This is a genomic window from Promicromonospora aerolata (genome assembly GCF_042682255.1).
Lineage (GTDB): Bacteria > Actinomycetota > Actinomycetes > Actinomycetales > Cellulomonadaceae > Promicromonospora > Promicromonospora aerolata.
Genome location: NZ_JBHUHF010000001.1, coordinates 5486124 through 5598730, shown reverse-complemented (window position 1 = coordinate 5598730; position 112607 = coordinate 5486124). Strand labels below are relative to the sequence as shown.

The 112607-nt window shown below is 72.5% G+C and carries 104 protein-coding genes and 3 pseudogenes (2 of these 107 cut by a window edge); 44 read left to right on the top strand and 63 right to left on the bottom strand.

What is annotated here, in order from left to right; genetic code table 11:
• Window positions 1-498, bottom strand: partial view of a class I SAM-dependent methyltransferase gene (locus tag ACFSL2_RS24910; RefSeq protein ID WP_377200414.1) — the 5' portion only. The gene continues 255 nt to the left of window position 1, outside the view; only the first 498 of its 753 coding nucleotides appear in the window; its start codon is at window positions 496-498; its stop codon lies off the left edge, out of view.
• A 31-nt stretch (window positions 499-529) separates the two neighbouring features.
• A complete protein-coding gene (locus tag ACFSL2_RS24905; protein ID WP_377200413.1) occupies window positions 530-850 on the bottom strand; it encodes a LysR substrate-binding domain-containing protein in 321 nt (106 codons plus the stop codon).
• A gap of 9 nt (window positions 851-859) precedes the next feature.
• On the opposite strand from ACFSL2_RS24905, the gene ACFSL2_RS24900 reads away from it, so the two are divergent.
• Window positions 860-1345: a glycoside hydrolase family 16 protein gene (locus tag ACFSL2_RS24900; RefSeq protein WP_377200412.1), complete on the top strand. Its 486-nt coding sequence runs from the start codon at window positions 860-862 to the stop codon at window positions 1343-1345.
• An 18-nt stretch (window positions 1346-1363) separates the two neighbouring features.
• On the opposite strand, the gene ACFSL2_RS24895 is transcribed toward ACFSL2_RS24900, so the two are convergent.
• On the bottom strand, window positions 1364-2005 hold the full coding sequence (locus tag ACFSL2_RS24895; protein ID WP_377200411.1) for an NADPH-dependent F420 reductase: 642 nt from the start codon (window positions 2003-2005) through the stop codon (window positions 1364-1366).
• Between the two features lie 59 nt (window positions 2006-2064).
• Between ACFSL2_RS24895 and ACFSL2_RS24890 the strand changes: the two genes are divergently transcribed.
• Window positions 2065-2709 (top strand): TetR/AcrR family transcriptional regulator, encoded by a 645-nt coding sequence (locus ACFSL2_RS24890; protein ID WP_377200410.1) that lies wholly within the window; start codon window positions 2065-2067, stop codon window positions 2707-2709.
• Window positions 2710-2724: 15 nt separating this feature from the next.
• On the opposite strand, the gene ACFSL2_RS24885 is transcribed toward ACFSL2_RS24890, so the two are convergent.
• The 3 genes from ACFSL2_RS24885 to ACFSL2_RS24875 form a co-directional block, all read right to left on the bottom strand.
• Entirely contained in the window at window positions 2725-3852 is a 1128-nt protein-coding gene (locus tag ACFSL2_RS24885; protein WP_377200409.1) for a Gfo/Idh/MocA family protein, read from the bottom strand.
• The gene (locus tag ACFSL2_RS24880; RefSeq protein WP_377200408.1) at window positions 3849-4598 is read right to left on the bottom strand and encodes a sugar phosphate isomerase/epimerase family protein; all 750 of its coding nucleotides are present in this window, start codon (window positions 4596-4598) and stop codon (window positions 3849-3851) included. Before ACFSL2_RS24880 ends, ACFSL2_RS24885 begins: the two co-directional genes overlap by 4 nt.
• A 99-nt stretch (window positions 4599-4697) precedes the next feature.
• Window positions 4698-5594 carry a LysR family transcriptional regulator gene (locus ACFSL2_RS24875; RefSeq protein WP_377200407.1) on the bottom strand — a complete coding sequence of 299 codons (897 nt, stop codon included), beginning with the start codon at window positions 5592-5594 and terminating at the stop codon, window positions 4698-4700.
• 103 nt (window positions 5595-5697) lie between these two features.
• On the opposite strand from ACFSL2_RS24875, the gene ACFSL2_RS24870 reads away from it, so the two are divergent.
• The 3 genes from ACFSL2_RS24870 to ACFSL2_RS24860 all read left to right on the top strand — a co-directional run bounded on the left by ACFSL2_RS24870 (window position 5698) and on the right by ACFSL2_RS24860 (window position 9334).
• The gene (locus ACFSL2_RS24870) at window positions 5698-6570 is read left to right on the top strand and encodes an aldo/keto reductase (RefSeq protein ID WP_377200406.1); all 873 of its coding nucleotides are present in this window, start codon (window positions 5698-5700) and stop codon (window positions 6568-6570) included.
• A gap of 62 nt (window positions 6571-6632) precedes the next feature.
• The gene (locus ACFSL2_RS24865; protein ID WP_377200405.1) at window positions 6633-7565 is read left to right on the top strand and encodes an aldo/keto reductase; all 933 of its coding nucleotides are present in this window, start codon (window positions 6633-6635) and stop codon (window positions 7563-7565) included.
• Between the two features lie 164 nt (window positions 7566-7729).
• The gene (locus ACFSL2_RS24860) at window positions 7730-9334 is read left to right on the top strand and encodes a hypothetical protein (protein ID WP_377200404.1); all 1605 of its coding nucleotides are present in this window, start codon (window positions 7730-7732) and stop codon (window positions 9332-9334) included.
• Window positions 9335-9352: 18 nt separating this feature from the next.
• On the opposite strand, the gene ACFSL2_RS24855 is transcribed toward ACFSL2_RS24860, so the two are convergent.
• Window positions 9353-10780, bottom strand: coding sequence for an FAD-binding oxidoreductase (locus ACFSL2_RS24855; RefSeq protein WP_377200403.1), 1428 nt, complete (start codon window positions 10778-10780; stop codon window positions 9353-9355).
• A 104-nt stretch (window positions 10781-10884) separates the two neighbouring features.
• On the opposite strand from ACFSL2_RS24855, the gene ACFSL2_RS24850 reads away from it, so the two are divergent.
• The 3 genes from ACFSL2_RS24850 to ACFSL2_RS24840 all read left to right on the top strand — a co-directional run bounded on the left by ACFSL2_RS24850 (window position 10885) and on the right by ACFSL2_RS24840 (window position 14015).
• On the top strand, window positions 10885-11451 hold the full coding sequence (locus tag ACFSL2_RS24850) for a MarR family winged helix-turn-helix transcriptional regulator (protein ID WP_377200402.1): 567 nt from the start codon (window positions 10885-10887) through the stop codon (window positions 11449-11451).
• Between the two features lie 55 nt (window positions 11452-11506).
• A complete protein-coding gene (locus tag ACFSL2_RS24845; RefSeq protein ID WP_377200401.1) occupies window positions 11507-12952 on the top strand; it encodes an MDR family MFS transporter in 1446 nt (481 codons plus the stop codon).
• Window positions 12953-13043: 91 nt separating this feature from the next.
• On the top strand, window positions 13044-14015 hold the full coding sequence (locus ACFSL2_RS24840) for an NAD(P)/FAD-dependent oxidoreductase (protein ID WP_377200400.1): 972 nt from the start codon (window positions 13044-13046) through the stop codon (window positions 14013-14015).
• Window positions 14016-14024: 9 nt separating this feature from the next.
• Here the strand turns inward: ACFSL2_RS24840 and dnaG are convergent, their stop codons facing one another.
• Together dnaG and ACFSL2_RS24830 are read right to left on the bottom strand one after the other, a co-directional pair.
• Window positions 14025-15971: a DNA primase gene (dnaG, locus tag ACFSL2_RS24835; protein ID WP_377200399.1), complete on the bottom strand. Its 1947-nt coding sequence runs from the start codon at window positions 15969-15971 to the stop codon at window positions 14025-14027.
• A 55-nt stretch (window positions 15972-16026) separates the two neighbouring features.
• Window positions 16027-16905 carry an AraC family transcriptional regulator gene (locus tag ACFSL2_RS24830; protein ID WP_377200398.1) on the bottom strand — a complete coding sequence of 293 codons (879 nt, stop codon included), beginning with the start codon at window positions 16903-16905 and terminating at the stop codon, window positions 16027-16029.
• Window positions 16906-16947: 42 nt separating this feature from the next.
• Between ACFSL2_RS24830 and ACFSL2_RS24825 the strand changes: the two genes are divergently transcribed.
• The 3 genes from ACFSL2_RS24825 to ACFSL2_RS24815 all read left to right on the top strand — a co-directional run bounded on the left by ACFSL2_RS24825 (window position 16948) and on the right by ACFSL2_RS24815 (window position 19171).
• Window positions 16948-17400 carry a VOC family protein gene (locus ACFSL2_RS24825; protein WP_377200397.1) on the top strand — a complete coding sequence of 151 codons (453 nt, stop codon included), beginning with the start codon at window positions 16948-16950 and terminating at the stop codon, window positions 17398-17400.
• Between the two features lie 158 nt (window positions 17401-17558).
• Window positions 17559-17732, top strand: a complete 174-nt coding sequence (locus ACFSL2_RS24820; RefSeq protein WP_171104560.1) for a DUF4236 domain-containing protein — start codon at window positions 17559-17561, stop codon at window positions 17730-17732.
• Window positions 17733-17878: 146 nt separating this feature from the next.
• Window positions 17879-19171, top strand: coding sequence for a deoxyguanosinetriphosphate triphosphohydrolase (locus tag ACFSL2_RS24815; RefSeq protein WP_377200396.1), 1293 nt, complete (start codon window positions 17879-17881; stop codon window positions 19169-19171).
• 337 nt (window positions 19172-19508) lie between these two features.
• On the opposite strand, the gene ACFSL2_RS24810 is transcribed toward ACFSL2_RS24815, so the two are convergent.
• Genes ACFSL2_RS24810 through ACFSL2_RS24800 form a run of 3 tightly spaced genes read right to left on the bottom strand, consistent with a single transcriptional unit; the run spans window position 19509 to window position 23205 of the window.
• Window positions 19509-20414 (bottom strand): sugar ABC transporter permease, encoded by a 906-nt coding sequence (locus ACFSL2_RS24810; protein WP_377200395.1) that lies wholly within the window; start codon window positions 20412-20414, stop codon window positions 19509-19511.
• Entirely contained in the window at window positions 20414-21979 is a 1566-nt protein-coding gene (locus tag ACFSL2_RS24805) for an ABC transporter permease subunit (protein ID WP_377200891.1), read from the bottom strand. Before ACFSL2_RS24805 ends, ACFSL2_RS24810 begins: the two co-directional genes overlap by 1 nt.
• 2 nt (window positions 21980-21981) lie before the next feature.
• Entirely contained in the window at window positions 21982-23205 is a 1224-nt protein-coding gene (locus ACFSL2_RS24800) for a sugar ABC transporter substrate-binding protein (protein WP_377200394.1), read from the bottom strand.
• A gap of 181 nt (window positions 23206-23386) precedes the next feature.
• Between ACFSL2_RS24800 and ACFSL2_RS24795 the strand changes: the two genes are divergently transcribed.
• Window positions 23387-24412, top strand: coding sequence for a LacI family DNA-binding transcriptional regulator (locus tag ACFSL2_RS24795; RefSeq protein ID WP_377200393.1), 1026 nt, complete (start codon window positions 23387-23389; stop codon window positions 24410-24412).
• 61 nt (window positions 24413-24473) lie between these two features.
• Window positions 24474-26258: a glycoside hydrolase family 13 protein gene (locus ACFSL2_RS24790; protein WP_377200392.1), complete on the top strand. Its 1785-nt coding sequence runs from the start codon at window positions 24474-24476 to the stop codon at window positions 26256-26258.
• A 47-nt stretch (window positions 26259-26305) separates the two neighbouring features.
• Here the strand turns inward: ACFSL2_RS24790 and ACFSL2_RS24785 are convergent, their stop codons facing one another.
• Window positions 26306-27565 (bottom strand): arginine deiminase, encoded by a 1260-nt coding sequence (locus tag ACFSL2_RS24785; RefSeq protein WP_377200391.1) that lies wholly within the window; start codon window positions 27563-27565, stop codon window positions 26306-26308.
• Between the two features lie 49 nt (window positions 27566-27614).
• A complete protein-coding gene (locus ACFSL2_RS24780) occupies window positions 27615-29051 on the bottom strand; it encodes a basic amino acid/polyamine antiporter (protein WP_377200390.1) in 1437 nt (478 codons plus the stop codon).
• A gap of 145 nt (window positions 29052-29196) precedes the next feature.
• Between ACFSL2_RS24780 and ACFSL2_RS24775 the strand changes: the two genes are divergently transcribed.
• Complete coding sequence (locus ACFSL2_RS24775) at window positions 29197-30660, top strand: alanine/glycine:cation symporter family protein (RefSeq protein WP_377200389.1); 1464 nt, start codon at window positions 29197-29199, stop codon at window positions 30658-30660.
• 54 nt (window positions 30661-30714) lie between these two features.
• On the opposite strand, the gene ACFSL2_RS24770 is transcribed toward ACFSL2_RS24775, so the two are convergent.
• Window positions 30715-31149, bottom strand: a complete 435-nt coding sequence (locus ACFSL2_RS24770; protein WP_377200388.1) for a GntR family transcriptional regulator — start codon at window positions 31147-31149, stop codon at window positions 30715-30717.
• Window positions 31146-32063, bottom strand: a complete 918-nt coding sequence (locus ACFSL2_RS24765; RefSeq protein ID WP_377200387.1) for a hypothetical protein — start codon at window positions 32061-32063, stop codon at window positions 31146-31148. Before ACFSL2_RS24765 ends, ACFSL2_RS24770 begins: the two co-directional genes overlap by 4 nt.
• A 213-nt stretch (window positions 32064-32276) precedes the next feature.
• On the opposite strand from ACFSL2_RS24765, the gene ACFSL2_RS24760 reads away from it, so the two are divergent.
• Both ACFSL2_RS24760 and dusB read left to right on the top strand, forming a co-directional pair.
• Window positions 32277-32933, top strand: coding sequence for a DUF3558 domain-containing protein (locus ACFSL2_RS24760; protein ID WP_377200386.1), 657 nt, complete (start codon window positions 32277-32279; stop codon window positions 32931-32933).
• An 86-nt stretch (window positions 32934-33019) separates the two neighbouring features.
• A complete protein-coding gene (gene dusB, locus ACFSL2_RS24755) occupies window positions 33020-34249 on the top strand; it encodes a tRNA dihydrouridine synthase DusB (RefSeq protein WP_377200385.1) in 1230 nt (409 codons plus the stop codon).
• A gap of 10 nt (window positions 34250-34259) precedes the next feature.
• Here dusB and ACFSL2_RS24750 read toward each other — a convergent pair whose 3' ends face one another.
• Entirely contained in the window at window positions 34260-34751 is a 492-nt protein-coding gene (locus tag ACFSL2_RS24750; protein ID WP_377200384.1) for a hypothetical protein, read from the bottom strand.
• Between the two features lie 310 nt (window positions 34752-35061).
• On the opposite strand from ACFSL2_RS24750, the gene ACFSL2_RS24745 reads away from it, so the two are divergent.
• Both ACFSL2_RS24745 and ACFSL2_RS24740 read left to right on the top strand, forming a co-directional pair.
• Window positions 35062-35496: a hypothetical protein gene (locus tag ACFSL2_RS24745; protein WP_377200383.1), complete on the top strand. Its 435-nt coding sequence runs from the start codon at window positions 35062-35064 to the stop codon at window positions 35494-35496.
• 266 nt (window positions 35497-35762) lie between these two features.
• Window positions 35763-37037: a helix-turn-helix domain-containing protein gene (locus ACFSL2_RS24740; RefSeq protein ID WP_377200382.1), complete on the top strand. Its 1275-nt coding sequence runs from the start codon at window positions 35763-35765 to the stop codon at window positions 37035-37037.
• Between the two features lie 73 nt (window positions 37038-37110).
• Here the strand turns inward: ACFSL2_RS24740 and amaB are convergent, their stop codons facing one another.
• From amaB to ACFSL2_RS24705, 7 genes are all read right to left on the bottom strand, one after another.
• On the bottom strand, window positions 37111-38661 hold the full coding sequence (gene amaB, locus ACFSL2_RS24735; RefSeq protein ID WP_377200381.1) for an L-piperidine-6-carboxylate dehydrogenase: 1551 nt from the start codon (window positions 38659-38661) through the stop codon (window positions 37111-37113).
• The gene (gene hglS / locus ACFSL2_RS24730; RefSeq protein WP_377200380.1) at window positions 38658-40076 is read right to left on the bottom strand and encodes a 2-oxoadipate dioxygenase/decarboxylase; all 1419 of its coding nucleotides are present in this window, start codon (window positions 40074-40076) and stop codon (window positions 38658-38660) included. The genes amaB and hglS overlap by 4 nt, the downstream gene beginning before the upstream one ends.
• A gap of 14 nt (window positions 40077-40090) precedes the next feature.
• On the bottom strand, window positions 40091-41308 hold the full coding sequence (locus tag ACFSL2_RS24725; RefSeq protein ID WP_377200379.1) for an NAD(P)/FAD-dependent oxidoreductase: 1218 nt from the start codon (window positions 41306-41308) through the stop codon (window positions 40091-40093).
• 191 nt (window positions 41309-41499) lie between these two features.
• Complete coding sequence (locus tag ACFSL2_RS24720; RefSeq protein WP_377200378.1) at window positions 41500-41898, bottom strand: Fur family transcriptional regulator; 399 nt, start codon at window positions 41896-41898, stop codon at window positions 41500-41502.
• On the bottom strand, window positions 41898-42833 hold the full coding sequence (locus tag ACFSL2_RS24715) for a metal ABC transporter permease (protein ID WP_377200377.1): 936 nt from the start codon (window positions 42831-42833) through the stop codon (window positions 41898-41900). The genes ACFSL2_RS24720 and ACFSL2_RS24715 overlap by 1 nt, the downstream gene beginning before the upstream one ends.
• Window positions 42830-43666, bottom strand: coding sequence for a metal ABC transporter ATP-binding protein (locus ACFSL2_RS24710; protein WP_377200376.1), 837 nt, complete (start codon window positions 43664-43666; stop codon window positions 42830-42832). Before ACFSL2_RS24710 ends, ACFSL2_RS24715 begins: the two co-directional genes overlap by 4 nt.
• A complete protein-coding gene (locus tag ACFSL2_RS24705; RefSeq protein WP_377200375.1) occupies window positions 43663-44646 on the bottom strand; it encodes a metal ABC transporter substrate-binding protein in 984 nt (327 codons plus the stop codon). Before ACFSL2_RS24705 ends, ACFSL2_RS24710 begins: the two co-directional genes overlap by 4 nt.
• 171 nt (window positions 44647-44817) lie before the next feature.
• On the opposite strand from ACFSL2_RS24705, the gene ACFSL2_RS24700 reads away from it, so the two are divergent.
• The gene (locus ACFSL2_RS24700; protein WP_377200374.1) at window positions 44818-46230 is read left to right on the top strand and encodes a glycine--tRNA ligase; all 1413 of its coding nucleotides are present in this window, start codon (window positions 44818-44820) and stop codon (window positions 46228-46230) included.
• Window positions 46231-46254: 24 nt separating this feature from the next.
• Here ACFSL2_RS24700 and ACFSL2_RS24695 read toward each other — a convergent pair whose 3' ends face one another.
• Window positions 46255-46998, bottom strand: a complete 744-nt coding sequence (locus ACFSL2_RS24695; protein ID WP_377200373.1) for a helix-turn-helix transcriptional regulator — start codon at window positions 46996-46998, stop codon at window positions 46255-46257.
• A 328-nt stretch (window positions 46999-47326) separates the two neighbouring features.
• Here ACFSL2_RS24695 and ACFSL2_RS24690 point away from each other — a divergent pair, with 328 nt between their 5' ends.
• The 5 genes from ACFSL2_RS24690 (at window position 47327) to ACFSL2_RS24670 (ending at window position 52014) form a co-directional block, all read left to right on the top strand.
• Window positions 47327-47887 (top strand): hypothetical protein, encoded by a 561-nt coding sequence (locus ACFSL2_RS24690; protein ID WP_377200372.1) that lies wholly within the window; start codon window positions 47327-47329, stop codon window positions 47885-47887.
• A 98-nt stretch (window positions 47888-47985) separates the two neighbouring features.
• Entirely contained in the window at window positions 47986-49032 is a 1047-nt protein-coding gene (locus tag ACFSL2_RS24685; RefSeq protein ID WP_377200371.1) for a FecCD family ABC transporter permease, read from the top strand.
• Window positions 49032-50057, top strand: coding sequence for a FecCD family ABC transporter permease (locus ACFSL2_RS24680; protein WP_377200370.1), 1026 nt, complete (start codon window positions 49032-49034; stop codon window positions 50055-50057). Before ACFSL2_RS24685 ends, ACFSL2_RS24680 begins: the two co-directional genes overlap by 1 nt.
• The gene (locus ACFSL2_RS24675) at window positions 50054-50845 is read left to right on the top strand and encodes an ABC transporter ATP-binding protein (RefSeq protein ID WP_377200369.1); all 792 of its coding nucleotides are present in this window, start codon (window positions 50054-50056) and stop codon (window positions 50843-50845) included. The genes ACFSL2_RS24680 and ACFSL2_RS24675 overlap by 4 nt, the downstream gene beginning before the upstream one ends.
• 119 nt (window positions 50846-50964) lie before the next feature.
• Complete coding sequence (locus ACFSL2_RS24670) at window positions 50965-52014, top strand: ABC transporter substrate-binding protein (RefSeq protein ID WP_377200368.1); 1050 nt, start codon at window positions 50965-50967, stop codon at window positions 52012-52014.
• A gap of 72 nt (window positions 52015-52086) precedes the next feature.
• On the opposite strand, the gene ACFSL2_RS24665 is transcribed toward ACFSL2_RS24670, so the two are convergent.
• From ACFSL2_RS24665 to ACFSL2_RS24650, 4 genes are all read right to left on the bottom strand, one after another.
• The gene (locus ACFSL2_RS24665) at window positions 52087-52887 is read right to left on the bottom strand and encodes an isoprenyl transferase (protein ID WP_377200367.1); all 801 of its coding nucleotides are present in this window, start codon (window positions 52885-52887) and stop codon (window positions 52087-52089) included.
• Window positions 52887-53633, bottom strand: coding sequence for a DNA repair protein RecO (gene recO / locus ACFSL2_RS24660; protein ID WP_377200366.1), 747 nt, complete (start codon window positions 53631-53633; stop codon window positions 52887-52889). Before recO ends, ACFSL2_RS24665 begins: the two co-directional genes overlap by 1 nt.
• A gap of 86 nt (window positions 53634-53719) precedes the next feature.
• Window positions 53720-54349, bottom strand: coding sequence for a hypothetical protein (locus ACFSL2_RS24655; RefSeq protein ID WP_377200365.1), 630 nt, complete (start codon window positions 54347-54349; stop codon window positions 53720-53722).
• 58 nt (window positions 54350-54407) lie between these two features.
• Window positions 54408-55163 carry a cytochrome d ubiquinol oxidase subunit II gene (locus tag ACFSL2_RS24650; RefSeq protein WP_377200364.1) on the bottom strand — a complete coding sequence of 252 codons (756 nt, stop codon included), beginning with the start codon at window positions 55161-55163 and terminating at the stop codon, window positions 54408-54410.
• 164 nt (window positions 55164-55327) lie between these two features.
• Here ACFSL2_RS24650 and ACFSL2_RS24645 point away from each other — a divergent pair, with 164 nt between their 5' ends.
• Window positions 55328-56305, top strand: a complete 978-nt coding sequence (locus ACFSL2_RS24645; RefSeq protein WP_377200363.1) for a type IV toxin-antitoxin system AbiEi family antitoxin domain-containing protein — start codon at window positions 55328-55330, stop codon at window positions 56303-56305.
• A gap of 57 nt (window positions 56306-56362) precedes the next feature.
• On the opposite strand, the gene ACFSL2_RS24640 is transcribed toward ACFSL2_RS24645, so the two are convergent.
• From ACFSL2_RS24640 to ACFSL2_RS24615, 6 genes are all read right to left on the bottom strand, one after another.
• Window positions 56363-56875, bottom strand: a complete 513-nt coding sequence (locus tag ACFSL2_RS24640; protein ID WP_377200362.1) for a nucleoside deaminase — start codon at window positions 56873-56875, stop codon at window positions 56363-56365.
• Between the two features lie 40 nt (window positions 56876-56915).
• Window positions 56916-58082 (bottom strand): amidohydrolase family protein, encoded by a 1167-nt coding sequence (locus ACFSL2_RS24635; RefSeq protein ID WP_377200361.1) that lies wholly within the window; start codon window positions 58080-58082, stop codon window positions 56916-56918.
• Between the two features lie 118 nt (window positions 58083-58200).
• Window positions 58201-58824 carry a DUF4383 domain-containing protein gene (locus ACFSL2_RS24630; RefSeq protein ID WP_377200360.1) on the bottom strand — a complete coding sequence of 208 codons (624 nt, stop codon included), beginning with the start codon at window positions 58822-58824 and terminating at the stop codon, window positions 58201-58203.
• Window positions 58825-58902: 78 nt separating this feature from the next.
• Complete coding sequence (locus tag ACFSL2_RS24625) at window positions 58903-59580, bottom strand: TetR/AcrR family transcriptional regulator (protein ID WP_377200359.1); 678 nt, start codon at window positions 59578-59580, stop codon at window positions 58903-58905.
• Window positions 59541-61157, bottom strand: coding sequence for an FAD-dependent monooxygenase (locus ACFSL2_RS24620; protein WP_377200358.1), 1617 nt, complete (start codon window positions 61155-61157; stop codon window positions 59541-59543). The genes ACFSL2_RS24625 and ACFSL2_RS24620 overlap by 40 nt, the downstream gene beginning before the upstream one ends.
• Window positions 61158-61227: 70 nt before the next feature.
• A complete protein-coding gene (locus tag ACFSL2_RS24615; protein WP_377200357.1) occupies window positions 61228-61830 on the bottom strand; it encodes a TetR/AcrR family transcriptional regulator in 603 nt (200 codons plus the stop codon).
• A 93-nt stretch (window positions 61831-61923) separates the two neighbouring features.
• Between ACFSL2_RS24615 and ACFSL2_RS24610 the strand changes: the two genes are divergently transcribed.
• Genes ACFSL2_RS24610 through ACFSL2_RS24600 form a run of 3 tightly spaced genes read left to right on the top strand, consistent with a single transcriptional unit; the run spans window position 61924 to window position 63760 of the window.
• On the top strand, window positions 61924-62835 hold the full coding sequence (locus tag ACFSL2_RS24610) for a DMT family transporter (protein WP_377200356.1): 912 nt from the start codon (window positions 61924-61926) through the stop codon (window positions 62833-62835).
• Window positions 62836-62867: 32 nt separating this feature from the next.
• Entirely contained in the window at window positions 62868-63248 is a 381-nt protein-coding gene (locus ACFSL2_RS24605) for an ArsR/SmtB family transcription factor (RefSeq protein ID WP_377200355.1), read from the top strand.
• Window positions 63245-63760, top strand: coding sequence for an SRPBCC family protein (locus tag ACFSL2_RS24600; protein WP_377200354.1), 516 nt, complete (start codon window positions 63245-63247; stop codon window positions 63758-63760). The genes ACFSL2_RS24605 and ACFSL2_RS24600 overlap by 4 nt, the downstream gene beginning before the upstream one ends.
• 143 nt (window positions 63761-63903) lie before the next feature.
• Here ACFSL2_RS24600 and ACFSL2_RS24595 read toward each other — a convergent pair whose 3' ends face one another.
• A complete protein-coding gene (locus ACFSL2_RS24595; protein WP_377200353.1) occupies window positions 63904-64908 on the bottom strand; it encodes a hypothetical protein in 1005 nt (334 codons plus the stop codon).
• A gap of 110 nt (window positions 64909-65018) precedes the next feature.
• Here ACFSL2_RS24595 and ACFSL2_RS24590 point away from each other — a divergent pair, with 110 nt between their 5' ends.
• Entirely contained in the window at window positions 65019-66590 is a 1572-nt protein-coding gene (locus tag ACFSL2_RS24590; RefSeq protein ID WP_377200352.1) for a serine/threonine-protein kinase, read from the top strand.
• Between the two features lie 64 nt (window positions 66591-66654).
• Here ACFSL2_RS24590 and leuA read toward each other — a convergent pair whose 3' ends face one another.
• Window positions 66655-68481, bottom strand: a complete 1827-nt coding sequence (gene leuA, locus ACFSL2_RS24585) for a 2-isopropylmalate synthase (RefSeq protein WP_377200351.1) — start codon at window positions 68479-68481, stop codon at window positions 66655-66657.
• A gap of 222 nt (window positions 68482-68703) precedes the next feature.
• Entirely contained in the window at window positions 68704-70815 is a 2112-nt protein-coding gene (locus tag ACFSL2_RS24580) for a DUF7937 domain-containing protein (RefSeq protein ID WP_377200350.1), read from the bottom strand.
• A gap of 219 nt (window positions 70816-71034) precedes the next feature.
• On the opposite strand from ACFSL2_RS24580, the gene ACFSL2_RS24575 reads away from it, so the two are divergent.
• A complete protein-coding gene (locus tag ACFSL2_RS24575; protein WP_377200349.1) occupies window positions 71035-71844 on the top strand; it encodes a 4'-phosphopantetheinyl transferase family protein in 810 nt (269 codons plus the stop codon).
• On the opposite strand, the gene ACFSL2_RS24570 is transcribed toward ACFSL2_RS24575, so the two are convergent.
• Window positions 71826-73367, bottom strand: coding sequence for an alpha/beta hydrolase family protein (locus ACFSL2_RS24570; RefSeq protein WP_377200348.1), 1542 nt, complete (start codon window positions 73365-73367; stop codon window positions 71826-71828). The genes ACFSL2_RS24575 and ACFSL2_RS24570 overlap by 19 nt on opposite strands.
• Before the next feature lie 65 nt (window positions 73368-73432).
• Window positions 73433-74038: a PadR family transcriptional regulator gene (locus tag ACFSL2_RS24565; protein ID WP_377200347.1), complete on the bottom strand. Its 606-nt coding sequence runs from the start codon at window positions 74036-74038 to the stop codon at window positions 73433-73435.
• A gap of 69 nt (window positions 74039-74107) precedes the next feature.
• Here ACFSL2_RS24565 and ACFSL2_RS24560 point away from each other — a divergent pair, with 69 nt between their 5' ends.
• Window positions 74108-75298 carry an FAD-dependent oxidoreductase gene (locus tag ACFSL2_RS24560; protein ID WP_377200346.1) on the top strand — a complete coding sequence of 397 codons (1191 nt, stop codon included), beginning with the start codon at window positions 74108-74110 and terminating at the stop codon, window positions 75296-75298.
• A gap of 73 nt (window positions 75299-75371) precedes the next feature.
• Here ACFSL2_RS24560 and era read toward each other — a convergent pair whose 3' ends face one another.
• The 7 genes and pseudogenes from era to ACFSL2_RS24525 form a co-directional block, all read right to left on the bottom strand.
• Complete coding sequence (era, locus tag ACFSL2_RS24555) at window positions 75372-76340, bottom strand: GTPase Era (protein ID WP_377200345.1); 969 nt, start codon at window positions 76338-76340, stop codon at window positions 75372-75374.
• The gene (locus tag ACFSL2_RS24550; RefSeq protein WP_417629354.1) at window positions 76337-77731 is read right to left on the bottom strand and encodes a hemolysin family protein; all 1395 of its coding nucleotides are present in this window, start codon (window positions 77729-77731) and stop codon (window positions 76337-76339) included. The genes era and ACFSL2_RS24550 overlap by 4 nt, the downstream gene beginning before the upstream one ends.
• A gap of 5 nt (window positions 77732-77736) precedes the next feature.
• Window positions 77737-78189 carry an rRNA maturation RNase YbeY gene (gene ybeY / locus ACFSL2_RS24545; protein WP_357468029.1) on the bottom strand — a complete coding sequence of 151 codons (453 nt, stop codon included), beginning with the start codon at window positions 78187-78189 and terminating at the stop codon, window positions 77737-77739.
• Window positions 78186-78548: pseudogene (locus ACFSL2_RS24540) on the bottom strand (PhoH family protein); the annotation flags it as partial. The pseudogene ACFSL2_RS24540 and the gene ybeY, both read right to left, overlap by 4 nt.
• 261 nt (window positions 78549-78809) lie before the next feature.
• A pseudogene (locus ACFSL2_RS24535) lies at window positions 78810-79250 on the bottom strand (LAGLIDADG family homing endonuclease); the annotation flags it as partial.
• A 369-nt stretch (window positions 79251-79619) separates the two neighbouring features.
• Window positions 79620-80321, bottom strand: a pseudogene (locus ACFSL2_RS24530) (PhoH family protein); the annotation flags it as partial.
• A gap of 126 nt (window positions 80322-80447) precedes the next feature.
• Window positions 80448-80798 carry an HIT domain-containing protein gene (locus ACFSL2_RS24525; RefSeq protein ID WP_377200343.1) on the bottom strand — a complete coding sequence of 117 codons (351 nt, stop codon included), beginning with the start codon at window positions 80796-80798 and terminating at the stop codon, window positions 80448-80450.
• Between the two features lie 247 nt (window positions 80799-81045).
• On the opposite strand from ACFSL2_RS24525, the gene ACFSL2_RS24520 reads away from it, so the two are divergent.
• Both ACFSL2_RS24520 and ACFSL2_RS24515 read left to right on the top strand, forming a co-directional pair.
• Window positions 81046-82386 (top strand): helix-hairpin-helix domain-containing protein, encoded by a 1341-nt coding sequence (locus tag ACFSL2_RS24520; protein ID WP_377200342.1) that lies wholly within the window; start codon window positions 81046-81048, stop codon window positions 82384-82386.
• The gene (locus tag ACFSL2_RS24515) at window positions 82383-83228 is read left to right on the top strand and encodes an OmpA family protein (protein ID WP_377200341.1); all 846 of its coding nucleotides are present in this window, start codon (window positions 82383-82385) and stop codon (window positions 83226-83228) included. Before ACFSL2_RS24520 ends, ACFSL2_RS24515 begins: the two co-directional genes overlap by 4 nt.
• Window positions 83229-83327: 99 nt before the next feature.
• On the opposite strand, the gene ACFSL2_RS24510 is transcribed toward ACFSL2_RS24515, so the two are convergent.
• From ACFSL2_RS24510 to hrcA, 3 genes are read right to left on the bottom strand one after another with little or no spacing between them, the layout of a single operon-like run.
• Window positions 83328-84095: a 16S rRNA (uracil(1498)-N(3))-methyltransferase gene (locus tag ACFSL2_RS24510; RefSeq protein WP_377200340.1), complete on the bottom strand. Its 768-nt coding sequence runs from the start codon at window positions 84093-84095 to the stop codon at window positions 83328-83330.
• A gap of 10 nt (window positions 84096-84105) precedes the next feature.
• A complete protein-coding gene (dnaJ, locus tag ACFSL2_RS24505; RefSeq protein WP_357468014.1) occupies window positions 84106-85227 on the bottom strand; it encodes a molecular chaperone DnaJ in 1122 nt (373 codons plus the stop codon).
• Window positions 85228-85255: 28 nt separating this feature from the next.
• Window positions 85256-86275, bottom strand: coding sequence for a heat-inducible transcriptional repressor HrcA (hrcA, locus tag ACFSL2_RS24500; protein ID WP_377200339.1), 1020 nt, complete (start codon window positions 86273-86275; stop codon window positions 85256-85258).
• A 350-nt stretch (window positions 86276-86625) separates the two neighbouring features.
• Between hrcA and ACFSL2_RS24495 the strand changes: the two genes are divergently transcribed.
• The 4 genes from ACFSL2_RS24495 (at window position 86626) to ACFSL2_RS24480 (ending at window position 91282) form a co-directional block, all read left to right on the top strand.
• On the top strand, window positions 86626-86799 hold the full coding sequence (locus tag ACFSL2_RS24495; RefSeq protein WP_377200338.1) for a hypothetical protein: 174 nt from the start codon (window positions 86626-86628) through the stop codon (window positions 86797-86799).
• Between the two features lie 82 nt (window positions 86800-86881).
• Window positions 86882-89773, top strand: coding sequence for an ATP-binding protein (locus tag ACFSL2_RS24490; protein ID WP_377200337.1), 2892 nt, complete (start codon window positions 86882-86884; stop codon window positions 89771-89773).
• Window positions 89774-89854: 81 nt separating this feature from the next.
• A complete protein-coding gene (locus tag ACFSL2_RS24485; RefSeq protein ID WP_377200336.1) occupies window positions 89855-90721 on the top strand; it encodes a DUF3097 domain-containing protein in 867 nt (288 codons plus the stop codon).
• A gap of 24 nt (window positions 90722-90745) precedes the next feature.
• Window positions 90746-91282 (top strand): DUF4870 domain-containing protein, encoded by a 537-nt coding sequence (locus tag ACFSL2_RS24480; protein ID WP_377200335.1) that lies wholly within the window; start codon window positions 90746-90748, stop codon window positions 91280-91282.
• 117 nt (window positions 91283-91399) lie between these two features.
• On the opposite strand, the gene ACFSL2_RS24475 is transcribed toward ACFSL2_RS24480, so the two are convergent.
• From ACFSL2_RS24475 to lepA, 4 genes are all read right to left on the bottom strand, one after another.
• Entirely contained in the window at window positions 91400-92302 is a 903-nt protein-coding gene (locus ACFSL2_RS24475; protein ID WP_377200334.1) for a hypothetical protein, read from the bottom strand.
• Window positions 92303-92393: 91 nt separating this feature from the next.
• Window positions 92394-93356 (bottom strand): hypothetical protein, encoded by a 963-nt coding sequence (locus ACFSL2_RS24470; protein ID WP_377200333.1) that lies wholly within the window; start codon window positions 93354-93356, stop codon window positions 92394-92396.
• 126 nt (window positions 93357-93482) lie between these two features.
• On the bottom strand, window positions 93483-94751 hold the full coding sequence (gene hemW / locus ACFSL2_RS24465; RefSeq protein ID WP_377200332.1) for a radical SAM family heme chaperone HemW: 1269 nt from the start codon (window positions 94749-94751) through the stop codon (window positions 93483-93485).
• On the bottom strand, window positions 94752-96632 hold the full coding sequence (gene lepA, locus ACFSL2_RS24460; RefSeq protein ID WP_377200331.1) for a translation elongation factor 4: 1881 nt from the start codon (window positions 96630-96632) through the stop codon (window positions 94752-94754).
• 119 nt (window positions 96633-96751) lie between these two features.
• Here lepA and ACFSL2_RS24455 point away from each other — a divergent pair, with 119 nt between their 5' ends.
• Window positions 96752-97306 (top strand): type 1 glutamine amidotransferase domain-containing protein, encoded by a 555-nt coding sequence (locus tag ACFSL2_RS24455; protein WP_377200330.1) that lies wholly within the window; start codon window positions 96752-96754, stop codon window positions 97304-97306.
• 6 nt (window positions 97307-97312) lie between these two features.
• Here ACFSL2_RS24455 and ACFSL2_RS24450 read toward each other — a convergent pair whose 3' ends face one another.
• Together ACFSL2_RS24450 and ACFSL2_RS24445 are read right to left on the bottom strand one after the other, a co-directional pair.
• Window positions 97313-98341 (bottom strand): CNNM domain-containing protein, encoded by a 1029-nt coding sequence (locus ACFSL2_RS24450; protein ID WP_377200329.1) that lies wholly within the window; start codon window positions 98339-98341, stop codon window positions 97313-97315.
• Window positions 98338-99711, bottom strand: coding sequence for a hemolysin family protein (locus ACFSL2_RS24445; RefSeq protein ID WP_377200328.1), 1374 nt, complete (start codon window positions 99709-99711; stop codon window positions 98338-98340). Before ACFSL2_RS24445 ends, ACFSL2_RS24450 begins: the two co-directional genes overlap by 4 nt.
• A 243-nt stretch (window positions 99712-99954) precedes the next feature.
• On the opposite strand from ACFSL2_RS24445, the gene ACFSL2_RS24440 reads away from it, so the two are divergent.
• The 4 genes from ACFSL2_RS24440 to ACFSL2_RS24425 all read left to right on the top strand — a co-directional run bounded on the left by ACFSL2_RS24440 (window position 99955) and on the right by ACFSL2_RS24425 (window position 102881).
• Window positions 99955-100842, top strand: coding sequence for an aminoglycoside phosphotransferase family protein (locus tag ACFSL2_RS24440; RefSeq protein ID WP_377200327.1), 888 nt, complete (start codon window positions 99955-99957; stop codon window positions 100840-100842).
• Between the two features lie 106 nt (window positions 100843-100948).
• On the top strand, window positions 100949-101761 hold the full coding sequence (locus ACFSL2_RS24435; protein WP_377200326.1) for an alpha/beta fold hydrolase: 813 nt from the start codon (window positions 100949-100951) through the stop codon (window positions 101759-101761).
• Window positions 101762-101803: 42 nt separating this feature from the next.
• Complete coding sequence (locus ACFSL2_RS24430) at window positions 101804-102235, top strand: type II toxin-antitoxin system PemK/MazF family toxin (protein ID WP_377200325.1); 432 nt, start codon at window positions 101804-101806, stop codon at window positions 102233-102235.
• Between the two features lie 97 nt (window positions 102236-102332).
• On the top strand, window positions 102333-102881 hold the full coding sequence (locus ACFSL2_RS24425; protein WP_377200324.1) for a type II toxin-antitoxin system PemK/MazF family toxin: 549 nt from the start codon (window positions 102333-102335) through the stop codon (window positions 102879-102881).
• 48 nt (window positions 102882-102929) lie between these two features.
• On the opposite strand, the gene ACFSL2_RS24420 is transcribed toward ACFSL2_RS24425, so the two are convergent.
• A complete protein-coding gene (locus ACFSL2_RS24420; protein WP_377200323.1) occupies window positions 102930-104054 on the bottom strand; it encodes a calcium:cation antiporter in 1125 nt (374 codons plus the stop codon).
• Between the two features lie 233 nt (window positions 104055-104287).
• On the opposite strand from ACFSL2_RS24420, the gene rpsT reads away from it, so the two are divergent.
• On the top strand, window positions 104288-104548 hold the full coding sequence (gene rpsT / locus ACFSL2_RS24415) for a 30S ribosomal protein S20 (protein WP_377200322.1): 261 nt from the start codon (window positions 104288-104290) through the stop codon (window positions 104546-104548).
• Between the two features lie 92 nt (window positions 104549-104640).
• On the opposite strand, the gene holA is transcribed toward rpsT, so the two are convergent.
• The 6 genes from holA to ACFSL2_RS24385 form a co-directional block, all read right to left on the bottom strand.
• Window positions 104641-105666 carry a DNA polymerase III subunit delta gene (holA, locus tag ACFSL2_RS24410; RefSeq protein ID WP_377200321.1) on the bottom strand — a complete coding sequence of 342 codons (1026 nt, stop codon included), beginning with the start codon at window positions 105664-105666 and terminating at the stop codon, window positions 104641-104643.
• A gap of 29 nt (window positions 105667-105695) precedes the next feature.
• Complete coding sequence (locus ACFSL2_RS24405) at window positions 105696-106511, bottom strand: neocarzinostatin apoprotein domain-containing protein (RefSeq protein WP_377200320.1); 816 nt, start codon at window positions 106509-106511, stop codon at window positions 105696-105698.
• Complete coding sequence (locus ACFSL2_RS24400) at window positions 106511-107200, bottom strand: hypothetical protein (protein ID WP_377200319.1); 690 nt, start codon at window positions 107198-107200, stop codon at window positions 106511-106513. Before ACFSL2_RS24400 ends, ACFSL2_RS24405 begins: the two co-directional genes overlap by 1 nt.
• 10 nt (window positions 107201-107210) lie before the next feature.
• A complete protein-coding gene (locus ACFSL2_RS24395) occupies window positions 107211-108041 on the bottom strand; it encodes a hypothetical protein (protein WP_377200318.1) in 831 nt (276 codons plus the stop codon).
• Between the two features lie 130 nt (window positions 108042-108171).
• Window positions 108172-110592: a ComEC/Rec2 family competence protein gene (locus ACFSL2_RS24390; protein WP_377200317.1), complete on the bottom strand. Its 2421-nt coding sequence runs from the start codon at window positions 110590-110592 to the stop codon at window positions 108172-108174.
• Window positions 110589-111485, bottom strand: coding sequence for a helix-hairpin-helix domain-containing protein (locus ACFSL2_RS24385; protein WP_377200316.1), 897 nt, complete (start codon window positions 111483-111485; stop codon window positions 110589-110591). Before ACFSL2_RS24385 ends, ACFSL2_RS24390 begins: the two co-directional genes overlap by 4 nt.
• Window positions 111486-111733: 248 nt before the next feature.
• Between ACFSL2_RS24385 and ACFSL2_RS24380 the strand changes: the two genes are divergently transcribed.
• Window positions 111734-112607, top strand: partial view of an alpha/beta fold hydrolase gene (locus ACFSL2_RS24380; RefSeq protein ID WP_377200315.1) — the 5' portion only. Its footprint extends 5 nt past the window's final position; 874 of the gene's 879 nt are visible here — the first part of the coding sequence; it begins with the start codon at window positions 111734-111736; its stop codon lies beyond the right edge, outside the window.

The window sequence follows — 112607 nt, the reverse complement described above, 5'->3', positions numbered from 1 at the left end:
GCTGTCCTCGGGCGGATCCTCGTCGTCGGCCGTCGCGAGCGCGACGTTGATCGCGTCCAGGTCGTTCCGCGCACGCTCGGCCCACCCCGCGAGGCCGACGACGCCGTCAGGTGCCAGCACGCGGTGGGCCTCGGCGAGCGCGCGCTCCTGGTCCCCGGCGAACTGGAGGGCGTTCACGGCGAGCAGCGCGTCGAAGGCGCCGTCGTCGAACGGGAGCTGCTCGAAGTCACCGGGTCGCACCTCCGCGCCGACGGCCCGCGCGCGGGCGAGCTCGACCATGCGAGATGCCGGGTCGACGCCGCTGGGCCGAGCGCCCAGCTCCTGGAGGTGTTCGAGCAGCTCGCCGGTGCCGCAGCCGACGTCGAGCACCCGGGTGCCCGGCCCGATCGCCGCGGTGGCCAGCAGCGGCTCCCATACGGGTCGCGCGAAGCTGCCCCAGTAGCTGCCCCAGTCGTCGGCAACGCTCGACCAGGGATCATCAGGGCTCGTGCTCGGCATCACACGACAGTATCCGAACCGCGGAGCGGGCTCAGCGCAGCTCCTGCGCGACCTCGCGGAGGACCGCCACCACGACGTCCACGCTCGTCGGACGCTCCGTGCGCGTGACGGCGACGGCCGCACGACCGAACCAGGCGGGGTCGTCGACGCGGACCGTCACGACGTCGGCAGGGACGGCGACCGCGGCGATCTCCGGCAGGGTGGTGATGCCGAGGCCTGCTGCGACCAGGCCGAGGCGCGCGTGCCAGTCGCGGACCGCGTACGCGACCCTCGGTGCGGGCAGGGTGGGCCACGCCCCGAACTGCGGGTCGCCGCGCAGGCCCTTGCCGACTATCCACTGCTCCTCGGCCACGGGCTGGTCGTGCGGACCGCGACACCGACGAGCCGACTGTGGACGCCGTCGTCGGGCAGCGTCGAGGTGGTCCTGAGCGCCTCGCCAGACCCGACGTGCATGGTGGGCGTCTGGCTGGTGGGCCTCGAGGAGGACGCGCACGAGGACTCGGGCGAGATCTGCCTGGCCGAGCTCTTCGGCGACCGGTTGGGCCCGGACGGGTCGACCGTCCGGCTCGGCGTCAAGGCGCACCACGACCCGCGCCTGCGGACCGACCTGGCCGACGTCCGGCTCCCGATGGACGCGACCGCCCCGCACGCTTACGCGGCGCGGTGGGACGCGGCGGGAGTGCGCCTGCTCGTCGACGGCGAGACCATCTGGACGTCGGCCCAGGTGCTCGCCTATCCGCTCCAGCTCATGATCGACCTGTTCGAGTTTCCGGCCGGCCCACGGGACCCCGCCGGGTACCCGCGGACCGCGGTCGTCCGGTCGGTGACGGGGACCACTGGCGGGTAGGGCCCCGCCCGTCCCAGCTCAGATCACGCGCGGCGCGCGGGCCAGGTTGGCGCGCAGCTCCTCGGCGTTCTGGCGCGCCACGTAGGCGGGACGGTCCCGCTCGACGCGCCAAGACTCGCTGAGCGGTCCGACGTTCACGGTGTCGAAGCCCGCCGCGTCGTAGAACCGGGTGACGAGATCGATCGCCTCCGGGTGGTCGCTCGCCGTCGCCAGGGCCCGGCGATTCTCCGCACCCGCCCGCGTACCATCGGTCGTGATCGCGGGCGCCATGATCTGGTTGAACGCCTTGACGACCTTCGAGGTGGGCAGGTGCTCCTGCAGCAGGCCCGACGTCGTCGCCTCGCCCCGGTCGAGGGCCGCGATACGGCCGTCGCGCTCCCAGTAGTAGTTGTTCGCGTCGAGCACGACCTTGCCTGCCAGAGGCTCGACCGGGACGTCGCGGTACGCCTTGAGCGGCACCGCGACGACCGCGACGTCGGCGGCAGCGGCGGCCTCCTCGGCAGTCGCCGCCCGTGCACGCGGCCCCAGCTCCGCGACGATGTCCGTGAGCGTCTCGGGGCCGCGCGAGTTCGCGATCACCACGTCGTTGCCCTGCGCGATCGCGAGGCGCGCGACCTGGCTGCCGATGTTCCCTGATCCGATGATGCCGAATGTGCTCATAAGCGCGGCAACCTCGGTGCGGGCCCGTGCATTCCGGCCGGCTTCGTACGATGGCGTCCATGGCGAACAGCGAGGCGGCCCCCGGCGTGCGGTCGTACCGGAAGGGCCCGGAGCGGCGCGCGCAGATCCTCCTTCGCGCCATGGAGCTGTTCGCCGAGCGCGGGGTCGGCGCCTCGCTGCGGGCGATCGGCGAGGCGATCGGTGTCTCGCACGCCGCGCTGCGCTACTACTTCGCCAACCGGGACGAGCTGCTCGTCGAGGTCTACCGGACGCACGAGAACCGGGTCCACGAGGCGCAGGCGCGGGAACGGTCGGCGCCCGAAGCGGTCTCGGCCGTCGCCATGATGGAGCGCAGCGCCGAACGCAACCGCTCCATCCCTGGGCTGGTCGAGCTGTACGCGACGCTCACCACCGACGCCCTGCAGGAGCAGCAGCACCCCGAGACCCGTGCGTTCGTGCAGGCCCGGTACCAGCGCGTCCGGGCGGACCTCGCCGAGCGGGTCCGGGCGGGGCAGGAGTCCGGAGCGATAGCCGCCGACGTCGACCCCGAGGACGCGGCGGCCCTGGTCGTGGCCGCGTCGGACGGCCTGCAGCTGCAGTGGCTGCTCGCCCCCGACGACGTCGACGTCCGCCGCTCGCTGGAGCTGCTGGAACGGCTCCTGCCGGGCGCCGGGCCGGCTGAGCGCACCGCGGCCGAACCGTAAGGTGCCTGGTCAGCGTCAGCCCGGAGCCGCCACGGTGGGGTCCCAGCCCTCCGGCAGGGGCGCCACCGGTCCGACGGCGGAGTCGATCTCGACGGGCTTGCCGCCGTCCGCCGCGTCCCGGACCGCGAGCAGGATGTCCAGGACGTGGGCAGCGACCGCCCCGGAGGCGCGTTCGGTACCGCCGTCGCGGATCGAGCGCACCAGGTCGACCACGCCGGCGCCACGGCCGAGGTCGGGGCCGCTCGCCGGGAGCACCGTCGGCTCCGCCGAGCCGTAGCGCCACAGGGTCGAGTCGCCGCCGAACTCGTTGGGGTCCGGCAGGCTGATCGTCCCCTCCGTGCCGTTGATCTCGACGAACCCGCCCCGGTGCAGCGCATGCTGGAACGAGAACGTCGACTGCGCCGACCGCCCCGGGCCGAACTCGATCAGCGCGGCGTGGTGCGTCGGCACCAGCACGTCGAACACCTCGCCGGCCCGCGGGCCGCTGCCGATGGTGCGGGTCGGGCGGGAGGTGGAGGCGACCGCCTGGACCCGCGTCGCGGACCCGAAGACGTGCACGAGCGTGGTCACGTAGTACGGCCCCATGTCGAACAGGGGCCCGGCGCCGGCGGCGAACAGGAAGTCGGGGCTGGGGTGCCATGACTCCGGACCGGGCACGTGGAACATCGTGGTCGCCGTCAGCGGCTCCCCGATGTCCCCGCGCGCGATCGCCCGGAGCGCGGTCTGGATGCCTGCGCCCAGCACGGTGTCGGGGGCGCACGCGACGCGGAGGCCGCGCGCTTCCGCGTCGGCCAGCAGGGCCGACGCCGCGGTCCGGTCGAGGGCGAGCGGCTTCTCGCTCCACACGTGCTTTCCGGCGGCCAGGACGCGGTGGCCGACGTCGGCGTGCACCGCAGGGACGGTGAGGTTCACGACCACGTCGATGTCCGCACGGGCCAGCAGCTCGTCCACGCTGCCCGATGCGGGCACGCCGTAGGCCTGTGCCTGGGCGGCGGCACGGGCCTGGTCGAGGTCCGCGACGAACCGGACCTCGACGTCGGGGAACCGGGTCAGGTTCTCCAGGTACTGGGTGGAGATGTTGCCCGCACCGATGATGCCGACGCCCGCAGCACCGGGTCGGGCCGTGGCCGCTGCCCGGCTCATCGGTCGTTCTCCGCGAGCCAGGTGAACGACTGCGCGATGCCCGCGAACACGTCGCCGGCGTAGGCGTCGAACTCGATCACCCGGATCGCCTGCGGTGCGGCGGCCAGGATCGCCGGCACGCCCACCTCGCCCGAGCCCGCCGGCTGCTGTGCGTCGATGTCGCCGTCGAGCGTGCCGTCCTTGACGTGGACGAGGCGCACGCGGTCACCCAGCGCGCTCAGCAGGGCCGGGGTGTCGGCGCCGCCGACCGCCGTCCAGTAGGTGTCGACCTCCAGCACCACCGCCGGGTCCAGGTGGTCGACGAACAGCTCCAGCGCATGCCGGCCCGCGATGCGGGTGCTCAGCTCCCAGGCGTGGTTGTGGTATCCGAGCTCCAGGCCACGCTCCGTGGCCAGCGCCGCGAGCCGGTTGACCCGCTCGGCCAGGCCGGCCACCTGCTGGGCCGTCTGCCAGTGCTCGGCCGGCACGAACGGGGCGATCAACGTGGACATGCCCAACGCGGCCGCGGCGTCGAAGATCGCCTCAGGAGCTTCCGAGGCGAGCACCGGCGCATGCCCGGACGGCGCCGTCAGGCCGGCCGCCGTGAGCGCGCGACCGTACTCCGCGGCACGCTCGTGAAAACCGTACGGCTCCACGTGCTCGAACCCGATCTCGGCCAGGCGCGCCAAGGTGCCGGGCAGGTCCGCGGCGACCGCGTCCTGCACCGAGTAGAGCTGGACGGATGGTGTCGACGTCGTCGTCGGCATGGAACTCCTTCGTTCGGCACGGATACGAGGCAGCACCGGACCGGCCGCTGCGTCGCAGCCGCACCCCGGGCACCGCACGACGATCGTACCCAGAAATTCTTACAGTGGAAGGTTTTGCGCCGGGGACTCGTCCAGGAGCTCCACGAGGTGGGGCGCCGGCGAGTCGTGCCGGTCCGACCCGGTGACCACGGAGACCACCCAGTCCGCGGCACCGTCCGGCACCACCGGGACGGCGACCAGCCGGGCGGCCTGCGGCTTGCCCGCCACGTGCCGCGGCACGAGGGCGACGCCGAGGCCGCGGTCGACCAGGTCGAGCACCGCGTGCACGTCGTTGACGGTGAACCGCACCCTGCGGTGCACGCCCCGTGCGCCGAAGGCGTCGTCGTTGAGCTGTCGCACGGCCCAGGACGGGTGGAAGTCGATGAAGTTCTCGCCGCCGAGCTCGTCCCGGTCCACGGCGGGGCGCGACGCGAGCGGATGCTCCGGCGGGCACAGGAGCACCACCGGCTCCTGGCCCAGGACGGTGCGTGGCAGCACGCCGACGTGGTCGGAGGTGGCGACGAACGCGGCGTCGAGGTCGCCGTCGCGCACCCCGGTCAGCAGCTCGTGCGAGCCCGCCTGCGTGAACGCGATCTCCACCAGCGGGTAGCGACGGTGGAAGCGTTCGAGCAGCGAGGCGACATCGACGATGCCGAGGCACTGCTCCGCCCCCACCCGCAGCGTCCCGGCGAGCTCCCGCGAGACCTGCACCACCGCATCGCGCGCCTCAGTCGCGGAGGAGAGCATGGAGCGGGCGAACGGCAGCAGCGCGAGACCCGCCTCGGTCGGTTCGACCTTGCGCGTGGTCCGCGTGAACAGCCTGGTGCCCAGCTCCATCTCGAGGTTGCGGATCGCGGCGGACAGCCCGGACTGGGAGACCCCCGTGACCTCGGCGGCCCGGGTGAACTGCCGTTCGTCCGCGAGAGCGACCAGGTATTCCATCTGACGCAGTTCCATTAAGCAATACCAGTTCTAAGAATAATGATGGGGAGTTGTTGGACTTCTAGGTTATCGCTTCCTAGTCTCAGGCTCGAACCCGTCGCGACACGAGGAGCTACTCATGCAGCACCGCACCATCGGCAGCCGTACCGTCTCCGCGATCGGCCTCGGCGGCATGCCGATGTCCATCGAGGGACGCCCGGAGACCGACCGCTCGATCGCCACGATCCACGCGGCCCTCGACGCCGGCGTCACCTTCATCGACACCGCGGACGCCTACCACCTGCACGCCGACGAGGTGGGCCACAACGAGGAGCTCATCGCCTCGGCCCTGCGCTCCTACGGCGGCGACACCTCCGGCGTCCTGGTCGCCACCAAGGGTGGGCACCTGCGACCGGGCGACGGTTCCTGGACCAAGGACGGCCGGCCCGAGTACCTGAAGGAGGCCGTGAAGGCGTCGGCCAAGCGGCTCGGCGTCGAGGCCATCGGCCTGTACCAGTTCCACCGCCCCGACCCGAACGTGCCCTACGGCGACTCGGTGGGCGCGATCCGCGACCTGCTCGACGAGGGCGTCATCGAGATGGCCGGCATCTCCAACGCGAACCCGGACCAGATCCAGGAGGCCAACGACATCCTCGGCGGGCGCCTGGTCTCGGTGCAGAACCAGTTCTCGCCGCGGTTCCGCTCCTCCCTGCCCGAGCTCGAGCTCTGCGCGCAGCTCGGCATCGCGTTCCTGCCGTGGAGCCCGCTGGGCGGCATCGCACTGGCCCGCTCGGGCGAGCTCGGCGCGGAGTACACGGCGTTCCTCGAGGTCGCGGAGGCGCACGGGGTCTCCCCGTTCCGCGTGACGCTCGCGTGGGAGCTCGCGCTCGCCCCGGTCGTGGTGCCGATCCCGGGGGCCTCGCGGCCCGAGAGCGTCCAGGACTCCGCGCAGGCCGCGGACCTGACGCTCACCGACGACGAGGTCGCACGGCTCAGCGCTGCCGGCGCCTGACCGTCGGGACGCCTCGCAAGACCACTCACGACCCGCGCAAGACACCACGAGAAAAGGACCTCATGAAGACCTTCACCCTCCCCGGGACACAGCTCACCGTCCCGAACGTCGTCCTCGGCCTGATGCGCATCCAGGAGAAGACGGACGAGGAGGTGCGCACCCTGGTCAAGACCGCGCGGGACGCAGGGATCTCGTTCTTCGACCACGCCGACGTGTACGGCTCCGCCCTGCACGGGTGCGAGACGCGGTTCGCCGAGGCGATGCAGCTGACCTCGTCCGAGCGCGAGCAGGTGGTGCTCCAGACCAAGGCCGGCATCGTGCGCGAGGGTCCGTACTTCGACTTCTCGTACGAGCACATCATCGAGTCGGTCGACGGCTCGCTGGCCGCGCTCGGTACCGACTACATCGACATCCTGCTGCTGCACCGCCCGGACGCCCTCGTGGAGCCGGACGAGGTGGCGCGGGCGTTCGACGAGCTGTCGGCGGCCGGAAAGGTGCGCTCCTTCGGCGTCTCCAACCACACGCCGGGGCAGATCGAGCTGCTGCGCAAGTCCGTGTCGCAGCCGATCGTCGCCAACCAGCTCCAGCTGTCCGTGACGCACGCCCCGCTCGTGGCGCAGGGCGTGGCCGCGAACATGCAGGCGCTGGACCAGTCGGTCAGCCGCGACTCCGGCACGCTCGACTACTGCCGCCTGAACGACATCACCGTGCAGGCCTGGTCGCCGTTCCAGGCCGGGTTCTTCACCGGCGTGTTCCTCGGCTCCCCGGAGTACCCCGAGCTGAACGCCGTGATCGACCGCCTGGCAGCGCAGTACGACGTGCCGGCCATCGCGATCGCCACCGCCTGGATCACGCGCCACCCCGCGCAGATGCAGGTGGTGCTCGGCACCACTAGCCCGGAGCGGGTGGCCGGTGCCGCCCTCGGCTCGGACGTGCCGCTGACGCGCGCCGAGTGGTACGAGATGTTCCGCGCGGCGGGCTACACGGTGCCGTGACGCGGCGCCGCACGGTGGTGGGGCCCAGTGCTCTCGGGGCCGCCTGCCGTCCAAGGTGACTGCAGACGTGCGGGGTGTGTTGCGCTGCGTGGACATGGTCTACGCAGCGCAACACACCCCGCGGCCGTAGTAGCTCCACCGGCGCCTCTGCCAGGGTGAGCACCATGACCGCTCCCCCGCCGGGCCCGCGCGCAGAACCGTCGCGACCCAGCCGCACCAGCGTCCTCACCCTGGCCGCCGCCCTCCTGCTGGCGGTGTCCGGGCTGTTCGGTCTCCCCGATGCCGTCTTCTCCCAGGCCTACTACACCACCAGCTGGATCGTCCTGGCCGCCATCGCCCCGGTGCTGACGGTGACCACCCTCGTCCTCGCGGCCGCCGCGGTGGCTCGCGGTTCGCGGACGTTTCTACTGGTCGTGGGCGTCGGCACCCTGCTGCACCTCGTGGCGCTGATCGGGCTCGGTCTGCCGGCGAGCGGCGGCCTCCCCACCACCGACATGACCGGTCGCCTGTGGTCCGGTCCGGCGCAGCTGCTGCTCGCCCTGGCCTGCCTGGTCCTGGCCTGGTGGATCACCTCGCGCACGGAGCGCCGCCAGTGGGCGCCGCTCGTCCTGGTCGCGCTCGCCCCGGTGCTGGGGCGGATCACTGGAACGGGCCCCTACTGGGACCTGGCGTGGTGGCCGGTCCTTCTCGTCGCCCTGGGCATACCTGCCGTGCTCACGATCCTCGCGGCGGGCCTCGTCTGCCTCCCCGACCGTGGGCCGCAGATCTCCGGGGCGGTCATCATCGTGTTCGCCGGCCTGAGCCAGTACGGTTCCGCCCTCCTGCTCGGCCGGCAGCCGAACCCGGAGCCGCTCGTCGTGATGGGGTTGGCACTCGCATGCGCGGTCGCCGGGATCCTCGCACGACGGCGAGGCGCGGTGGACGACGCCGTCGTCGTGGCGTCCACCCGCCCCGAGGCAGACGAGGAAGCCGAAGGCGATCCGTCCGACCCACCTGGGAGGAGCAGAAAGCTCGCCCTGGTCGCCCTGACCGTGCTGGTGCTGGCCACCGGCCTGGACGTGGCGCGGATGTTCACGCAAGGCCCCGGGATCCAACCCGGTGGGGCGGGGCTGGTGCACCTCGTCGGCCTGCTGGTCGGTGCGGCCGTCCCGACGGTGTTGACACTCGCGGCCGGCGCGGCGACCCTCGGCTCCCGCGGCATGCTGGTCGTGGCAAGCGTGGCGTCGGGCCTCCTCGGTCTCGCCCTGCTGGTGAGCCGGACGGCAGCAGGTGGGACGGTCGTCCTCGAGGAAGGGCTGCCCTTCGTCGCGCTCGGCCTGTCGCTCGCGCTCGCGTGGACCGGGGTGCTGCGACCGGAGGCGGGCGGCACGACGTTGCGCTGGGTAGCGGTGCTCCCGCTGGTGCTCGCGGCCCCGGCGCTGCAGCTGCTCATCGACCCGGGCCTCGCGATGCACGCCTCGAACCCTGCGTTCGTGCTCCACGTGCTCACGATCCTGGTATCCGGCCTCGGGCCCTTGCTGGCGGCGGCCCTTCTCGGCCTCCCGCGCCGTGGAGCCCGGGTCACCGGGGCAGCGTTGCTGGGCCTCGTCGCGATCGCCGCCGTCCTCGGCACCGTGGTGGACGCCGCCTCCGGCCTGCGTCTCCTGGCCGCGCTCAACCTGCTGCAGGTCGCCGGCTACGCCCTGGCCGCCGTCCTCGTCGTGGTCGCGATCACCCCGCCGAGGACGGCCGTCCAGGCGGCAGGACAACGCTCCGTACCGTTGACGTGATGCCCGCCCGGGCGACCCTCAGGGAGCCACGTTGTGGTTCGACGCGAACAGGTTGTGCGGGTCGTACGCGCGCTTCACCTCGCGCAGCCGGGCGAGCGTCGCCTCGGGGTAGGCGTTGCGCACGTCCTGCTCCGTGGCGGTGCCCATGAAGTTGACGTAGCCGCGCCCGCTGATGCCGAACGCCCGGGCGGTCGACTCCACCCACGCGCTCGCCGCGGGCAGCGACTCGACGTCCGGCGCGAACTTGCCGACCGTCACCATGAGCGTGGGATCCCGGTGCGCGAAGGCGGTGGCCGCCGGGTCGACGCGACCGATCGCACCGCCCATGGCGCGGAGGTTCACCGCCGCGGGGCCGCCGGCCCCGGACACTGCCTGGATCACGTCGGCGGCCCAGGCCTCGTCCGGCGTCCAGGCGCCCGCACCGACGAAGCCGGTCCGGGCGTCGCCCATCCCACCGGGCGGCGGTCCGCCCGGCCCCTCGAACAGCCCCGTGTACGGCATCTCCTGCACGCCGTCGAGCACCGGGCCGAGCGCACGCAGCCGCCCGAACACCTCGGCGGCCGCCGCGGCCGTGCCCGAGTGGCACAGCAGCGCCATGATGACCGGCGTGCCGTGCAGCTCGGCCGGGATCATCGGGACGGGCGGGGCCATCATCACGTTCACCATGCCCCCGAGCTCCTCGGACCCCTCGGTGAACGTCCGCAGCACCGTGGCGAGCGTCTCCGGCGCGGGCGCCCACATCATCATTCCGCCCGTGACCGTGCGCAGCTCCCGCAGGCGCAGGTCCAGCCGGGTCACGACGCCGAAGTTGCCGCCACCGCCGCGGAGCGCCCAGAAGAGGTCGGGGTGCTCGTCGGCGTCGGCCCGCACCACGCGACCGTCGGCGAGGACCACCTCCGCGCCGAGCAGGTTGTCGACGGTGAGCCCGTCGTGCCGGCTGAGGTAGCCGATGCCGCCGCCGAGCGTGATGCCGCCCACGCCGACGCTGCCCGTGTCCCCGAACCCGGTGGCGAGCCCGTGGGCGCCCGCCGCCGCGGTGTACGCACCGGCGAGGACCCCGCCCTGCGCACGTCCGACGCCTGCGGCCGGGTCGATGTCGACACCGTCCAGGAGGCGAAGGTCGAGCACGAGCCCGCCGTCGACCAGCCCGTGCCGGGCCTGGTGGTGGCCGCCGCTACGCACCGCGAGCGGCAGGCCGGCGTCACGGGCGACCGCGAGCGCCGCCGCGATCTCGTCGGTGCTGCGGACGCGGGCGACGGCAGTCGGTGTCCGGACCGGGCCGCCCACGAACACGGCCGCCGTCTCGGCGAACTCGTCCGCGGACGGGGTGAGCAGGCGGTCACCGAGGATGGCCGCGAGCGGGGCCAGGGCGTCGTCGAGCGCCTCGGGTGAGAGCTGGGTGGTGCGGGTGACGCTGGTGGTGCCGGTGCTGTCCTGCAGGGCCATCTCGAGCCTCCTGAGCGGTGCCGAAGTACCTTCGAGCGCCAACGTTAGGCATCTAAGGATTAGGCGTCAATGCATTTCGGCGGCCACCGAACTACCCTGCGACCATGCGAACAAGCGGGCAGTCCAGCGCCGAACCCGGGGGCACGGACGGCGGACCGGAACCGGCCAGGTCCGGGCCGGTCCCGGTCGCGGTCTCGATGTGGCAGTCCGTGCAGCGCGTGATGCGCGCGTTCGACGCCCTGCTCACCCAGCATGGTGGCAGCTGGCAGGTCTGGCACATCCTGCTCGCCCTGCACCAGGGCACGCCGGCCACCCAGCGCGAGCTGGCCCGCGCCGTCGGCATCCGGGAGGCCACCCTGACCCACCACCTGCGCGGCATGGAGGACCGGGGCCTGGTGGTGCGCACGCGCGAGGCGTCGAACCGCCGGGTCCAGCGCATCGAGGTCACGGCAGCGGGCGAAGCACTCTTCGGTGACCTCAGGTCCGCCGCGATCGGGTTCGACAGCACGCTGCGCGCCGCCATCGGCGACGGCCCCGACGTCGACACGTTTCTCGCGACGCTCGGCCGGCTTGCCGACTCGGTGCCCGCCGGCGGGCGCGACATCGTCCCGCAGGGCTGGCCGCGCGGTACCCCTGGCAATGCCCCGACCGGTTCGTCCCCACGGGAATAGGCGCTGCCCCGGGCAACTTTGTAAGTGTCGTGCAGCACACCGGAAAGACCCTGACATGACCGCGCAGCCCTCGGGCGCCACCGTCGACGTGCGGCTGGGTCTGCGCGGTGACCGCGGGCCGATCCTCGGCGCGCTGATGCTCTCCACGGCGCTCGTGGCTCTCGACGTCACGATCCTCGCCACGGCGTCGACCACCGTCGCACGAGAGCTCGGTGCGTTCGAGCAGGTCCCGTGGCTGTTCTCCGCGTACACGCTGGCCCAGGCGGTCACGGTCCCCCTGTACGGGCGGCTGGCCGACGTGTTCGGGCGCAAGCGGGTGATGATGCTCGGCATCGGCCTGTTCCTGCTCGGCTCGGTGCTGTGCGCCGTCGCCTGGAGCATGCCGGCGCTCATCTGGTTCCGGGTGCTGCAGGGCCTGGGCGCCGGAGCGATCATGCCGATGTCCATGACCATCGCCGGCGACATCTACAGCCTCGCCGAGCGCGCCAAGATCCAGGGGTACCTCGCGAGCGTGTGGGCCGCGTCCTCGGTGCTCGGCCCGACCCTGGGCGGCGTGTTCAGCCAGTTCGTGAGCTGGCGCTGGATCTTCTGGGTCAACGTGCCGATCGCCACGGTGGCGGCGGTCGTCCTCTGGCGGCGCTTCCACGAGAAGGAACGTGCGGGTGAGCGGGAGCCCGTCGACTACCTCGGCGCGGCGCTGCTGACCGGCGGCAGCACCGCCCTGGTGCTGGGCCTGCTCGAGGGTGGGCACGCCTGGGCCTGGGGCTCGGTCGAGTCGGTGGGGATGTTCGTCGCGTCGGCGGTCCTGCTCGCGGCGTTCGGCGTGACGTCCCGCAGGACGGCGCACCCGATCTTCGACCTGGCGCTGCTGCGCCGCCGCGTGGTGGGCGCGTCGACCGCGGCCGGCCTCTGGGTCGGCGTCATCACGCTGGGCCTGACCACGTACGTGCCGATCTACGCGCAGGGCGTGCTCGGCACCGGACCGCTCGTGGCGGGGTTCGCCCTGGCCTCCCTCCTGGTCGGCTGGCCGTTGGCGGCCACGCTGTCGGGCAGGGTCTACCTGTCCGTCGGGTTCCGCTGGACGGCGCTCCTCGGGTCGGCGATCGTCCTCGCCGGAGCACTGCTCACGCTCAGCCTCGGTGCCGGCTCCGAGGTATGGCACATATCGGCCGCCGTGTTCGTGATCGGCATGGGCATGGGGCTGGTGGCCGTACCCACGCTGCTGGCCGCGCAGCACAGCGTGGGCTGGAACGAGCGTGGTGCGGTGACCGCCACGAACATGTTCGCGCGCTCGATCGGTCAGGCCGTCGGCGTGGCCGCGCTCGGCGCGGTGGTGAACGCCGTGACCACGATCGGCGCGGACGGCACGCCCGAGGGGCCCGGCCTGGCCCACGCCATGCACCTGGTGTTCTGGTGCGTCGTCGCCTCCGCCGCGCTCCTGGCCGTGACCGTGCTGCTGCTCCCCCGCGACCACCCGAGGGACACCCCGGCGGCGCCGTGATCCGGGCGGGCCGAACGGGCCTTGACTTCATGTCGACATGAAGTCGGATGCTGGTGCGGTACCGCACGCCCCCCAGGAGACGGAGCCCGCGATGTCCGCACCAGACCCCTCGACCAGCCCCTACGACGCCGTGGTGATCGGTGGTGGCCCGGCCGGGCTGCAGGCAGCTCTCACGCTCGGCCGCATGCACCGGCGTGTCCTCCTGCTCGACTCCGGCGAGTACCGCAACGCGTCCGCCGAGCACATGCACAACGTCGTGACGCACGACGGCACGCCGCCGGCGGAGTTCCGTGCCGCGGCACGCGCCGAGCTGGCCGCCTACGACACGGTGACGGTCCGCGCGGCGGCCGCGACCGCCGTCGTGCCGGACGGCGCGGGGTTCCGGGTCGAGCTGGGCGCCGAACCGGGCGCCGAGGGCTCGGACGGGCCCGAGGCGCCCGCCGCCCGCGCGGTGCTGCTCGCCACCGGGCTGCGCGACACGCTGCCGCCGGTCCCCGGGCTGGAACCGCTGTTCGGCACCGTCGCCGCCGCCTGCCCCTACTGCCACGGGCACGAGCTGAGCGGCCGGCACGTGGCCGTGCTCGGCGACGGTCCCCACGTGACCCGGGTCGCGTTCCTGCTGGAGCGCATCGCGAGCCGCCTCACCGTCCTGACCGACGGCGCGGAGCTCGAGCCGGGCATCCGTGCCCAGCTCGACGACGCGGGGGTCACCGTGCGGCCCGAGCCCGTCAAGGAGCTGACCCGCAGCGCCTCCGGTGCGACCGTGACGTTCGCCGACGGCCCCGCCGAGGAGGTGGGCGGCATGTTCGTGGCCCCCGCGACCGCCCAGCGCGCGCCGTTCGCGGAGCAGCTGGGCCTCGACCTGCTCGCATCGGGCGCCGTCGAGGTCGACGTCATGGGGCGCACGAGCATGCCGGGCGTGTTCGCCGCCGGCGACATGGCACACACGCCGGCGACACCGATGCCGCTCGCGTCGGTCCTCGCGGCGGCAGCGTCCGGCCAGATGGCTGCGGGCGCCCTCGACGGCGAGCTGCTCGCCCGCGACCACCCGGCCCCGCGCTGACGGTGCCGGCTACGCGCTCGAGCCCTCCCGGAGGGTGCGGCGCTCGGCCTCGATCGTCAGGAGCTCGGCGAACGCCGCCTGGTACGCCTCGGTGTCCGCCGGGTCGAGCCGCTGCAGCCGGCTGCGCGCGTCGGCGACCCGCCGCGTCAGACCCAGGTCGGCGACGCGGCGCACCACACCCGCGACGAACGCGGCGATCGCCGACTCCCGGTCCTCCGGGAGGGACGCCACCGAGAGCTGCGTGACGACGCCCGCCACGGTCTCCGGTGCCTGCTCCAGCACGGCGGCGACCCACTGCGCCGCGGACATCTCGCGTCCGGCCGCCGCTCCCCCGGCCGCCCGGATCGCGGAGTGCACGACACGCCAGGCGGGCACGACGAACGCGTCCTCGCCCAGCACGTCGAACGACGAGGGGACGTGCTGCGGGTACTGCAGCACCGCGACGAGCGCGAGCCGCTCGTCGCGCGCCACGGGGTCGCGCGGGTCGGGTGCGGGCAGCTGCGGCACGCCCCCCGTCGTCGGACGCTCGTCCGAGCCGGCCGGCCCGCCGCCGTCCCCGCCCGCCGTGGTCGGTGGCGGCTCCCGCAGCGACGGCGTGCTCGCCGCACGCGAGATCTCCCGGGCGACCGTCCGCTCGTCGGTGCCGATCCAGCCCGCCAGCAGACGCGCGTACTCGGGACGCAGCGCCGTGTCGCGGATACCGGCGATGATCGGCGCGGCCTCCCGCAGCGCGTTGACCCGGCCCTCCGCGGTGTTCAGGTCGAACTCGTCGAGCTTGCTGCGCACCACGAACTGGAACAGCGGCACCCGGCCGTCCACCAGGGCCCGGACAGCCTCGGGACCGCCCACCATCCGCAGGTCACACGGATCCATCCCGCTGGGCTCGACGGCGACGAACGTCTGGGCGAAGAACCGCTGGTCCTCGCCGTACGCGCGCACCGCGGCCTTCTGGCCGGCCGCGTCACCGTCGAACGTGAAGATGATCTCGCCACCGAGCGACGCACCCGACTTGAGCTGCAGGCCGCCGCCCGCCGTCGTGTCGCCGAGCAGGCGGCGCACCACCTTCGCGTGGTCGGCGCCGAAGGCGGTGCCGCACGTGGCCACGGCGGTCGTCACGCCGGACAGGTGCGCGGCCATGACGTCGGTGTACCCCTCGACCACCACCACGCGCTTGCCCTTGGCGATCTCCCGCTTGGCGAGGTCGATGCCGTACAGCACGTGCGACTTCTTGTAGAGGCTGGTCTCCGGGGTGTTGAGGTACTTGGGCCCCTGGTCGTCCTCGAACAGGCGGCGCGCGCCGAACCCGATCACGGCACCCGTCACGTCCCGGATGGGCCACATGACCCGGCCGCGGAACCGGTCGTAGATGCCCCGCTGACCCTGCGACATCAGCCCGCTGGCGACCAGCTCCGCCTGCGTGAAACCCCGACCCTGGAGGTGGCGCTGCAGCGCGTCCCAGCCCTTGGGCGCGAACCCGACACCGAACCGCTCGGCGTCGGACCGGTCGAAGCTGCGCTCGGCGAGGAAGGCGCGCGCCGCGGCCGCTCCCGGGCCCATGAGCTGCTCGGCGTAGAACTCGGCGGCCACGCGGTTCGCCTCCAGCAGGCGCTGACGCTTGCCGGGCTCCTCGCGCGGACGGGCCGAGCCGCCCTCCTCGTAGCGCAGCTGCACCCCCGTCTTGCCCGCGAGGTACTCGATGGCCTCGGTGAAGCTGAGCCCGTCCATCTTCATGATGAACTCGATGACGTCGCCGCCCTCGCCGCAGCCGAAGCAGTGGTAGCGACCCACGCTCGGCCGCACGTTGAAGCTGGGGCTGCGCTCGTCGTGGAAGGGGCACAGACCCACCAGCGCACCCACCCCGGCGGGCTTGAGGGTCACGTGCGCCGAGACGATCTCGTCGATCCGCGCGCGCTCGCGGACCTGGTCCACATCCTCACGTCTGATCAGCCCGGCCACGCCCGAAGTCTATGCGTGGGGGCAGCGCCAGGACGCCGCCGTCCACATGCTCCCGTCAGCCCGTGAGCCCCTGCGCCTCCGCGCAGCTCCGGGCGTACGCACGCGGCGCGACGCCGACGGCGCGCACGAAGTCACCACTGAAGTGCGCCTGGTCGTAGTAGCCGACGGCGGCCGCGAGCCCCGCCAGGTCCAGGGCCGGATCACGCCCCAGCATCTCGGCGGCGAGGTGCACACGATGCCGCCGCAGCACCCACTTGGGGCTCACGCCCACCCAGTCCGCGAACAGGCGCTGCAAGGAGCGGGGCGTGGTGCCGAGCCGGGCGGCGAGGTCCGCGACGGTGGTGCCGGGCACGGCGTCGGCGATCGTCGCGAAGGCCTCGTCGAGTGTGGCCAGCGCGGCGGCGGACCGCGGCGTCCGGGCCCGCTCGGCCGCGGCCTGGAGCAACGGCGTGACGGTCCGGACAGCGTCGTCCGGCCGACCGGCCGATGCGTGGGTGAGCGACTCCGCGGCGGTGCGCTCCGCCGTCGGCCCGAGAAAACCTGCCGGGCCGACGGCGCCCCGCTCACCCGGGTGCGTCAGCTGGAGCAGGGCGCGGTACCCGCCGGGGCGCAGCTTGGTGCCCACGACGGCGCCGGAAGCGACGAGCGTGCGCTCGAAGAGCCCGGCGGGCATGGCGTAGGCGAGGAAGCCCGTCTCCTCCGCGACGACGTGGCCCACCGGGTGCGGCATGACGGTCTGCGTGAACGCGGCACCGGGGGGCAGGTCCCAGGTGATCACCCAGTGCCAGTCGACGAGGTCGGCGAGGTCTTGGGCCGGCTCGACGCGCGCCAGCGTGAACCGGTCGCGCGCCCGCGCGGGGTTCACGATGCCGAGTGTGGGCCCGGAGTCGAGCGCCTGCTTGACCGTGCGGTCGCCGTCGAACACCTGTCGCATATTTCCAAGACTGGCACAACCGAGCGGGGAAGCATCGGTGACATGAAGAACTCAGCCCTGCACCCCAACATCTCCGTGGCCGACGCCCGCGCCGCGATCTCCTTCTACGAGGCGGCGTTCGGCGCCGAGACGAAGGACGTGGTCACCGCCGGTGACGCGATCATCCACTCCGACCTGGTCCTGCGGTCCGCTGCCGGCGAGTCGACGTTCACCGTCGCCGGCGCGTTCCCGCCGGACTCCGTCGCCCCCGAGCCCGGCGCGCCCACGCACGCGAGCTTCACCATCCCGGTCGAGGACACCGATGGCGCGTACACGCGCGCGATCGACGCCGGTGCGACCAGCCTGGCCGAGCCGGCCGACTGGTTCGAGGGGTTCCGACAGGCCGCGGTCCGCGACCCGTTCGGTCACCGCTGGTACTTCGTCACGGTGGACGAGTCCGTGACGTCGGACGACGTCCAGCGCGCGAGCGACGCCTGGATGGCGTCCCGCGACTGACCACTCGCACCCGACCATGCAGTTGCTGCCAGATCAGTCCCGATCCTGGCAGCAACTGCATGGTCGGGTGCAGGCCCCCCTGGGAACGGACGCGTGCTTTGCCGTGCTCGTACGGTTCGGTACGCTTTGCCCCGACCCGAGGAGGAAAGTCAGGAATCATGGGAATCCGGTATCGCAAGAGGCTGTCGCTCGGCCCGCTCAAGTTCAACATCACCCAGAAGGGGTTGTCGTCCATGAGCTTCAAGATCGGTCCCTGGACCTGGAACTCCCGGACCAAGAAGCACTCGATCAACCTTCCCGGTGGTCTGAGCTGGTACAGCAACAACAAGTAGGACCGCCGCGGCGGAGGCGGGGATCGGCCCCTGCCTCCGCTCCGACTGCCACCGCGCGGGCATCCGGCGGGGGCGGAAAGATGACAGCGGGCAGGTGCCAGCGGCGAGATTCCCGGGATCCCGGCCCGCGTGACTAGAGTGGCGACGTGGAGCAAGCCCTCGGGAAGAGCATCCCGCCGTCGTACAGTGCGCAGGACGTCGAACGCTGGGTGTCCGAACCACCCAAGTCGCAGGCCCGCACCCCCTTCGAACGCGACCGCGGCCGTGTGGTGCACTCCTCCGCGCTGCGGCGCCTCGGCGCCAAGACCCAGGTACTCGGCGCGGGGCACGACGACTTCGTCCGCACCCGGCTCACCCACTCCCTCGAGGTGGCGCAGGTGGGCCGCGGCATGGGCCGGTCCCTCGGCTGCGACCCCGACGTCGTCGACACCGCCTGCCTCACCCACGACCTCGGCCACCCGCCCTTCGGGCACAACGGCGAGACGGCGCTCGCCGAGATCGCCGAACCGATCGGGGGTTTCGAGGGCAACGCGCAGACGCTGCGCCTGCTGACCCGGCTGGAGCCCAAGGTGCTCGCCGACGACGACACCCCGGCCGGCCTCAACCTCACCCGGGCCAGCCTCGACGCGAGCGTCAAGTACCCGTGGGCCTACGGAGCAGGCCCCGCGCGGCCGGACGGCACGGCGAGCCGCAAGTTCGGCGTCTACGCCGACGACCTCCCCGTGTTCGCCTGGCTGCGGGAGAACGCCCCCGACGGCGTGAAGTGCCTCGAGGCCCAGGTCATGGACCTCGCCGACGACATCAGCTACTCGGTGCACGACGTCGAGGACGGCGTGGTGGCCGGCCGCATCGACCTGGACCTCATGGCGGACGCCGAGCAGCGGGCGCGCGTCGCCGAGTACGTGCGGGCCTGGTACGGCGAGTGGTACACCGAGGACGCCATCGACGCGGCCATCGGCCGTCTGCAGGACTACCTGCGCGGCGTCGGGCACCTCGTGCGGGCGTTCGACGGGTCGCGGAGGTCGCTCGCCTCGCTCAAGGACATGACGAGCCAGCTCATCGGCCGGTTCATCGGCTCGGCGATCACCGCGACGCGTGCCGAGTTCGGCGAGGGCGCCCTGACCCGCTACGCCGCCCGGCTCGTGGTCCCCGCCGAGACCGAGCACGAGATCCTCGCGCTCAAGGGCATCGCCGTCGCCTACGTCATGGCGCCGCGCGGCCAGGAACCCCGCTACCTGCGGGAGCGGGAGATCCTGGCCGAGCTGGTCGGCGTGCTCGCCGACCGCGCCCCCGACGAGCTGGAGACACCGTTCGCCGCGGACTGGCGAGCCGCGCCCGACGACGACGCCCGCCTGCGCGTCGTGGTCGACCAGGTCGCGTCGCTGACTGACCTGTCGGCGCTGGCGCTGCACCGACGGCTGGTCGCACCGGGCTCCTAGGCACGGTGGGGGCTACCGCAGACGCGCGACCTGCGTTTCGACCGGGCGGCCCCGGGACGCGGGGGCCGAACCGCAACCTGCACGTCCCGGCGGCGACTCTGGCGCGGCTCCGGCGCACCGAACCGCAACGTAGACGTCTCAGCAGCCGTGCTCTTCCGCCGAACCGCAACCTGGACGTCACGGTGGCCGCCGAACCGCAGCGTGCACGTCCTTGAGCGGCTCGTACGACTAGCAACATTCGGTTCGAGGCCGCCGCCGACTATCAACGTTCGGTTCGGCATCCCACGAACCCCACGCCCACGCCCAGCAACAGCCCACGCGCCGGACCCGGCGCGGCTCAGCCCTTGACCGAACCCGCCGTCAGCCCGCCCACGATGTACTTCTGCAGGAACAGGAACAGCGCGAGCACCGGCAGCGCCGACAGCACGGCGCCCGCCGTGAACAGCCCCCAGTTCGCGTCCAGCAGCGAGGACACCCAGCCGTAGAGGCCCACGGCGAGCGTCCAGCTCTCCTCCGACTGCAGCAGCACGCGGGCGATGATGAACTCGCCGAACGTCGCGATGAAGCTGAGCAGCCCCACCACGGCGAGGATCGGCGCGGTCAGCCGCAGCACGATGGTCCAGTAGATCTGGGCGTGGGAGGCGCCGTCGATCTTCGCGGCCTCGTCGATCTCCCGCGGCACGGTGTTGAAGAACCCGTACATGAGGAACGTGTTCACGCCGAGGGCTCCTCCGAGGTAGACGCAGATCAGTGCCAGCTTGGAGTCCAGGCCGAGCACCGGCACCACGTCGCCGAGCGAGATGCACAGCAGGAAGATCGCCACGAACGCGAGCATCTGCGGGAACATCTGGATGATGAGCAGGGCGGTGAGCCCCACCCGGCGACCGCTGAACCGGAAGCGGGAGAAGGCATAGGCCGCCGCGGCGCCCATGAGCACCGTGCCGGCCCCGGTCACCACGGCAACGACCAGCGTGTTGCCCATCCAGGTCCAGAACCTCGTGTCGCCCAGCGCCACGTAGTTGGCGGTCGACACCGATGCGAACAGCTCGTTGGAGCCGGTCAGCGTGCCGCCGTCGGCCAGCGAGGCCGACACGACGTAGACCAGCGGGAAGCCCGCGTAGACCACGGCGAGCACGCCGACCAGGTGCCGCCACCCGAGGTCGGAGAACCAGCGGGCCGGGGACGTACGGCGGGGCAGTGCGACCCGGCTGCTCGCGGGGGCTGTCGTCGTGGTCGTGGTCATCAGGCGATCTCCTCGAGCGAGCGGGTGCGCCGGAACGCGAGGGCGGAGATGGTCGCGACCACCACGAAGATGACGATCGACAGGGCGCTGGCCAGGCCGTAGTCCTTGGACGCCGTGCCGTCGAGCCCGGAGACCGAGTAGACCATCGAGATGAGGATGTCGGTGTGCCCGAGCGGCACCGACGCGTCGTCGAACCGCGGGCCGCCGCCGGTGAGCATGTAGATCAGCGTGAAGTTGTTGAAGTTGAACGCGAACGACGAGATGAGCAAGGGCGCCGTCGCGACCAGCAGCAGCGGCAGCGTGATGGACCGCCAGGTGCGCCACCGGCCCGCGCCGTCGATCCTCGCCGCCTCGAGCACGTCCCCCGGCAGGGACTGCAGCGCGCCCGTACAGATCAGGAACATGTACGGGAAGCCGAGCCACAGGTTCACCCCGAGCACGGCCAGCTTGGCGAGCACCGGGTCCGTGAGCCAGGGGATCTGGGCCCCGCCGAGCAGCACCTCGTTGACGAACCCGTAGGACCGGTTCAGCATGCCCGACCACAGCAGGGCCGCCAGGAACCCGGGGATCGCGTACGGCAGGATCACCAGCGTCCGGTAGAACCGCCGCCCGCGCAGGCGTGCGTCGTTGAACGCGATCGCCAGGAACAGGCCGAGCAGGAACGTGGAGGCCACCGAGAGCACCGCGAACGCGAACGTCCACAGCAGGATCTTGCCGAACGGGCCCGCGTACCGGTCGTCGCCGAAAGCCGTGACGAAGTTGTCCAGGCCCACGACCACGCGCCAGCCCACCGGCAGGGTGGTGCCGTCGGCGGCCTCGAACTGGCCGTCGTCGTTGGGGGTGTACGTCACGCCGGAGGTGGTGTCGGTCATGGTGTCCGACGCTTCGTCGTACGTCAGCGTGGACGTGAAGACGTAGCCGGTGCGGGCGTCCTGGGTGCGGATCGAGCCGTCGGCCGGGTCCTCCGATACGGGCACGCGCAGGTCGGTGACCTGCTGCTGCCGCTCCAGGACCTCGGCGTACTCCAGCACCTCGTAGCCCGGCAGGGCGGTGACCCGCCCGTCCTGCACCGCGGCGCCGTCGACGGCCGCGAGCGGCTCCTCGGCGGTGCCCGCCCGGACCCCGCCCTCGGGCGCGACGAGCGCGAAGCCGAGCGTGTCACCGTCCGCGACGACGGTGAGCGGCGCGGACGGCGAGCCCTCAACCCGGCGCTCGTTCTGCACCAGGAGCGCCTCGACGGCCTGCTCCTTGGTGGAGTTGTGCCCGTCGCCGTAGTTGGTGAATGCGACGTAGCCCGTGTAGGCCACCACGTAGACCTGGTACACGAGCAGGAACGCGAGCCCGGGCAGGATGTACTTCAGCGGCAGTGCGCGCTTGCTGAAGTACGCCCAGTTCGCCGCGAGCAGCAGCGCGACCATCGCCGCGAGGATGCCCCACGACTCGGCGCCCCACGCGGCCAGCAGGGCGTAGACGCCGAGGGCGTCGACCAGCGCGATCAGGGCGAGCTTCACAAGAAACCCGGGGCTCCAGCCGGTCCGACCGGAGCCCCGGGTCACAGGCGACATCATCAACCGATCTCACCCTGGATGTCGGTGACCATCTTGTCCCAGGCCTTGGCCGGGTCGGACTTGCCGGAGATGATCGCGGCCTCGGTGACGCCCCAGTACGCCCACACGGCGCCCATCTCGGGCAGCGACGGCATCGGCACGGCCTCCGCGCCGATCTCGCGGAAGCCCGCGGTGATCGGGTCCTCCGAGGCGGTGTCCGCGGCCTCGATGAGGGCCGGCGGCCGGTCGCCCGCCTCGTAGAGTGCGAGCTGCGCCTCGGTGGTGGCCATGTGGTTGACGAGGAAGTCGTTGGCGAGCAGCGCGTTCTCGCTCTGCGCGCTCACGTAGAAGCCGGCCACGCCCACGAACGGCTGGGCGGGCTCGCCGCCGGCGCTCGGGATCGGGTCGATCGCCAGGTCGAGGTCACCGAACTGCTCCAGCATCCAGGGGCCGCCCACGATGAAGGGCGACTCGCCCTTGGCGAAGGCCGCCAGCGCGATGTCGTAGGTGACGTCGGTGCTCAGCGTGCCGGCGTCGCCCTGCTCCGCCAGCCACTGCGCGAACTTCGTGCCGCCGTCACCGCCGAGCGCGAGCTCCGGCGCGTAGGAGCCGTCCGCGTTCTGCTCGAACACCGGGGCGCCGAACGACATCTGCAGCGGGTAGTACGTGTAGGGGTCGCCCTCGGTGGAGGTCTGGATCAGCAGCGGGTACTTGGTGCCGGCGTCCTTGCCGGCCGCGATCGCGTCGTCCCACGTGGCAGGTGCCTCGGGTGCGAGCTCGGTGTTCCGGATGAGCGCGATGTTCTCCACCGCGTACGGGAGGCCGTAGACCTGGTCGTCCTGCGTGAAGGCCGCGACGGAGACCGGCTCGAACGCCTCGGCCTTGTCGCCGAGCTCGATCGGGGCCACGACGCCGTTGGACGCGAGCTCGCCGAGCCAGTCGTGCGCGCCCACGGTGACGTCGGGGCCCTTGCCCGTGGGCACCTGGGCCAGGAAGTCCGGGCGGATGTCCTCGAAGTTCTTCAGGACCACCTCCACCTCGGCGCCCGTCGACTCCTCGAAGCCCGCGGCGGCGTCCTCCACGGCGGCCTGGCGGGTCTCGTCGACCCAGACGGTGAGCGTGGCGCCCGCTCCGTCCGGCGCAGCCGAGGTCTCCTCGCCCGCTGGTTCCTCCGCGCCGCCCGCGCAGGCGGTCAGCGCCAGCGTCGCGGTCAGCGCAGCGGCGGTCAGGATGCTCCGTCGCATCGTCACTCCCGGTGTTCACGGCCCGAGACGGGCCTGGATTCGATGCCACGAACCGTAAGGCCGCCTCCCGCAATTTTGCAAGCCGTTGCGATAAAGTTTCAGCATCGCTTGCAGGCCTGCACGCGAACGCCCGCACGATCACTCAGGACGAAGGAGCCGCGTGTCACTTAGGCTGCCAGGCGTGCGCACCCGACTCACCGACCTCGCCGAGCAGGCAGGGGTCTCCACCGCGACCGTGTCGCGCGTGCTCAACGGAAAGCCCGGCGTCGCCGGCGAGACCCGCCAGGCCGTGCTAGCGGCCCTCGACGTGCTCGGCTACGAGCGCCCGTCCGCGCTGCGCGCCCGGCCCGCCGGCCTCATCGGCCTGGTCGTCCCGGAGCTGTCCAACCCGGTGTTCCCGGCGTTCGCGCAGGCCATCGAGTCCCAGCTCGCCGCACGCGGCTACACGCCGCTGCTCTGCACCCAGTCGCCGGGCGGCACGACCGAGGACGAGTACGTCGAGACCCTCATCGACCACGCGGTGGACGGCATAGTCTTCGTGTCCGGCAAGCACGCCGACACCCGGGCGTCGACCGAGCGCTACCAGCGGCTGCGCGGCCGGGGCCTGCCGATCGTGCTGATCAACGGGTACGCCGCGGGCATCGACGCCCCGTTCGTCTCGCCCGACGACGCCGCCAGCGTCGAGCTCTCGGTCCGGCACCTGGTGGCGCTCGGCCACCGCCGCATCGGCATGGCGATCGGCCCCGACCGGTTCGTGCCGGCCAAGCGCAAGATCGAGGCGTTCGCGGCTCAGCTCGTCCGGCACGGCCTCGCGGCCACCGAGCATGAGGCCCGTGAGCACGTGGCCCTCACCCTCTACACGCTCGAGGGCGGCCAGGCGGCGGCCGGCGAGCTGTTCGACTCCGGGCACACCGCCGTCGTCTGCGGCTCGGACCTCATGGCCCTCGGTGCCGTGCGCGGCGCGCACGCGCGCGGCCTGTCCGTGCCCGACGACGTGAGCGTGGTGGGCTACGACGACTCGCCCCTGGTGGCGTTCACCGACCCCCCGCTGACCACCGTGCGCCAGCCCGTGGCCGACATGGCGCACGCCGCCGTCAGCGCCCTGCTCACCGAGATCCACGGCGAGCGCGCACCCCGGTCGGAGCTGCTGTTCACGCCCGAGCTGGTGGTCCGCGGCTCCACGGGAGCGGCACGGCACCCGGGCTGACCCCGTACGCTTGCAGCAAAGCGTTACAGCCGACATACCACCGACCACGAGGACGCGACACGTGACACGTACTACCCCGCTCACCACCGACGACCTCACCGCCGGACCCCTCGTCCACACCTCCGCCGGTAGCGGCGAGTGGTGGCGGGACGCGGTGATCTACCAGGTGTACCCCCGTTCCTTCGCGGACGGCAACGGTGACGGGATCGGCGACCTGCCGGGCGTCACCTCCAAGCTGGACCACCTGAAGCAGCTGGGCGTCGACGCCGTCTGGCTGAGCCCGTTCTACCGCTCGCCCCAGAAGGACGCGGGCTACGACGTCGCCGACTACCGGGACATCGACCCGCTGTTCGGCACCCTCGCCGACTTCGACGAGATGCTCGCCGGCGCCCACGAGCGCGGCCTCAAGATCATCGTCGACCTCGTGCCCAACCACTCCTCCGACCAGCACGTCTGGTTCCAGGAGGCGCTGGCCGCCGCCCCCGGGTCCGCCGCGCGCGACCGGTACATGTTCCGGGACGGCCGTGGCCCGGAAGGCGACGAGCCGCCGAACAACTGGCAGTCCATCTTCGGTGGTCCCGCCTGGACGCGGCTGGCCCCCCGCGAGGACGACACACCGCTCGGACCGCAGTGGTACCTGCACCTGTTCGACACTTCGCAGCCGGACCTGAACTGGGAGAACCGGGAGGTCCACGAGGAGTTCGAGGCGGTGCTCCGGTTCTGGCTCGACCGTGGCGTGGACGGGTTCCGCGTCGACGTCGCGCACGGCATGGTCAAGGCGGCCGGCCTGCCCGACTGGGAGGGCCAGGTCTCCATGGTCGAGGGCACCGTCGAGGAGGGCCACGACCAGGTCTCCGACCCGGGCGCCCCCGAGGACGGCTCCACGGGCGCCGGGCACAACGGCCCGATGTTCGACCAGGACGGCGTGCACGAGATCTACCGCGCCTGGCACCGGGTCCTCGAGGAGTACCCGGGCGACCGCTGCCTGGTGGCCGAGGCCTGGGTGGAGCCACTGAGCCGCCTGGCCCGCTACGTGCGTCCCGACGAGATGCACCAGGCGTTCAACTTCTCGTTCCTCACGGCTCCGTGGGACGCGGCCAGGCTGCGCACCGTGGTCGACGTGTCGTTCAACACGATGGACGCCGTCGGCGCGCCGACCACGTGGGTGCTGTCCAACCACGACGTCGTGCGGCACGTGTCGCGCCTCGGCCTCGCCACGATCGGCACCGGGCCCCTCAACGGCATCGCGGCGACCGACCCGCAGCCCGACCCCGTGCTGGGCCTGCGCCGCGCCCGGGCCGCGACGCTGCTGATGCTGGCCCTGCCCGGCTCGGCGTACCTGTACCAGGGCGAGGAGCTCGGCCTGCCCGACCACACCGCGCTGCCCGACGAGGTGCGCCAGGACCCGTCGTTCTTCCGGACCGCCGGCGCGGAGGCGGGCCGCGACGGCTGCCGGGTGCCGCTGCCCTGGGTCGGCGGCGCGCCGGGCAACGGGTTCGGCTCCACCGACGCGACCTGGCTGCCGCAGCCGGACGTCTACGCCGACCTCGCGGCCGACCGGCAGTACGGGGTCGAGGGATCGACCTACGAGATGTACCGGACGGCCCTCGAGCTGCGCCGGGCCGAGAAGGTCGGTGCGAGCGGGCTCTCGTGGGTCGAGTCGCTGGCCGACTCCCCCGACGTCGTCGCCTTCCGGGTGGCCGACGTCGTCGTGGTCGGCAACCTGGGCACGGTGCCGCTCGCGCTGCCGGCCGGCGCGGAGGTGCTGGTGGCCTCGGGCGACCTCGACAGCTCGGCGGACACCGTAGCCGTCCCGACCGACACGACGGTCTGGCTCCGCGCCTGACGTCGCGCCTCGGTGGTGGGCGCGGTCGTCGCGGCCACCACCGAGGATCAGGCGGGGTCCCGGATGATCGGGCACGTCATGCAGTGCCCGCCGCCGCGTCCGCGGCCCAGCTCCGCACCGGCGATCTCGATCACCTCGATGCCGGCCTTGCGCAACAGGTCGTTGGTGGTGGTGTTGCGGTCGTAGGTGAACACCACACCCGGCTCCACCGCGACGGCGTTGTTGCCGCTGTCCCACTGCTGGCGCTCGGACTCGTAGACGTCGCCGCCCGTCTCGATGACCTGCAGCGCGCCGAGCCCGGTCTCCCGGGCGACGACCTCCAGGAACGTCGCGCTGCCCTCGTCCGTGACCGAGAGCCCGCCGCCGTCGCCCGGCCGGAGCACGAACGGGCGGATGTCTCCCACGATGCGCGGGTACACGGTCACCGTGTCCACGTCGGCGAACGTCAGGACGGTGTCCAGATGCATGGCGGCGCGCAGCCTGGGCATGCCGGCGACGATCACCCGGTCGGCCGCGCCCCGCTCGAACAGCGCCTCCGCGACCTGCGTGATCGCCTGCCGTGACGTGCGTTCGCTCATACCCACCAGCACCGTGCCGTTGCCGACCGGCATCACGTCGCCGCCCTCGAGCGTGGCCCGCTGGTGGTCGGTCTCCGGGTCGCCCCACCAGACCGGCGAGCCCACGAAGTCCGGGTGGAACTCGTAGACGGCCTTCATCAGCAGCGTCTCGTCGTGCCGCGCCGGCCAGTACAGGGGGTTGAGCGTCACCCCGCCGTAGAGCCAGCAGGTCGTGTCGCGCGTGAACAGGGTGTTGGGCAGCGGGGCCATCAGGTACTCGCGGGAGTCGGCCGTGTACTCAGCCAGCGACCGGTAGGCGGCGGGCAGGTCGGGCACGTCGTGCGTCGCGAGCCCGCCGATCAGGTACTCGGCGAGCTGCTCGGGCACCAGGTTCTCGAGGAACTCGCGTGTCGTGTCGATGAGCCCGGTCCCGACGATGCCCGGGACGATCTTCCGGTCCAGCAGCCAGTCCCGCGCGCCCGGCACCCGCACCGTCTCGGCGAGCACGTCGTGCAGCTCGACGACGTCGACGTCGCGGGACCGCAGGTCGGCCACGAACCCGGCGTGGTGCTCGATCGCCTTGTCCACCCAGAGCACGTCGTCGAAGAGCAGGTCGTCCGAGGTGGTGGGCGTGAGCCGCCGGTGGGCGAGCCCCGGCCGGCAGACCAGCACCTTGCGGAGGCGGCCGACCTCGGAGTGCACCCCGTAGGCCGCCGAGGGCAGTGGGGTGTCGCCGCTCTGGATCGTCATGGTGTGCCTTCCTCCCGGTACGGACCGGCCGCGGACGTCGCGGCCGGGATCAGATGGAGATCGTGCCCGTGGCGAGCGCGACGACGCCGGCCACCCCGCCGACCAGCGACACGACGAAGATCACCAGCTCGCGCCTGCTGAACACCCGCCTGCCCTGCTCGCGACGGGTCATCGCGAACAGGATCGTCGCCGGGGCATAGATGACGAACGACAGCAGCACGAAGGTCAGCCCCGCCGCGAACAGCAGGAACGCGGTGTAGAGCACGGCGGCCACCGCGATGACGAGGTCCCGCGCCGCCGGGCTGCCGTGCGCCGGCCCACCCCGGCCGGCTGCCAGCTTGAGCGCGTAGCCGGCGGCGAGCAGGAACGGGATGAGCGAGAGCGCGCTCGTGAGGTCCAGCGCGAACGTGAACGCGTCGTCGGACAGCAGGGTGACGAGAAGCATCACCTGGATCAGGATCGTCGTCAGCAGCAGGGCGGACCGGGGCACGTCGTTCGCGTCCGACCGCGCCAGGAAGCGCGGCATGTCGCCGTCCTTGGCGGCGACGAACAGCACCTCGGCGGACATGAGGGTCCAGGCCAGGTACGCGCCCAGCACCGAGACGATCAGGCCGATGCTCACGAACGCGGCACCCCAGCCGCCCACCGCCGCCTCGAGGACGCCGGCCATCGACGGCTGGCGCAGCTCGGCGAGCTCCTCCATCGGCAGGATGCCGTAGGACACGATGGTGACCGAGGCGAAGATCGCGAGCACCATCAGGAACCCGAGAACGGTGGCCCGGCCGACGTCCTCCCGGCGCCGGGCGTGGCGGGAATAGACGCTGGCGCCCTCGACGCCGAGAAAGACGAAGACCGTGGCCAGCATGGTGCCCCGCACCTGCTCGAACAGCGGGCCCTTGCTCCCGTAGCCGTCGAAGTTGTCCCGGAGCACCTGCGGGTCGAGCAGGAAGACCGCGATCAGCACGAACGCGATGATCGGCAGCACCTTGGCGACGGTGACGATGCGGTTGATCGTCGCCGCCTCCTGCACCCCACGGCGGACGAGCAGGTAGAACAGCCACACGCAGGCCGTCGACACGGCGAACGCGACGAGCGTGTCACCCTCCCCGAGGACCGGGAGCACCGCGCCAACGGTCGACATGATGAGGATCCAGTAGGTGACGTTCCCGACGCACGCGCTGGCCCAGTACCCGAACGCCGAGAAGAAGCCGAGATACTCGCCGAAACCGGCCTTCGCGTAGGCGTACACGCCGGAGTCGAGGTCGGGCTTGCGCACCGCGAGCCGCTGGAACACGAAGGCCAGCATCAGCATGCCGGCACCCGCCACCAGCCAGGAGATCAGCGCACCGAGCACTCCGGTCTCGCCGGCGAACCGGCTCGGGAGGGAGAACACTCCCGCGCCCACCATCGAGCCGACGACCATCGCCGTGAGCGTGCCGACGCTGATCTTCGCCGTGCGCCGTTGCGTGCGGTTCTCCGCCGGCATCGCGAGACCCCCTGGTGGTCGAGCGCATCCATTACAGACACACGCCGCCGGCATCGGCAAAAGATGCGCCACGACCGGACCGGCCGGCCGCGTGCCGGAGGCACCCTGCCGGGCGGACCGCCCGCGCCGGCCGCATGCTTACCTGATGGAAATGCTCGACGCCTGGGTTCTCGCAGCTGGTGACATTCTCTGGACCAGGGCCGTGCTCCCTGTGCTGGCCGTGCTGGGCCTGTGGTTCACGATCCGCAGCCGGGTGGTCCAGCTCCGGCTCATCCCGGACATGTTCCGCACCCTGACGGACGTGACGCCCAAGAACGCCGAGGGCAAGCCGCAGTCGCTGTCGGCGTTCCAGGCGTTCACCGTCTCGGCGGCGTCCCGGGTGGGGGTCGGCAACATCGCCGGCGTCGGCACCGCCATCGCCCTCGGCGGGCCCGGCGCGGTCTTCTGGATGTGGCTCATGGCGTTCGTCGGCGGGGCGTCGTCGTTCGTCGAGTCCACGCTGGGACAGCTGTTCAAGGTGCGCGACGCCGACGGCTTCCGCGGCGGCCCGGCCTACTACATGCAGCACGGGCTCAAGGCTCGCTGGATGGGCATCCTGTTCGCCGTCATCCTCATCGTCTGCTTCCCGTTCGCGTTCTCGTCGCTGCAGGCCAACACGATCGCCGCCACGCTCGACGCCGCGGTCGGCACGGGTTCCGACGACGGCGGCGGCAGCCCGGTCGTGTGGGTCGTCGCGGTGGTGCTGGCCGTGCTGTCCGGCCTCGTGGTGTTCGGCGGCGTGCGGCGGATCGCCCGGGTCACCCAGGCCGTCGTGCCTGCGATGGCGCTGCTCTACCTCCTCGTCGGGATCGTGGTCGTGGCCCTGAACATCGGCCGGGTACCCGAGGTGACCGCCACGATCTTCACCGAGGCCTTCGGCGCCCAGGAGCTCTTCGGCGGCGCCATCGGCACCGTCATCCTGCAGGGCGTCAAGCGCGGCATGTTCTCCAACGAGGCGGGCCTCGGCTCCGCGCCGAACGCCGGGGCGACCGCCGCCGTGACGCACCCCGTGAAGCAGGGCCTCGTGCAGACCCTCGGCGTCTACTTCGACACCTTCCTCGTGTGCTCGGTCACCGCCTTCATCATCCTGGTCTCCAGCCCCGACCTCGGCGGTGCCGGCGCCGGGATCGGCCTCACGCAGGCGGCGCTGGCCTCGAACCTCGGGTCCTGGTCGAACTGGCTGCTCGCGGTGATCATCTTCCTGCTCGCCTTCAGCTCGATCCTCGGGAACTACTACTACGGCGAGGCCAACGTCGAGTTCATCACCAGCTCGCCCGCCGTCCTGACCGGGTACCGCGCGCTCGTCGTCGTGGCGGTCTTCGCGGGCTCGGTGCTGGACTCGGCACTGATCTGGGACACCGCCGACGGCATCATGGGCGTGATGGCCCTGGTCAACCTCGTGGCCATCGCGCTGCTGTCGGGTATCGCGTTCCGGCTGCTGCGCGACTACACGCGGCAGCGGCGCGCCGGGCAGGACCCGGTGTTCACCCGGGACCTGCTGCCCGACGTCGACGGCGTCCAGTGCTGGCAGGACGCGCAGTCGGTCACGGGCCAGCTGCAGCTCCGATGACCATGCACCTGCTGCCAGGAAGCGCCTCCGCCTGGCAGCAGGTGCATGGTCGCTTCAGCCCTGTTCCGGCAGGAGCGCCCCGCGGACCAGCGACAGGATCGCCTCGTCGTCCAGCCCTTGTCCGTGAGCCCGGGCCACCAGGGCTCGCGCCTCCTCGACCAACCCTCCGGTGTCCGACACGGGCCCCCCGGCCGGGTCTCCCGGTTCACCGCCCGACCGGGCGTCGCCCGGCTCCGTCCGGGCCGCCGGCGGCCCGGCGACCACGGTCCCCACCCGCCGCCGGCTGGTGACCGCACCGCTCGCCTCCAGCTCCCGGTACGCCCGTTGGACCGTCCCGACGGCGATCCCGAGGTCCCTGGCCAGGTCGCGCGACGCGGGCAGCCGGTCCCCCGGGCGTAGGCCGCCCACCGCGACGAGCGCCGAGACCTGGCTACGGATCTGCTCGTAGACCGGGACGGGCGAGGACAGGTCTACCCGCAGGGCGGTCATGGCACCGGCCTCGCCGGGGCGGCCGGCGGCACGGCGTCCGTCTCGACGGCCGGGGCTTCGGCGCGCCGCGGCACCGCCGCCGCACCTGCGACGACCATCGACCCGACGAGGACCAGCACGGCCGCGACCGCGCAGGTGACACCACCGAGCAGCCAGCCGACGCGCAGCAGCGCACCGGTGGAGAAGGCCAGGTAGCCGACCGCCCCCAGCCCGACCCAGGCCTGCGCACCGGCGAGCACCCGGGCCGCCGAGGTGCGGCGGATCGCGTCGTCCTGCGCCGCCGAGAGCAGCCCGATCGGTGGACGCCGGGTCACCGCCCGCAGCGCCACGAACAGCGCGCCGACCACGAGCACGAGAGCCACGAGCGCGGGCACGCCGAACTCCCACCCGGGGAAGGGCCCGGCGCGACGGACCTCCCGCACCGTGCCGGCGGCGTCCACCAGCATCCGTTCGACGGTGCGCCCGTCTGCGGTGGCGTTGAACCCGAACGCGACCAGGGCCACAGCGAGCACACCCACGGTGGCGAGGAAGAGCGGTAGTGGCCAACCGCCCTGGTCCCGCACGCTGCGCCGCACCAGCGGTGCGCGGCGGACGTCACCGGTGGGCCGGGGCCAGCGGGTCTCGCCGGCGGCCCGCGCCAGGCAGTACGTCAGAGCCGCCGCGAACGGCGCCACCCCGAGCAGCACGCCGGGCGGGGCCAGGGCCGCCACCGCCGGGTTGCCGACGGCCAGCGCCGCACAGACGCTCGCCCCGACGGCCGCCGCCGCGTTGCGCGTCTCGTGCCGGCGGGCGGCCACGACGGTGGCCTCGTGGTCCCGGGGCCGGCCGCGCGAACCGATGACCAGCAGCACGACCAGGGCCACGACCAGGATCGGCAGACCCAGGACGACCACGATGACCGATGCGTACATCACGCCTCCGCCTCATTGAACCAATGCGTTGATGCATTAGAGCATGACAGGCCCGCCCTGGGCAACGACGTGAAGGTCGCCACACGGGTGTGTCTGGCCGGCGTCGACCGAGCTGACCATGCACTTGCTGCCAGATGAGGGCCCCGCCTGGCAGCAGGTGCATGGTCAGCTCAGCGACCTCCATGACGGTTGCCTGCCCTGTGGTTGGATTCGCCTGTGCGCATCCCCACGGTCGTGTCGTCTGCCGTCGCCCTCGCCCTGTTCCCCCTTCTCGGCGGCTGTACCGCACCGCCGGACACCGGGGACGCGGCAAGCCCCACGGCGTCGGCCTCCGGAGCGACGGCGACGACGCCTGATGACGACGGGTCGTGCGGCGTCCTGGATGCCGAGACGATCACGGAGCTCGCCGGCGGTCCGATGACCGAGCACCAGGAGACCGCCGTCGGCGCGGTGCCTGCCTGCCAGTGGCAGGACGGCGACGTGAAGGTCCAGGTCATTCAGGCACCCGCCGTCGAGTGGGCGGTGGCGCTGCCGGCAGTGCTCGAGGAGATCAAGCAGGCTCCGGGCCTCGGCGAGGAGAACCTGGCGCGGATCGACGAGGGCATCGAGCTCATCGAGTCCGGTGCGGTCGATCCTGCCGCAGCCTGCGACATGTTCTCCGTGATGTCGGAGCTCTCCGGCAGCGAGCCTGGGACCGACCGGGTCGTCAACCTGCTTCCGGACGGCCAGGCACCGCAGGCGATCAGCGGCCAGGCGTGCGTCGACGGCGTCTACAGCTCGGTCCTGCTCGTCGCACCTGGACTGAGCAAGGAGAGCGAGAAGGTCTCCACGATCGGTGTCGCCCTGAACAGGCTCGTCGCCGCCGGCATCTAGAGCCGACGCGGCGCGCCTGCGGGCACCGTCCACCGGTGTGGTCCGCGTCGCTGCGGGAGCCCGGCGGCGTGCGACACAATGGGGCGGTGACCTCCGCCCTCGACACCGCCCTCCCGACGCCCGCGGCGGCCCGCCCCGCGTCGGGCACCCCTGTGCTCAAGCCCCTGCAGATCGGGCCGCTCACGGTGAGCACACCGGTGGTGCTCGCACCCATGGCGGGCGTGACCAACCGTGCGTTTCGCACGCTGTGCCGCGAGGCGGGTCAGTCGGCGGGGTTCGACCCCGGCCTGTACGTCGCCGAGATGGTCACGAGCCGCGCGCTCGTGGAACGCAACGTCGAGGCGCTGCGGATCGTGACGTTCGGCGAGGACGAGACGCCGCGCTCGGCCCAGGTGTACGGCGTGGACCCCGCCACCGTGGGCGCCGCAGTGCAGATCATCGCGGGCGAAGACCGTGCCGACCACATCGACCTCAACTTCGGCTGCCCGGTGCCCAAGGTGACCCGTAAGGGTGGCGGGGCGGCGCTGCCGTGGAAGCGGCAGCTGTTCACCGACATCGTCAAGGCGGCGGTCGACGCGGCCGCCCCGTACGGCGTGCCGGTGACGATCAAGATGCGCAAGGGCATCGACGACGACCACCTGACCTACCTCGAGGCCGGCCGGGTCGCGGAGTCGCTCGGCGTCGCCGCCGTCGCGCTGCACGCCCGGACCGCCGCGCAGCACTACTCCGGACAGGCCGAGTGGGAGGCCATCGCACGCCTCAAGGAGGCCGTGCGCACCGTCCCCGTGCTCGGCAACGGGGACATCTGGTCCGCGGAGGACGCCCTGCGCATGGTCGAGCAGACCGGCGCCGACGGCGTCGTCGTGGGCCGGGGCTGCCAAGGCCGGCCCTGGCTGTTCGCCGACCTGGCCGCCGCGTTCAACGGCTCGGACCTGCGCGTCCGGCCGGGCCTGCGCGAGGTAGCCGAGACGATCTACCGGCACGGCAGGCTCATGGTCGAGTACTTCGACGGCGACGAGGGCAAGGGCATGCGCGACCTGCGCAAGCACATGGCCTGGTATCTCAAGGGCTACGCCGTCGGCGGCGAGAAGCGGCACGAGCTGGCCCTCATCGACACCCTGGCCGAGCTGCGCGAGCGCCTGGACGCGCTGGACCTGACCGCCCCGTACCCCGGGGACGACGCCGAGGGTCCGCGCGGCCGCGCCGGTTCGCCCAAGACGCCGCACCTGCCGTACGGCTGGCTCGACTCCCGTGACCTCTCCGAGGAGTTCGAGGCGAAGCTGCGCGAGGCCGAGCTGAGCGTGAGCGGCGGCTGAGCACCACCGCTCACGGCCACCCCGGGGGCGGCACGCGCCCCATGATCGACGACGCCATGACCAGCCCCGGCTCGTCCCGGACCGCCGCCGGCTCGCGGTCCCGCAGGACTGCCGCACCGTCCCGCGCCCAGACGAAGCCGGGCTCGTCCAGCACGACCCCGTACAGCTCGTCCAGGTGGTCCGGATGGCGCGCGGCGAGCAGACCGAGCACCCACGAGGGCACGTCCGGATCGGCGAGCACCTGCGCGAGCCGCTGCGGCTTCCACGGCTCCTGCGGCGCGGAGTGCACCGCCCGGAGCTGCGCGTACGAGTCGAGCAGGCGCAGCCCCTTGACCGGGTGGTGCACGAGGGCGAACGCGACGTCGTCGGGGTCGGCGGCGTCGTCCGGCAGCCAGCGCTCGTCCCGGAGCGAGGGATACAGCGCGAACTCCTCCGCCGGTGCCCCGATCCGGTCCTTGAACCGCAGGTAGCAGTCCATGACGTGCGACGCGGTGCCCTCCACCACCACGTCCCCGAACAGGTCGCGGAACGCGCGGTGGTGGTCCGCGACCAGCTCGCGCGCGGGCCAGCGTGCGGGGGTTGCGGTAGGCGGGGCACGGCGAGGAGGCCAGCAGCCCCACGACGCCGCGCACGACGTCGGGGATGGCGCTCGGCGAGAAGACGAGCGGGGTGTCCGCGAAGATCCACGTGGCCCCGACCGGCAGGACGCGCACGGTCAGCGGCAGCCCCGGGACCAGCGCGGTCGCACGGATCTCGGACCGCCCCGTGCCCACCGGGTACTCCAGGTCGTCCTCGAGGTTGTGCAGCACCGCGTGGTCGTCCACCAGGTCGGTCACGATGAAGTAGCCCAGCACACCACCGTCGCGCCACTGCGCCAGGAGCGCATGCTCGGCGTCGTCCAGGACAAGACCGGCGGGGTCGGTGCCGTCATCGCCGTCTGGTGGCATGACGCCGAGGAGCCGGTGCACCAGGGAGCCGCCCACACCCCGGGGCCCGGCGTGCACCAGCATGTCGACGGCGCCGTCCAGCACCATCGCGGCGCGAGGCCCTGGGCCGCCGATGTCGGCGGCGCCCGTCACCTGTGCGTCCACGTACTCGTACTGGAGCCGGACGGCGTCCTCGTTGGCGGGCCGCAGCACGTGCTCGACGAGCCGGCTCGCCAGCCGGGTCGCGAGGTCCAGACGTTCATGCAGGGTCAGCTGTCCGAACGGCCCGACAGCGGGATCCGGAACGTCCTGGCCGGGTGAGATCGAGGCGGGTGAGATTGAGGCGGTTGTCCACGTCATGTGGCCCATACTCCATGAGGAACCACTACCAAACAGCCTCAAGCAACAGCATCTGTGGATAACCCAGGAGAGAGATCTGCCGCGGTCAATCTCCTGTGTAAAGAGCACAAAGGGCCCAACATGGTCCAAGATCAGCCTTGCACCATGTCTGCGGCCAGGCTCCGACCACGGCGCCCCCTCAGCCCCACACGCACCCACCCGTACCGACGGAAAGGGATACACCCATCATGGCATCGGAGAAACGCCCTCGACGCGTTCCTGCGGTCATCGCCGACATACGCAGAAACCCGGGCTTCTTCCTGGGCGCCTTCGGGCTCTCGGCCTGGGCCTACATCGGCATGTCACACACCATCGCCGCCTATGAGGGGCCCGAGCTCGGCTACGCACTCGGTGTCGCCTACGAGGCACTGGTGATCGGCCTGGCCTGGGAGGGGCGGCGCCGGGCCGACCGTGCTCTCGAGAGCGGCCGTTCGCCTGCCGGTCACGGACGCTGGCTCGGCGGCGCGATCGTCGTCGGCGTCCTGTCCGGCGCTCTCGCCGCATGGCACGGCTGGCTGCTCGGTGAGGGGATCTTCGCCGCCTCGCGCGCTGTCGCCCCCGTCCTGGCAGCGGTCGCGGTACACCTGTTCTTCCAGTCGGCGTCGAGCGCGCGCAACCTCGACCGGCTCGCCCAGATCGAGACGGACCGTGAGACGGCAGTGCTGGACATGCTCGACGCCGTCCGGCTGGCCCAGATCGCTCCCGAGGAGGAGCGAGCGGCACGCATCGCCGAGGTGAACGCCGCGGTGACGCGGGTCCACCGCCATGTGCCCGCCGGGGTCACCGCGGAGGTGACACGCCCGCACCTGGAGTCGGAACGTACGATCCGTGACGTCGTCCAGGAGGCCGCGTCGTTGGCCGGCGAGTGGATGCCGGAATCGGAGGCACCCGAGGCACCCGAGGCGACGACGGCCGGCCAGGCGCTGAACCGCGTGCACCTGCCCGAGCTCGTCCTTCCCGCCGGCGTCCAGCTCGGCCTGGCCGTGACCGACGGCGGCGAGCACGACAAGGCCGCGCACGACGAGCCGGCCCTGCCCGACAGCCCTGAGCACGAGCCGGCCATCACCCCCGACCGGGCCCGGTCGGAGCCCGCCCTGACCGGAGAGGTCGAGCGCGTGCAGCTGGAACGCAAGTACGCGCCCGTGAAGCCGGCAGCGGACCAGGGTGCCGCTCCGGTGAAGCGGCAGGACCGGGACCCCGTCACGGACTGGGACACTCTCTCCGCCAGCGTGACGACGCCCGCGGTCACCAGCCAGGCGGCGGTCACCAGCCCGGGGTCGGCGCTCACCACGCAGCAGATCAGCGAGATCCGCGTGCTCCGGTGGGAGCAGAACCTCTCGCTCGAAGAGGTCTCCGAGCGGGTAGGGGTGCCCATCAGCGCCGTGAACAGGTACGCCCCGAGCACCGACGTGCCGACCACGGAGACCGGTTCCGTCCTGGCGGTTCCCGGGGCTCGTTCCTGACGAGCGCCGGTCGGACGAGCTTGTCGAGACTCCGCACGGGGTCTCGACAAGCTCGGCCGGCTACCCCTCCGGCTCAGCCGAAGTTGACGCCCTGCGCCAGCGGCAGCTCCGTCGAGTAGTTCACGGTGTTCGTGGCGCGACGCATGTACTGCTTCCAGGCGTCCGAGCCGGACTCACGCCCGCCGCCGGTCGACTTCTCGCCACCGAACGCACCACCGATCTCCGCACCGGAGGTCCCGATGTTGACGTTCACGATGCCGCAGTCCGAGCCGACCTCCGACAGGAACGTCTCGGCCTCGCGCACGTCCAGCGTGAAGATCGCCGACGACAGGCCCTGCGGCACGTCGTTGTGGACGGCGATCGCCTCGGACAGCTCCGAGTACGAGAGCACGTACAGGATCGGGGCGAACGTCTCCCGCTTGACGACGTCGGCCTGCCCCGGCATCCGCACGATCGCCGGCTGCACGTAGGCGGCGTCCTCGGCGCCGGGCACGGTCACCGCGGTACCACCCACCACGAGCTCGCCGCCCGCGGCCACCGCCTCGTCGATCGAGGCCAGCATGCGGTCGCGCGCACCGGCGTCGACGAGCGGGCCGACCAGGGTGCCCTCGGTGCGGGGGTCACCGACCGGCAGCCCGGTGTAGACCTTCGCGAGCCGCGCGACGACGTCGTCCACGATGGACTCGTGCACGATCAGGCGCCGCAGCGACGTGCAGCGCTGACCGGCCGTGCCCGCGGCGGCGAACACGGCACCGCGCACCGCGAGGTCGAGGTCCGCCGACGGCGCGACGACGGCCGCGTTGTTGCCGCCCAGCTCCAGGAGGTACCGGCCGCCGCGCGCCGCGACGACGGGCGCGACCTGCTGCCCCATGCGCTCGGAGCCGGTGGCGGAGACCAGGGCCACGCGCGGGTCGGCCACGAGGGCCTCGCCGGCCTCGCGCTCTCCGAGGAGCAGCTGCGAGACCCCCGCGGGGAAGCCACCCTCGGCCAGTGCCCGGTCGAGCAGCGCGGCCGCACCGAGCGAGGACAGCAGGGTCTTCTCGCTCGGCTTCCAGACCACCGTGTCGCCACAGACGATCGCGACCGCCGTGTTCCAGGACCACACGGCCACCGGGAAGTTGAACGCGCTGATCACGCCGACCACACCCATCGGGTGCCACGTCTCCATGAGGCGGTGGCCCGGACGCTCGGACGGCATGGTGCGGCCACCGACCTGCCGCGACAGCCCGACGGCGAAGTCGCAGATGTCGATCATCTCCTGGACCTCGCCCAGGGCCTCGCTCGTGATCTTGCCCGCCTCGATGGTGACGAGCTCGGCCAGGTCGGCCTTGTGCTCGGTGAGCAGCTCGCCCAGGCGCTTGACCACCTGGCCGCGCGCCGGCGCGGGCACGGAGCGCCACGTGGTGAAGGCGTCAGCGGCCGCGCCGACGGCGGTGGCGGCCTCGGGCGCACCGGCCCGGCGCAGGTGGAGCAGCGGCTGGCCCGACAGGGGCGACACGACGGGCAGGGTCCGGCCCTCGGCCGGCTCGACCACCGGGGGCGTGGCGCCCAGCCGCTCCAGCGCGGCAAGGGCGGCGTCCCGCAGCTCGGTCGTCAGCGGGGTGTGGGTGGTGGTGCTGGTCATCGCGATACTCCCGTTGTGCGGTGGGGCGTGGTGAGGGTGGCCGGGTCGACGCCGAGGGTCTCGGCGGCTCCGGCGAGGGACCTGTCCACCTGGTCGGCGTACAGGTCGAAGGGGTCGTTCAGCTCGCGGCCGAGCGCGCCGGCCATCCAGTCGGCGTCCCGGTCGGTGCCTTCCTGGCTGGCGTCCTTGGCGCCGTCCGAGGTGAGGTTGGACTGGAAGATGCCGGCGGCGGAGCGGGGCAGGAAGTCCTCGTAGACGACCGGCTGCCGCACGACGGCGGGGCCTTCCGCGGAGTCGGTCACCGGCTCGTAGGTGAACCAGCCGAGCCCCTGGGCGGCGAGCTCGGACTCCGTCGACGGGAAGGTCTGCTGCCAGACGCCGCGGGCGATCTCCTGGCGCTGCGCCTCGGCGAAGCCGGGGTCCTCGGCGCGGGCCGCGGCGGCCGCCTCGTCGATCTCGATCACGGCGGCGTCGTACGCGGCGCGACCCTCCCGGGTCAGCGCGATGCCGCGCGCCTCCACCTCGCCGAAGCGCACGCGCAGGGCGTCCCGCACGATCTCGCCGTCGGCGGTGCGGAAGGTGCGCGGCTCGGCGAGCGCGCGGAACGACGTCTGGCGCAGCAGCACGTCCGGCCCTTCCCAGCGGGGCGGGCCCTGGATCGCGTCGATCATCGTGATGCCGCGGGCCTCCATGCGGGCGTACAGGTCGTCGATGTCGAGCACGCGGGGCGTGAGGTGGTTGATGTGCGTCGAGGCGATGCCGCCGATGTCGGCCGCTACCGCGCTGACCGCCTCCAGCTCGCGGTACCAGGCCTGGTCGACGGGCTCGTCGGACAGCTCGAACGCCTGGGTCGCCAGGCGCAGGAACTCCGCCGCCTGGTCCGCGGGCAGGCCGCCCTCGGCCTCGGCCCGGTCGGCGAGAGCGAGCAGCTCGGGCCCGAACAGCGTGCGGGCGGCGAGGAAGTTCTCCAGGCGACGTTCCAGGTCGGCGGTGAAGAACCGCCGGTCCGCGGGGACGAGCATCGAGGTGAAGACGCGGAACGGGTTGCGGGCCAGCTCCTCGCGCTCGATCGGGCGGAACGCCGTCGAGATCACGGGGACCGAGCTGGAGGACGCGTCCCGCAGGTCGTAGAACCCGACCGGGTGCATGCCCATCGCGCCGAAGATGCGGGCGACCTGAGCCATCTCGGTGGGCGTGCCGACGCGGATGGCGCCGTGCCGCTCGGCGGTGACGCGCGCGATGGAGCCCAGGCGTTCGGCGTCGGCACCGTGCCGGGCCGCGAAGTCCGCGTTGACCTCGTGCGACACCTCCAGCAGCGTGGTGTAGGCGGGCACTTCCTTGCCGTACATGTCCGAGAGGCTGCGTGCGAACGCTGCCCTCAGCTGCCAGGGCTCGAGGAACGTCGGTGCCGACATCGATCTCTCCTGTCTCAGATGATGTTCGACTCGGGACCTCGTCGGCCCGAGCTCGTGGTGGTCTTGTCCGCGGAGGGTCCGGCGAACCGGTCCGCGCTGAACCCGGACACGTCGGTCCGGGGCGTGCGGCCCGCGTACAGGTCGCGCACGACCTCGCCGACGGCGGGCGCCTGGAGGAACCCGTGCCCGGAGAAGCCGGCGGCGTACAGGACGCGGCCGGGGGCGTCGACCGCCTCGCCGATGAGGGCGTTGTGGTCGGGCGTCATCTCGTAGAGCCCGGCCCAGCCCCGCGCGACGGGTACGTCGACCAGCTCGGGGGCGCAGGCCCCGAGCGCCTCGCGCAGCAGGGGCAGCCAGGCCGGGTCGTAGGTGCGCTCGAACGCGACCGGGGTGGCCGGGTCGGCGATACCGAGCAGCAGGCCGTCGGGGGCGGCGTTGTGGAAGTAGAACGTGGTGCCGTAGTCGATGGTGAACGGGATCCGCAGCGGCGCGGGGTCCAGCGCGGGCGTGAAGCCGATCTGCCGCCGGTAGGGGTCGACGGGCAGGTCCAGTCCCGCCTTGGCGGCCACGTCGCGGGTCCAGGCCCCGGCACAGAGCACGACGGCACCGGTGCGCACCCGGCCCTGGTCCGTCCAGACGGCGACGATCTCGCCGCCCCTGGCCTCGATGTCCGTGGCGGTGACGTGCGTGCGGACGGTCCCGCCGAGGCGCTCGACGCCCGCGGCGTACCCCTCGACGACGGCGTGCGGGTAGGCGAACCCGTCGCGTGCGGCATAGGCCGCCCCGGCGTAGCGATCGAGGTCGACGTACGGGTTGAGCCGGCGGACGGCGTCGTGGTCGAGCATGCGGCTCGCCACCCCGCGCTCGTTCTGCATGGCCACCGACTGCTCGAACAGCGCGACGTCGTCGGCTTCGGGCAGCAGGAACAGGTAGCCGGGCTGCTGCAGCCCGATGTCCGCGCCGGGGCGGTTCTGGAAGTCCTCGTACAGCTCCAGGCTGCGGTGACCGAGGTCCACGTTCGCCGGGTCGGAGAACTGCGCCCGCACTCCCCCGATGGGTTTGCCCGAGCTGCCCGAGGCGAGCTCGTCGGCCTCCAGAAGCAGCACGTCGATGCCGTCCTCGGCCAGGTGGAACGCCACGGACGCGCCGATCGCGCCGCCGCCGACCACGACCACCTCGGCCCGCGCGGGAAGCCTGCCCCGCCGGTCTGCGGGGTGCCGTGCTGAGGTCATGCACGCATCCTGCCATGGGATCCTGCGAATGCGGACACCCGCCGGAACTCTTCCTGCGCATCCCGACACGCTCCGGGGAAACAGGTAGTCGGCAGAGCACGTTGCGCGGAGTAGACGCTGTCTACCCACCGCAACACACCTCGCCCGGGTAACCCTTCCCCCGCAGGCCGGCCGCCCACAGCGGCGCCAGGTCAGTGTGCGGACGCGGCGCGGCAGTCCGCGCAGGTGCCCCAGAGCTCGATCGTGTGCTCGATGTCGTCGAAGCCCTGTGCGGCGGCCACCTTGGAGGCCCAGGCCTCGACCGTGGGGCCGTCGATCTCGACGGTCCGGCCGCAGTGGCGGCACACCAGGTGGTGGTGGTGCTCGCGTCGTGCGCACCGGCGGTAGAGGCTCTCGCCGTCCTCGGCGCGCAGTACGTCGACCTCGCTCGCCTCCGCGAGCGCCTGGAGCGCCCGGTACACGGTGGCGAGGCCCACGGACTCCCCCCGAGCGCGGAGGGTCTCGTGCAGCTGCTGGGCGGAGCGGAAGTCCGCGAGCTCGTCGAGGGCCTCGACGACAGCTGTGCGCTGGCGGGTCATGCGTGCGGCCATCAGCGGCACTCCTTCGCGGCGGCGACCGCACGTTCCGTGGCGGCAGCCGGCAGGTCGACGTCGTCGGGCAGATCGGGATGCGGGTCGTGTACGGGGCGCCGCCGGGTCAGGAGCGGCGCCGCCAGGGAGACCACCGCGTACACCGCGATGGCGAGGACCACGATAGTCGCGCCGGGCGAGACGTTGTACCAGTAGGTGATGCTCAGGCCGGTCACGCAGACCACGACGCCGACGACGCACGCCGTGAGCATCGTGCGGCCGAAGGCGTGCGTGACCTGCTGGGCCACGGCGACGGGCACGATCATGAGCGCGCTGACCAGCAGCAGGCCGACGACGCGCATGGCGACCGTGACGGTGAGGGCCGAGACGACGGCGACGATGACGTTCAGCGCCCAGACCGGCAGCCCGGACGCGATGGCGAACTCCTCGTCGTGGCTGACCGAGAACAGCGCGTGCCGCAGGCCCACCCCGACGGCCAGCACCACGAGGGAGAGCACCACGGTGAGCCAGAGGTCGCCGTCGGACACGGTCGAGATGGAGCCGAACAGGTACTGCATGAGGTTCCCGGAGGAGCCGCCCGCGATCCCGATGAGCAGGACGCCGCCGGCGATGCCGCCGTAGAACATGATCGCGAGCGCGAGGTCGCCCGAGGTGCGTCCGCGGCGGCGGACCACCTCGATGAGGACGGCGCCGACCACCGCGGCGACGACGGCGCCGGGGACGGCGAGGGCGTCGTTGGGGGTGAGCCCCATGCCCGCTCCGACGAGCCAGCCGAGGGCGACACCGGTCAGGGCGACGTGGCCGATGCCGTCGCCGAGCAGGGAGAGCTTGCGCTGCACCAGGTAGGTGCCGACGACGGGTGCGGTCACCCCCACGAGGAGCGCGGCGATGAGGGCGCGCTGCATGAACGGGTCGGTCAGCATGAGCATAATCATGGGCGCACCTCCAGGTCGAGAGCCATGGCTTCGACGGTGTCCCGCGCCATGCGGCTGCCGTTGTCGTCGGCGTGCGGGTGCTGGTGGCGGTGCCCCACGCGGTCGTGGTCGTGCCGGGCCGGCGGCGGGGCACCATCGTGCACCACCTTGCCGTGCCGCAGCACGACGGCGCGGGAGACGAGCGGCTCGAGCTCGCCGAGCTCGTGCAGCACGACCAGCACGGTGAGGCCGCCGTCGACGAGCCGCTTCATGGTGGCGGCGAACGCCTCCTGGCTGGCGACGTCCACGCCGGCGACGGGCTCGTCCAGGACGAGGAGGTCGGGCTCGCGGACCAGGGCGCGCGCGATGAGGATGCGCTGCTGCTGCCCGCCGGACAGGAGGTGCACCGGGTCACGCACCCGGTCGGCGAGGCCCACCTGTTCGAGGGCCTGCTCCACCAGGTCGCGCCAGCCGCGAGGCAGCCGGAGTCGGCGGCCGTGCAGCAGGCCGGAGGCGACCACCTCCTGCGCGGTGGACGGGATGCCACCGCCGGCGCCCGCCCGCTGGGGAACGTAGCCGATGCGGCTCCAGTCGACGCCGGCGCCGCGTCGGCCGGCGCCGAGGGGCTCGCCGAGGAGCCGGACGCTGCCCTCGGACGGCACGTTGATACCGACGAGCGCCCGGACGAGGGTGGACTTGCCGGAGCCGTTCGCGCCGAGGAGCGCGACGACCTCGCCGTGCCGCACCGTCAGATCGATACCGCGCAGGATGTGGCTCGCGCCCGCACGGAAGTGCAGGCCGCGGGCCTCGATCACGGTCTCGCTCGTCTCGGTCACCTGCTGAGTATCCGTCATGCGCAGACCAGGCCCTCCTCCAGCGCGGCGAGGTTGGCCCGCATCACGGAGACGTAGTCGTCGCCGGCGGCCGACGCGTCCTCGGACAGGCCCTCCAGCGGGTCGAGCACGGCGGTTTCGACGCCCAGGTCGGAGGCGAGCGTCTCGGTGACCTTGGGGCTCACGAGGGTCTCGGAGTACAGGGTCTCGATGCCGCGCGCCTCGACCAGGTCGCCGATCTCGCGCAGGCGGGCCGGGGAGGGCTCCACCTCGGGGTCGAGCTCGGAGATGCCCACCTGCTCCAGGGCGTACCGGTCCGCGAGGTACCCGAACGCCGCGTGGCTCGTCACGAGCGTGGCGCCCTGACAGGCGGCGAGGCCGTCCGCGAACTCCTGGTCCAGCTCGTCGAGCTGCTGCCCCAGGCGCAGGGCGCCCTCGGCGTACTCGTCCGCGTGCTCCGGGTCCACCGCGGCCAGCTCCTCGGCCACGGCCTGCCCGACGGCGGCGAGGCGGCTCGGGTCCAGCCAGAAGTGGGGATCGGTAGCGCCGTGGTCGTGGGCATCCTCCGCTTCGTCGGCGTGCTCCGCGTGCTCCTCCTCGGTCTCCCCGGCGTGCTCGTCCTCGTGCTCCACGAGCCCGGCCGCCCCCGCGGCGTCGATCACGTGCTCGGGTGCGCGTGCCTCGACGCCCTCGTCGACGGCGTTCTGGAAGCCGGACAGGTAGACGACCAGGTCCGCGGTGCCGATCTCGCGCACCTGTGCCGGTGAGAGCTCGAGATCGTGCGGCTCGGCGGCCGGCGGCGTGAGATTGTCGACGGTGACCAGGTCACCGCCGATCTGCTGCGCCACGTACTGGAGCGGGTAGAACGACGCCAGCACCGTGACGCCGTCGGACTCGTCGGCCGAACCGCTCGCCCCCTGGGTCGAACAGCCCGCGAGGGTCGCCGTGGCGACAAGTGCGAGGCTGGTCAGGGCGGCGCCGGTGGCGCGAGTTGATGTCATGAGAACGATTCTCACGCTTGTTGAGAACGGTTGTCAAAGATCGGTGTGGAGAGGTCGGTCACGCCCTCGCCGGTCGAGGTGGTGCGCCCCGCGGACAAGCCCGACCACCGGGAGCGAACGGTAGGCTTGGCGGACATCGTTCCCCCGCCTGTTCCCCTGGAGAGAGCCCTCGTGTCCGACAAGTCAGTGCGCTCTGCGCAGACCGCCAAGCTCGACGCCGTCGTCTCGCTCGCCAAGCGACGAGGTTTCGTCTTCCCGTCGGGCGAGATCTACGGCGGAACGCGTTCTGCGTGGGACTACGGCCCCCTCGGCGTGGAGCTCAAGGAGAACATCAAGCGTCAGTGGTGGCGTTCGACGGTCACCAGCCGTGACGACATCGTCGGCCTCGACTCGGCCGTCATCCTGCCCCGTCAGGTGTGGGTGGCCTCCGGCCACGTCGGCGTGTTCACCGACCCGCTCACCGAGTGCCTCTCGTGCCACAAGCGCTACCGCGTCGACCAGATGCAGGAGGCGTACGCGGAGAAGAAGGGCATCGACGACCCTGACTCCGTGCCGCTGACCGACCTGGTCTGCGTCAACTGCGGCACCCGCGGCGAGTGGACCGAGCCGCGCGACTTCAACATGATGCTCAAGACGCACCTGGGCCCTGTCGAGGACGAGGCAGGCCTGCACTACCTGCGCCCCGAGACCGCGCAGGGCATCTTCGTGAACTTCGCCAACGTCGCGGCGGCGGCACGCAAGAAGCCGCCGTTCGGCATCGGCCAGATCGGCAAGTCGTTCCGCAACGAGATCACGCCGGGCAACTTCATCTTCCGCACGCGCGAGTTCGAGCAGATGGAGATGGAGTTCTTCGTCAAGCCGGGCGAGGACGAGGAGTGGCACCAGTACTGGATCGACCACCGCACGAGCTGGTACACGGACCTCGGCATCTCGGCCGACAACCTGCGCCACTTCGAGCACCCCAAGGACAAGCTGTCGCACTACTCGACCCGCACCGTGGACATCGAGTACCGCTTCGGCTTCCAGGGCAGCGAGTGGGGCGAGCTCGAGGGCATCGCGAACCGGACGGACTTCGACCTGAAGACCCACTCGGAGACGTCCGGCAAGGACCTGATGTACCGCGACCCGGTGTCGAACGAGAAGTACTACCCGTACGTCATCGAGCCGGCCGCCGGCCTGACCCGGTCGCTCATGGCCTTCCTGGTCGAGGCGTATGCCGAGGACGAGGCGCCGAACACCAAGGGCGGCGTCGACAAGCGCACCGTGCTGCGTCTCGACCCGCGGCTGGCCCCGGTCAAGGCAGCAGTGCTGCCGCTGTCCAAGACGGCGGACCTGCTCCCGGCGTCGGAGGCGCTGGCCACCGAGCTGCGCAAGTACTGGAACGTCGACTACGACGTGACGCAGGCCATCGGCAAGCGCTACCGCCGGCAGGACGAGATCGGTACCCCGTTCTGCATCACGGTCGACTTCGACACCCTGGACGACCAGGCCGTCACGATCCGGCACCGCGACACCATGCAGCAGGAGCGCGTGGCGCTGGACAAGGTGGTCAGCTACCTGGCCGGTCACCTCGTCGGCGCCTGAGACCCCGGCTGGCGCGACCGACGGCTACCCGCGCGCGTCCTGCGCCTGCTCCCGCAGCAGCCGCAGGACGCGCGCGACGTCTCTGTCGGTCGTCTCGATCTCGTGCAAGGGCTGAGCGCGCAGCGGCGCCTGCTCGCCCACGACGAGAACCGCACGCTCCGTGACCTCGGCCGGCGCGAAACGCACCAGGAACGTGCGGAGCCAGATCTCGAGCGTGAACCGTCCGCCCTCGCCGAGCTCGACGAGTCGGGCGACCCCGTCGGCGGTCGTGACGCCATCCAAGGGAAGCGACCGGCCCAGAGGTGTCACAGCGGCTGCTCCGGTTCGCAGGAGGTTGGCGAGCCACTCCACGGACGCCGGGCCGTCGGGCAGCGCGAGCTCGATCGGGTCGGCCAGAGAGATCGGCGCACCGAGCAGGGCCGCTGCGGCAAGCCCTTCGAAGCGGTACTCCAGGTCGGCCAGACCTTCCATGAGCGACAGCATCATGCTCAGGTCGTCCGCCGCGCTCGTGTCGCCGGCGTGGGCGTCGACGGCGCGCCGCACGTCGTCGTCGAGCGGCTCGAGCTCGATCCGCATCTGCTTGCCCGCGGCCGCCAGCAGCCCCGACAACATCTCCCACGAGGGCGAGCGCGCGCCGGTCTCGATCGCCGCGACGGTGCCGCGCGAGACCCCGGCGCGCCGGGCCAGGGCCGACTGGGTCTGCTGCGCGGCATACCGAGCGTCCTTCACGAGCTGGGCCACGTTCACCACTGCACCGGCACTGTTCATGCGTCCCATCGTGCCCGCGGTGGCCGGAGAACGGAGGGCGTACGACACGCGCCTGTGGACAACTCCGAGGCGGGGTGACACCACGGGTTCGGGATTGGTTGCGCTGCGTTGACGATGTCCACTCCGCGCAACAGACCCCGCAGGTGTTGGCACTCCCCGGGGACGAGGACTGGGACGGATGAGGAGGGGGATGCCCCCGGCCGCCGACGCCCACGACGATCACCCGGGTGAGGTCCTGCCGACTCGGGTCATATCGGGGGACGTGGGGCACTCCGGGCCCGTAACGTGCCGCTCCCGGCACCACGAGCCCCCAGAAGAGGTTGGCCACATGATCCGCCGAACCACCGTCGCCCTCGTGAGCGTTCTCGCGCTCACCCTCACAGCAGCCGCCCCCGCCTACGCCGAGTCCGCACCCGCACCAGGCCTCACGGCCAGGTACGACACGAGCCTCACGGCGAACGCCAAGCCGGAGCCGGTCGCCAAGAAGAAGACCATCACCGTCAAGGGAACCCTCAAGCACAAGAGGGGCGGGCAGTGGCGCCTCATGCCCCGCAAGATCGTCACCGTCCACTTCGACCCCGCCGGCCGGGACTCGGTCCGCAAGGTCGCGAGGGTCCGGACCAGCAGCACGGGCAGCTACACCCGTCAGTTCACGGCGACCCGGTCGGGCACGTGGATCGTCAAGTACGCGGGCAACAGCCTCAACCAGTCCGACAGGGCCACCGACGCCGTCTGTGTCTACGCCAAGGGCCGGTGGCAGTGTCCCGTCTCGTCGACCAACCGCGACCTCGACTGCCCCGACATCGGCAGGACGGTCTGGGTCGGCACACGCGACTACCACCGCCTCGACGCCGACAACGACGGCTGGGGCTGCGACTCCTACTCCTGACGCACCGGACCTCCGGACCTGCCGGCGCGCGCCCGCATCGATCGGGCGCGCGCCCGCGCGCGTTCTGACCATCCCAGGCATTGTGGAACACTTAGGCAATGCTTACCTCACCTGCGGCAGCGCCCGCGGGACGCCGTGAGGGTGCGGGAGCCGTAGCGCGCCGTGCCCGACGCAGAGCGTTCGCGGTGGCCACTGCGCTCATCGCCCTGGGGCTCGTCATCCTGGCGAGCCTTGCGCTCGGCATCCGCGACATCGATCCGGCGGAGGTCTGGCGTGCGCTGACCGCACCGGTGGCCGGGTTCATGGACCACGACGTGGTGCTGGACCAGCGACTGCCCCGCACCATCGTGGGCCTGGCGGCCGGGGTCGCGCTCGGCACGGCGGGCACCCTGATCCAGGGCGTCACGCGTAACCCGATCGCAGACCCCGGCCTGCTGGGTCTGAACTCCGGCGCCTCGCTGGCCGTGGTGTGCGCGGTCTGGCTGTTCGGCGTGACGTCGCCCCTCGGCTACGTCTGGTTCGCGTTCCTGGGCGCTGCGGGCGCAGCGGCGATCGTCTTCTCCGTGGGACGTGGACAGCCCGTGCGCCTGGCTCTGGTCGGTGCTGCCGTGACGGCGCTCATCACGCCGCTCATCACGCTCGTCCTCCTGCAGGACCAGCAGGCGTTCAACCTCTACCGGTTCTGGTCGGTCGGCTCGCTGACCGGGCGCGGCCTGGAGACCGTCACGGCGCTCTGGCCGTTCATCGTGGTCGGCGTCGTCCTCGCGGCGGTGCTCTCGCACCGGCTGAACATGCTGGCCCTCGGCGAAGACGTCGCGACGGCGCTCGGCCAGCGGGTGAGCACCACCCGGACCCTGTCGGCGGTCGCCATCGTGCTGCTCGCCGGCACTGCGACGTCGCTCGCCGGACCCATCGCGCTGGTCGGGCTCGTGGTGCCGCACGCGGCACGCCGCCTGGTCGGCACGGACTACCGCTGGATCATGGGCATCGGCGCACTGCTGGGCCCCGTGATGCTGCTGGCCGCCGACGTCCTCGGCCGGCTCGTCCTGCCCCGGTCGGAGCTCGAGGCCGGCGTGGTCGCCGCGCTCCTCGGCGCGCCGGTGCTGATCGCCGTCGCCCGCAGCAAGAACGTGGTGGGTGCCTGATGACCACCAGCACCGCCGTCGCCGACCTGCGCGCCGTCCGGCGCCGTCGTCGGCTCGTCGTCGTGACCGGGATGTCCCTCGTCGTGCTCGTCGCCGGGACCGGCGCCCTGCTGGTCGGCGCGGCCGGCCTGACGCCGGGACAGGTCATCGCCGGGGCCCTCGGCCTCGGCGACCAGGGCGACGTCTTCATCATCCAGAAGCTGCGCCTGCCCCGCATCGAGGCGGCGGTCGTCGTCGGCGCCGCGTTCGGCCTGGCCGGCGCGCTGTTCCAGTCGACGCTGCGCAACCCGCTCGCCTCCCCCGACATCCTCGGCATCTCCAGCGGCGCGAGCCTCGGGGCCGTGATCGGCCTGCTCGCCCTCGGTCTGAGCGGGATCGCCCTGTCGGGGCTGGCGTTCGCCGGGGCCGGCACCATCGCGCTGGCGATCTGGCTGCTGGCCTGGCGCAAGGGCCTGCACTCGATCCGGTTCGTGCTGGTCGGTGTCGGCTTCGCGTACCTGTGCTCCTCCCTGCTCGCCTGGGCCATGGCCCGCTCGCAGGAGCACGAGGCCGCGGCGGTCCTGACCTGGACGGTCGGCTCCGTGTCCGACATCCGCGGCGAACAGCTCGCGCTCGTCACCACCGGCACGCTCGTGCTGTGCGTGGCGGTCGGCGTGCTCGCGCGCACGCAGGGGCCGCTGGCCCTCGGGGACGACAACGCCCGCGCCCTGGGCGTGCACGTCGACGGCGCCCGGGTCGGTGCGCTGCTGCTCGCCGTGGCGCTCGTCGCGCTCGCGACCAGCGCCGCCGGCCCGATCGCGTTCGTCGCCCTGGTCGCTCCCGCCATCGCCCGCCGCCTGGTGAACGACGGCGGTGCCGCGCTCGCCGCGTCCACCGCCACGGGCGCCGCGCTGACCCTGGTGGCCGACGTCGTCGGGCAGCACGGGCTGCTCGGTGTCGCCGCCCCCGTCGGCATCGTCACGGGGCTCGTGGGCGCCCCCTACCTGCTGTGGCTGCTCGCCACCACCGAGAAGAGGAGCCGATGACCAACCTGCGCGCCGAGAGCGTCAGCCTGGGCTATGACGGCCTGCGTGTCATCGAGGGCCTCGACCTGACGCTGCCCGACGGCAAGATCACCGCCGTCGTCGGACCGAACGCCTGCGGCAAGTCCACGCTGCTGCGTGGCCTGGCGCGGCTGCACCCGCTCGACGGCGGCCGGATCACGCTCGACGGCGCCGACATCAGCGCAATGCCCCGCAAGGAGCTGGCCCGCAAGGTCGGCATGCTGCCGCAGTCGTCCATCGCACCGGACGGCGTGCGGGTCGCCGAGCTCGTGAGCCGCGGCCGGTACCCGCACCAGGGCTGGTTCGGCCGGCACTCGTCGGACGACGACGCCGTGGTCACCACGGCGCTGGAGTCCACCGGCGTCGCGGAGCTCGCGGACCGGCCCGTCGCCGAGCTGTCGGGCGGCCAGCGGCAGCGCGTGTGGATCGCCATGGTGCTCGCCCAGCAGACCGACATCGTGCTGCTCGACGAGCCGACGACGTTCCTCGACGTGCGCCACCAGCTGGACCTGCTGGACCTGCTCACGGAGCTGAACCACGACCGGGGCACCACCGTCGCGATGGTCCTGCACGAGCTGAACCTCGCCGCCCGGTACGCCGACCACCTGGTCGTGATGTCGGCAGGGCGGATCGTCGCCGAGGGCGCTCCGTCGGACGTGCTCACCCGCGAGGTGGTCGACGAGGCGTTCGGGCTGCGCGCCCAGGTGGTGCTCGACCCGGTCGCCGGCTCACCGCTCGTGGTGCCGGTGGGCCGCTTCCACTCGAAGTGAGTGGTTTTCCTCACCTCGGGTCTGGACAATTCCGCAACATCGTCGTTACCTAATGAGGTTAGGCTTCCCTCATCTTCGATCGGCGCCCGCCGGTCACCGACTGAACTCCAGGAGATCCCGTGCGCCCTCGTCGTTCCCTCGCGACGGTCGTCGGCCTTGTCGCCACGTCCGCCCTCGCCTTGTCGGGCTGCGCGTCCGAAGCTCCGGCCGCGGACGGCGCCACGCCGTCGGGCAACGCTTCCGGTGCGACCGACGAGTTTCCCCTGACCATCGAGCACGCCCTCGGCGAGACCACCATCGAGGAGGCGCCCGATCGCGTCGCCACGTGGGGCTGGGGCTCGACCGAGGCCGCGATCGCCGCGGGCGTCTACCCCGTCGCCGTCGCCGAGCAGACCTGGACCGTCGGCGAGGGCAACCTCCTGCCGTGGGTCGAGGACGCGTACGACGAGGCCGGCGTCGCGCACCCCACCGTGCTCACCGACGCCGAGGCCGGCGCGTCCGTGCCGTACGAGGAGTTCGTGGCCGCCGAGCCCGACCTCATCGTCGCCCCGTACTCCGGTGTCACGCAGGAGCAGTACGACCTGCTCAGCGAGATCGCGCCGACGGTCGCGTACCCCGAGACCGCGTGGCAGACGCCGTGGGACGAGATCATCACCGCGACGGCCGACGCCCTGGGCCGGAGCGCCGCGGGCGAGGCCAAGGTCGACGAGATCAACCAGTACCTGGCCGACGAGGCGGAGGCGCACCCCGAGTTCGCGGACAAGACGTTCGCGGCGATCGTGGACTCGCCTGAGGAGGGACTGGTCTACGTCTACAAGTCGGGCGACCCGCGTGCCGGGTTCCTCGAGGGCCTCGGCCTGGAGACCGCCGCGTCGGTGGACGAGCTCGCGCCCGACGACAGCGAGTTCTTCTACACGCTGTCGTACGAGGAGCTCGACAAGCTCGAGTCGGACATCATCGTCGCCTACACGTACACCGAGGAGGAGGCCGCGGCGCTGCCGGACAAGAAGGAGCTGCAGGCCCTGCCCGCCGTCAAGGACGGCATGGTCGTGCAGCAGGTCGGCACCATCGCGGTCTCCGCCGTGTCCCCGCCCACGGCCCTCTCGGTCCAGTACCCCGAGGGCATGCCGACGCTGGTGAAGTCCCTGTCGGACCTGCTCAAGCAGTAACCCCATCCGTCGAGTGCTGGGTATCTGCGGCCGAACACCGGTTCGGCCAACAGATATCCAGCACTCAACGAGCTACTTTGCGGTGGTGGGGGTGTCCAGGGCGCCGCCGTAGCGGCGGTCACGCCGCGCGTACTCCTCGACGGCGCGCCAGAGGTGCCGGCGGTCGACGTCGGGCCACGGCTCGTCGAGGAACACCATCTCCGCGTACGCCGCCTGCCACAGCATGAAGTTGGACGTGCGCTGCTCCCCGGACGAGCGCAGGAACAGGTCCACGTCGGGCAGGTCGGCCAGGTACAGGTACTTCTGCACGGTCTTCTCGTTGACCCGCTTCGGGTCCAGCCGGCCGGCGGCGGCGTCCCGGGCCATGGCCGCGGCGGCGTCGGCCAGCTCGGCCCGCCCGCCGTAGTTCACGCACATCGTCAGGGTGCAGAGGTCGTTGTCCTTGGTGCGCTCCTCGGCCTCCTGGAGCACGTTGATCACCGACTTCCACAGCTTCGGGCGACGCCCGGCCCAGCGGATCCGCACACCCCACGACGCCATGACGTCGCACTGGCGCTGCATGACCTCCTGGGTGAAGTTCATCAGGAAGCGCACCTCCTCGGGCGAACGCTTCCAGTTCTCGGTGCTGAACGCGTACGCCGAGACGTACTCGACGCCGACGTCGACGGCTCCCGCGACGACGTCGAGCAGCGACTTCTCACCCGCGCGGTGCCCCTCGATGCGGGGCAGACCGCGGGCGTTGGCCCACCGTCCGTTCCCGTCCATGACGACGGCGACGTGCCGCGGCACGAACTCCTTCGGGATCCGCGGGGCCTGGGCGCCGGACGGGTGCGGGAAGGGCGCCACCAGCTCCCGGCGCGCGTCCCGGGCCATCAGCGCTCCACCATCTTCAACGATCGCAACGTTCTCTCCAGGTAGTACTGGCCGTAGGCGGCGACCAGGCCGCTCGCCTCCTTGCGGTGCCGCGCGTCGGACGCGTCGGCGGTCGCCCAGTCCCCGGCGAGCAGCGAGGACAGGAGGGCGAAGGTCTCCGGCGCGGGCGCGGTAGAGCCCGGCGGCCGGCAGCGCGGGCAGACGGCGCCACCCTGCGCGACGTTGAACGAGTGGTGCGGCCCGGGTTCTCCGCAGCGCGCGCAGTCCTCGAACGACGGCGCCCAGCCCGCCACCGCGAGCGCGCGCAGCAGGTAGGAGTCGAGCACCAGGTTGGCGTCGTGGTGCCGCTCCGACAGGGCGCGCAGCCCGCCGGCGAGGAGCCAGTACTGCTGCACCGCCGGCTCGTGCTCCTGCGCGACGAGGCGGTCGGCGGCCTCCAGCATCACGGTGCCCGCTGTGTACAGGGCGTAGTCCTCGCAGATGCGGCGTGCGTACGCCCCGATGGTCTCGACCTGCGTCACGGTGTCGAGCCCCATGCCGGGCCGGGGGCTGCGGCCGGTGTGCAGCTGCACGTCGACGGCCATGAACGGCTCCAGCCGCGCCCCGAACTTGGACGACGTGCGCCGTACGCCCTTGCCGACGCCGCGTACCTTGCCGTGCTCCCGCGTCAGGAACGTGATGATGCGGTCTGCCTCGCCCAGCTTCTGGGTGCGCAGGACTATCGCGTCGTCTTGGTACAGGGGCACGGCACCATCATCCCAGGTCCGTCTGACACTCCCGCCACCGGTCGACCGCGCGCCGAGCGGGTCGCGCGGTCAGTGCCCGACGAGGGTCAGTGCTCGACGAACCGTGTGCCGTCCGGGGTGAGCTCCGGCTCCCACACGAACCGGTGGATCACGTGCTTCTCGAGCACGCCGCGCGCGATCAGTGCGACCGTGCCCCAGATCGCGAAGAGCAGCACCGTCTGCAGAAAGTTGTTGCCGATCTTGTCGAACCCGCTCAGGGCCAGCGTGGGGATCAGGAACATCAGGCCGAGGAACGCGGGCAGCAGGTGCACGCCGACCCACTGCACCACCGACAGCAGCTCGATCCGGCGTTCGGCGACGACGCCGTGGTAGTCCATCACGTTGACCACGTGGTCCGCGCGCCACTTGGCGACGTGCCGGGCGACGGTCCACTGGGCGTCCCTGGCGTCGAGGGCGGAGCTGCCCGTCGGCAGCCAGATCCCGAGCACCTGGTGGATCTCCGCAGGGGTCAGGTAGCCCTTGTCGAGGATCGACAGGCTGTGCACGGGAGGCTGCCGCGTGTTCGTCGGCAGGACCAGCGCGGCGAGGAACAGCAGCATGCCGCCCGTGCCGAGCAGCCCCACCAGCGCGTCCGGGAGCCACGGCAGGAGCAGGGTCGCGGTGGCGAAAGCCAGCGCACCGAGCAGCGCGCAGACTATGCGGTTCTTCATCGTCATGGTGAGTAGGACTTTACCGGCATCTCACCCTGCCGGGGTGCGGAGATCCGGCAGCCGGTCAGAAGAACGAGGTGTCCCGCCTGCTCAGCGGGCGGGACACGAGCCGCCAGGCGCAAACCTGCAGTGCGAGGGCCAGCGGCACCACGACGGCCGCGCCGATCCCGTACGCGCCCATCGTCTCCGGGGAGATCCCGCCCTCGACGAGCCGGGGCCACGCCACGACGGCCGTGCCCACCACGGGAGCCACGATCATCACGGAGGTGACGATCACCGGCAGCGGGCCCGTACGGCGCCGACGCCACGCGACGACCGCGGCGGCGTGCAGGCGCGTGACCACCACGGCGACGATGCCGAGGACCAGCGCCGCCAGACCGCTCCCCCAGGCCGCGCCGAGCAGCGCGCCCCAGCTGCCCGCGAGCACGATGCTCGCCACCACGAGCAGGATGTCCCAGGCGTCCCGCCAGACCCGCTTGAGCCGCCTGCTGCGCAGCCAGATCGCCGCGTCGCGCAGCACCCACGACACGATCAGCGCGACCGCCACGGGGGACGCCGCGTCGACCAGGTCCGCCCCGGCGTACGGGAACACGCCGACGAGCACGGCGAGCGCCGCCACGAGCCACACCTCACCAGGCACCAGCATCGGCGCGACGGCCCCCAGCACCACGCGCCGTTCGGCGGGCGCGCGCCGCCGGTCGCTGCCGTCGTGGTTACGCTCCTGGAGCAGGGTCGCACCGGCCCCCTGGACGGCTCCGTCGAGCAGCACCCAGCCGGCCACCAGCACGGTCAGGAGGACGGCCCAGGCCGCTGGGTTCATCGGGCCACCTCCGGCTCAGGCTCGTCGCGCACGGCCAGCGTAACGAGATCCACACCGACGGGCTGGTGGGAACGCGATCGTGTTCGCCTCTACGCGCGACGCGAACACAACCCCGTCCTCACAGTCTTCATCAAACAACATGATCTGTTGCCATATGATCTCATGTGGATGTGATTGACATCCATCCCCAACTTCTTCAGCTTGCGCGTCGGCAAGCAGGGCTGGTCTCGTCCGGACAGTGCGACGCACACGGAGTGACCAACGGGCGCCGACGCCGGCTGGTGGCGACCGGTCGCTGGCAGCGGGTGACCCGGGGCGTGTTCGACACGGGCTGCTCGGAACCCGGCCTGCACCCGTACGACCGGAGCCGGCTGCGCTCGGCCTGGCTGGCGCTGCTCGCCTACCCGGGTTCGGCCGCGGTCGGCGCCTGTGCCCTCGCGCTCCTCGGCGTCGCGGGGCTGCCCTCTGCCATCACGCCGGAGGCCGCGTTCGCCAACGGGTCCGGCCGCGAGTCGCGGGACGGGATTCTCCTCCGACAGTATCGAGCGTTTCCCCGCGTGGCCGTGGGCGACCATTTCGCAGCCGAGCCGGCACATGCCCTCGCGCAGGCCCTGCCGCAGCTCGACCGCGAGCACGGGGTGGCGGTCATGGACTCACTGCAGAACAAGCGGATCCTCACCCCGTCCGGCATGCGAACAGCCCAACGGCTCGCCGAGAACCGGCGGTACCGCACCACATCGCGCCCGTGGTGGGGCCAGCACGACGGGCGGTCGCAGTCCCCGGTCGAGACAGTCGCACGGTTACGCCTGATGGATGCCGGGATCGGCCCGGACGACCTGCAACGGGATCTTTTCGATGCCACGGGACAGTTCCTCGGCCGGGCGGACCTGGCTTGGCATCTCGGGACGGGCCGCTGGCTGCTCGTCGAGGTCGACAGCGACGAGTTCCACTCCTCGCCGGAACAGGTGCGCCGGGACGCCGTCCGCCAGAACAGGTTGCTCCGAGACGGTCGCCACGTGCTGCTCCGGTTCTTCGCCCGGCAGGTCCACGAGGGCACCATGGTCGGCACCGTCCGATCCGTGCTGGACCGCGAGGGCTGGGTACCGGCCCGCCCCATCCCACCACCCGTCCGGCGGCGATGACCGAGAACGGGGTTGTGGCCGCCCCTCCCGGGTGAAACGAACGTAACCCCGTTCTCGTCAGTAGCCCGCGCGGGTGGCGTGCGCCTGCCATGCGGCGAAGGGTTCTTCTGCACCGGGGATACGGTGCTCGGTCACGGGGCTCGGCCACGTCGAACGGTCGCGCGCGAACAACTCGTAGAACTCGCGGTCGTCGAAGCCCGCCTCGTCGGCGTCGTTGCGGTTCGCGGCGAACACGACCCGGTCCACGCGGGCCCACAACGCCGCCGCCACGCACAACGGGCACGGCTCGCACGACGCGTAGAGCGTGGTGCCGGCCAGGGAGAAAGTGTTCAGGGCCCGGCAGGCGGCGCGGATCGCCACCACCTCGGCGTGCGCCGTGGGATCGAGGTCGCGGGTCACGCGGTTCCCTGCGGCCACCACCTCGGCTCCCGCCCGCACGACGACGGCCCCGAAGGGGCCACCGCCGTCGGCCACGTTCCGCGTCGCGACGTCGACGGCGCGGGCGAGCCAGACGTCGTCGTCGGGTGTCCCGGACCGGGGCTCAGGTTCGCTGCCACTGGGATGGACCACTCCCCGATGCTCCCACACCGGCTGCCCGCGACCGGCGCCGCTACCTGGCCGTCGAGGAGGCCACGAGCCTTCCGCCGAGCAGCGTGTCGGTCACGGCCCCGGCGTCAGGGTCGTAGACGAACAGGTCCGCGGCGGCGCCCTCGGTGATCGTTCCCTTGGGCCGGTCCCCCCGGTCGAGGCCGACGAGGGTCACGGTGGTCGCCGACGTCCAGCGGGACACCTCCGGCACCGCGACGCCCCGGCTGTGGGCTGCGGCGGCGAGGGTGACGAATCCCGGAAGGCCGGAGCCACCGGTGCGGGCGGTCGCGCCGGCCGTACCGACCACGCTCTCCAGGATCCCCTCGCGCAGACCGTCCCAGAGAGCGTCCTGGTCGCCCCGGTCGCGGAGTGGCGGGCAGCACGTGGAGGTGGCGTTCCCGCCGCCTGCTTCTCCGGCGGCGGGCACCAGGTGGTGGTAGCAGGTCTCGGCGGTGACGGGGAGCCCCTCCTCCTTCGCCTCCGCGAGCAGGTCGAGCACCTTCGCCGAGGACACGTGCAGCAGGTGCGTGCGGGCGCCCGTCTCCCGCACGGCGTCGAGCAGCGTCCCCACCGTCGCGTCCTCGGCAGGCGCCGCCAGCAGCCCGTCGAACCGGACGAGGCGATCCAGCGCGGCGAGCAGCTCGTCCGGCGCGAGCGTCGGGAGCCCGGGGTCACCTGAACCGGCGACAAGGCAGGTGAAGCCCACGACGCCCGCCTCGTGGAGCGGTTCCAGGTCGTCGACGTTCCCCGGCACGGCGGCACCCCAGAAGGAGACGTCGCAGGACAGCTGAGCCGACGCCGACCGTGCCGCCGACTGCTTCACGCGCAGCGCCTCCACCGTGGTGGTCGGCTCCGCCGAGCGCCACGGCAGGTCCACGATCGTTGTGACGCCGGCGTGCGCGGCTGCCGAAGCGGCCGACGCGAAGCCCGCCCCGCCTGCGCCTGCGCCTGGTGCGACGTGCACGTGCGTGTCGACCGTGCCGGGCAGGAGCATGCGATCGCCCAGCCGCCAGGTCGAGGGAGCAGGGGCGGCCGGAGCACCGAGCATGTCGTCACCGGCAGCCGCGATCCGGTCGGGGTCCGAGGTGCCCCACCAGACCTGCGCGATCCGGTCGCCCTCGACCCGCAGGACCGCCGGGCGCAGCTCTCCCTCGACCAGTACCCGCTCGGAGCCGATCAGCTTGCTCATACGAAGGTCCACGGGACCAAACCTATGGTTCCGTCGCGGGCTCGCGCCACGCGCGGTCGGCGGCGTCCAGCACGCGTGGATGTCGGAGAGTACGGCGATGCGGGTCGCCCACGTGAGACTAGCGGGCCGGCGGCCCCGCTTCGCCGGTGCGCGGGTCCCGCGCCTCTGGCGGCACCGTCCCGCCCGTGCGCGGGTCGTAGGTGTCTCGTGACGTGGTCCCGCCCGTGCGCGGGTCGTAGGTGTCTCGTGGCGTGGTCCCGCCCGTGCGCGGGTCGCGGACGTCGGGCGGCATCGTCTCCGTGGTGCCGGGCTGGTCGACGACGCGGGCCGGGGCGGGCCACACGGCGATCAGCAGGCCGACGAGGGCGCTGCCGAGGTGCAGCCAGTTGTCGGCGTGGTTGATGTTCAGGTAGTTGATCTCGGGGTTGTCCACGGCGAAGAGCCCGTAGACGAACGCCGCGCCGTAGCCGATCAGGAGCAGCCAGCCGAAGGTGCGCGCGCTGGCTGACCGGGACCACGCGCCGATTCCCAGGATGCCGATCACCAGGTGCACGATGTTGTGCAGCGGGTTGATGGCGAAGCCCAGCAGCGCCTGGTCGGGGTCGTGCTCCGTGAAACCGGCCATGTCGAACCCGGTCACGAAGAAACCGGCGATTCCCACCAGCAGGTAGACGATGCCGACCACGAGGGCAAGCCACTGATGGGCGCCGCGGCGGCGGCGAACAGCCGTCGTGTGCGTCATGATGCTTCTCCCGTCCGTCCGGTACCCGTACTTCTGCTCACCGTCACGCCGTCCGGGTCCACTCGCACGTGGACCGGGTCAGACGTCCTCGCCGGGCCGCTGCCGCGGGATCATCCCGGCCTGCGCGTAGAGGGTCCGCAGATATTCCAGGAGCTCGTCGGCGTCGGGCGGCTCGGGGCGCAGGAGCCGGTAGATGACCGCGCCCACCGTCATGTCGATGAGCGCCTCGATGTCGGTCTCCGCCGGCAGCACCCCTTCCGCGACGGCGCGCGACAGCGCCAGGTGCGCGGTACGGCGCCGGGGCAGGATGTGGTTCTTCCAGAACGCCGCCATCACACCGGGGTGGGTGACGCTGGAGCCGAAGACCTGGGCGAGCATCGCGCGGTACCCGGGCTCGGCGAGCGTCCGGGCGCTGACGGGCAGCGCGTCGGCGAGCACCTGGGAGATCTCGGCGTACGACAGGTCGGCCAGGTCGTCCGGTCCCGGGCTCGGGATCTCGCCGCGGGCCGACTCGACGGCCGCCGCGATGAGCTCGTCCTTGCTCCCCCAGCGCCGGTAGACCGTGAGCTTGCCGACGCCGGCCCGCCGCGCGATCTGCTCGATGCTGGTCCCTGCGTGGCCGTGCTCGGTGAACAGCTCGAGCGCCGCCCGCAGGATCGCCTCGTCCGTGCGGGGGTCCCGCGGCCGCCCACGGCCGCGGCGCACGTCGGCGGCGGTCAGCGGATCCTCCCGGTCCGCAGGAGCCCGGCCAGCCACGGCGCCGACGCCGCCGGGTCCGCGCCCCGCCAGGCCAGGTGTCCGTCGGGCCGCACGAGCCAGGCCTCCGCCACGCCGTCGCTCCGGGCGAGCCAGGTCGGCTCGACGCCGTCCGCCGCTACGTCATCCGCCGGGGACGCGGTGCCGGACGGCGGGGACGCGGTGCCGGACGGCGGCACGAGCAGTGCCCAGCGTCCGCCGAGCTCGGCATACAGGCGGGTGGGTCGCCCGTCCAGGTGGGCGCAGTCGAGGTTCGGCACCCGGTCGCCGGCGCACGGCCGCCGCCCGAGCCGGGCGGCCACCCGCTCCGCGGGCCCCACGCCCAGCGGCCCGGACCGGTAGCTCACCCAGAGCTGGGAGGTGGTGAACGTGGCCCAGCGCTGGACCCACCGCAGATTGAAGAGGCGGATCAGCACCTGGTCCCGCAGAAACCTGCCGACGGGGCTGCGCGCCACGTTGACGCGTGTCACGTTCGCGGTGCCGCGCAGCACCTCGGTGGCCAGCGGGCGCCGTTCGTCCGCATACGTGTCGAGCAGCGCGTCGGACGCCCGGTCGCGCGCCACGAGGGCCAGCTTCCAGGCCAGGTTCTCGGCGTCGCCCAGACCGGTCAGCATCCCCTGCCCACCGAACGGTGCGTGGGCATGGGCGGCATCCCCCGCGATGAGCACCCGGCCGTGCCGGTAGCGGTCGGCCAGCCGCCGGTGGATGGTGAACTCGGACAGCCACTCGGCGTCCAGGATCCTCGTGTCGTGGCCGGTGCGCTCGGGCAGGATGGTGCGGAACCGGTCCAGGATCTGCTCCTCGGTGAGCCGGCTGCGCCGCCCGTAGGCGTCGGCGGCCCTGCGCTCGCCGGTGTCGGGCGAGGTCTCCAGGGCGGCGCTCCGCGGGTCGTACGCGATCAGGCGCCACAGGTCGGCCCGCCCGCCGTCGTCGGGCATCGGCATGGCGCCGAGCATTCCCGTCGGGTGCACCCAGCCGGAGGTCCCGGTCCGGTCCAGGTCCCAGTCCAGGTGCAGGTCGGCCAGCAGGAACCGTTCGCTCAGGCGCACCCCGGGTGCGTCGATGCCCACGGCACCTCGGACGGCGCTGCCGGTCCCGTCGCAGCCGACGACCCAGCGCGCCCGCACGGCCCGCCCGTCGCCGAGCTCGGCGCGCACGCCGTCGCCGTCCTGCACGAGCCCCTCGAACGGGGCACCCCACTCCGGTGTCACGCCCAGCTCCGCCAGGCGTCGCCGCAGCTCGCGCTCCACGAGGGCCTGCGAGACCACCATCGGCGGTGCCGCGGTGCGCAGCCCCGGGTCCCCGAACCGGATCCGCATCATCGGCCGGTCACCCAGGTAGGTGGTGATCCGCATCGCCCGCACCGAGCGCCGGGGCAGGTCCCCGAGCGCGCCGAGCCGGTCGAGCACCTCCGACCCGCGCGCATGCACGAAGTTCGCCCGCGACGTCGTCGCCGGAGCCGGCGCCCGGTCCACGACCCGCACGCCGATCCCGTGCAGCCGGAGCCCGCAGGCCAGGGCGAGCCCCGTGGGGCCTGCGCCGACCACGAGCACGTCGGTGACCTCGTCGGCCGCCATCACGCCTCCTTTTATTAACGAACCGGTACCGTTAACAAAATAGCGCGGCCGGACCGGCGTGGGAAGCCCCTCAGGCGAGCGCTCCGCCGGACGGCACGAGCAGTGACCGCACCGCCGCCCGGGCGGTGGCGAACGCGTCCGGCTGCGCCCGCGTCGTGTGCGCGACCATCGCACCCTCGTACAGCAGATGGACCTGCGCACCCACCTGGTCCGCCGTCGGCTGCCCTCCCTCGCGCAACAGCGCGGTGAACACCCCGAGCATGTACAGCTTGTCGGCCAGGATCACGGCATTGCCCGGGTGCTCGGTCCCGCCGATCTCGGCGTGGGCGTTCACGAACGCGCAACCGCGCCGGTTCTCCTGCGCCCACTCCTCCGCGATCTCGAGCGCCGCCAGCACCTGCCCGGCACCCGGCTCGAGCCCCGCCGCGCGGCGGACCGCGAGCCGTTCGTCGAACCACGCCACCCAGCGCTCGTGCCGGCGCGTCAGGTAGGCGGCCACCAGCGCGTCCTTGGAGCCGAACCGGTCGTAGAGCGTCTTCTTGGTGACGCCGGCCTGGTCGGCGATCAGGTCGACGCCGACGCCGCGGATCCCCCGCTCGTAGAACAGCACGGCTGCCGTGGCGAGGATCTTCTCGCCCGCCGGGGTATGGGGATTGGGGCTGCGTCGCGGCACTGGGGTCCCTCCGTCCAGGGTCGTGGGTACTGGCTCAGGTGCACTGGCTCAGGTCCACTGCGAGTATACCGACCTGTATGGTTACCTGCCAGCATGCGAACACGCCTCCTCCGATCCCTCGCCCCGGCGCTGCTCGTGGTGACGTGGAGCTCCGGCTTCGTGGGTGCCACCTTCGCCGCCCCGGTCGCCCCCGCCACCACCACCCTCCTGTGGCGCTACGTCGTCGCAGCACCCCTGATGCTCGTGATCGTGCTGCTGCTCCGCCGCCGGTACGGGCCGCGCTACCTGCGGCGCGAGGCGGTCCTCGGCGCCCTCGGCCAGGCTGGGTACCTCTACGGCGTGTTCCGCGCGGTCGAGGAAGGGCTGCCGGCCGGCACCGCCGCCCTCCTCGCCTCGCTGCAGCCGGCCCTCGTCGCCGTCGTCCTGTCCGGGTTCGGACGGCGAGGAGGACGCCGGCAAGCGGTCGGCCTGGCTGTCGGGTTCGCGGGGGTGGCGCTCGCCGTCGGGCCCGACGCCGTCGCCGGGACCGGCGTCGACGGGGCGCTCTGGGCGCTGGCGGGCATGCTGTCGCTCTCGGCAGCAGCCGTGCTCGGCGACCTGTGGCCGGCGCCCGACCGGGAGCGGCACGACGTGCTGGACTCCCTGGCTGTCCAGGGCGTGGTCGCGCTGGGGTTCTTCGGGCTGGTGGCGTTCGCGAGCGGCCAGGCGGCTCCGCCCGCCGACCCGTCGTTCTGGCTGGCGATCGCCTGGCTGGTGGGTCTCGCGTTCCTGGGCGGGTACGGCATGTACCTGTACGTGCTGCGCACGCGGGGCCCGGTGGCGGTGAGCACCTGGCTCTACCTCACGCCGGCGGTCTCCGCGGCGTGGGCGTGGGCGATGTTCGGCGAGCACCTGCCACTGCTCACGGTAGCGGGGTTCGCCATCAGCCTCGCGGGGGTGCTCGTCGTGCGGTCCCCGCGCGCACGCGCCGAGCCGGCGCCCTCCCCGGCGTCGGCCCGGTCTTGACAGATTGGTAACCCGCAAGTTACCAATTAACCGTGGATGTCTTCGCCGCCCTCGCCGACCCGGTCCGCCGCGAGCTGCTCCGTCAGCTCGCGGCCGGGCCGGCGCGGGTCGTCGACATGGCATCCACTCACCCGATCAGCCGCCCGGCCATCAGCAAGCACCTACGAGCCCTGGGTTCGGCAGGGCTGGTGGTCGCCGATGACGTCGGCCGCGAGCGGCACTACCGGCTCGACCGAGCCGGGCTCGCGCCCGTGTCCGCACTCCTCGCCGAGCTCGCCCCCGCACCTCCGATCGGCGAGCGGGCGCTCGACGGGCTGGAGCTCGAGGTGCGACGCGCGGGCCGGGACCGCGAGGCGGCCAAGGGCGCACAGCACACCGACGTCCCACCGCGCATCACCGAGGAGACAGCATGAGCACCAGCCCGACGGCCACCGGCCGAAAAGAGCAGCGCGCCGACGGCACGTACGTCGTCCTCACCCGCGCCTTCCGTGCCCCGATCGAGGACGTATGGGCAGCGATCACCGAGCCGGAGCGGCTGGCCCGCTGGATCGGGCGCTGGTCGGGCGACCCGGCGCAGGGCAGCGTGCAGTTCGAGATGCTCTTCGAGGGTGAGGGCGTCGAACCCGAGGAGTACACGATCAACGTGTGCGACGCGCCCGCTCGCCTCGAGCTCACGTCCCACATGGCCTACGACGAGCAGACGCCGGCGACCTGGCACCTGAAGCTCGACCTGGCCGAGGTGGACGGTGTCACCACGCTCACGTTCGCCCAGTCGATGGACGACCCCGCCATGGCCGAGAACGTCGGGCCCGGCTGGGAGTACTACCTGGACCGGCTCGTCGCCGCAGAGACCGGCGGCGACCCGGAAGCGATCGACTTCGGCGACTACTACCCTGCGCTGGCGGAGCGCTACCGCACGCTGTAGTCGCGCGTTCTACCGAGCGGGTTGACGAGATCGGCAGTTGGCATCGAGATCGGTCCAGTGCTGAACCGATCTCGATGCCAACTGCCGACTTCAGGGGCTGAGGCCGGCAAGCTGCCGACCTCAGCGCCGAGAGAGGACCCAGGTCAGCCCTGGATCTCGAGCATGCGACGCCGCGCGCGGACCAGGGCCGCGCCCGCCGCCGTGAGCGCCAGACCGGCTGCCGCCGCACCGACGACCTGGCCGCCGGTCTGCGCCAGCACGGTCGACGCCTGCGCGTCGCCGGCGGACTGCACCGGAGCGACGGCGGTCATCCCGGCGTCGGAACCACCGCTGCCCGGGTAGGCGACCGGGAGCGTTCCCCCGTCGCCGGAGCCGTCGCCCGAGCCGACGCCGGAACCGTCGTCCCAGCCGCCGTCACCGGAGCCACCGTCGCCAGAACCGCCGTCACCGGAGCCACCGTCGCCCGGACCGCCTCCGCCCGGGTTGCTGGTGTATGCCGGGCTCTCGAGCAGGTCGTCCACGACGCCGTCCGGACCGGCGACCGCTTCCACCGTGCCCGGCACGTCGGCGTTGCCCACGTTCTCGCCGATGGAGCCGATGTCGTTGATGATCTCGGCGGGCAGGTTGTCGGTCACGCCCTGCTCGGGTGCGTCGGCGCCCAGGACGTCGTCCACGGCGCCGTTCTCGCCGGCCACGGCGTTGACCGCGCCGGTCACACCGTTCACCACGTCCTCGACCGGACCGCCCGCGTTGGGCGACGCCGGGGCCGCCTTCGTCGCGACGACCTCGTCGGACGGCGCCGACGCGCGGCTGCCCGTCACGCCCTGCACGACGTCCTCGACCGCGCCGTCCTTGCCGGCCGCCGAGTCGACGACGCCCGTGACACCGCGCACGGTGTCGTCCACCGCGCCGTCCTTCTTGGTGACCTGCTCGACCGTGTCGGAGACCTGGTCCAGCGTGCTGTCGACCGCGCCGTCCTGACCGACGACCGAGTCGACGGTGCCCGTGAGGAGACCACCGAGCCCGCCCGTCGACTGCCCGGCGCCCTGCGTCTCGTCAGCCGCTGTCGCGGACGTCGCGCCCGCGATGATCAGCCCGCCCGCGACCAGCGCGGACGGGAGCGCCCGGCTCACGAACTTCCTCTTCATGTGTCCCCCTGTTTCGGTATCTCTGCGTAGTTGCCCGCTCTCGGGGCAGATGCGCAATCACCTTCGCCGATATGCGGGGTGAATTCAAGGACATCGGGTATGTTTCCACCATGATCGTGCCAGGCTCAGGGGCAGCCCCGCAGATCCACCCGCTCGAACCGTCGGACCCGCAGGAGCTGGGTGGATATCAGCTCCTCGGACGAATCGGCGCCGGCGGAATGGGAGTGGTGTACCTCGCAGAAACCCGCACCGGACGCAAGCTGGCTCTCAAGGCCATCCTGAAGGAGTTCGTCCAGGACCCGGAGTTCCGGACGCGCTTCCGCAGAGAGGCCGCCGCGGCGATGAAGGTGCGCGGCAGACATCTCGCCACGCTGATCGACGCCGACCCGGACGGCGCCCAGCCGTGGCTGGCCGTCGAGTACGTCGAGGGGCCGGCCCTCACCGCCGTCGTGCAGTCCCAGGGACCGCTGCCCGAGCCCGACGTGCGCCGCGTGCTCGCCGGCGTCGCCGAGGCGCTGCGGGCCGTGCACCAGGTCGGCATCGTGCACCGCGACCTCAAGCCGTCGAACATCCTGATCGGCCAGGACGGCCCGTTCGTCATCGACTTCGGGATCGCGCAGGCGTCGGACTCGACGTCGCTGACCCGCACCGGGCTCAAGGTCGGCACACCGTCCTTCATGGCGCCGGAACAGATCCGCGGCAGCGTCGCGACGCCCGCGGCCGACGTCTGGGCGCTGGGCGCGGTCGCGCTCTACGCCGCGACCGGCCAGCGGGCGTTCGGCGAGGGCGACACCACCGTCGTCTACTACCGCGTGGTCCACGAGGAGCCCGATCTCAGCGCCTGCCCGGCCTGGCTGCTCCCGCTCGTCCGGGCCTGCCTCGACAAGGATCCCGAGGCCCGCCCGGACCTGCAGGAGGCGCTCGACTTCCTGAACGAGGTGCCCGCCGGTCTCCGGACCGCGACCACGAAGATCACCCCGGGCCCCGCCGTCAGCCCGCTGGACGACCGGACGGCCCTGCGCGACGACGCCACCGTGGTGAAGGCGGAGCCCACGCCGGCCCCCGAGCCGGCGCCCGCCGAGGCGCCCGCGGCCCGCCGGGGTGTCCTGTCCCGGCCGACCACGTGGATCGCCGCTGCGGCGGGTGTGCTCGTCGTGGGCGCGGTCACCACGGCGGTCGTGCTCGGCATGCCGTCGGGCAGCCCGGGCGCCGCTGCCACGACGTCGGCGTCCCCCTCCGAGGAACCGTCGCCGGCGGCCATCGACGAGTGCCTGGTGGGCGAATGGCGGCTGGACGACCTCAGCACCGAGATGCGCATCGATGCCCTCGACGAGACCGTCGACGCCACGGGGTTCGACGGTCGGGTGACGGAGTTCCTGGCCGACGGCACCCAGCTCGTCCACTACGACGACGCTGAGCCGGCCCGGGCCGAGACCTCGATCGGGGAGCTCACGGAGACCTGGAGCGGCACGGCGAAGTACATCGTCTCGACCGACGACGACGGCACCCTGACGACCTCGGGGTCCGACTTCCGGGACGTCGAGGTCACCATCGCGCTCGCCGGGGAGAGCGCCGACCGCCAGCCGAACGCCCCGACCCAGCAGCTCCGGTACACGTGCGACGAGACGACCTACACGGAAGAGGCCGACGGCTTCAAGGCCACGTACTCCAAGATCCGCTGAGTGCTGGGTATCTGCGGGCCTGGGCCGGCACGGCCAACAGATACCCAGCACTCAGCGGGTGGGGTCAGACCGCTCGCTCCGCGCGGTTGACCGCCGAGACGATCGCCTTGAGCGACGAGAGGGTGATGGACGGGTCGATGCCGACACCCCACAGGACGTCGTCACCGACCGCACACTCGACGTAGGCCGCGGCGCTGGCGTCGCCGCCCTCCGACAGCGCGTGCTCGACGTAGTCCAGCACGCGCACCTGGACACCCACCTGGGCGATCGCGTTCACGAACGCGTCCACCGGCCCGTTTCCGCTACCGGTCAGGGTCAGCTCGGACCCACGGTCCAGCACGTCCACCTCGAGGGTGTCCTGCTCGCCCTCCGCCGACACCGCACGGGTGCCGCGCAGCGTGAGCCGCCCCCAGTGCTCCAGGCCCGACGGGGCGCCCTCCTCGACGGGCAGGTACTCGTCGGTGAAGATGCGCCAGATGTCCTCGCCGGTGACCTCGGTGCCCTGGGCGTCGGTCACCTTCTGCACGGCGTGGGAGAACTCGATCTGGAGCCGGCGCGGCAGGTCCAGGTTGTGCTCGCTCTTGAGCAGGTAGGACACACCACCCTTGCCGGACTGCGAGTTGACCCGGATGACGGCCTCGTACGAGCGGCCGACGTCGCGGGGGTCGATCGGCAGGTACGGCACGCCCCAGTGCAGGTCGTCGACGCCGACCCCGGCGGCCTCCGCCCGTCCGGCCATGTGCTCGAAGCCCTTCTTGATGGCGTCCTGGTGGGAGCCGGAGAACGCCGTGAACACGAGGTCGCCCACGTACGGGTGGCGCTCGTGGACGGGCATCTGGTTGCAGTGCTCCACCGTGCGACGGATCTCGTCGATGTCGCCGAAGTCGATCTGCGGGTCGATGCCCTGCGAGAACAGGTTCAGACCCAGCGTCACCAGGTCGACGTTGCCGGTGCGCTCGCCGTTACCGAACAGGCAGCCCTCGATGCGGTCGGCACCGGCCAGGTAGCCCAGTTCAGCGGCCGCGACGGCGGTGCCGCGGTCGTTGTGCGGGTGCAGCGACAGGATGACGTTCTCGCGGTGGTGCAGGTGCCTGCTCATCCACTCGATCGAGTCGGCGTACACGTTGGGCGTCGCCATCTCGACCGTGGCCGGCAGGTTGATGATGACCTTGCGCTCCGGCGTCGGCTCGAAGACCTCGATGACCTCGTTGCAGATGCGCGCCGCGAACTCGAGCTCGGTACCCGTGTACGACTCCGGCGAGTACTCGTAGTAGATCCGCGTGTCCGGCAGGGTCTCCTCGAGCTTGCGGCACAGCTTGGCACCGTCCAGCGCGATGTCGACGATGCCGTCCTGGTCGGACCGGAACACGACCTCCCGCTGCAGCACGGACGTCGAGTTGTACAGGTGCACGATCGCCTGCTTGGCGCCGGCGATCGCCTCGTAGGTGCGCTCGATCAGGTGGGCTCGCGCCTGGGTGAGCACCTGGATCACGACGTCGTCGGGGATCCGGTTCTCCTCGATGAGCTTGCGCACGAAGTCGAAGTCGGTCTGGCTGGCCGACGGGAAGCCGACCTCGATCTCCTTGTAGCCCATCGACACCAGCAGCTCGAACATGCGGAGCTTGCGCTCCGGGTCCATCGGCTCGATGAGGGCCTGGTTGCCGTCGCGCAGGTCGACCGCGCACCAGCGGGGTGCCTGCTCGATGCGCTTGGTGGGCCAGGTGCGGTCGGGGATGTCCACGCGGATCTGCTCGTGGAAGGGCTGGTACTTCTGGATCGGCATGCCCGACGTCTGCTGCGGGTTGTCGTCGATGATCCCGCCTGCTGCGCCGTGCACTGCTACGTCGTGAACTCCGCCGGGGGTGGTGGCGGTGATGCTGTTCTCCATCATGTGTCCTTCGCTCGGTGAGGTTGGCCGGCACACCAAGCCTCCGCGACGAGGGACCGACCTGTCTAGGCCTCGTCGCGGCAGCGAAGGAGAAGAATCACCGTCAGGCGCATGACGTCACTGTACTCCCGGTGCCGACCGGACCGGCCAGTGCGGCCCACCATACGGACGGGTCAGACGCACACGTCATCAGGGTGACCCGTGCGTCTGACCCGTCGGGAGAGGTCAGCGGCGGCTGCGCAGCGCCGCGTCGACCTGCGGGTCGCCGAGGGCGCCCAGCCAGTCGAGCAGCGCCGGGTAGGTCGACGGGTTGGCGGCGACCTGCGGACGCAGGTGGGGAGACTCCTGCACGATCTTCGCCAGGTCGGCCAGCGGGGTGACCGGGTCGAGCGCCTGCGCGGCGGTCCACCTGCCGCCCACGGGCGGCAGCACGGCGGTGTGGCCGGCATCCGCCCCGTTGCCGTGGGCCGCGGCGTCCGGGGCGACCGGCTGGCCGTTCGTCACCGGCCGGACGTGCGCGGTCTGCTGCGCCGGGGCCACCGGCTGCTGGGCGGACACCGGCCGCTGGACCGGGGCCACCGGCTGCTGGGCCGACACCGGCCGCTGCGCCGGGGCGACGGGCGTGGCACCCGACCGGATCGGGGGCATGGTCGCCGTCTCGCCCATGGCGGAGCCGACGGGCGGGCCGGCCGCCGGCAGGTCCTCGACGGTGCGCATGGCGGAGGCCGGTACCGCCGACTCCGGTGCGACGGCCTGCACGGGTGCCGCCTCGCGCTGGGCCGCCGCGGCGCCCGCGACGGTCCGCACGGCACCCGACGAGCTGACCCGGCGGGGCTCCGCGGGCCGGCGCAGCTCCGGAGCCGACCGCACGGGCTGCTCCGGGAGCGCGGCCGGGGGCGCCTTGTCACCCTGGGGCCGCTGCGGCGCCCACAGGTAGGCCTGGCTGCGGTCGACGTCGGTGTCGCCACCGATGCCGACCGTCTGGAAGTGCTCGCGCACCGCCTGGGGGACCATCAGCGCGGACGCCGCGACGACCGGCAGGCCGAGCGCCATCAGCAGGTCGCCGAGGTTCACACCGAGGCTGGCGCCGGACGTCGCGATGACCACGACGAGGCCGAGCACCCCCGCCACGCACGCCGCCCCCACCGCGGGGACGTGGCCGGTACCGGGATCGCGCTTCAGCGAGCGGCGCGCGAACCACGCGATGCCCGCGACGACGACACCGAGGACGAGCCGCACCACCAGCGGCACCCCGGCACCGGACCCGATGAAGCCGGGGTCGATGAGCTGCACGAGCGCGGCGAGGGCGCTGCACACCGCGAGCAGCACCATGACGTCGAACGCGCGGACGGCCACGCGCACCCAGACACCTGCGGCGTGCTCGGTGCTGGCCGCGACCTCGGCCGCCGGGTCCCGGCGCACGGCCGGCGCCCCGGCGATGGCCGCGGCCAGCGGCAGGAGCACCAGACCGAACCGGCTCGGGTCCGTGACGCCGGGGCGCATGGACTCCAGGCCGGCCAGCGAGTCACCGGCCGTGAAGATGAAGAGCAGCGCGAGCACGATGCCCACGGCGACCAGCACGAGCCGCGAGGGACGGTCGTGCCGCACCGTGCCGCCGACCAGGAGCCACACCAGGCCGACGACCAGCGCGAGCCACACGGGTGCCAGCAGGCGGTCGCCCAGCGTGGCGTCGTCGGCGAACTCCGCGAGCGCCGTCGAGACGACGGCGCCCGTCGCGATGAGCACGCCGACGCCGGCGAGCCCAAGGCGCCAGCCGCGTACGACGGCGCCGTCCTGCTCGACGGGGCCGAGCTCGCTGTCGCGGGGGGTAGCGGCGAGCGCCGCACCGGCCAGCGCGAGGCCGAGGCCGGTGCCGACGCCCGTACCGCTGCGCACGTCGAAGACGAGGTGCAGCAGGCCGATCACGGCCAGCGGCAGCCCGGCGAGCAGGCGTGCCCGGCGGGTCGAGTGCACGGTCCATGTCGCGGGCAGCACGCCGAAGCGCGCGAAGTAGGGCAGCGTGAGCGAGGCGAGGGACACTGCGACGGCCAGGACCACCTCGACCCGGTCCGCGGCGCGGTCGGCGAGGTTCCAGGGCAGCGCGAGCGACACGAACAGGGCGAGCGCGGCGATGGCGTCCCGCACGTAGTCGGCCACCGCGATGTTCGCGAAGGGTCCGACGTCGGCGGAGCCGTCGGGCTCGGGCCTGGACGGGATCTCGGGCGAGATCGTGGCGACGTACTCGTGGTCGAGGCTCTCGGTGGGTGCGCCGTTCGCATCCTGCGCACCGTCGGCCGAAGTTCTCTCGTCACGCTCGGAAGCGTGCTGGTCCATCATCCGTTCACTCCTCGATAACGCCGCTGGTCGAGACTGGGGAAGTGTGGCTGGCGGCGCGGGGTCCCCGACGTTTGTACCCGCTGGGAACCGACCCTGTCAGGCCAAACGACGGCGAGTCCGGTCACACCCGCATTTCTGCGCACGTCCATCACATTCGACGTGGGTAGGACACCACCGTCGGCGACAGCCGACAACACGTCGAGGGCACAGGAGAACGCAGTGGACTCAGCTGCCGCACCAGCATCCCGCACCTGCGACGTCTGGCTCGTTCCGGTCGGACGCCGGGAAGCCTGGACGCGCCTGCTGACCGTACCGGATCGGGAGCAGCTCGTGGGCCTCGACGAGGTCGCCACCGCGGTGCACCTGACATCGCGCGCGGCCCAACGGCTGATCCTGGCGCGCTATCTCGGCGTCTCCCCCGGCGAGGTCGTCGTGGACCGGTCGTGCGAGCACTGCGGTGACCGGCAGCACGGGCGCCCGCAGGTCCCGGGCGCGTCCCTCGACTACTCGGTCTCGCACACGCGGGCCTGGGTGCTGGTCGCCGTGGTGGGCGACGGCCGGGTGGGCGCGAACCTCGACGCCCGCCCGGCGGACGGTGACGTGGAGGACCTCGCCGCCGCCGTGCTGACACCGGCCGAGCGGCGTGCGTGGCGCCGGCTCCCGGCCCGCGACCGGGCCGACGCCCTGCTCGCGTACTGGACCCGCAAGGAGGCGACGGCGAAGCTGGCCGGGCACGGCCTGACGATCCCGCTGCGCGACCTCGACGTGACAGGGCCGCGCCCGACGCTGCTGACGCGTGACCCGTCGGTCCGGCTCCCCTACCCGCGGCCGTACCTGACGCACGTGCCGGCCCCGGCGGGCCACAGCGCGGCGCTGGCGACGACCACGCACGTGGACCACGTGCGGCACCTGCGCCTCCCGGACGCGTTGCCCGGTGGCGTCACGCCGCCCTCCGCGACCGTCCGTGCCCCGGCGAGATCCCTCCTCCCCGTGGGTACCGACGCGGGACGTCAGATGCCCAGCTGGTAGGCGCCCCAGTACGCCAGGGTCACCAGCAGCACCGTGGCGCCGAGCACCGTCAGCCAGAAGCCGGTCGAGACGACCGCGGCGGCCCGCGACGGGAGCTCGGTGCCCTCGGCGTGCGCGACCCGCCCGCGCAGGTCCCGGACCCGGTTGAGCAGCAGCGCCGCCGCGACGACGGTGACGATGCCGAGCAGTCGCACGCCGATCCAGCCGCCCTGGACCACGAGCGCGTCCTTCTCGTACTCGAGCGCGAGGCGGGCGACGGCGGCGAGGTACACGACGAGCCCGATCGTCGTCGCCGCGGCACCGACCGCCAGCCCGGCCAGCGGCGCGCGCAGCCCCGGGGCGAGCCGCACGCCCGGGCGGCCGGAACGCCGTCGGGCGAGGCGACCCGTCAGCACCGCACCGCCCACGAGCAGCGGCCCGCCGACGAGCAGCCCGCCGGCGGTGACGACCACCCCGACCAGCCAGTCCCCGTCGCCGTACCACTGTGGTTGCGGCACCGGGGCCGCGAGGTAGAGCTGCTCGGGCTGGGCGCCCGCGACCTGCGGCGGGGCGGACGCCGTGGCGGGCAGCCCGAGCACCCAGCCGGCGACGTCGGCCGCGAAGTCGGGGTGCAGCACCAGCCCGTCGGGCGTCTCCACGTTGATGCCGTGGTTGGCGCCGTCGTAGAAGCGCACGGTCACGTCGTCGGCGTCGGCCAGCAGCTCGCGCGCGCCCTGCTCGAGCGGCATCGAGGCATCGTCGGTGCCGTAGACGGCGAGGATCGGGGCGGTCTGCTCCCTGAGCCACGGTCGTACGTCGAAGTCCGCGTACTCGAACCCTCCGCCCGGGAGCCGCATCCCGACCGCGCGCGGGATCGCCCGGAAGACCCCGGCGGGCACGTCCGTGTTCCGCAGGTAGTTGTCGACGGCGTACGCGGCCTGCTGCCGTGGCGGCACCACGGGGGCGGAGACCAGGATCTGGAACGCGAGCCGCGGGTCGTCGACCATCATCACGGGCGACACCCATGCGCCCTCCGACTCGGCGTACAGCCCGACGGAGGCCGGGTCGACCCCGGGGACCTCGCGCAGGTAGCTGACCGAGTACGCGTAGTCGAGCGCCATCGCCTCGTAGTCGCGGTGCCGGGTGGAGTAGTTGTCCAGCCGCTTGTCGGGCACGAGCGTGGTGATCCCGGCGCTGGCCAGAGCGGTCGCGGCCAGGGTGAAGGCGTCGGCGGCCATGCCGGTGCCGGCGCCGTGCACGAACACGATGCCGGGACGTGCCTCGTCCGGCGCCCCGTCCGGTTCGCGGAGCAGCCCGCCCACCTCGAGCCCGTCGGCGAGCGGGATGGTGACGGCGGACTCGCGCACCCCGTAGTCGCCCGGCTCGCCGTCGGCGGCCGAGGTGCCGCCGATCGCCGTCGACCCGGTGGCCGGCTCCAGGTGGTCGACCACCGGTTCCGGCTCCCAGGCCGGGCCGGCGACAGCACCCGTGAGGGCGAGCGTGACCAGGATCGCGGCGGAGGTGGCGACGGTCCGAAAGAACACCTTCGGATGCTACGCCCGGCGGGCCCGCCCTTCGATCCGGCGGGCGGCACGGCACCCGGCCGGGCTCACTCGCCCGGCCGGGCCGCCAGCAGCTCCGCGGTGTCCCAGGTCAGCACGCCCGACCGCAGGTCGGCCACCACGCCGCGCACCCACTCCAGCTCCGCACGGGTGACGGCCACGAGGTGCTCCTGCTCGAGCATGACCACCCTGGGCAGGTCCCACTCCCGCGCGGTCAGCACTTCCCGGCCACACCGCTCCAGCACGGCCTCGAGCGCCGCGGCACGCTCCTCGAGCCGGTCGCGCACGAGGTCCGGCCCGGTGATCGCCACCACGGCGAGCACCGCCCGGAACTCGGGGAACTCGCGTGCGGGCGTGGCGAGGGCCGCGTCCATCCAGCGCCGCAGGGCGTCGCTGCCCGCGTCGGTCAGGGCGTAGACGATCCGGGCCGGGCCGGAATCGGTCACCAGCTTCTCGTGGACCTCGATGAGGCCGTCCCGCAGCAGGCGCTCGATCGTCTGATAGACGCTGTTGCTGCGCGCCACGTTGACGACGTCGTCCTTGCGCCGCGTCTTGATCAGCTGCTGCATGCGGTACGCATGCATGGGCCCCTCGGCGAGCAGAGCCAGCAGCACCATCGCCAACGGCGAGCGCGGCCGAGAGTTCTGAGTCACGAGGCTCAGCCTAGGAGGTCCCGGCGTGAAGGCTTGCCATCTTATGGTCACCCATTTTATGGTGAGCAAATGAGAGCGATCATCATCGGAGCGGGCGTCACCGGGCCCGTGACCGCCATGGCCCTGCAGAAGGCGGGGATTCACGCCACCATCCACGAGGCGTACCAGCGCACCGCGGACGGCGTCGGCGCCTACCTCAACCTCGCCACGAACGGCCTGGCCGCCCTCGCGGTGCTGGGGATCGACCATCGCGACCTCGGCGGCTTCGACACGCACGCGCTGGAGCTGCGCGGCGCGTCCGGCCGGCTCCTGGCGCACCTCCCGATGAGCCGGGACGACGACGCGGGCACGGTCAGCCAGACCGTGCGACGCTCGGACCTCTACATCCGGCTCCGGGACGAGGCCGTGCACCGCGGGATCCCGATCGAGTACGGCAGGCGCCTCGTCGATGCCACCGCCCGGCCGGACGGCACGGTGGTCGCCACGTTCGCGGACGGCGGCACCGCCGAGGGCGACGTGCTCATCGGGGCCGACGGGCTGCACTCCCGGGTGCGGACCGTCCTGGACCCCCGCTGCCCGCCCCCGCGCTACACGGGCCTGCTCAACACCGGCGGCTACGCCTCGGGCGTGCCGGTGGACACGCCGGAGGGGCTGTTCACCATGATCTTCGGCCGGCGCGCGTTCTTCGCCTACGTCAACCGCGGGGCGGGCGACGTCTGGTGGTTCGCGAACGTGCCGCAGGCCCGTGCGGCCACACCGGAGGAGCTCGCGGCCCGCACGCCCGCCCGCTGGCGCGCCGAGCTCGAGCACCTGTTCGCCGACGACGACGGCCCGGCGCTGGACCTGATCGCCGCGACGCCAAGCATTATCGCGCCGTGGAACACGCTCGACCTGCCCACCGTGCCCGTATGGCACCGTGGGCCGATCGGGCTGGTCGGCGACGCCGCACACGGCATCTCACCGACGTCGGGCCAGGGGGCGTCGCTCGCGATCGAGGACGGCGTGCTCCTCGCACGGTTCCTGCGCGACCACGACGACCCCGCCGCCGCCTTCGCGGGCTTCGAGGCCCTGCGCCGGGTACGGGTGGAGAAGCTGATCGCCCAGGCGAAGCGCACCTCCAACCAGAAGATCCCGAACCCGTTCACCCGCGTGCTGCGTGATCGCGTGATCCTGCCGCTCGTGAGCAGGGCCGCCGCCCGGACCACGCGGGACTGGGTGACCGACTACCGCGTCGACTGGGCCGAACCGACCCGCACATAGCGGACGTCGTCGGGCGCGATCCGTCCGCCGGTCCAGCGTGTCCCTGGTCGTACTGCGCCTCGTTCCGCGTCGGCTAGAAGCCCAACCTGCGCAGCTGCTTCGGATCCCGCTGCCAGTCCTTGGCGACCTTGACGTGCAGGTCGAGGTAGATCCGCTGGCCCAGCAGCTTCTCGATGCCCTGGCGCGCCTCGGTGCCCACGGACCGCAGCCGGGACCCGCCGCGGCCGATGATGATCGCCTTCTGGGAGTCGCGCTCCACGAACAGGTTGACGCGCACGTCCAGCAGGGCCGGCTTGCCCTTGGCCGGGTCGCCCGTGCCCTCGCGCTCGACGATCTCGTCCACGACCACGGCGAGGGAGTGCGGCAGCTCGTCGCGCACGCCCTCCAGGGCCGCCTCGCGCACGAGCTCGGCCACCATGACGGCCTCGGGCTCGTCGGTCAGCTCGCCGTCCGGGTAGAGGTCGGGCCCCTCGGGCAGGTGCGAGACGAGCACCGCCTCGAGCTCCTCGACCTGGTAGCCGTCCTTCGCGGACACCGGCACGATGTCGTTCCACTCGCGGTCGACGGACCGCGCGAGCTGGTCGACGGCGACGAGGTGCTCCATGAGCTGGGGGCGCGGTACGAGGTCGGCCTTCGTCACGACGGCGACCACGGGCCTGCCTCTACGTCCCGTCATCAGCTCGGCCAGCTGGGCCGCGATGTACCGGTCGCCCGGACCCACCTTCTGGTCGGCGGGCAGGCAGAACGCGATGACGTCCACCTCGGACAGCGTGTCGCGCACCAGGTCGTTGAGGCGCTCGCCCAGCAGGGTGCGCGGGCGGTGCAGCCCGGGCGTGTCCACGAGCACGAGCTGCGCGTCCTCCCGGTGCACGATCCCCCGGATCGTGTGCCGGGTCGTCTGCGGGCGTGCCGACATGATCGCGACCTTCTGCCCCACCAGCGCGTTCGTCAGGGTGGACTTGCCGGCGTTGGGCCGGCCCACCAGGCAGGCGAAGCCGCTCCGGTGTGGGGCGGTCTGATGCACTGCGGGCTGGTCGCTCACGAGGTCACTTCCTTCGGGTCACGCTTCTGATCACGGTGGTCGTTCTGCTCCGGACCACCGTTGCTGTCATCCGGTTCTGCTGCTGGCTCCGTGCGGTGCACGAGAATCGTGGAGATCTGCTTGCGGCGCCCCTCTACCCGCTCCGCCTCCAGGCGCATGCCGCCCACCTCCGCGGACGAGCCCGCCAGCGGCACCTTGCCCAGCGCCTTGGCGAGCAGACCGCCGGCGGTGTCCACGTCGTCGTCGTCCAGGCGGAGGTCGAACAGGGCGCCGAGCTCGTCCACCGGGAGTCGGGCCGGTACCCGCAGCACGCCGTCGCCGAGGTCCTCCACCTCCTGGACGGGCACGGTGTCGTGCTCGTCGGTGAGCTCACCGACCACCTCCTCCAGGAGGTCCTCGATGGTCACCAGCCCCGCCACGCCACCGTACTCGTCCACGACGAGCGCGATGTGGCTGGCCGAGGCCTGCATCTCGCGCAGCAGGTCGTCGATCGGCTTGGACTCGGGCACGAAGACGGCGTCGCGCGCCACGTCCCCGGCGGGGCGCTGCGACGGCTCGCGCGCACCGCCGTCGTCACCGACCGGCCAGTGCACCGCGGCCACCACGTCCTTCAGGTAGGCGACGCCGACGACGTCGTCCACCGACTCCCCGATCACCGGAACCCGCGAGAACCCGGAGCGCAGCAGCAGCCGCAGCACCCGGTCGAGGGAGGTGTCGGCCGCGACGGTCACCATGTCGGTGCGCGGCACCATGACCTCACGGGTGATGGTGCCGCCCAGCTCGATCACCGAGCGGATGAGCTCCCGGTCGGACTCCTCGAACGCGCTGCTCTCCGAGAGGCTCTCCCCCACCCGGTCGGCGATGTCGCGCAGCTCGGCCTCCGTGGGCGGCGACGGGTCGTACCGCGGCACCGAGAACCGGGTCAGCCACGCGACCGCACGGGAGACCCCGGTCAGCGGCCCCACCAGGGCGAGGAGCACGGCCACCGGCTTGCGGAAGCCGAGCGCGCGGGGCGACACCCGCACGAAGATGACGCCGATCACCACGCCCACCACGAGCGCGATGAGCATGACCGGCAGCTCGTTGGGCACGCCCTCGCCCGGGATCGCCTGCTGCACCAGCAGGGTCCCGGCCGCGATGGCGACCACCTCCGACATGACGCGCACGAGCGCGAAGGAGGCGACGATCGCCGTCGGGTCCACGACGAGCGCCTGGGCGCGCCGGATCCGCGCGGCGCGTTCCGGCTCGGGCGACTGGCCCAGCTCCGCCTCCGCGAGCGCCTCAGTCAGGGACGCGCGGGTGACGCGCAGGAGCGCCGCCTCACCGGCCGACAGCATGCCCGCCAGGGAGAGGCCGACCAGCATGACGAGGGTCAGCAGGAGGACGATCACGCCGGTCACCGAGTGGCGAGGAAGGTCAGGAGGAGCTTGCGCTGGAGCGTGAACATCTCCTTCTCCTCCTCCGGCTCGGCGTGGTCGTAGCCGAGCAGGTGCAGGATCCCGTGCGTGGTCAGCAGCAGGAGCTCTTCGGTCGTGGAGTGGCCGGCGGCCTTGGCCTGGGTGACCGCCACCTCCGGGCACAGCACGATGTCGCCGAGCGTGCCGGCCGGGGTGACGTCGCCGTCACGCCCGGGACGCAGCTCGTCCATCGGGAAGGAGAGCACGTCGGTGGGTCCTGGCTCGTCCATCCACTGCACGTGCAGGTCGGACATGACGGTGGTGTCGACGAAGATGATCGACAGCTCCGACTGCGGGTGCACCCGCATGGCGTCCAGGACGAACCGGCCGAGCGCGGCGAACTCCGCCTCGTCGACCTCGAACCCGGACTCGTTGTTGACCTCGATGCTCACCGGCGCTGCCTCTTGCTCCCCTGGTTACCGCCCTGACGGTGGTCCTGCGGCTGCCGGCCCGGCCGGCGGTCGTCGGTGAGCACGTCCCAGCGCGCGTACGCGTCGATGATGTCGCTCACCAGTCGGTGCCGTACCACGTCGGAGGACGTGAGGCGGCAGAACTCGACGTCGTCGACGCCCAGCAGGATGTCCTCGACCACCCGCAGACCGGACGTGGTGCCACCGGGCAGGTCGACCTGGGTGGCGTCGCCCGTGATCACCATCTTGGAGCCGAACCCCAGGCGGGTCAGGAACATCTTCATCTGCTCGGTCGAGGTGTTCTGCGCCTCGTCCAGGACGATGAAGGAGTCGTTCAGGGTGTTGTGGGTCACGAGGAAGTCGTCGGTGACGTAGAGCGAGTCCTCCGCCGCGACCTGGATGCACATCGTGTCCTGGACACCCGCCGGAAGGATCGAATCGATGAATCGCACCGGTCTACCCCCGCCGTGCGCGTCATACTTCTCCCGCTTGCGGGTAAGACGGAACGGCTGGACACCTTCCGGCAGTCGGATGTCGATGACGTACGCGTCCGCGTTGTACGGCACGGGCCGCCCGTTGGCCGGACCAGGCTTGCGTCCCTCGGCCTCGCGAACTCGTGAGGTGGCCACACCCCCGAGGGACCGGACCAGGTGCAGGACGTCGTTGTGAAGCTGCCACGACGTGGTGCAGTACTGCACCCGGGCCGTCCTGCCGTCCTGCGTCGTGGGACCTCCGTCGGAGTCCAGAAGTCCCTGAAGCGTCCCGAGGCGCACGTCCACGCTGTTGTTCAGATAGATCGCGGGCACGAACTTCTGGCCCGACTTTCGACCGTCCAGCCCGAGCTCTCGCAGCGCTGCCCTGACCGGGTTCTCCACGATGACCCCGCCGCGGTGGCCGTGCACGTGACGCAGGACGTAGTTGTAGCCGCCCTTGTCCACGAGCTCGATTCCAGGAAGAGCACGCTCGAGCGCCTCCGCCAGCTCCGGGTCAGCCGTGGTGAATGCGGGGGTGGCACGGGTCGAGAACGACCCGTCACCGATCATCAGGCCGAGCGCATATGGATCCATCGGGACGTCCTGTGGAACCATCTGCACGGGGGCGACGACGGGCAGCTCGTACCGACGCGTGTGTCGATACCAGAGGTTGTCGATCATCTCGCGGGTCTCGAGCGTCCTCGATCGTCCCCGACGCTTGTCCGAGGCGGTACGGACCGTCCACAGGTGCTCGCCGCAGGTCAGCGTCGAAGCACCGTCCTGGGTCGTGACCCGGTACACGTCCTTCGGCCCCTGCGGATAGATACCGATGACGGGGGTCGGGCGACCGTCCGAACCGATCACCAGGTCGCCGACTGCCAGGTCGCCGAACCGGCGGTACCCGTCAGGAGTCATGACCTGCGCGTCGTAGGGCTGGGCGCGCCCTCGCATGTACGCCAAGGGCGCCACTTCGATCGTGCCCGCCTCGATCAGCTTGGGCACCTGCTCGGGGTCGAGCATGTCGTGCAACGCGTCGTACAGAGGGCGCAGGTAGGGGTCGATCTTCTCGCTCAGGGTGCCGGGGAGGTAGCCGAGCTTCTCACCAGCCTCGACCGCGGGGCGAGTAAGCACGATCCGGTTGATCTGCTTGGCCTGCAGCGCCTGGACCGCCTTGGCCATCGCGAGGTAGGTCTTGCCCGTACCGGCCGGGCCTATGCCGAACGTGACGGTATTGGTGTCGATCGCGTCGACGTACGCCTTCTGGCCCACCGTCTTGGGCCGGATCGTACGCCCCCGGCTGGACAGGATGTTGAAGGTGAGCACCTCTGCGGGACGCGACGCCGCCACGTCACTGAGCATCGCGACCGAGCGCTTCACGACCTCGGGAGTGAGCTGCGTGCCCGCCTCCACGACCTCGATCAGCTCGTCGAGCAGCTGGGTGACCAGGGCCACGTCGCCCGCGGGTCCGTTCACGGCTATCTCGTTGCCACGAACATGGATCTCGACGCCGGGGAAGCCTTCTTCGACGGCCCGCAGCACCGAGTCCCGGCTCCCGAGGAGCGCGACCGTCGGAATATGGGCCGGAACGACGATCTTGTGCTCGATCCGGGTCTGGGACTGTGTGCTGGGCGAAGTTGTCATGAGCCGGTCCCGGGGGACCGATCCGCTCCTTATGCGGTAGGGATGCTGTGCGGCAGGGATGACGGCCCCCTCATCCTATCGACCCGGCGGGGTACCGCCACGGTCTTTCCCGTGTCCCGTCCAGCGTCAGGCGAAGCCGGGCAGCTCCCCGCCCGCGAGCAGGTGCGCGTGCACGTGGAACACGGTCTGCCCGGCCTTGGGCCCCGTGTTGAAGATCAGGCGGTGCTGGCCGTCGCCGAGCTCGCTGGCGACGCCGTCGGCCAGCCCGATGACGGCCGCCAGGCCGTCAGGGTCCGACGCGGCGAACGCCGGCACGTCCGGGTAGTGCTCCCTGGGCACCACGAGCACGTGCACGGGCGCCTTGGGGGCGATGTCCCGGAACGCGATCGCCGTGTCCGACGACGCCACGACATCGGCGGGGATGTCCCCCGCCACGATCTTGCAGAAGAGGCAGTCAGGGCTGTCGGTACTCGTCATGCTTCGCAGGCTACCGGGGGCGTGCGCGGAACGGCCCGCGAGAGCGGCTGGGGCGGCGGCGAGCAGGGCCGGGACGTGGTTGTCCGTACCGTTACCCGGTTCGTCCTGCCCGGGTGAATGGGATGTGGGAGAGTTTGTCGCGTTCGATGGAGATTGGCGTACTGCGACACCATTTCGTCGGTGTCAGCCCTGCGGATCCCGTCGTCACCCGCACACCACACACTGCAGTAGTCACCTGGAGGTTCGCGTGGGTTGGTTCATTGCCCAATCGCTCGCATTCATCATCATCGCGGCCCTGATCGGCCTTGCGATCGGCATCTGGATCGGCTGGCTCGTCTGGGGCCGTCGCGCCAAGGGCAAGCACGCGGCGGAGAAGGCCGCGGCCGCCGCACGCGCGGACTACGCCGCCACGGCGGCATCGGACGCCGGCGCGGAGACCGGATCGCGGGCGGACGATGGTCCCGCGGAAGGTGATCCGGCCGCTGGAGAGACTGTCGAGGGCGAGACGGTCGAGGGCGAGACGCCGGACGTCGAGCCCGTTCCCGCGCTCGCGGCCGCCGCCACGGATGCCGACACCACGGCCGACGCCGGCCCCACCGGCGCGGACGGCACGCCGGGTCCGGACACCGACACCGCCGAGGACGGTGCGGGAGACGGTGCGGCAGACGGTGCGGCAGACGTCGAGGTCGAGGCCGCCGGCTCCGCCGTCGTCGCCGAGGCGGAGGCCGTCGCACGCCGGGCCGCCGAGACGGAGGACGCGACCGTGGCGGATGCCGGCACGGAGTCCCCGAAGACCCCCGAGGCTCCCGAGGCCCCCGCGGCTCCCGACAACCTGCGGCGCATCGAGGGCATCGGCCCCAAGATCGCGGCCGCACTGGTGGCGGCGGGCTACCCCACCTACGCCGCGATCGCCGCCGCGACGGAGGACGAGCTCCGCGAGGCCGTCGCCGGCCAGGGCATCAAGTTCGCGCCGTCGGCCGCCACCTGGGCCGACCAGGCGCAGTACCTCGTGGACAGCGACGCGGACGGCCTGCAGGAGTACCAGGACTACCTCGTGGGCGGCCAGGAGCGGCGCGCGAAGTTCACGGAGAACGTCGACTACACCGACGTCGACGAGATCGAGGGCGCCGAGGCCAAGGCCGCCGCGCTCGCCGCGGACGAGGCCGAGGCCGCCGCTGCCGAGCCCGAGCCGGAGCCCGAGCCGCAGGACCTGCGCCGCATCGAGGGCATCGGCCCCAAGATCGACGCCACGCTCAAGGCGGCCGGCTACACGACCTACGCGAAGGTCGCGGGGGCCTCCGAGTCCGAGCTCCGCGAGGCGCTCGCCACGGGCGGCATCAAGTTCGCTCCCGCTGCCGCGAGCTGGGCCGACCAGGCCCAGTACCTCGCGGACGGCGACGAGGACGGCCTGCAGGAGTACCAGGACTACCTGGTCGGCGGGCAGGACCGTGCCGCGAAGTTCCGGAAGAACGTCGACTACACCGACGTCGACGAGATCGAGGATGCCGAGGCCAAGGCCGCGGCCCTCACGCAGGACGAGGCGAAGACGGCGGCCGGCGGCGACGCGGGGCCCGAGGCCACGGCATGAACCTGAGGACGGTGCTCCCTCCGGTGCTCGTAGCGGTCCTCGGCCTGGGCGCCCTCTCGGGCGTCCAGGACACGGGGTTCCGCGAGCGGATCGAGTCGGACCTGACGGAGCGCGCGCAGGGGGCGCTCTCCGGGGCCCGGCTCTACGGGGCGGACGTCGAGATCACGGGCCGCGACGCTGACGTGACCGCCCCGACCGCCATGGAGGCGATCGAGGCGGCCGCCGTGGTGAGCGGCGTCGAGGGCATCCGGGTGGCGGCGGCGTACGGGCCGGACGGCCCGGTGTCCACGGACGCCGGGGACAGGGAGGCCTCGCTGTCAGTGAGAGCGCCCGCGGGGACGGCGGTCGTGGACGTCGGCGATCCCGTGTCCGCCGGGCCGACGCCGATGGACGAGCCGACCGAGCCGGCATCGGACAGTGCGAGCGCCGACGCGGCGGCCGAGGCAGAGGCCGAGGAGCCAGAGCGTAGCCCGACGCGTCAGGAGCGCGAGCAGGCGCAGGAGGACCTGGTCGAGATCCCGAACATCACGTTCGTCACCGACAGCGCGCGGCTGACCAGGGACGGCCGCCGGGTGGTGCGGGGAGCGGCCGAGGTGCTGGCGGAGCACCCGGAGGTCGAGGTCCGCATCGAGGGGCACACCGACTCCCGCGGCTCCGAGGCGCACAACCGGCGGCTCAGCGAGCGCCGGGCCGACGAGGTGCTCGACCGGCTGGCGAAGCTGGGCGTCGACAGGGACCGGATGACGTCGAAGGGCTTTGGCGAGAGCGACCCGCGCGTCGTCCCGAGAACCTTCGCGGACCTGGAGAAGAACCGCCGCGTGGAGTTCATCGTCAAGAACTGACCGCCCCGTTGAGTGCTGGGTATTTGTCGGTCGAGACGTCCTGATCGCACAAATATCCAGCACTCAACCAGGTCAGCAATTAGGCCGGCGGGGGCCGGGTCAGGTCCAGCGGCCCAGGCGTTCGCTCAGGTGGGCTATCGCTACCGGGCCCGCCGTGGACGTGCGCAGGACGTGCGGGCCGAGGCGGGCAAGCACCCCGCCCGCATCCGTCAGCAGCGCCACCTCGGCCTCGGAGATCCCGCCCTCCGGTCCGACGACGACGAGCACCTCGCCGCTGTCGGGCAGCGGCACGGTCGCGAGGGCTGCCGTCGCCTCCTCGTGCAGCACGGCCACCGTCCCGCCGGCCGCGACCACCGCACGGGTCCTGGCTGCGAGCTGCTTGGTGCTCAGCGGTACCTCGACGTCGGGGATGCGGCAGCGGCGGGCCTGCTTGGTCGCGGCCCGCACGGTGCTGACCCAGCGTGCCCGCGACTTCGCGGCCCGGTCGCCGCGCCACACGACGACCGACCGTTCCGCCTGCCACGGGATGATCGCGTCCACGCCGACCTCGGTCGCGGCCTCGATCGCCATCTCGTCGCGGTCGCCCTTGGCGAGCGCCTGGACGAGCGTCACGACGACGGCGGGCACGGGCTCGACGTCGACCTGCTCGACCCGCAGGCGCACCTCGGCGCCGTTCACCGACTCGACGACGGTACGCAGGCGCACGCCGGCACCGTCGACCACGTCGATCCGCTCCCCCGGGCCGCGCCGCTGGACCACGCCGGCGTGCCGGCCCTCCGCACCGTCGAGCAGGTAGAGCGAGCCCACGACGTACTCAGACAGCGGATGGGCGGTGGACGCCTCCGCGAGAAAGACTGGCGCGCTCATGGGTGGGCGGTCAGCGCCCGCTCAGCTTGTCGCGCAGGCGCGAGAACACGCCGCCGTGCACGGAGGCGAGCCGCGACTCGGGCCGCTCCTCGCCGCGCAGCACCGCGAGCTGCTGCAGGAGCGCCGTCTGCTCCTCGTCCAGTGCCGTGGGCACCTGGACCTCGATGTGCACGTTGAGATCGCCACGCCCGGTCGAGTGCAGGTGCCCCACACCGAGGCCCTTGATGGTCATGACCTGGCCGGGCTGCGTGCCGGGGCGCAGGTCGATCTCCTGGAGGCCGTCCAGCGTGTCGAGCTCGAGCACGGTGCCGAGCGCGGCCGCCGTCATCGGCACCTGGAGGGTGCAGTGCAGCTCGTCGCCGCGCCGCACGAACGTGTCGTGCGCGCGCTCCCGGATCTCGACGTACAGGTCGCCGGCGGGGCCGCCGCCCGGGCCCACCTCGCCCTGCGCGGAGAGCTTGATGCGCGTGCCGGTGTCGACACCGGCGGGCACGTTCACCGAGACGGTGCGGCGCGAGCGCACGCGGCCCTCACCGGAGCAGTCGGTGCAGGGCTCGGGGATGACGGTGCCGAACCCGCCACAGGCGGAGCACGGCTGGTTGGTCATGACCTGGCCGAGGAAGGAGCGGGCCACGCGCTGCACGGAGCCCCGGCCGTGGCAGACGTCGCAGGTGCGCGCCGAGGTGCCCGGCCGCGCGCCGTCGCCACCGCAGGTGTTGCACGCCACCGCGGTGTCGACCTGGATCTCCCGCTTGGCGCCGAAGACCGCCTCCGCCAGCTCGAGGTCGAGTCGGACGAGCGCGTCGTTGCCGCGCCGGGCACGAGGCACCGGCCCGGCGGGCTGCCCGCCGCCGAAGAACGTCTCGAAGATGTCCTGGAAACCGAACCCGGCCCCGAACCCGCCGCCCGCGCCGCCGCCCGGCGAGGTGGGGTCCACCCCCATGTCGTACTGCTGGCGCTTGTCCGGGTTGGACAGCACCTCGTAGGCGCGCGCGACGTCCTTGAACCGGTCCTCCCCCACGTCGCCCGCCACGTCGGGGTGCAGCTCGCGGGCCAGCTTGCGGTATGCCTTCTTGATCTGCTCGGGCGAGGCGTCGCGCGGAACACCCAGAATCTCGTAGTAGTCGGTCACAGGTCTCTCTTTGTGGGGAGAAGGGATGTCAGCTGGGCAGCACTCGCGACAGGTAGCGCGCGACGGCGCGTACCGCGGCGATGGTGCCCGGGTAGTCCATACGGGTGGGGCCGATCGAGCTCAGGATCGCGACGGTGTCGCCGTCGGACGAGCCGTAGCCGGAGGTGACCACGGAGGTCTCCGCCAGGCCCGCCAGCCGGTTCTCGTGGCCGATGCTCACGGCCACCCCGGCGTCGTCGGTCATGTCGGTGAGGAGACCGAGCAGGACGACCTGCTCCTCGAGCGCCTCGAGCACGGGACGCAGGCCCTGTTCGAACCGCATGCTCGACCGGGCCAGGTTGGCCTGGCCGGTCAGCACTATGCGTTCCTCGCTCTCCTCGCCGAGCGCCGCCGTCACGACCTCGGCCACGGCCGTGGCCAGTGCCCGGTGCTCGTCCGGCATCGCCTCGGTGACCCGCGCGAAGGCGGTGCCGATCTCGGTGAGCCGGTGGCCCGCGGCCGCGGCGTTGAACCGCGCGCGCAGCTCGCCGAGCGTCCCGTCGTCCATCCCGACGGGCACGTCGAGGAAGCGCTGCTCCACCCGGCCCGTGTCCGTGATGACGACGACGAGGAGCCGCCCCTCGGCGGTGGGCACCAGCTCGAGGTGCCGCAGCCCGGAGCGCCGCAGCGACGGATACTGCACGACGGCGACCTGGCCCGTCAGCTGGGCGATGAGCCGCCCGGCCCGCGCGACGACGTCGTCCAGGTCGACCGCCTCGGACAGGAAGGTCTCGATGGCACGCTTCTGCGGCACGGTCAGCGGCCGCACCTCGGCGAGCTGGTCCACGAACAGGCGGTAGCCCTTGTCCGTGGGGATGCGACCGGCCGAGGTGTGCGGCTGGGCGATGAGCCCGGCCTCCTCGAGCGCCGCCATGTCGTTGCGCACCGTGGCCGGAGAGACGCCGAGCCGGTGCCGCTCGGTGAGTATGCGTGATCCGACGGGCTCCCGTGTCTGGACATAGTCCTCCACGATCGCTCGCAAGACATCGAGCCTGCGTTCCTCGCTCATCGCGCTCACCTCCGTCCCAGGTAGAACGTCCGGGATCTGCACCCGAGTTCCGGCCCGCTCTCCAGCACTCTCGCCAACCGAGTGCCAATCCTACGCGGCACACGCCAGAGGCCAAGTCCCCGACCCGCCAGCGGACCACCCGGTACCTCGCAGACGTGCAGGTCACCCGGCTGACCTGCACGTCTGACACGTTCGCGCCAGGCGTATAGGGCGATGACTTAGACGCGCGAGGCCGGCCCGGCGAACCCGCACGGAAAGATGCGGCGACCGCCCGATCCGGACGGGCTACCTCAGCGACGAACCTGGAATCACTGCCGGCGAGGGACCGGCTTCGACCAGGAGGAAACACCATGTTCGGCTTCACCGACTACGCCGAGTACCGCAGGAACGAGCAGGAGATCGACCGCCGGGCGGAGCAGACCCGGGTGGCCCGCGAGCTCGCGGCCCGCCGGGACGACGCCGCACCGCGCGCCACCGGCCGCCGGACCACGGACGCCGAACCGGCCCGCCCGCGCCTCGCCTGACGCGACTGCCCGTGCAGGACCACCATGACCAGCGACGATGACCGGCGGAACCACACCAGGACCGGCATGGGACGATGAGCCCATGCCGGTCATCCGTGCGCGCCTGGTCGGGCGCACCAACGAGGTCGAGACACTGCGGCAGGCGCTCGAAGCGGTCCGCGCGGGTGCCGGCCGCACCGTCGTGGTCGCCGGCGAGGCCGGCATCGGCAAGACCCGGCTCGTCGACGAGCTGACGTCCGACGCCGACGGGTTCCTCGTCCTGTCGGGACAGTGCGCCGACTCCGGCTCCGGCCCGGTCCCCCACGCCGCCCCGGGCGGTCTGCTCGCCGGGATCGTCGCGACCCTCGGACCGGAGGCCACCGTCGAGGCGGCAGGCCCCGCGGCGGGTGCGCTCTCCGCCGTCGCACCACAGCTCGTCGTCCCCGGCACCGACGCCGGAGCGGACCGCCTGCCCGAGGTGCTCGCCGACCTGCTCGCCCGGACCGCCGCGGACCGACCCGTCGTCGCCGTCGTCGAGGACCTGCACTGGTCCGACGACGTCACCCGCGCACTGGTCGTGCGCCTGGCCCGCGCCGCGCCCCCCGGCCTGCTGCTCCTCCTCACCTTCCGCAGCGACGACGTCGGCCGCGCCCACCCGCTGCGCACCGTCATGACGGAGCTCGACCGCGCCAGGCTCGCCACCCGCCTCGACCTGCGCCGCCTGGGCCAGGACGAGGTCCGCGAGATGGCGCGCGACCTGCTCACCGGCACGGGCGACGAGCCGGACGACGACCTCGCCGACCTGGCCGAGCGCAGCGAGGGCGTCCCGTTCTACGTGGAGGAGCTGGTCGGCTTCCTCGGCACGGACCTGCCCGACTCGCTCCGGGACATCCTGCTGCTGCGCTACTGGAGCCTCGGCCGCGAGGCACAGGCCCTGTGCCGCGTCGTATCGGCCGCCGGTGCGCGCGTGTGGCACGACGTGCTCGACGACGTCCTGGCCGACCAGCGACCACCAGCCGGCACCGGCACCGGGACGCACCCCGGCGTCGGACCGCACCCGGAGGAACGGGCGCGCGAGGCGATCGACGCGCACGTGCTGGTCGCCACCGACGTCGGGTACGCGTTCCGGCACGCCCTGGTCCAGGAGGCCGTCTACGCGGAGCTGCTGCCCGGCGAGCGCAGGCGCCTGCACGCCGCGTACGCCCGTGCCCTCGAACGCGCACTGACCACCCGTGCGCGGTCCGTCGCGAAGCTGTCCAGCATCGCCGACCACTGGTGGCGCGCCGGCGTCCTGGACCGGGCGCTCGCCGCCGCCGTCGTCGCGCACGAGGCCGCGGCCGCCGCCGCGACGTCCGCCGCCGTGACCCTGGGCGAACGAGCGCTGGAGCTGTGGGAGCAGGTGCCGGACGCGGAACAGGTGGCCGGCGTGCCGCACCACGAGCTGCTGCGTGCCGTGGCCGAGTCGCTGCGCGGTTCGACCCGGGTGGACCGCGCCCTGGCGGTCGCGCACGAGGCCCTGGCGGAGTGGCCGGACGACGACCCTGTCGGTCAGGCCTCCGTGCTGGCCGACATCGCGCTCATCGCCGGGCACGCGGGCGCGGACGAGGGGCCGGGGGCCATCGACAAGGCGCTCGCGCTGGTACCGCCCGGCCTCGACGACACGGTGCGGGCGCAGGTACTGGTCCTGCGGGCCCGGCACGCCATGCTCGAGGGGCGGTGCGCCGAGGCGGTCGCGGCCGCCACGGCCGCGTACGACGCCGCGACCGCTGTCGGCAGCTCGGAGCTCGCCTCGGTGGCGCTCAACCTGCGCGGGGTGAGCCGGTTCCAGCTCGGCGACCGCGAGGGGCTGGCCGAGATCGACCGCGGCCGCGAGATCGCCGGCGACACCTGGCAGGGCCTGAGCCGCTACTACGTCAACGGCTCGGACGCCCGGATCACGGAGGGGCGGTGGGACGAGGCCGCCGAGATCGCAGCGGAGGGTGTGGCCGTGGCTCGGCAGCACGGCGCGTCGGAGGGCTTCCGGGTGATGCTGGAGGGCAACATCGTCGAGGCCATGATCGGGCGGGGCGACTGGGCGGAGGCCGCCCGGTGGTACGAGCGCAAGGTGCCGATGATCCACACCAGCGTGTACGCGGTGTACCTCGGCGAGCGGCGCACGTGGCTGGCGATGTGGCGCGGGCAGGTCGCGTGGGCGCAGGCAGAGGCGCGCCGCAAGGTGGCCACCTGGGAGCGGTTCGGCCGCCTGGAGCTGCAGATCCGGTCCCACGTCGCGGTCACGCGCGCCCAGCTCGCCCTCCTGCGCGACGACCCGGCCGACGCGCTCCGGCTCGCGTCGGGCGCCATGGATCCCGACGTGCCACGCAACCCGGCCTACGACCTGGAGCCGCTGGCGGTGGTGGCGCGGGCGATCGCGGACCTGCGCGCGGCGGGCCAGGAGGTCGACGACGCGCCGTACCGGACCGCGCTGGCCCGGTGCTCCGGATGGCGGACCTACCCGGCGTGGGCGGCGGTCTTCGAGGCCGAGCTCGGCACCGGCCCGTGGACCGCCGTCCTCGGTCTGCCCGGCCCCGCGTACCTGGTGCCCTACGCGCTGCAGCGGGACGGCGAACGGCTGCTGGACGCCGGTGACCGGCCGGCAGCCCGGTCCACGCTGGCCGCTGCCGTCGAGAAGGCGGAGAAGATCGGGGCCGGGCTGCTGGTCGACCAGGCGCAGGGCCTGCTGGACCGGGCGGGCCTGGCCGGGCGCCCCGCCGGCTCCGGCGGTGCGGAGCTCACCGGCCCGGCCGCGACCCCGCCGTCGGACGACGCGCTCGCGGCGCTCACCCCGCGCGAGCAGCAGGTGCTCGCGCTCGTCGCGGAGGGCCTGACCAACGGGCAGATCGCCGAGCGGCTGTTCATCTCCGCCAAGACCGCGTCGGTGCACGTCTCGGCGATCCTGCGCAAGCTGGGCGTGTCGACCCGCACGGAGGCCGCCCTCCTGACCTCCCGGCGCTGAGTGCTGGCGATCTGCGGCCCCGGACACTCCGATCCCACAGATATCCAGCACTCAACGGGTTGATCGATCTAGGCTCACGGCGTGTTCGACGAACGGTATGGGCCCGACGTGCTGTCCCCCGCGTTTCCTGGCGCGCACCGAGGGCGGAGCCGGCCGACGTCGCAGGCCACGCCCGCCGAGCCAGGACTCGTGGTCGAGGAGGTCGAGACCGGCTGGGTCGGCGCCGTCGTGCGGGTCGAGAAGTCGGGCGGCATGCACGTCGTCGTCCTGGAGGACCGCCGCGGCCGCACCCGCACCTTCCCGCTCGGGCCCGGCTTCTGGGTCGAGGGCAAGCCCGTCGTGCTCACGGCGCCGGTCCTGAACCGCGCTCCGGCGCAGCCCACGCACACGGCCTCCGGGTCCGTCGCGGTGCACGGCACCACGGCACGTGTGGCGCGCGGCAGCCGCATCTGGGTGGAGGGCAAGCACGACGCCGAGCTCGTCGAGAAGGTCTGGGGCGACGACCTGCGCATCGAGGGGGTCGTGGTCGAGATGCTCGACGGCGTGGACCACCTCGCCGAACGCCTCGCCGAGTTCGCGCCCGACGCCGAGCGGCGGGTGGGCGTGCTGGTGGACCACCTGGTCCCCGGCTCCAAGGAGCAACGGCTGACCGACGACGCCCTGCGCCACGTCCCGCGGGGCACCGTCCTCGTGCTGGGCCATCCGTACGTCGACGTGTGGCAGGCCGTGCGGGCCGAGCGGCTCGGGCTGGACCGCTGGCCGGTGATCGACCGGGGCACCGAGTGGAAGCTCGGAATCCTGCGTTCCCTCGGGTGGCCCGCCCGGACGCAGGCCGACGTCGCCCGGGGCTGGCAGCGCATCCTGGGCACCGTGCGGGACTTCCGGGACCTCGACCCGGCCCTGCTGGGACGGGTGGAAGAACTTATCGATTTCGTGACCGCGTCGTGAGGCGCAGCCTCTACCGTTAGCCGCATGTCCGAGAACCCACAGCAGCCACAGCAGCCGCAGCAACCAGGCCCGCAGCCGGAGCAGGCTCCCGCCTACGGCTCGCCCCAGCCCGGCCAGACGCCGTACCAGGACCAGCCGTCCCAGCCCTACCCGGGCCAGCCGCACCCCGGCCAGCCGCAGCAGGGGCCGGTGTACGGCTCCGCCTACGGTCCCGGGCAGTACCAGCCCCAGCCGCTCAACCCGTCGGACGAGCGCATGTGGTCGGTCTTCGCCCAGATCGGCCCGATCCTGCTGTCGTTCATCGCGCCGCTGGTGATCTGGCTGGTGCTCAAGGACCGCAGCCGGTTCGTGGACCAGGAGGCGAAGGAGTCGCTCAACTTCCAGATCACGCTGGTCATCGTGCACATCGCCGCCGCGATCATCACCACCGTCACGTTCGGGATCGGCGCGATCGTGTACCTCGTGTTCGTCGCGGCCGTGGTGTTCATGATCCTGGCCGCCGTGGAGAACGGTAAGGGCGCGCCGTACCGCTACCCGGTGAACATCCGCTTCATCAAATAGCGCCTCCGGCCGTCGCCCCCGCTGCCGGCCGAGCGGACCCCGTGCACCTGCCCACCGGAAAGGGCACCCCGCGCAGGCGGGGTGCCCTTTCGGCAGCCGCAGGGCGGCCGGACCACGTCAGGCCGTGGCGGGACCAGCGGCGGTCGTGCCCGCCGCCACGGGGCCACCCGTGAGCCGGCGGTACGCGAAGGCGATCGCGAGCAGCGACAGCGGCACGGTGATGAACAGGCCGAGCCCGCACAGCAGCGCACCCGCGATGTTGAGGCCGAAGAGCGCGAGCTCCAGCAGGAACACGGCGCCGAAGTTCTTGCCCACCAGCGAGAACGACGAGGTGAAGGCGGCCCACGCGTTCATACCCTTGTCGACCACGTTGTGGTACGTGAACACGGCGAAGACCGCCACCGCGATGAGGCCGATCCCGCACAGGAGCACGCCCACGAAGCTGGCGACCATCAGCAGGAGCGCGGCCAGGATGATCATCCCGAAGTTGTTGACCTTGAAGAGCGTGCCCCAGCTCGCCTTCTCGCCGGAGACCTCGCGCAGCGCGGCGTTGATCCCGAGCGCCTGGAGCACCGCGACCAGCAGCGACCCGATCAGCTGGAGCAGCGAGCTGGCGCCCGACGCGGACGCCGCCAGCTCCTGCATCGCCTCCGGGTCGGAGGACGCATTGATCTGCTCCTGGATGTCGCCGACCGACCCGGAGTTGAAGATCGCGCCGACGACGAACGTCAGCAGCACGAAGAGCACCCAGAAGAGCCAGTTCCCCTTGAAGCGGCTCCACCCGAAGCTCAGCGCCTCACCGACCCGGAACGGGTTCGACGACTGCGCGCCGTACGCCGCCGCCGGCCCGCCGTACGCGGGCGGCTGGCTCCCGCCGCCGTAGGGCGGCGGCTGGGTCGGGCCACCGTAGGCCGGGGGCTGGGTAGGTCCGCCCGCACTCGGCGGGGTGGCTCCGCTCGACGGCGGCGTGGGACCGCCGGAGCCCGGCCCGTACGGGTCGCGTGGTGTGTTCTCGCTCATGTGAGTTCCCTTTGCTGGTCAGTGATCCGAAGCCACCTTCACCTCTTCTTCGCATCTGCGCATGCGCAATTGCCGAGTTGTTACCAGGCGATCAGCCGTGCACCGATTCCCCGGTCCAGCGCTGGACGAGATATGCCCCCACCAGGAGCATCGCGGGTGCGACGACGACGAGCGCGAGCCCGCACGTGATGACGGAGGCGAGGGCCAGGCCGGCGAAGATGCCGAACACCGCGAGCGCGGCCCCGATGTGCGCGAGGACCAGCTCGACCCCCTGGGCGAGCGCCTTGCCCAGACCCACGCCCTTGAGGAGGAGGAACGGCACCGGCAGCAGGAGGAGCGTGATGATGACCTGGATCACCCAGCCGACGACGGGCACGGCGATGCCGACGAATCCGAGCGCCCCGGTGAGCGCGGCGTACGCCACGAGTCCACCGAAGCCGCGGAACGCGAAGAAGTCACGGAAGCGGACCGTACGGGTCCGCGTCGCCGCGAGGGCCCCGGCGTACAGGAGGGCCTGGAGCAGAAAGCACACCGCCGTGCCGGCCGCGGCCAGCCCCTTGGCCGTGAGCGTCTGTCCCGCAGCCTGCGCGGCGTCGACCGCTGCCGGGTCTGCCGCGTTCACGAGCCCGTCCACCGTGGACGGGCTGAACGCCAGGATGACCGCGAGCTGCGCCAGCCCGACCAGCAGGCCCATCAGCACCCAGCGGCCCCAGCTCGCCCCGAACGCGCTCCAGCCCCAGTGCCAGGCGGCGCCGACCGTCACGGACCCGCCGGGCTCCGGCCGGTGCGCCGCCCCCGAGGCGGCGGAATAGCGCGGTAGTACCGGCGGCGCCTGGTGCTGCTGCGGGTACTGCTGCGGCTGGTAGTCGGGTCGGCCGTACGGGTTGGCGGGCCGGCCGTAGGGGTCGCGCGGGCCGTACGGGTCGAGCTGCGGAGTGTCCGCGGGCGGCGGCTCCTGCTGCCCGTCGGGGCTCCGCTCCTGCGCCGGCCAGGGTTCGGGCGCTTGTCGGCGGTAGGGATCCTGTGGGTTCCAGCCGCCGTAGGTATTGCTCATTCGCTGCCCCTCGTCAGGCGTGCCTGTGCCGCCTCGCCACGGTGTGAATCGGCACAAGATAGCGGCGATTTCGCCCGGTACGCAAACAATCCGGTCAGGATCGGGACAGCCGGTGCCCGGCCCCGGTCACGCGGTCAGGTCGCGCACCACGGTGTCGGCCAGCAGGCGTCCGCGACGGGTGAGCACCGCCCGGGCGGGGGTCCCGCCGGCGCCGACCGCCGCCCTGCCGTCGAGCAGTCCGCGGGCCACGAGGCCCGCCACCGCGGTGCGCCCGGCCGCCGACAGGACCGCGAGGTCGAGCCCCTCGCGCAGCCGCACGCCGAGCATGACGCGTTCGAGGTGCGCCTCCTGGCGGGTGAGCAGCTCCCGTCCCGCGCCAGGGCTCAGCCCGCCCTCCAGCCGGGTGGCGTAGGCACGGGGGTGCTTGACGTTCCACCAGCGGACGCCGGCGGGCGTCTCTTCGGTGGTCGCGCCGGCGGGCGGCGCCGACATGTAGCTGTGTGCGCCAGGGCCGACACCCCACCAGTCGTCGCCGCGCCAGTAGCCGATGTTGTGCCGGCACTCGTGCCCGGGGCGCGCCCAGTTCGACACCTCGTACCAGCGCAGGCCCGCCTCCGTGAGCAGGTCGTCGGCGAGCTCGTACTTGGCGGCCTGATCGTCGTCGTCGGGCAGCGTCACCTCGCCGCGGCGCACCTGGGCGGCCATCTTGGTGCCGGGCTCCACCACCAGCGCGTACGCGGACACGTGGTCGACGCCGGTGGCCAGCGCCGCCTCCACGCTGGCGCGCCAGTCGTCGAGCGACTCACCGGGGGTGCCGTAGATGAGGTCGAGGGACACGTCCAGCCCGGCGTCGCGCGCCCACCGGACGACGTCGGGGATGCGCAGCGGGTCGTGCGTCCGCTCGAGGGTCGCCAGCACGTGCGGCACCGCCGACTGCATCCCGAACGAGACCCGGGTGAACCCGGCATCGGCCAGGATCCGGAGCGATCCGGGCGTCACGGAGTCGGGGTTCGCCTCCGTGGTGACCTCGGCGCCGTCCGCCAGGCCCCAGGCCTGCCGGACGCCGCCGAGCACCCGGGCGAGGTCCTCCGCCGGCAGCATCGTGGGGGTGCCGCCGCCGAAGAAGACGGTGGAGACCGCCGCGGGCGACCGGCCGGCGTCGGACAGCACCTTCGCCGCGAGGTCCACCTCCAGCAGCGCCGTCGTGGCGTACTGGGCCTGGTTCGCGCCGCCGCCCAGCTCGGACGCCGTGTAGGTGTTGAAGTCGCAGTAGCCGCAGCGCACCGTGCAGAACGGGACGTGCACATAGACGCCGAACGGCCCGGAGGGCGGGCGCACCCAGTCGGGCAGCCCACCGTCGTCGGGCACGGGGACACCGGAGGGAAGTGCCGGCACCTACTTCTTCTTGTCCTTGGGTGCCGCCGCGTCGGAGGACAGAGCGGCGATGAACGCGTCCTTCGGCACCTCGACGGAGCCGATGTTCTTCATGCGCTTCTTGCCCTCCTTCTGCTTCTCCAGCAGCTTGCGCTTACGGCTGATGTCACCGCCGTAGCACTTGGCGAGCACGTCCTTGCGGATGGCACGGATCGTCTCGCGGGCGATCACGCGAGCCCCGATCGCGGCCTGGATCGGCACCTCGAACTGCTGACGCGGGATGAGCTCCTTGAGCTTGGCCGTCATCATCACGCCGTAGGAGTACGCCCGGTCGCGGTGCACGATCGCGCTGAACGCGTCGACGTGCTCGCCCTGCAGCAGGATGTCCACCTTCACGAGGTCCGCCGTCTGGTCGCCGGTCGTGTCGTAGTCGAACGACGCGTACCCACGGGTCTTGGACTTGAGCTGGTCGAAGAAGTCGAAGACGATCTCCGCGAGCGGCAGCATGTAGCGCATCTCGACGCGCTCCTCGGACAGGTAGTCCATGCCCTGCAGGTCGCCACGCTTGGACTGCGCGAGCTCCATGACGGCGCCCACGAACTCGCTCGGGGTGAGGATCGTGGCCTTGACGACGGGCTCACGGACCTCCTTGATCTTGCCCCCGGGGAACTCCGACGGGTTGGTCACCTCGATGACCGTGCCGTCCTCCATCGTCACGTCGTAGATGACGTTCGGCGCCGTGGAGATGAGGTCGAGGTTGAACTCGCGCTCGAGGCGCTCGCGCACGATCTCCAGGTGCAGCAGGCCCAGGAAGCCCACCCGGAACCCGAAGCCGAGCGCCACCGACGTCTCGGGCTCGTAGTTGAGCGCGGCGTCGTTGAGCTTGAGCTTGTCCAGGGCGTCGCGCAGCACCGGGTAGTCGGAGCCGTCGATCGGGTACAGCCCCGAGAACACCATGGGCTTGGGGTCGCTGTAGCCGCCGAGCGCCTCGGAGGCCGGCTTGGCCGCGTTGGTCACCGTGTCGCCGACCTTGGACTGGCGCACGTCCTTCACACCGGTGATCAGGTAGCCGACCTCGCCGACGCCCAGCCCGTTGGTCCGGTGCGGTTCCGGCGAGCTCACCCCGATCTCCAGGAGCTCGTGCGTGGCCCGCGTCGACATCATGACGATCTTCTCGCGCGGGTTCAGGTCACCGTCGACCACCCGCACGTAGGTGACCACACCGCGGTAGGTGTCGTAGACGGAGTCGAAGATCATGGCGCGGGCCGGAGCGTTCGCGTCGCCCACCGGGGCGGGGACGCGCTGCACGATGCGGTCGAGCAGCGGTTCGACGCCGACGCCGGTCTTCCCGCTGACCTTGAGGACGTCCTCGGGCTCGCAGCCCACCAGGTTGGCGAGCTCCTCGGCGTACTTCTCGGGCTGCGCCGCCGGGAGGTCGATCTTGTTCAGCACCGGGATGATCTCGAGCTCGTTCTCCATGGCCAGGTACAGGTTGGCCAGGGTCTGCGCCTCGATGCCCTGCGCGGCGTCGACGAGCAGCACCGCTCCCTCGCACGCGGCCAGCGAGCGGGACACCTCGTACGTGAAGTCGACGTGGCCCGGGGTGTCGATCATGTTCAGGGCGTGGGGCGTCAGCACACCCTCGTCGTCGGCGAGCGCCCACGGCATGCGGACGGCCTGCGACTTGATGGTGATGCCGCGCTCGCGCTCGATGTCCATCCGGTCCAGGTACTGCGCACGCATGGCACGCGAGTCGACCACGCCCGTGAGCTGGAGCATGCGGTCGGCCAGGGTGGACTTGCCGTGGTCGATGTGCGCGATGATGCAGAAGTTGCGGATCAGCTCTGGCGCAGTGGCATTCGGCTGGATACGCGCCGTGAGCGCAGGACCGGGGATGGGCAAAGCGTTCTCGCTCCGTCGTCAGGGTGGTTGGGCCAGCTGTCATTCTCCCACGTCCCGTGCGAGCGAGGCACGGTCGTGCCTACTGTCGTGACGTAGCGACCCCGATCGGAGGAGGAGACATGCCGCATCTGACGAGCAGGCAAGTGCTGGCGCTCGTGACCAACTACGGCGTCGAGCAGGACGAGCTCCTCGAGCCCGTGCGCCACCTGCGCGACCGCGGCGCGGTGGTCACCCTGGCCGCCGTGTCCCGGGACGACGTCCGCACCCTGGTGGGCGACGAGAAGCCGGGCGAGGCCGTGGCCCCGGACACCACCATCGACGAGGTCGACCCGGCCGGGTTCGACCTGCTCCTGGTTCCCGGGGGCACGATCAACGCCGACAGCCTGCGCCAGCACGCCCGGGCCGTCGCCGTGGTCGACGCGTTCACGTCCTCGGGGCGCCCGGTGGCCGCCATCTGTCACGGCCCGTGGGCGCTCGTGGAGGCCGGGCGGGTCGCCGGCGCGACGCTCACCAGCTACCCCTCCCTGGCCACCGACATCCGTAACGCGGGCGGCACCTGGGTGGACGAGCCGGTCGTGCGCGACGGCGGCGCCGGGTTCCCCCTGATCACGTCGCGCAGCCCGCGGGACATCCCGGACTTCCTGCGCGAGATCGACGCCGTGCTGGCGGACTGACCCGCGTCAGCCGGTCCGGCCGGCGGTGGTGCGCGGCAGCAGCCTCCTCAGCACGTCGGCGAGCGTGACCACGCCGTAGTCCCCGGCGGCGCCCGGCCGCGCCACGACGGCGAGCAGGTTGCCCGTCTCCCGCATGCTCGTCAGGGCGCCGTGCAGCGGCACGTCCGCGGCCAGCTCGAAGACCGGCCGGGTGACGTCCGCGACGGACGCGTCGTCGGCCAGCAGGAGCGTGTCGCGCACGTGCACCACGCCGTCCGGCAGCTGCCCCGGCGCCTGCACGAGGATCCGCAGGTGGCCGGACGCGCGCGACGCCTCCTGCACCTCCGCGGCCGTGGCGCCGTGCCCGACGGCGGCCGGCGCGGTCCGCGTGGCCAGCAGGTCCTGGACCGTCATGCGGCGCAGGTCCAGCGCGCCGGAGAGCTGGTCGGAGTAGGCGACGGAGAGCGCCCCGACGTTCGCGGAGTGCTCCACGAGGTGCCGCAGGTCGTCGGGCCCCTGTCCGGACGCGACCTGGTCGGCCGGCTCGACGCCGACCCGCCGCAGGCACCAGTTCGCCGCGCCGTTCAGCGCCAGGAGCGCCGGCCGCGTGACGGTCATGAACGCCCGCATGGGGAGCGCCAGCATCGTCGCGCTGGCCTCCGGGTGGGCGATGGCCCACGACTTGGGTGCCATCTCCCCCACGACCAGGTGCAGGAACGTGACGATGACCAGCGCCAGCACGAACCCCGCGACGTCGGCGGCCCAGAGGGGCGCGCCCCACGTCTCGAACACCGGCGTCAGCCAGTGGTGCACCGCCGGCTTGGTGATCGCGCCGAGGGCCAGGGTGCAGACCGTGATGCCGAGCTGTGAGCCGGCCAGGAGCACCGTGAGCTCGCTCGCGCTGCGCAGCGCGGCGCGGGCGGAGCGGCTGGTGGACGCGGCGTCCTCGAGCCGGTGCCGCTTGGCGGCGAGCAGCGCGAACTCCACGGCGACGAAGAACGCGCTCAGCGCGATGATGGCGACGGTCGCGGCGACGACCACCCAGGGGTTGCTCATCGGGTCTCCTCGCTCTCGGTGGCCGCATCGGCCTCGACGACGGTGACCCGGACGCGGGACGGCACGTGCCGTTCGACCTCGAGCACCTCGATCCTGAGCACCTCGGCGGGTCGGGGCTCCAGCGCGACGAGGTCGGCCGGGTCGGCGGGCAGTGCGACGTAGACCACCTCGCCCGCCGTCGGCAGCGCGCCGTGCACCGCGATGGCCAGCCCGGCGATCGTCTCGTGGTCGCCCTCGGGCAGGTCGCGCTCGACTGCCCGCTCCACCTCGTCCAGGTGGACGTCACCGGCCATGACCCACACCCCGTCCGCCGCCGCGGTCACGGGGTCGATCTCGTCGTCGTGCTCGTCGGTGATCTCGCCGACCAGCTCCTCCGCGAGGTCCTCCACGGTGAGCACGCCGGCGAACCCGCCGTACTCGTCGACGACGCACGCCATCTGGTTCCGCGTGGCGGACAGCTCCCGCAGCGCGTCGGGCAGCGCCATCGCAGTGGGCAGCACCAGCGCCGGCCGCAGCAGGTCCGCCACGGTCGCCGCGCCGGGGGGCGCCGACAGCAGGTCGGCGAGGTGCACGACGCCGACCACCTCGCCGTCGTCGTCGACCACCGGGTAGCGGGAGTGCCCGCGCGCCATCAGCTCACGCACCTGGGCGAGCGTGTCGCCGGCCTCGACCACACCGACCCGGGACCGCGGGATCATGGCGTGCTCCACGTCCTGCCGCGGGAAGTCGAGGATGCGGTCCAGCAGCACCGACAGGTCGCCGGGGAGGTCACCGCTGGCCCGCGAGTCCGCGACGATGTGCTCGAGGTCGCGGACGGTCGCCGAGTGCTCCACGTCGTGCACCGGCTCGATGCGCAGCAGGCGCAGGAGGGCGTTGGACGCGGCGTCGAACACCTTGATCAGCCAGCCGAAGACCGCGAGGTACACGGTCGTCGAGCGGGCGAGCCACAGCGCCACCGGCTCCGGGCGCGCGATCGCGAGGTTCTTCGGGACGAGCTCGCCGAACAGCATCTGGACCAGGGTCGAGAAGACCAGTGCGAGGACGGTGCCGATCGCGACACCCGTACCGACCGGCACCCCCACCCCGCCCAGCGCCTCACCCAGCGCCTCACCGACGAGCGGCTCCGCGACGTAGCCGACGAGCAGACCGGTGACCGTGATGCCGAGCTGGGCACCGGAGAGCATGAAGCTGGTTCGGCGGGTCACGCCGAGCGCGCGGCGCGCCCCGCCGTCGCCCGCCTCGGAGCGGGCCGCGAGACGCGCCCGGTCGACCGCCATGTACGCGAACTCCTGCGCGACGAAGTAGCCCGTCACGGCGGTGATCGCCAGGATCACCAGGACCCCCAGCAGGAGGGAGACCACCCAGCTCAACGCCCCCACCCCCAGCGGGTGGTACGACGACAGGTCTGCGGGCGGGGTCTATGACTGGAGTCCATGATCCTTCGCTGGAGTGGTGCGGTGCGGCGGTGGCCCGGGGCCCCATGCCGGATGCCCCTGGGGCATCGCGTGGAGAACGACGGACGTAGCCCTACGGTTCCACGGCGCGGCGCAGCCGTCATCCGGACCGGCCGAAAATGCCTGGCCGCCGGACCGGGCCGGTGCCACGGTGTGCCCATGAGCCTGCACGACGACGAGGTCGTCTCCACGCCCGAGCTCGTCCAGCGCCTGGTCGCCGACCAGTTCCCGCGGTGGGCACACCTCGCGGTGACGCCCGGACCCGAGGGCGGCACCGACCACACCCTGTTCCGGCTGGGCGACGACCTGCTCGTCCGGATGCCCAAGATCGGCTGGGCGCAGGAGCAGGCGAGCAGCGACGCACGCTGGCTCCCGCACCTGGCACCGCACCTGCCGCTCCGGCTCCCCGCGCCCGAGGCGGTGGGCGAACCCGGTGCGGGCTTCCCGTTCCGTTGGTCCGTCACGCCGTGGCTGGACGGCGCGTCGCCCGCCGTCGGCGAGCTGGGCACCGGTGCCGCCCGGCAGCTCGGTGAGTTCGTCGCCGCGCTGCGCACGGTGAGCACGGCGGGCGGGCCGCTCAAGGCCGGCACGTCCCGAGGCGTCCCGCTCGCCCGGCTGGACGACGACGTCCGCGCCGCCATCGCCGAGTGCGGCGACCGCATCGACGGCCGCGCGGCGATCAAGATGTGGGACCGGTCGCTGGACGCGCGCCCGGCGGCGGACGGGCACTGGATCCACGGCGACCTGCTGCCCGGCAACCTGCTGGCGGACGGCGGGCGCATGACCGCCGTCATCGACTGGGGCGGTGTGGGCGTCGGCGACGCGGCGGCCGACCTGATCCCCGCCTGGACCCAGTTCACCGGGGCGGGTCGCGCCGCCTTCCGGGCGGCGGCGACGGACGGCCTCGACGACCCGGACGACGCCTGGGAGCGCGGGCGGGGCTGGGTACTGGTGCAGGCCGTGATCGCGCTGCCGTACTACTGGGACCGCTGGCCCGAGTTCGCGCTGGCCTGCCGGGACCGGGTCACGGCCGTGCTGGCGGGCTGACGACCGGGTTCGGCGGGCCGGGTCACGGCCGGCGTCGGTCCTGGAGCCGGACGAGCGGTATGTGCCGGGACCGATGAGTTGTCCGCGCCCCCGTCGTCCCACCGTCATGACCGATTACACAACCACCAGCCAGGGCGACCGCGTCGCCCACGACCTGCGCGGCTCCGGGCCGGCCGTCGTCTTCGTGACGGGTGCCGGGCCCGACCGTGCCGACGACCCCGTCACCACGGAGACCGCCCAGCGCGTCGCCGACGCCGGACTGACCACCGTCACGTTCGACCGGCTCGGGCGCGGGGAGAGCCCCGCCGAGGGCCGGCTCGACCTCGACCGTGAGCTCGCGGCCGTCGCCGCGATGATCGAGGTCGCGGGCGCTCCCGCCCTGCTGGTCGGGCACTCGTCCGGCTGCTCGGTGAGTCTCCGGGCCGCCGCCGCCGGGCTTCCGGTCACCGGCCTGGCCCTCTGGGAGGCGCCCCTCGGCGACCCGGCCGCGGTGACCCAGGCGTGGACCGACGAGATCGAGCGGCTGCTCGACGCCGACGACCACGAGAACGCGATGCGGCACTACATGAAGGACATGCCGCCCGAGTGGCTCGCCGGGATGGAGTCGTCGCCAGCCTGGCCGGCGATCGCCCGGACGGTTGCCGCCTACCGCGCCGACGCGCAGTCGCTCGCCTGGGCCCAGCACGCGCTGGACGACGGCACGCTCGACGTCACCGTCCCCGTGCTCGCCATGTACGGGGTCGAGACCTTCCCGGAGATGCCCGTGGCGGCGGCGAGCATCGTGGCCACGGTGCCGCAGGGCACCGAGCAGGAGATGCCGGGCGCCATGCACACGTGGGAACCGGAACCGATGGCGGCCCGGCTCGCCGAGTTCGCCCGGCAGTGCGCCGGCCAGGCCGACCAGGTCCGCGCCGGGTAAGTCCTGGATGCGTGCTTCACCCGTTCCGGTACGGTTCCGGGCGTGACCTTCGCATCAGACAAGAGCTACCCCGGCGACTACGAGGGTGAGGTGCACCCGATCTACAACCCCGAGCTGGACGGCGACCCGGACCCCGGTGAGGTGGTCTGGACCTGGATCCCGTACGAGGAGGACCACAGCCAGGGCAAGGACCGCCCCGTGCTGCTCGTGGGCAAGGACGGCCCCTGGCTGCTCGGACTGCAGCTGACCAGCCAGGACCACGACCGCGACGCGCTCCAGGAGGCGCGGGCCGGCCGCATCTGGATGGATGTGGGCACCGGCCGCTGGGACAGCTCCGGCCGCGACTCCGAGGTCCGCATCAACCGCGTCATCCGCATCGACCCGGACGACGTGCGACGAGAGGGCGACATCCTCGACGAGAGCATCTTCAACGACGTCGTGAAGTACATGGACCGCGCCCTCGACCTCACCTGAGCCGGACGCGCGCACCTGAGCCGGACCACCCGCGGCCGGGGAGCGCCGGCGTCGGCCCGCTCTGCCCGCGGGCCGACGCCGGGCTACCCTGCCGTCCGTGAACCAGAACCCGTGGATCAAGCTGCTCGGCGACGTCGTCGAGGCCGTGGCACGTACCGCCTTCGACCAGAGCGACCGGCGCACCAGCGGCGACCGGCCCACCCCGGCGCCCCGGGACCGACGCCCGGCCTCGGGCCGCAGCGTGCCCGATACCGATGGCTACCCCGGCGACTTCGTCGGGCGCGTCACGCCCGTCTACCGGCCGGAGCTGGACGGCGAGCCCGATCCGGGCGAGGTCGTCTGGTCGTGGGTGCCCTATGAAGAAGATCACAGCCAGGGCAAGGACCGCCCCGTGCTCGTCGTGGGCAACGACGGCCCCTGGCTGCTCGCGCTGCAGCTCACCAGCCAGGACCACGACAGGGACGCCGAGCAGGAGGCCCGCGCCGGCCGGCTCTGGATGGACATCGGCACCGGGGCGTGGGACCGGTCCGGCCGCCCCTCCGAGGTGCGCCTCAACCGCGTGATCCGCATCCACCCGGACGCCGTGCGCCGCGAGGGAGCCATCCTGGACAAGGCGGTCTTCGACCAGGTCGCCGCCGCGCTCTGACGGACGCCCCCCGGGTCACCGGCGTGGCCCGGGGACGTGCCGGGCCGGCTACGGCTGGACCGACACCGCGAGGAACGCCGCGAACAGCACCAGGTGCACCACGCCCTGCAGCGTCTTGGCCCGCCCCGGGGCGATGCTCAGCATCGCCACCACCACCGAGACCGCGAACAGCACCATCTGGACCGGCTCGAGGCCGAGGGTGAGGGGCCCGTCCATCCAGATCATCGCGACGGCGATGGTGGGGATGGTCAGGCCGATCGACGCCATCGCGGAGCCGTAGGCCAGGTTGAGGCTCGTCTGCACGCGGTTGCGCAGCGCGTTGCGGACGGCCGCGATCGACTCGGGCGCGAGCACGAGGAGCGCGATCACCACACCGACCACGGCGTACGGCAGGCCCGCGGCCGCCACCCCGGACTCGATGCTCGGGGAGAGCAGCTTGGCCAGGAACACCACGGAGACGAGCGCGACCAGCAGCAGCACCACGCTGAACCAGGCCTGCTTCGCAGTGGGCGGGTCGGCGTGGTCGTCGCCGTCCGCGTCCCGGATGACGCCGGTGACACGGCCGAACTTGTCACTCGTCACGGGCAGGAAGAAGTCGCGGTGGCGCACGGTCTGCGTGAAGACGAACGCCCCGTACAGCACCAACGACGCCACCGCCGCGAACGCCAGCTGGAAGGCCGTGTAGGCACCACCGTCCGCCGACGTCGTGAAGCGGGGCAGGACCAGTGTGACGCCGGCCAGCGCGATCACGGTGGTGAGCGCCGACCCGGTGCCCGAGGCGTTGAAGCTGACCAGGCGGTGCTTGCTCGCGCCCACCAGCAGGGACAGGCCGACGATCCCGTTGAACGTGATCATCACGGCGGCGAAGACCGTGTCGCGGGCATACGTGCTCGCCGCGGCCCCGCCGCTGCTCATCAGCATGAGGATCAGGCCTACCTCGATGACCGTCACCGCGACCGCGAGGATGAGGGAGCCGAAGGGTTCGCCTACTTTGTGCGCCACCACCTCCGCGTGCTGGACCGCCGCCAGCACGGCACCGACCAGCGCCGCACCGATCGCGGCCAGGATGGCGGGGTGGTCATGGTTGCTCCACGTGACCACGAGAATCACCAGGGCGAGCAGTGGCACGATCACGGTCCACTGGAAGCGGCCGCGCAGTGTCCTGGTACTCATGGTCGGATTCTAAGGTGCACGTCAGCGACCCTTCCTGGCCGTCACGGGTGTCACACCCGGCGCCTCGTACGGATCCCAGTTCCCTCTGGTAGCCTTGGAGGTCGCGTGTCCGCCCAGGTCGGCGGGCACAGTCCCAGCTCCTCTCCACGGGTCCCCACCCCAGTCCCGGAGCTGTGACCGCCCTCTACGACCTATCCGCTCGCCATCAGGCGAACACACCAGGAAGTACTCTCGTGGCAAACATCAAGTCCCAGATGAAGCGCATCAAGACGAACGAGAAGGCTCGTCTGCGCAACAAGTCCGTCAAGTCGGAGCTGAAGACCCACGTGCGCAAGGTGCGCGAGGCCATCGCAGCCGGCGACAAGGAGACCGCGACGGTCAGCCTTGCCGCCGCGTCGCGCAAGCTCGACAAGGCTGTCGCCAAGGGCGTCATCCACGCGAACCAGGCCGCGAACCGCAAGTCGGCTCTCGCGAAGTCGGTCGCCGCTCTCTGAGCACACTTCGTCGGACGCCGTTCGCCCCTCGGGGCGGGCGGCGTCTTTCGCTTGCCCGGGATCAGGCCGCCGCGTTCAGCCGGTCTGCGCGCTCATCTGGTCTGCGCGTTCCCCGAGCGGCGAGAACGCGCGATCGTCATGACCGCGCGCTCGACGGCGAACACGCTGTCCCGGGCCTCGCCCTTGACGTCCGCGTCGGCCTGCGCGACGGCGGAGATCGCTGCCGCCAGCCCCTCGGGGGTCCAGCTCCGCAGGTCCTTGCGTGCCCGGTCCACCTGCCACGGCGCCATGCCGAGGTCCCGCGCCGCGAGCCCTCCGCCCCGCATCGAGGCGACCTTGGCCAGGTTGCGCAGGCGCAGCGCGAGGGCCGCCACGACGGGCACCGGGTCCAGACCGGTGTCCAGGGCGTGCCGGAGAAGTGCGACGGCGGCGCCGGCGTCACCTGCCACGGCGGCGTCGGCGACCCGGAAGCCCGTGGCCTCGACGCGCCCGCCGTAGTACTTGTCCACGGTGGCCGCCGTGACGGTGCCGGTCGTGTCGGCCACCAGCTGTGAGCACGCGGAGGCCAGCTCGCGCAGGTCGCTGCCGAGCGCGTCCACCAGGGCCCGCACGGCCTCGGCGTCGGCCCGGCGGCGCGCGGCCTTGAACTCCCCCACCACGAACGACGCCTTCTCGGCGTCCTTCGTGACCGGCTCGCACATCATGACGGGCGCGCCCGACCGCGTGATCGTGTCCAGCATCTTCTTGCCCCGCTGCCCCCCGCCGTGCACCACCACGACGGTGGTCTCCTCGTCCGGCGAGGCGACGTACGCGATGAGGTCCGCCATCAGCTCCTCGGTGCCGGACTCCGTTGACCGGACCACCACGACCTTGGCCTCACCGAAGAGGGACGGGCTCGCCGCGACCAACAGCTGGCCGGCGCCGTACGTGGCGCCCTCCAGCTCGACCTTCTCGACCTCGGGGTCACGCGCCCGCACCAGCCCGACGACGCCGTCCACCGCGCGCTCCGTCAGGAGCGGCTCCGCCCCGCGGACGAGCACGACCGGGGCGAGCGTCGGCTCGTCCCAGCTGCGGCCGGTGGAGGGTGAGGCGGTACGGCGTTTGGTCGCTGGAGGCACGGACACAGCCTGCCACGCACCACCGACAGTCACTCCCAGAGCAGGTCCGCCAACGCCATCCGCCCACCGTCGGTCCACGCGTTCGCGACCACGCACGCACCCGCCACGGCACAGTCGGCCGTACCGCCACCGACCAGGTCGATCTCCCGCTCGACCGGCAGCCGCGTGGTCACGGAGCCCGAACGGTCGGCGACCACGCGCTTGCCCTCGTCGTACAGGCAGTTGTCCCCGTCCACCCCGCCGTCCGCCGTGGTGGCGCACTGCACGATCCGCACGGTGGCGCCCTTCGGGTAGCCACTGCCCGTGACCACGACGCTGCCCTGGTCCGGTCCGAGCTCCTGCTCGGACAGGGCGAGGGTCGGTGCGTCGGGCGGCTCGGAACCGCCGGGCAACGGGGCGGAGGCGGCCGCGAGCACGACGTCGGCCAGGTCGGCGACGGCGAGCGCGCACGGATCCTCGGTGCAGTCCACCTCCGACACGGCCCCGACGTTGACGAACGCCCTGGCCGGTCGCGTCGCCGCGATCCGGCCGCGCTCGTCGGCCACCACCTGCTCGCTGGTCGACATGTCACACTCGTCGAGGGCGCTCGCACCCGCCGTCGTGCCGCCCATGCACTGGACCAGGTACTGGTTGCCGCCCGTGAAGCCCGTGCCGCGTACCGACCAGCTGCCGTCGACGGCTCGGACGGTGATGGTCGGGTCGCCGCCCGCGTGCGGGGCGTCCGACGCCGAGCCGGTGCCCGTCTCCCGGGGCGGACCCGACGGGCCGGGAGCCCCCGGCGCCGCCGTGCAGGCGGCCAGGGCGAGCACCACGGCGACGACCGGGACCCACAGCCGCGCGCGCATCACGGGTACCCGAGGTAGTGGTCGACGCTCAGGGCGATGCGCCAGCTCCAGTCGCTGCGGTTCCGCATCCACTGCACGCCCCGGCCCCACACGTGGAACTCCTGTTCCAGGTAGCAGGACACGGCGTTGGTCTGGTTGAGCTCACCCAGGTCCGTGCGGTAGTGGCGGGCGTCGTTGGTACCGGGGCTCGACGCACCCACGCGCGTCTTCATGATCTGCGCGCACTCGCGACCTTCTGACGACACGTACATCACGTGGGTCCCGTATCGGGCCGCCGAGAAGCCGGTCTCGCACGACGTGTTGATGGCGTTCGAATGGAGCGGCACGTGCAGGTCCGCACCCACGCGGTTCGAGTTCGCGATGTTGGACCGCGTCAGGCCGTTGCCGCGCACCACCTTGTAGCCGCGCTCCAGCAGGTTCAACCGGTCAGGAACTCGTTGGGTCGTCGTGGAGACCGCAAGCAGGTAGGAGTTCCGGTTCTCGCTGAACCCGGCGCAGCCCGTGTTCGTGTGGCACTTCGTGTCACCCCGGTCGTGACACGCCTGGGACAGGTAGATCACCTTGCCGTTCCAGCGGTCCGGCACGTAGGTCACGTCTGCGGCCGCGGCCGGCGCCACCGCCAGCAACCCGCCGGTGCCCAGTGCCAGGGTCGCGACGAGGGACAGGGTCCTGCGGAAGAATGCGCGCATCGTCGTCCTCTCAGCCCAGGTCGATCGGCAGGTCGGTGGAGGCGCACATGTCCCCGCCCGTCGCGTACGCGAAGGCGAGGCAGTCCCCGTCGAGCGTGAACCGCACGGAGTCGATGGCACCGTTGCTGTGGGCGGTGAACAGGAGCGCCTGCCAGACGTCGCCGGGATAGACACCGGCGTCGGCCAGCGCCTGCTCGAACCCGGCGGCGACGTCGACGGTCGCCTCGCCCCGGGCGATCCGCACCTTGGTGTGCGGCAGGTCCGCCCCGGGAAGGTAGGACGCCAGCACCTGGTCGACCGCCCTGGCCAGCGTGGTGGTGGACGCACCCTTCTCGACCGACCGTGCGGTGGACTGGACGCCACCCGCCGGCCCGCACCCCAGATAGGGAGTCGTGGCACCGTCGGCGGAGCGCGGTCCCTGCGGGACCGCCGGGCAGGGTTCGGCCGCCGGCGGCGAGTCACCCGCCACCGCCTCGGCGTCGAGCCGAGCGCGCTGCTCCCCCGCCGTGGAGTCCATCCCCCCGACGACGACGGTCCAGCCGTCCAGCACCTCCGCCGACTCGTCGAGCCAGGCCTCCGCTGCCTCCGGGTCCTGGGCGACATCCACCCGAACCATCTGGTCGGCCTCGGAGACGTCGGTGACGACGGACTCCGCAAGAAGTTCCTGCCGGAGCTCGAGCCGGGCGGTCGCCTGGTCCCTCCCGGCGGCGCTGAACGCCGCCGCCGGAAGAAGCAGAGCGGCTGCTGTGGTTACCGCGATGGTCCGGCGATACCGCCGGGCCGCAAGCCTGAGATCGACCACGAAGCCCCCCTGGTACGTGATGACGGAACTCTCCGACATACCCCACGGTAGGGCCGCGGACAGGATCCGCAACGTTTCGCGATGTGTGGCAGGGCCGCCGGGCGGACATCGGCTTGACCTGGTAGAAGGCCCCCGAACGAGCCCTGAACGTACTCCGGGTCGGGTGGAGTCAGCAGCCCGCGACTCCGAGCTCCCCGCCGCGGACCAGCAGGACCGCCGTGCCGCACCGGTCGGTACGGACGGTCGCGGCGCCCACCCCGGCGTACAGGTCGAGGGCTTCGTCGGTGGGGTGGCCGTACTCGTTGTCCCTGCCCGCCGAGAAGACCGCGACGGCCGGCCTCGTCAGCTCCGCGAGCTCACGGGACTGCACGGCGGATCCGTGGTGGGCGGCTTTCACGACGTCGAACGCTGCCTCGCCCCGGCGCCCGAGCTCCGTCGCAAGGGCTTGCTGCCCCTCTGCCTCCAGGTCGCCGAGCAGCAGCACGTCCAAGTCCGGTGTGCGGACAGCGAGTGCGATGCTCGCGTCGTTCGCCGCCCCCGCCTGGGGTCCGTGCCCGACGCCGGCCTGCAGCACCTCCCACCCGACGTTCCCGGCGGTACCTCGGTCTCCTGCCCGCGCGTCACCGACCGGGACCCCCGCCGCGGCAAGCGCTGCCCGGGTCACCGCGGCGCCGGTCGGGGGATCGTCGACGGGCGTGACGATCGCCGAGACCACCTGGCGCCCGGTCAGCACCGGTCCGAGACCGCCCACGTGGTCGGCGTGGAAATGACTCAGCACCAGCAGGTCCACCGTGATCACGCCGAGCTGGTCGAGGCACCGGTCGGCAGCAGTCCCAGCGGGGCCGACGTCGACGACGACAGCAGAGGCCGGGCCCGTGCGCACCGCGAGTGCGTCCCCCTGCCCGACGTCGCACGCCGCCACCTGCCAGTCCTCGGGCAAGCCGCCCAGCACAGGGAGGCGAGGCACCGCGAGCGCCACGACGAGCACGACAGCGGCCGCCGCTGCCACCAGGGTGGCGGCACGCGCGCCGGTGAGCCGGCCCGCAGGTGCCTCGGCCGAGCCAGACCGCACCGCCGCCCGCCACGCCTGCGGCCATCCGGGATGCGCGTCGCGGCGCAGCACCGCCCACAGCCCGACACCGGTGAGCCCGGCCAGGAGCAGCGCACCGACCGGACCACCCGGCCAGGGCACCGAAGCCCCGGGCAGGCCGGCCAGGAACTGGGCGACGGCGGCGATCCACCAGGTCGCTCCGGACGCCACCCACGCGACCATCCCTGCGACGGCCGGTAGCCATGGCGCCAGCATCGTCGCGACCAGTCCCAGCAGAGTCGCTGGGACCACGGCGGGAGCCGCCAGCAGGTTCGCGAGCACCGACACCGTGGACACCGACGGGTCGAGGAGCACCAGCACCGGGCCGCACGCCGCCTGTGCGGCGAGCGGCACCGCCAGCGCGAACGCCGCCGTGCTCCCCGTCCAGGGAGCGAGGCGAGCGGCCAGCGGCGCGGCGAGCAGCACCAGGCCCGCGGTCGCAGCGGCCGACAGCGCGAACCCGAAGGACCGGGCCAGCCACGGGTCGACCACCAGCAGCCCGACGACCGACGCCGCGAGCGCCGGGACCGACTGCGCCGGCCGCCCGATCGCGACTCCCGTGAGTGCGAACGCCGCCATGGCCGCCGCCCGGAGCACGGCGGGCTCCGGGCGGACGAGTGCCACGAAGGTGAGGGAGGCGAGCGCGATGAGGACCACCCTGGCCGGTCTCGGGAGCCGGGCCAGCGAGCAGAGGAGGGTCAGCGCGGCGACGACCACGGCGAAGTGGCCGCCGGAGACGGCCGTGATGTGGGTGAGGCCGGTCGCGCGCATCTCCTCGGCGAGGTCGTCCGGTAGCCGGGTGGTGTCACCGATGGCGGCGCCCGGTACGAGCCCGCGGGCCTGGGCGGGCAGCGGGTCGGTCACGTCGAGGAGCGCCGCGCGATGGGTGTCGAGCACCAGGAGTCCCGCTGGTGGAGCGCGGATCTCGCTCGTGTCATCGGCGGTCAGCCGGGCGGTCTCGGCGGCGCCGGCATCGACGGGCCGCAGGGCCCCGGATACCGTCACGGTCGCCCCGTACCGGGGTGCGGTACCGGACAGGACCTGGACGTGCGCCCGTGCCCCTGTGGCGACGCCTCGGGCGTCCACCGTGCGGGCCGCTAGCACCCAGCGGTACTGTCCCGCGCCGGTATCCGAAGGGCCTCTGTCCGAGGAGCCCGGGGCGAACGAGAAGGGCACGGGCTGGGAGGCCACCACGCCGCTCAGGGTCGCGGTGACTCGCTGCTCGGCGAGCTGGGCGAGCGGCGCGCGGCCGGCCAGCTGGACGTGCGCGGACACCGTGACGGCGAGCACGCACGCCGTCGCGAGTGCCGCGTGGGCGGTGGCCGGCCGGGCCGCACGCCGCAGCAGCACGGCCGCCACGGCGAGATGGAGGCAGACGGCGGTCATCGCTGCCGCGGCCACCCACGTCGCCGAGGAGCTCCAGACGGCCACGGGTCCGGTCAGCGACCACGCCGCTACCCAGGCGGCCAGAGCGGCCGGGGCCATGCGCAGGTCGGTCACGGCCCGACCCGTGCGCTGTCCCGGATCTCGTCGAGGGTGGCGGGGCCGATACCGGGTACGTCCTCCAGCTCGTCCACGCTCGCGAACGGCCCGTTGGCCTCGCGCCACTCGATGATCGCCTGGGCGATCGACGGCCCGACACCGGGAAGCTCCTCCAGGGCCACGGCGTCCGCCCCGTTGATGTCGACCGTGCCGCCCGCCGCTGCGCCACCTCCCGGCCCTGGTCCGGGCACGGCACCCGCTGCCGGCCCGGGCACGGGCTGGCCGGGCCGGGGCACGTACAGCTGCTCGCCGTCGACGACGGTGCGCGCGAGGTTGACCGCCGTCAGGTCGGCTCTGCCGGTGGTGCCCCCGGCGGCCTCGAGCGCGTCGGCGACGCGGGCGCCTTCGGGCACGGTGACCAGGCCCGGCTCGGCCACCTCGCCGACGACGTGCACGAGCAGCCCGCCGCCTGCCGGGCCGGGTGCGGGGACTGCGCCGGAGCCGGCTTCTACCGGTGGTGCGGTGGGCCCGGCTCCTGCCGGTGGTGCGGTGGGCTCCGCGCCCGCCGCCACCCGCGCCAGCGGCTCGACGCCGTCCCCGCGCAGTGACAGCACCGCCACGCCGACACCCAGCAGGAGCACGGCCACGGCCGCTACCACGGCGGTCTTCCCGGTCAGCTTCCACCTGCGGCTCCCGTGCTCGGTGCGGGGGTCGGCCGGATGACCGTGCGCGGCCGCATAGGCCGCGGCGACCCCGGAGGCGGACCGCCGGGCGCGCAGGCGTGCCACCAGCTCGTCGGCGTCGGTGGGCTGCGCGGCCGCGGCCGACGGGCCGGCCTGGTCGCCGGACCCGTGCACCGGGGTGAACGGCCACGGGTCGGGATGGCGCTGCGAAGCGGTCTCTGGCTGCATGCCTCAGGACGCTAGGGGCGCGTCGTGCTCCGCGGTGGGCCTGGAGGGGTCGCCTGTGCACGGATCGCCCGGAGCGCGCCCTGTGGTCGCGCTCCCCGCCGCGGACCGCCGTGCGGAAGGTCGGTCCTGTCCCCCGACAGATTCCCTGACGCGCACCGATGAGTTGCCCGGGGAACCCTCGTCCACCCTGGCAGACGGTACGAGAGCCCGGACCAACCGGCCGGGCCGCAGGAGACACAGGAGCCCCCATGACCGACAAGAAGACCTTCACCCTCGACGTGCCGAGCGGCGTCCTGACCTATGACGTGCGCGAAGCCGCGGCACCGACCGACGAGACACCCCTGGTGCTGATCGGCCTACCGATGGGAGCAGAGGGTTTCACCACGCTCGCGAGCCACTTCACCGACCGGACCGTCGTGACCTACGACCCCCGTGGCGTCGAACGCAGTACTCGTGACCTCAGCACGGAGACCGAGCCGCCCGGTATCGCCACCCACGCCGACGACGTGCACCGCGTCATCGACGCGGTCGGCGGCGGACCGGTCGACCTGTTCGCGTCCAGCGGCGGCGCCGTCGTCGCACTGGAGCTGGCCACGACCCGTCCCGCCGACGTCCGGACCGTGGTCGCGCACGAGCCGCCCCTGGCCACCGCGCTCCCCGACCGTGACGCCATGGTCACCGCCATGACGGGCATGCACGACACCTATCAGGCCAAGGGCTTCGGCGCGGCGATGGCGAAGTTCATCGCGCTGCTCACCTACCAGGGCGAGGTCACTCCCGCGTACCTCGCTCAGCCCGACCCCGACCCGGCGATGTTCGGTCTGCCGACCGAGGACGACGGTTCCCGTGACGACCTGATGTTCGGCGTCAACATGCTGGTGCTGCCGCGGTACGAGCCGCGCTACGAGGCCATCGCGGCCGGTGCTCCACGCATCGTGATCGGCGTCGGAGCGGACACCGGTGAGGCGATGCCCGGCCGCGCCGCCCGTGGGGCAGCGTCGCGGCTCGGCACCGAGGCTGTGGTCTTCCCCGGCGGGCACGGCGGCTTCAGCGGCGGCGAGTACGGCCAGCCGGCCGACAAGCCCGTCGAGTTCGCGGCACGTCTGCGCGAGGTGCTCGCCG

Excerpts from the sequence above, each read along its gene's own strand:
- ACFSL2_RS24825 (WP_377200397.1), top strand. The coding sequence starts at position 16,948 with ATGAAGAACTCAGCCCTGCACCCCAACATCTCCGTGGCCGACGCCCGC.
- ACFSL2_RS24450 (WP_377200329.1), bottom strand. The coding sequence starts at position 98,341 with ATGAGCAACCCCTGGGTGGTCGTCGCCGCGACCGTCGCCATCATCGCG.
- ACFSL2_RS24400 (WP_377200319.1), bottom strand. The coding sequence starts at position 107,200 with ATGCGCGCATTCTTCCGCAGGACCCTGTCCCTCGTCGCGACCCTGGCA.
- ACFSL2_RS24635 (WP_377200361.1), bottom strand. The coding sequence starts at position 58,082 with ATGAGCAAGCTGATCGGCTCCGAGCGGGTACTGGTCGAGGGAGAGCTG.
- ACFSL2_RS24475 (WP_377200334.1), bottom strand. The coding sequence starts at position 92,302 with ATGAGCGAGAACACACCACGCGACCCGTACGGGCCGGGCTCCGGCGGT.
- ACFSL2_RS24680 (WP_377200370.1), top strand. The coding sequence starts at position 49,032 with ATGACCACCAGCACCGCCGTCGCCGACCTGCGCGCCGTCCGGCGCCGT.
- ACFSL2_RS24855 (WP_377200403.1), bottom strand. The coding sequence starts at position 10,780 with ATGGCCCTGCAGGACAGCACCGGCACCACCAGCGTCACCCGCACCACC.
- ACFSL2_RS24470 (WP_377200333.1), bottom strand. The coding sequence starts at position 93,356 with ATGAGCAATACCTACGGCGGCTGGAACCCACAGGATCCCTACCGCCGA.
- ACFSL2_RS24785 (WP_377200391.1), bottom strand. The coding sequence starts at position 27,565 with ATGACGATCCAGAGCGGCGACACCCCACTGCCCTCGGCGGCCTACGGG.
- ACFSL2_RS24595 (WP_377200353.1), bottom strand. The coding sequence starts at position 64,908 with ATGAAGAGGAAGTTCGTGAGCCGGGCGCTCCCGTCCGCGCTGGTCGCG.
- ACFSL2_RS24870 (WP_377200406.1), top strand. The coding sequence starts at position 5,698 with ATGCAGCACCGCACCATCGGCAGCCGTACCGTCTCCGCGATCGGCCTC.
- ACFSL2_RS24455 (WP_377200330.1), top strand. The coding sequence starts at position 96,752 with ATGCCGCATCTGACGAGCAGGCAAGTGCTGGCGCTCGTGACCAACTAC.
- ACFSL2_RS24525 (WP_377200343.1), bottom strand. The coding sequence starts at position 80,798 with ATGACGAGTACCGACAGCCCTGACTGCCTCTTCTGCAAGATCGTGGCG.
- ACFSL2_RS24880 (WP_377200408.1), bottom strand. The coding sequence starts at position 4,598 with ATGCCGACGACGACGTCGACACCATCCGTCCAGCTCTACTCGGTGCAG.
- ACFSL2_RS24810 (WP_377200395.1), bottom strand. The coding sequence starts at position 20,414 with ATGACCACGACCACGACGACAGCCCCCGCGAGCAGCCGGGTCGCACTG.
- ACFSL2_RS24665 (WP_377200367.1), bottom strand. The coding sequence starts at position 52,887 with ATGGCCCGGGACGCGCGCCGGGAGCTGGTGGCGCCCTTCCCGCACCCG.
- hrcA (WP_377200339.1), bottom strand. The coding sequence starts at position 86,275 with ATGAGCGAGGAACGCAGGCTCGATGTCTTGCGAGCGATCGTGGAGGAC.
- ACFSL2_RS24435 (WP_377200326.1), top strand. The coding sequence starts at position 100,949 with ATGACCGATTACACAACCACCAGCCAGGGCGACCGCGTCGCCCACGAC.
- ACFSL2_RS24865 (WP_377200405.1), top strand. The coding sequence starts at position 6,633 with ATGAAGACCTTCACCCTCCCCGGGACACAGCTCACCGTCCCGAACGTC.
- ACFSL2_RS24440 (WP_377200327.1), top strand. The coding sequence starts at position 99,955 with ATGAGCCTGCACGACGACGAGGTCGTCTCCACGCCCGAGCTCGTCCAG.
- ACFSL2_RS24655 (WP_377200365.1), bottom strand. The coding sequence starts at position 54,349 with ATGACGATGAAGAACCGCATAGTCTGCGCGCTGCTCGGTGCGCTGGCT.
- hglS (WP_377200380.1), bottom strand. The coding sequence starts at position 40,076 with ATGTCGGCACCGACGTTCCTCGAGCCCTGGCAGCTGAGGGCAGCGTTC.
- ACFSL2_RS24830 (WP_377200398.1), bottom strand. The coding sequence starts at position 16,905 with ATGCGACAGGTGTTCGACGGCGACCGCACGGTCAAGCAGGCGCTCGAC.
- ACFSL2_RS24630 (WP_377200360.1), bottom strand. The coding sequence starts at position 58,824 with ATGACGCACACGACGGCTGTTCGCCGCCGCCGCGGCGCCCATCAGTGG.
- ACFSL2_RS24715 (WP_377200377.1), bottom strand. The coding sequence starts at position 42,833 with ATGATTATGCTCATGCTGACCGACCCGTTCATGCAGCGCGCCCTCATC.
- ACFSL2_RS24560 (WP_377200346.1), top strand. The coding sequence starts at position 74,108 with ATGAGAGCGATCATCATCGGAGCGGGCGTCACCGGGCCCGTGACCGCC.
- ACFSL2_RS24685 (WP_377200371.1), top strand. The coding sequence starts at position 47,986 with ATGCTTACCTCACCTGCGGCAGCGCCCGCGGGACGCCGTGAGGGTGCG.
- ACFSL2_RS24610 (WP_377200356.1), top strand. The coding sequence starts at position 61,924 with ATGCGAACACGCCTCCTCCGATCCCTCGCCCCGGCGCTGCTCGTGGTG.
- ACFSL2_RS24690 (WP_377200372.1), top strand. The coding sequence starts at position 47,327 with ATGATCCGCCGAACCACCGTCGCCCTCGTGAGCGTTCTCGCGCTCACC.
- ACFSL2_RS24820 (WP_171104560.1), top strand. The coding sequence starts at position 17,559 with ATGGGAATCCGGTATCGCAAGAGGCTGTCGCTCGGCCCGCTCAAGTTC.
- ACFSL2_RS24800 (WP_377200394.1), bottom strand. The coding sequence starts at position 23,205 with ATGCGACGGAGCATCCTGACCGCCGCTGCGCTGACCGCGACGCTGGCG.
- ACFSL2_RS24385 (WP_377200316.1), bottom strand. The coding sequence starts at position 111,485 with ATGCAGCCAGAGACCGCTTCGCAGCGCCATCCCGACCCGTGGCCGTTC.
- ACFSL2_RS24780 (WP_377200390.1), bottom strand. The coding sequence starts at position 29,051 with ATGCCGGCGGAGAACCGCACGCAACGGCGCACGGCGAAGATCAGCGTC.
- ACFSL2_RS24515 (WP_377200341.1), top strand. The coding sequence starts at position 82,383 with ATGAACCTGAGGACGGTGCTCCCTCCGGTGCTCGTAGCGGTCCTCGGC.
- ACFSL2_RS24885 (WP_377200409.1), bottom strand. The coding sequence starts at position 3,852 with ATGAGCCGGGCAGCGGCCACGGCCCGACCCGGTGCTGCGGGCGTCGGC.
- ACFSL2_RS24845 (WP_377200401.1), top strand. The coding sequence starts at position 11,507 with ATGACCGCGCAGCCCTCGGGCGCCACCGTCGACGTGCGGCTGGGTCTG.
- ACFSL2_RS24710 (WP_377200376.1), bottom strand. The coding sequence starts at position 43,666 with ATGACGGATACTCAGCAGGTGACCGAGACGAGCGAGACCGTGATCGAG.
- ACFSL2_RS24480 (WP_377200335.1), top strand. The coding sequence starts at position 90,746 with ATGTCCGAGAACCCACAGCAGCCACAGCAGCCGCAGCAACCAGGCCCG.
- ACFSL2_RS24395 (WP_377200318.1), bottom strand. The coding sequence starts at position 108,041 with ATGTCGGAGAGTTCCGTCATCACGTACCAGGGGGGCTTCGTGGTCGAT.
- ACFSL2_RS24775 (WP_377200389.1), top strand. The coding sequence starts at position 29,197 with ATGGAAATGCTCGACGCCTGGGTTCTCGCAGCTGGTGACATTCTCTGG.
- ACFSL2_RS24490 (WP_377200337.1), top strand. The coding sequence starts at position 86,882 with ATGCCGGTCATCCGTGCGCGCCTGGTCGGGCGCACCAACGAGGTCGAG.
- ACFSL2_RS24770 (WP_377200388.1), bottom strand. The coding sequence starts at position 31,149 with ATGACCGCCCTGCGGGTAGACCTGTCCTCGCCCGTCCCGGTCTACGAG.
- ACFSL2_RS24620 (WP_377200358.1), bottom strand. The coding sequence starts at position 61,157 with ATGGCGGCCGACGAGGTCACCGACGTGCTCGTGGTCGGCGCAGGCCCC.
- ACFSL2_RS24405 (WP_377200320.1), bottom strand. The coding sequence starts at position 106,511 with ATGCGCGCGCGGCTGTGGGTCCCGGTCGTCGCCGTGGTGCTCGCCCTG.
- ACFSL2_RS24590 (WP_377200352.1), top strand. The coding sequence starts at position 65,019 with ATGATCGTGCCAGGCTCAGGGGCAGCCCCGCAGATCCACCCGCTCGAA.
- ACFSL2_RS24695 (WP_377200373.1), bottom strand. The coding sequence starts at position 46,998 with ATGAACAGTGCCGGTGCAGTGGTGAACGTGGCCCAGCTCGTGAAGGAC.
- ACFSL2_RS24850 (WP_377200402.1), top strand. The coding sequence starts at position 10,885 with ATGCGAACAAGCGGGCAGTCCAGCGCCGAACCCGGGGGCACGGACGGC.
- ACFSL2_RS24580 (WP_377200350.1), bottom strand. The coding sequence starts at position 70,815 with ATGATGGACCAGCACGCTTCCGAGCGTGACGAGAGAACTTCGGCCGAC.
- ACFSL2_RS24860 (WP_377200404.1), top strand. The coding sequence starts at position 7,730 with ATGACCGCTCCCCCGCCGGGCCCGCGCGCAGAACCGTCGCGACCCAGC.
- ACFSL2_RS24890 (WP_377200410.1), top strand. The coding sequence starts at position 2,065 with ATGGCGAACAGCGAGGCGGCCCCCGGCGTGCGGTCGTACCGGAAGGGC.
- ACFSL2_RS24840 (WP_377200400.1), top strand. The coding sequence starts at position 13,044 with ATGTCCGCACCAGACCCCTCGACCAGCCCCTACGACGCCGTGGTGATC.
- ACFSL2_RS24510 (WP_377200340.1), bottom strand. The coding sequence starts at position 84,095 with ATGAGCGCGCCAGTCTTTCTCGCGGAGGCGTCCACCGCCCATCCGCTG.
- ACFSL2_RS24720 (WP_377200378.1), bottom strand. The coding sequence starts at position 41,898 with ATGGCCGCACGCATGACCCGCCAGCGCACAGCTGTCGTCGAGGCCCTC.
- ACFSL2_RS24725 (WP_377200379.1), bottom strand. The coding sequence starts at position 41,308 with ATGACCTCAGCACGGCACCCCGCAGACCGGCGGGGCAGGCTTCCCGCG.
- ACFSL2_RS24650 (WP_377200364.1), bottom strand. The coding sequence starts at position 55,163 with ATGAACCCAGCGGCCTGGGCCGTCCTCCTGACCGTGCTGGTGGCCGGC.
- ACFSL2_RS24675 (WP_377200369.1), top strand. The coding sequence starts at position 50,054 with ATGACCAACCTGCGCGCCGAGAGCGTCAGCCTGGGCTATGACGGCCTG.
- leuA (WP_377200351.1), bottom strand. The coding sequence starts at position 68,481 with ATGATGGAGAACAGCATCACCGCCACCACCCCCGGCGGAGTTCACGAC.
- ACFSL2_RS24420 (WP_377200323.1), bottom strand. The coding sequence starts at position 104,054 with ATGAGTACCAGGACACTGCGCGGCCGCTTCCAGTGGACCGTGATCGTG.
- ACFSL2_RS24740 (WP_377200382.1), top strand. The coding sequence starts at position 35,763 with ATGGCATCGGAGAAACGCCCTCGACGCGTTCCTGCGGTCATCGCCGAC.
- ACFSL2_RS24495 (WP_377200338.1), top strand. The coding sequence starts at position 86,626 with ATGTTCGGCTTCACCGACTACGCCGAGTACCGCAGGAACGAGCAGGAG.
- ACFSL2_RS24705 (WP_377200375.1), bottom strand. The coding sequence starts at position 44,646 with ATGACATCAACTCGCGCCACCGGCGCCGCCCTGACCAGCCTCGCACTT.
- ACFSL2_RS24600 (WP_377200354.1), top strand. The coding sequence starts at position 63,245 with ATGAGCACCAGCCCGACGGCCACCGGCCGAAAAGAGCAGCGCGCCGAC.
- amaB (WP_377200381.1), bottom strand. The coding sequence starts at position 38,661 with ATGACCAGCACCACCACCCACACCCCGCTGACGACCGAGCTGCGGGAC.
- ACFSL2_RS24895 (WP_377200411.1), bottom strand. The coding sequence starts at position 2,005 with ATGAGCACATTCGGCATCATCGGATCAGGGAACATCGGCAGCCAGGTC.
- ACFSL2_RS24805 (WP_377200891.1), bottom strand. The coding sequence starts at position 21,979 with ATGTCGCCTGTGACCCGGGGCTCCGGTCGGACCGGCTGGAGCCCCGGG.
- ACFSL2_RS24875 (WP_377200407.1), bottom strand. The coding sequence starts at position 5,594 with ATGGAACTGCGTCAGATGGAATACCTGGTCGCTCTCGCGGACGAACGG.